Origin of the sequence: Pseudoalteromonas sp. C8 (genome assembly GCF_011378685.1) — a bacterium.
GTDB lineage: Bacteria > Pseudomonadota > Gammaproteobacteria > Enterobacterales > Alteromonadaceae > Pseudoalteromonas > Pseudoalteromonas arctica.
The window spans coordinates 57,672-155,878 of the sequence record NZ_WTKT01000010.1 but is presented as its reverse complement, the minus strand read 5'-3'; the positions used below and the strand labels follow the sequence as shown (position 1 = coordinate 155,878).

Genomic DNA, 98,207 nt, shown 5'->3' with positions numbered 1-98,207 from the left:
CTGTTAGAACTCAATCTGTACGAGTGCCCACACAGATGATTGCTTTATATTGTTAAAGAACGTTTTGAGTCGCTTTAGCGTCTCAAGGGATGCGAATAATACACCCTTTATTTTTCGAGTCAACACTTAGTTTTAAACTTTCTTTTTAGATAATTTAAAACCGAAGTTTTATTTAACTCTCTGAGTAGTTCGTGCCTCGCTATGCGTTGGCGCTTCCTGTCTCAGTGGGGTCGCATTATAGGGAGCGGCGGATTTTACGCAAGCGTTATTTGCATAAAATAGTAATTAAAATTTAGCCCCAAGCAAGCACACACGATAAGCACAAGTTACCCACAAAACCCTGTTGATAACTCTGTTTTTGAACTTTAAAACTAAACACTTTTATCCTGATGTGATAAGTTGCGGTCACTTTTTTTAACTCATGTATTTAGGCAGTATCCATGACAGACATAATAAACAGTATAAGTGCCCTTCTATGGGGCCAAGTTCTCGTCTACTTATTAATAGCAGCAGGCCTCTTTTTTACTTTTCGACTAGGCTTTATTCAGTTTGTGCAATTTCCACATATGTTCAAAGTTATGTTTGGCTCTCGTAAATGTGCCGATAATGAAATTTCATCCTTTCAGGCTTTTTGTACTTCGTTAGCTGCACGTGTTGGTACAGGTAATATGGCTGGTGTTGCTGTTGCCTTATACCTAGGTGGGCCAGGTGCTATTTTTTGGATGTGGCTTATTGCATTAATAGGTATGGCTACAAGCTTTGCTGAAAGTACTTTGGCTCAGGCTTATAAAACAAAAGATGCTGATGGCAATTTTAGAGGTGGCCCTGCTTATTATATGCAAAACGGCTTAGGTAAACGCTGGATGGGGACTTTATTCTCGTTATGCTTAATTTTAGCCTTTGGTTTGGTATTTAACGCCGTACAGTCAAACTCTATTGCTGCAGCATTTGAAGTAGCGTTTGATGTACCTAAGTATATAGTAGGCATTTGCTTGGTTATTGGCTCTGGTATTATTATTTTTGGTGGTTTGAAAACGATTTCTCGTTTTGCTGAAATGGTTGTCCCATTTATGGCATTAGCTTACTTGTTAGTGGCTCTTTATGTATGCGCTATTAACTTTACTGCATTACCTGATGTAATTGTACTTATAATAAAAAGTGCTTTTGGTATTGAACAAGCTGGTGCAGGTGCAATTGGTTATGGTGTTACACAAGCTATGATCCAAGGTATAAAGCGTGGCTTATTCTCAAACGAAGCTGGTATGGGTAGTGCAGCTAATGCTGCAGCCACTGCGACACCTTACCCTCCTCATCCAGCATCACAAGGTTATGTGCAAATGCTAGGTGTATTTATTGATACTATTGTTATTTGTACAGCGACTGCTTCTCTTATTTTACTATCGCAGCAATTAGTACCTGAATCTGGTGTTATGGGGATTGAACTTACACAAGCAGCATTACAAGAACATGTCGGCGACTGGGGTACTTACTTTATTGCCATTGCTATATTGTTTTTTGCTTTTACTTCTATTGTGGCTAATTACTCTTACGCTGAAACAAATTTAATGTTTTTAGAGCACAACTCTAATAAAGGTATGTTTATCTTTAGACTTGTTGTTTTAGGTATGGTGATGTTTGGTGCTGTTGGTGAGCTTGGTTTAATTTGGACGCTGGCAGATATATCAATGGGTTTAATGGCCATTGTAAACGTTATAGCGCTATTTATGCTTTCAGGTGTTGTTGTATGGCTCTCTAAAGATTACAACGAACAACGCAAAAAGGGCTTAATACCCACCTTTGACAAAAGTAAGCATCCTAAACTTGCTAAAGAGGTCGATCCCGAGGCCTGGAAATAAACAATAAACAGCGAGCTACGGCTCGCTTTTTTAGTTCTAAAAATAAAAAGTCCTGACACATAGCACTCGATCATTTATAAGTAAAAGCTGTTACGGACGATAAGAACTGTATAGACATTATCTGATTATCAGCCTAGATAAGACAACCTACAAAAACAGATGTTTAATGCCCACAGCTCTGCATTATGTATAAGCACTTTATTGTTTACCTATTTGAAGTTCTCACCATAACTCTAGACTTACTCTTACCCGCGATTTTTAACTTCCAATGAGCATGTGTTAGCAACCAATTCGACAACTATACCAACCTGCATAAATCTCTGAGCAATTTAACGAATTAAATTGCACTATAACGTCGTTAAAAATTTTTATTTAGAACACTAGATACAAAAATTTTTGCCTAAATCTAGCGTAATTTCCTTAACCTTAAATAGACCCCATATATAAGCAGATTGGTATTACTTTATGCTACCAGCACATAGTTGTTTGAACTTTGCTTTCAAGGTTGTTTGCTCTCGAGGTGTAGATTGCTTTACTATTTTGAATTTTTTAAAGCTAATGGCCTACTTTACTGGTTGGTATCATAAGTCTATGACGCTTAGTTCAGTTCAAAGTGTATTCATTAGCATTAAGTACTGTGTGTCGCTAAAGATTGCATGGCTGGTTTATTTGAGGCGCTATAGTATTGGGTTTGGGAATATTACATTATGCTTACTCATATATATCTTTAATACGATAGATATACAAACTCTTAATGAACTATCACACAACGCTATTATTGGGTAGACCATGCATAAAATAGTGCATATCAAGATAATATAAATCATAGAAAACATAAAAATGATAAATCAGGATTTTCACTGGATATTTTATAGATATTAGAAGATTTATTAGATATTTTTTAAGCAGAGCGCTTAATAGAAAGATGGTGCCCGAGGCCGGACTTGAACCGGCACGACTTGTTAGTCGAGGGATTTTAAATCCCTTGTGTCTACCAATTCCACCACTCGGGCATCGAGTTTGCTAATTAAAGCGTGTGGAGTAAATTATATGGAGGCGGAACCCGGAGTCGAACCGAGGTAAACGGATTTGCAATCCGGTGCATGGCCACTCTGCCATTCCGCCTAAATGTGTCCAACTAATTTGGAGCGGTACACGAGGCTCGAACTCGTGACCTCGACCTTGGCAAGGTCGCGCTCTACCAACTGAGCTAGTACCGCAAAATACTGTTTTATCAACTTCAAATCATCTTGGTAAAATAATTTAAAGTGGTGCCCGAGGCCGGACTTGAACCGGCACGACTTGTTAGTCGAGGGATTTTAAATCCCTTGTGTCTACCAATTCCACCACTCGGGCATCGAGTTTGCTAATTAAAGCGTGTGGAGTGTTGAAATGGAGGCGGAACCCGGAGTCGAACCGAGGTAAACGGATTTGCAATCCGGTGCATGGCCACTCTGCCATTCCGCCCCAATACTGGAGTAATAACCTTGAGATAAACATGGAGCGGTACACGAGGCTCGAACTCGTGACCTCGACCTTGGCAAGGTCGCGCTCTACCAACTGAGCTAGTACCGCATCATATTAATTCTAAATTAACCATTTTACAAATTACACTTGGTAATGTAATTAAACCACAAAGTGGTGCCCGAGGCCGGACTTGAACCGGCACGACTTGTTAGTCGAGGGATTTTAAATCCCTTGTGTCTACCAATTCCACCACTCGGGCATCGAGTTTGCTAATTAAAGCGTGTGGAGTGTTGAAATGGAGGCGGAACCCGGAGTCGAACCGAGGTAAACGGATTTGCAATCCGGTGCATGGCCACTCTGCCATTCCGCCCCAATACTGGAGTAATAACCTTGAGATAAACTTGGAGCGGTACACGAGGCTCGAACTCGTGACCTCGACCTTGGCAAGGTCGCGCTCTACCAACTGAGCTAGTACCGCATTTTATTTATCAGTTATTTGAATTAGCACATGATGATTTATGTGAACATTCAGGTAACTGATTAATTACCGTTTTGTTTATCTCGGGGGCTATGCCCTCTCAACACGGACGCATTCTACAGAGATTATTAAACGCGTCAATACAAAAAATGCTAGTTTTGAACTGTTTGCTTGTTTTTTATCTAAAACGGTGCGTTATTATACATTTAGAGTTAATTTTTAGTCAATTCACCCCATGCTGCACGTAAATATTGCATCATAGAACTCAAGGTTAAAAAGGTCGCAATGTACAGTAGTCCAAAACTTAAATAGTTCATCCACGTATCATATTGCCAAATCAAACCGATAATGGCTAACATTTGTGCAGCCGTCTTTATTTTACCCATATTTGATACAGCTACATTACCACGCTTACCCTGCTCTGCCATCCATTCACGAAGTGCAGATATGATAATTTCACGGCTTATTATAATAAGAGCAGGTATTGTCATATACATTGACTGGTACTGATCAGATAACGCTACAAGTGCAGCACATACCATTACTTTGTCAGCAACAGGATCTAAAAAAGCACCAAAAGGAGTTGATTGCTCAAGCTTTCTTGCCAAATAACCGTCTAATATATCGGTGATCGATGCAAGCCAAAAAATAAAGGCGGCAGCAAAAAAAGCCCAGCTATAAGGCAAATAAAATATCACCAAAAAAACGGGGATAAGAAAAAGTCTAAATGTTGTGAGTGTGTTTGGAATATTCCACATAACTACTTGGATATGTCTTTTTTGCTATATTCGCATGTAGGGCTAGCCCTTGTCATGCAAATGGTTAAATATCTTCTCAGCCATGTCAGGGCTGATCCCAGGAACTTTCTTTAACTGTTCTATATTAGCAGCTTTTACACCCTGCATGCCCCCTAAATATTTTAATAATGTTTGGCGACGCTTAGAACCTACTCCATTTATTTCTTCTAGTAGTGATTGTGTACGTTGTTTTTGTCGTTTATTACGATGCCCTGCAATAGCAAAACGGTGAGACTCATCACGTATATGCTGAATCAAATGAAGCGCAGGCGCATCTGAATCCATCGGAATGGTTTTGCGTCCACCGTCAATCAATAGTGTTTCAAGACCGGGTTTACGACTCGTTCCTTTTGCAACACCGACTAATAAAGGCATTTTAGTGTGCGGCCAATTAGAAAAGTACTGCTCAGCGCGTCCTAACTGCCCCTTACCGCCATCAATAAAGATAACGTCTGGAATTTTGTCTTCGTCTACTAACTTGTTATAGCGCTTGTTAAGTGCAAATTCCATTGCAGCATAATCATCGCCACCTGTAATACCTGTTACGTTGTAGCGCCTATACTCTTTTGTATTTGGGCCTTGTGAGTCAAATACAACACAGCTTGCAACGGTGTTCTCCCCCATGGTGTGGCTTATATCAAAACACTCCATTCGGGTAATATCGTCAAGTCGCAGTGTTGCTTTTAATTGTGCATAACGTTTATTAATAGAGTCTTGGGTACTTTGTTTAACCGCAATACTGTTTAATGCATTTTTATTGGCCAGTTGTAAGTATTGCGCACGCTCACCACGAGTGACCACTTTAAGGATTACTTTGCGCTCACTTATTTGTGTAAGCGCTTCGCCGAGTGCCCCGCTCTCTTCTATTTCAAACGGTAATATGATTTCTTTTGCAATACGCCCTGTTGCTCCTGGCGCTAAATAGTACTGTCCTAAAAATGAAGTCAATATTTCTTGCTCACTCGAATCTTTAGGTACTTTTGGAAAATAGGTTTTACTACCCAGTACTTTATGATCGCGGATCATTAATAAATGAATGCCGTTTAACCCGTTTAAATGCGCAAAACCGACAACATCCATTTCTGCAAAGTTACCAGAAATAGACTGTTGCTCCTGCATTTTACGAAGTAGCATTATTTGGTCGCGAACTTTTGCCGCCAATTCAAAGTTTAATTGCAGGCTGGCTGCTTCCATTTTTTTTATTAAATCAGCAATAACTTCGTGAGATTTACCCGTTAAAAATTTACGAACATAGTCAACTTGCTCACTGTAATCATCATCAGTTACTTTATTTACACATGGAGCTGAGCAACGTTTAAGTTGATATTGCAGACACGGGCGACTTCTTGCGCGGTAATAAGCATCTTCACATTGACGAACAGGAAATATTTTTTGCATTAACCGCAAGCTTTCAGATACCGCTCCTGCGCTTGGGAAAGGCCCAAAGTACTCACCTTTAATTTTACGACTGCCACGATGAAATGCTAAACGAGGGTGTTTATGGCTAGTGAGTAAAATATAGGGGTACGACTTATCGTCGCGTAATAATATGTTGTACCGAGGCTGATATTTTTTTATTAGATTATTTTCTAGCAGCAGCGCTTCGGTTTCAGTATTGGTGAGGGTGACTTCAATGTTACAAATATTACTCACTAAAACGCGTGTTTTGCTATCGGTAATGTTACTTCTAAAGTAACTGCTCACACGCTTTTTTAGATGCTTTGCTTTACCAACATAAATAACTTGGTTGTCACTATCAAGCATGCGGTATACGCCCGGCTCACTTGATAGCGTTTTGAGAAAATGTACGTGATCGAATTCAGACATAAATTATAGTTAGTACGAAACGTCTATATCAATCATTTTATGACGAATAGCTAAATGGGTAAGCTCAACATCACCACCTACATTTAACTTTTCAAACATACGGTAACGATAGCTATTTACTGTTTTAGAGCTTAGATTTAAGCGTTCAGCTATATTTTGTGCTTTTTCACCTTTGGTGATCATAAGCATAATTTGCAGTTCGCGCTCAGATAAACTCTGAAAAGGGTTTTCATCTGTGCGGCCTGTCACTTGTGCAAGCGCTATCTGCTGTGCAATTTCAGGTGCAATGTAACGCTGACCAGCATGAACACAACGAATGGCACGAACCATTTCGTCAGAGCCTGCACCTTTAGTTAAAAAGCCATGTGCACCAATTTGCATTACCTTGCTCGGAAACGGGTCTTCACAATTAACAGTAAGCACAATAATTTTTACATCTGGGCAGTAACGACAAATCTTTTTAGTCGCTTCTAATCCGCCCATGCCTGGCATATTCATATCCATTAATACTATGTTTGGCGCATGCTGACGACAAAACTGTACAGCCTCTTCGCCAGTTTTAGCTTCGCCAATTACTTTAAACCCTCGTACGTCATCAAGAATACGCTTGATTCCTGTTCGTACAAGTTCATGGTCATCAACTAAAAGTACATTAATCAATGGAACATCCTCACTTACCTAACAACATGCAATTTAATTAAATTAATTTGCCACAGTAACATACATAAAGCGAAACAATAATTAATATTATTGCCTCGCTCTAATAGTTTAAGATGACGATTTTTCGCTAAATCTGTCAACCCATAACGCAATGATACCATCACCCGTTACATTACACGCAGTACCAAAGCTATCTTGTGCTAAATAAAGTGCAATCATTAATGCAACAGCACCTTCATTAAACCCAAGCATGCTTGTTAATAAACCAAGCGCCGACATGACTGCACCACCTGGCGCACCCGGTGCTGCAATCATTACTACACCTAACATCATAATAAACGGTAGCATACCCATTAATGAAGGAACTTCCATGCTTGGCGATAAAAACATAACAGCCATTGCACAGGTTACTATAGTGATAGTTGAGCCAGATAAGTGAATAGTCGCGCAAAGTGGCACTGTAAAGTTAGCTACATCTTCTTTAACGTTATTTGCTTTACTTGATTGAAGCGATACTGGAATCGTTGCTGCACTTGACATAGTACCTAACGCTGTAAAGTAAGCTGGTAGCATATTTTTAACTAATTCGATTGGATTACGTTTTAACAATATACCTGTCGCTATATATAAAACGCTTAACCATAACCAATGCATAACAAGCGCTGCAATTAGTACTACACCAAATGTTTGCAACGTATCTACCACAGTGCCTGCCACCGTCATTTCGGCAAATACGCCAGCAATGTAAAATGGTAAAGCAGGGATAATTACTTTCGATAATAACCCGTCCACTACATCACGACCCTGATCAGACACCTTTTTAAGCGTATCAAGTTCTAGTTGGCTCATGCCTATACCAAATACAAAAGCAGTCACTAATGCGGTCATTACACCCATCAGAGGTGGAATTTCTAAATCAATAAAACTACCTATTTCAGTAGCAACTTCTGCTTCAAATGTTATGCCACCACTTAAAAAAGGGATAACAGCACTTACTAATAAAAATGCAAGCGTACCTGCAATAATGGTAGAGCTGTAAGCAAACCCGACTGTTTTACCCAGTAAGTGACCAGACCCTTTTGGTAGGCCAGCAATACCCGATGCAATAAAAAATAAAATGATAAGAGGGATGGTAAAGGAGATAATTTGACCAATCAGCTCTTTTACTGTAAATAAAAGTTCAACACCAGTTATAGGTACATATAGTCCGACTAAGATACCGGCCACAATACCGGCAATTAATTTTAAGATTAACTTCATTGTGATTGCTTAATTGAATTTAGATACGTGTTTTTATCATGTTTTAGACGCATTGTGTGATAAAACTATTCAAGTTACATTCATATGCACAAATAACGAACAAATACAGCTTGATCCAATGCTCTTTCGAACATTTTTTGACTAAACGAGTTTTTACTCTTTAAATTTCAAATTAAGCCCGCACCTATAATAACTAAAGCACCGTTAATAATTGATTTTTATTTCGGCTGGTTATAAGCCCAATAGATATATGTTATAGCCAAACTTTACTTTAGTTTTTTTAAACTCACAGTAAAGTGTGTTTATATAGTTAGTAGCAAAGGCTATTAACACGTTGATCAGATTGCATCCAAAGGAACATTATGTCTACTATTTTTGAAGATAACTCACTAAGCATCGGTAATACACCGCTGGTAAAACTTAACCGTGTTACAGGTGGGAATGTATACGCTAAAGTTGAATCTCGTAATCCAAGCTTTAGTATCAAATGCCGCATTGGTGCATCGATGATTTGGGAAGCTGAAAAATCAGGTCAGCTTGTTGAAGGTAAAGAACTTATAGAACCAACATCGGGGAACACCGGTATTGCACTTGCATTTGTTGCAGCAGCACGTGGTTACAAGTTAACACTTACTATGCCAAACACCATGAGCCTAGAACGTCGCAAGCTATTAAAAGCATTAGGTGCAAATCTAGTACTTACCGACGGTGCTAAAGGTATGAACGGCGCAATTGAAAAAGCAAAAGAAATTCAAGCAACAGCACCTGATAAGTATATTTTATTACAACAATTCGAAAACCCTGCAAACCCAAAAATTCACTTTGAAACAACAGGCCCTGAAATTTACGATGCGCTTGACGGCAAAGTAGACTTTTTTGTAGCAGGTGTAGGTACTGGTGGTACTATTACAGGTGTTAGCCGCTACCTTAAAACAGAAAAAGGTTTAAACGTTAAGTCTATTGCTGTTGAGCCAACTAACTCTCCTGTTATTAGCCAAACGCTTGCCGGCGAAGAAATTAAACCTGGCCCTCATAAAATCCAAGGTATTGGTGCAGGCTTTATCCCTGGCAACTTAGATATGGACTTAATTGATGGTGCCGAGCTTGTATCTAACGAAGACGCAATTGCAATGGCGCATCAGTTAATGAAAAAAGAAGGTATTTTAGTCGGTATTTCGTCAGGTGCTGCGGTTGTTGCAGCTAAGCGAATTGCTGAAAAACCTGAAAACGCAGATAAAAATATTGTTGTTATCCTACCTAGTGCAACTGAGCGTTACTTATCAAGCCCAATGTTTGATGAAGAATTTAGTGAGCAAGAGTTAGTACAGTAAGTAATTTTAAGATTTTTAAAAGGATGCTTTAGGCATCCTTTTTTATTATTTATTATCCAATTTTCTATTTATTGCCCCCCATACCTTTACATCTTCCTAGATAAACCACACACTTTAAAAAAACTAATTAATAATAACTAATATGAAAAAAATCACGAGTTTATTAAGTTTGGTTATCTGTTTATTTTTATCAGCCTGTGGAGACGATACCAAAACACTTGGCGACACTCCTGGCGATACAGCAACCGCTTATTTTGATGCGCTTTATAACCAGCAAGACCTTCAAAAAGCCAGCACCATGGCAACACCCAATCTTACGCGCATCATGAAATCCTACGGCACTGCAAAACAGTTTTCCCGTAACTTAGTAAATATGCAATATGATGAAGTAACCATTGAAGTTGATATGACCAATATGAGCATCCGTGAACAATACGGTGATAACGCCAAAATAAACCTTATTTTTACCGGCTATTTAAATGGTGATAAAATTGACGAAATGCGCAGTGTAAAAATGCTTCGTAAAAAGGGCAAATGGTACATAGATAAAATAGTTGCCGACCCTTACGCTCGTTAAAATAAATGAATTAAACATAAAAAGGCCTTACATTTGTAAGGCCTTTTTGATCATGCTTGAGTTAGTATTTAAAGTACTGCACTAAAGATCACCTGGTTGAAAATTATCAACTGCAATGGCTTTCTTTCGTAACTTATTAGCGTGATGCATTGCATCAGCATCCGTTTGCTCTAACAACTTATTTTCAAGCGCATAATTTATAGCACCTTCAATATCAAGCGTTGCAGGCACACTGCCCTTACGCTGCCATTGTTTTAGATCTTTAAACTGCGCTTGCATATCATGCATAGCTAAAAATGCGCTTTCCATGACCCCTGTACCTGCATTTTCATCTACATAACATAAATGCGTTAAGCGGTTTCTAAATACACCCGGTTGAGTCATACGCTCACAAATACTTTGTGCTATTTCATCACTTGGTCTGTGGTAATGATTTCCAAGCGGGAATACGATACGTTTAAGGGTAAAATTAACAACCGGATTTGAAAAGTTTTTAAAGAAGCCATTAAACGCTTGGCCAATTTCAAATAATGAGTTCTCAATAGCATATTTTACAAATGGTAAATCAGCTTGTTGGCGCCCTTCGTCTTCATAACGTTTTAAAACAGTTGATGCTAAGTACAAATGACTTAATACATCACCCAAACGTGCCGATATCATTTCTTTTCGTTTAAGCTCACCGCCAAGCATTAACATAGCCACGTCTGTGCAAATAGCTAAGCCTCGGCTCATTCTGCTCAGTTGCTTATAATAAACAGCCGTTTCACCACCTACAGGCGCTTTAGCAAAATAACTACGTGTTAAGCCATGCACAAATGCCATACCAGCATTACTTGCTGCAAATATTATATGGTTCATTAATAAACCATCAAATTGTTCAAGTGCTGCGTCGTCATCTTCCATTGCAGCGGCTTCCATTTCTTTTAAAACAAATGGATGGCAGCGTGTTGCACCTTGGCCAAATATCATTAAGTTACGCGTTAAAATATTCGCGCCTTCAACCGTAATTGATACTGGAATACCCATATAGCCATGTGCCAAATAGTTATTAGGCCCTACTTGAATTCCTTTACCTGAATGAATATCCATTGCATCATTCATTACCGTACGACCCATTTCAGTCATATGGTATTTAGCAATCGCTGTTACAACCGACGGGCTTAATTTTAAATCAATCGCACCTGCGGTCATTAATCGGCACGACTCAAGTGTGTAAGTTAAACCACCAATACGTGCAAGTGCCTCTTGCACACCTTCAAACTGCCCTATAGATACACCAAACTGCTGGCGTACCATGGCGTATGCCGATGTCATTTTTGAAGCTAAATGTCCAGTTGCTGCACTTAATGCCGGTAGTGATATACCACGCCCTGCACTTAAACACTCAACAAGCATTCTCCAGCCACGCCCTGCACACTCTTGCCCACCAATGATCCAGTCCAGTGGTATAAATACATCTTTACCGTAAGTAGTACCATTCATAAAGGCCATATTAAGCGGATAATGACGCTCACCCGTTTCAACACCCGGATGATCGGTTGGTATTAGAGCACATGTAATGCCTAGCTCTTTCTTATCACCTAATAAAGCATCAGGGTCATACATTTTAAATGCTAAGCCGAGTACAGTAGCCACGGGTGCAAGTGTAATGTAACGCTTTGACCAATTTAAACGCAGGCCCATTACTTGCTCGCCATTGTGCTCACCCATACACACCACGCCTGAATCAGGAATGCTGCCAGCATCAGAGCCCGCCTCTGGTCCCGTTAATGCAAAACAAGGAACATCTGTACCATTAGCTAAACTTGGCAGCCAACGATCTTGCTGCTCTTTAGTACCATAGTGAAGAAGTAACTCGCCCGGACCTAAGCTATTAGGCACCATAACAGTGACTGCGGCTGTTAAGCTTTTAGTCGAAATTTTTGACACTATCGTTGAATTAGCAATTGCCGAGAACTCACGACCGCCAAATTTTTCAGGAATGATCAGCGCAAAAAAACCTTCTGTTTTTAGGTAATCCCACACTTCTTTTGGTAAGTCTTTGTCTTTTTGTACAATTTGATAATCATCAAGCATCGCCAATAAGGTTTCTACTTGGTTAGCCATAAATGCGTTTTCTTTATCGCTAAGCTCTGGTTTAGGAAAGCGGTGCAGTTTTTGCCAGTCTGGGTTACCACTAAATAACTCACCATCCCACCAAACATCACCTGCTTCCATCGCCTCTCGCTCTGTTTGCGATAATGGCGGAAGCACCTTTTTGAACATTTTAAACGTAGGACGACTAATCAAGTTTAGGCGAATATCTTTAACCGCAAAAATAACCACCACCACGACCAGCAATATTATAAATATTAACATGCGCACATTCCTTACACATTGAATGAAAATAGTAACTTAATTATGACCCATCTTAATTTAAATACAATCATTGCACGACGAGTCGTGAGCCTTAACGCATTCATTTTATTGTTTTAAACATCACTGCTATTATCAACGTTTTAATAACAATAAATTAAAGGAATAGCATGACCCCCTTTCGATTTAAACTAAGTATGAGCGCCTTAATGGTAGCAAGTACTCTTGCTTTAACGGCCTGCGATGCGCAAGTAACTATAGACACTACCGATTCAGCACACACTAAAAAAGCTGTAACAGCTAAAGATGCAAAAACATTTATAACAAACACAGAAAAAGAACTAAGTGCACTTTATTTAGAATCGAGCCGTGCAGAGTGGATTTACGCAAACTTTATTACTCATGATACGTCGGCTCTATCGGCTGAAGTTAACCGTAAAATGACAGAAACAGTCGTGCGTTTAGCAAATGAAGCTGCAAAATACGACGAACTAGAGCTTGATTACGATGCTCGCCGTAAGCTTGATAAACTAAAACTAGCACTTACACTTCCAGCCCCACAAGACGCTGATAAAACAGCGAAGCTTTCACAAATTGTCGCAGAGCTTGGCGGGCTATATGGTAAAGGTAAATACTGTAAAGAAGACGGCACCTGTTTAAGCCTTGGCGACATGACTTCAAAAATGGCCACCAGCCGAGATTACAACGAACTACTTGATTTATGGCAAGGCTGGCGTGAAATATCAAAACCCATGCGCCCACTTTACGAGCAACAAGTAGCACTTACCAACGAAGGTGCAAAGGAGCTTGGTTATGCCGATACGGGCGCTATGTGGCGCAGTAAATACGATATGCCTGCTGATGACTTCACCACTGAGCTTGACCGTATTTGGGGCCAAGTTAAACCACTGTATAACTCGCTACACTGCCATGTTCGCGCAAAGTTAGGTGAAAAGTACGGCACCGAAAAAGTACCTCAAGATCAGCCAATACCAGCGCACTTGCTTGGTAATATGTGGGCGCAAGCATGGGGTAATATTTACGATGTAGTTGCACCAGAAAACGCCGATCCGGGTTACGACGTAACCGAGTTATTAGCTCAAAATAATTACGACGAACTTAAAATGGTAAAAGGGGCTGAAAACTTTTTTACCTCAATGGGTTTTGACGCACTACCAGAGACATTTTACGAGCGTTCACTGTTTGTAAAACCAAAAGACAGAGATGTGCAGTGTCATGCATCAGCATGGAATATCGATAGCAAAGACGATTTACGCATTAAAATGTGTATTCAGCGCACAGGCGAAGAGTTTTCAGTTATTCACCATGAATTAGGTCATAACTTTTATCAACGCGCATACAACAAGCAGCCTTTATTTTATCAAGAAAGTGCAAACGATGGTTTTCATGAAGCCATTGGTGACACCATTGCCTTATCCGTTACACCAGGTTACTTAAAAGAAATCGGCTTACTTGAACAAGTACCTGATGAATCTAAAGATATTGGTTTATTAATGAAAATGGCACTTGATAAAGTCGCCTTTGTGCCGTTTAGCTTAATGGTTGATCAGTGGCGCTGGCAGGTATTTTCAGGTGAAGTAGCACCGGAAAATTACAATAAAGCATGGTGGGAACTACGTGAAAAATACCAAGGAGTGCAAGCTCCTATCGCACGTAGCGAAAATGACTTTGATCCGGGTGCTAAGTACCACGTTCCGGGTAACACGCCTTATACTCGTTACTTTTTAGCGCATATTTTACAATTTGAGTTTCATCGCAGCTTATGTGAAATTGCCGGTAACGATAAAGCCATTCATCGCTGCTCTATTTATAACTCAAAAGAAGCAGGGGATAAGCTAAACGCTATGCTTGAAATGGGTTCGTCTCGCCCTTGGCAAGAGGCGCTTGAAACTGTAACAGGTAAGCCGCAAATGGATGCAACAGCAATGCTCGATTACTTTGCACCATTACAAACTTATTTAGATAAACAAAACGAAGGCCGCAACTGCGGCTGGTAAATAGCGCTGAATAAAAAGCCCGCTCAAATGAGCGGGCTTTTTATTCATATTCTAATTTTCTGTTAAATTAGAACTGTAAGCTTACATTTGCAAAGTAAGCATCATAATCAGAATCATCCCAGTTATTGCCGTAACCTGCTTTTAAACCAACATTGTTGTTGAAAAAGTGTTGGCCACCAAGAGTGTAGTCATCATTTTTATTAACTGTAACAAACACCGATGTTGCTTTGCTGAAATAGTAGTTAGATGCTAATTCCCAGTTACTTGAACCGCCATCAACATCTTCAAATTTACCTTCAACAGTCAAGAAGTTACCTTGCTGTAAATCAACAAAGTACTTAGCTGCTACTGCACGGTAATCAAACTCATCATCTGCTGTTACTGTAAAGCCGATATAATCAGTGCTGTTTAACTGGTGGTTATACGCTAAGTCAAACACAAATTGATTGTCAGCATCTTCTACATCAACAAACGTTGCTTTTAATACAAGGTTTGGGTTAAAGAAGTAACCCGCTGAAAGTTCAATTACATCCGTGCTTGAGCCAAAATCACTATCGAGATTATTGTACTGTGCACCTAATACAAAATCTTCTACAAAATACTCACCGCCAATGCTAGTAACATCTCCAAGATCATTATCACTGTATGCACCATAAACATTTGTTTGCTTATTGATGTATTCAAATTGATCGTAAGGACCTAAAGTCGCTTTTGGAGAAAAATAATATGTTGAGTCAACACTTACTGTGTCATCACCATCTACGTCCACATATCCTACATGGCTGATTGATTGGTAAGTATCTGCGGCTATTGCAGTGGTTGCAGCACTTGATAATAAAATGCTCGAAATGATAACGGCTAATTTTTTCATTTTAAATTCCCTATAAATATTACTTTTTATGCCTCAGCTGTCTAGCCAAAGTCGGGGCGCATCCTAACGCCAAAAAAAATGAACGAAAACTGAATAAAAGGTCAAATTAAACCCAGCGGAGTTGTAATAATTTATATGCAAATATAAATACAAAGTATCCATCAAATTTACAAGACAATATCATGTCATCATTTAAATTTAAAAAGTAACAAATACGGTACAAACTGTCGCTAAATTGAACACAACTTAATTATTCGATAAACCTCATCAATATAATTTCCTCTCACTAAATTTTTTTAATTTCTCAAAAAAATTACTTTGTTTAATTCATTATTTCTGTATTTATAATGAAAAATAGGTTTGTGTCAGTGCATATTTTTATCTGTTTTTTCCAATAACCATTGTTTACTAGCAAAAACAACTCCAATGCTTACTATTTTATAGCTATTATCATCGACTGCACTTAATGGCTTTAATAACAATTTAGCCATTCATGGCACTCTATTTATAACTTAAAGGAGTTATTTAGATGAGCATAATAAAGGCCGTAATTATGACTGGTAAAAGTTTATAGTTAAAAGCTCAAACATTTAAAACGACAAAGCCCGCTAAATTTAGCGGGCTTTTTAATATTACTTTTGTATTAACTAAGTACGGGACTTAATTAAAACTGAAAACGCATGTTAGCAAAGTACGCATCGTTATCAGAATCATCAGCGTTGTTTTCGTAACCCACCTTTACACCAATATTTTTATTGATGAAGTGTTGAGCACCAAAGCTGTAAGTGTCTTGCTTGTTGTAGTTAGCAAATACAGATGTTGCCTTTGAAAAGTAGTAGTTAGTTTCTGCTACCCATTGGTTTTGGGCATCATCAATGCTTTCGTATTTACCTTCAAAAGTAAGGTAGTTACCTTGCTGTAAATCAATAAAGTATTTAGCAGCTACTGCACGGTAATCAAAATCGTCGTCTGATGTAAGTGTAACACCTACGTAATCTGTGCTGTTTAGCATGTAGTTGTAAGCTAAATCAAATAATGCGTAATCATCGCCGTCTTTGTTTTCAACTAGTGTTACTTTTGCAAGTAAATCAGGGTTGAAAAAGTAACCACCCGTCAGTTTATAAAGCTCACTGTTAGAACCTGAATCTAGGTCTGTATTCTCGTAAGATGCGCCAACAACAAATTCATTAATGAAGTATTCACCACCAACTGATGTTAAATCGCCAAAGTCGTCATCAGCGTAGCCACCATATACGTTAGTTTGTTTATTGATGTATTCAAACTGATCGTACGGACCTAAAGTTTTTTTAGGAGATAAGTAGTAAATAGAATCTATAGCAACGGTGTCGTTGTTATCGCTATTTTTATAGCTTAGGTTACTAATTGAATTGTAGCTGTCTGCAGCAGCCGCAGTGCTAGATAATAAAATGCTCGAAATAATAACTGCTAATTTTTTCATTGTAAGACTTCCCTATGTACATTGCTTTTTATGCTCTAGCTGTATTGCTAAAGTCGAGGCACATGCTAACGTTAGGAAACTGAATGAAAACTTAACTAACCAGTTGTATTTATTAAGTTAATTGTAAGGAAGTGTGGTAAACTGTAAAATTAAAGTAGTTGCAACACCTAGTCAACAACTACTTAAAACATGTACAGCAGCTTAAAGCGCGTGTTGGCTAATAATACGATAAACATCGTTAATGTTATCGCCAGACTTAAACTCTTTACTAATTGGTGTTGGATCTGAGCCAACCCATATTTTTAGCTCGGCATCTAAGTCAAAATGGCCTGCACTTTCTTTACTAAACTTGGTAATTTTAGAGTAAGCAATACTCACCATTTCCATTTTAGAGCCGGTCATACCTTGCTTATCAATTAAGATTAAGCGCTTATTAGTAAAAATAAACATATCACGTACTACTTTATATGCTTTTTCTACTTGCTCACCCTCAATTAATGTATTGGCGAGGATTTTCTCTAAATCAGAATCGTCAACTTCGCTTGCATTACCCATAAGTCCGCTAAGTAAACCCATTATACTTTCTCCTGTTTAAATATTTGATTCTCTAATGTGTGACCATTAACTAACTGCCTGTACTGCCAGTGTTGTTGATGACAAAAATTCAGTAGTGCAATATCAAGTGGATCGCTCGTTGGTTGATACTCAACAACATATTCTTTATGCTGGCTCATATACACTCGGCTCACCCCTGCAATTGCTTGAAGCTGTTGCTCAACATTTTGATAAGCTTCGCTTAGCATTAATGTATAAAAGTGTTTATCGGTATTATTTGTTTTTGTTTGATGCTCGCTTAGTACGCCTTTATCTAAATGAAGTACCTGTGAGCATAGTCGCTCAAGCTCAGTTAAATCGTGAGAGCTTAAAATAAATGTAGCCTGCTCACTTAATTCAGATACTAGCTCACGTACTTCTCTGGCATGAATCGGATCAAGCCCTGCGGTTGCTTCATCAAGCATTACAATTTGTGGCGCGCCAATAAGTGCTTGCGCTATCGTAACGCGCTTGCGCATACCGTGCGATAAGTCCCCCGCACGCTGCTTTGCAATTTCTTTTAAGCCAACCAAGTCAAGTACACGTAGCGCCTCAGTTTGGCTTTGCTTAGCATCCATACCTTGCAGTTTTGCATAAAAAGCGAGTTGCTTATCTATATTAAAACGAGGGTCAAGTTGCGCGTCTTGCGGTAATGCACTTACTTTATTGAATAAAGCAGCGCTCCCTGGCTTATGCCCTAATATTTCAAGGCTGCCTTTACTTGGCGCTATATAGCCGCACAACAAACTAAATAAGGTGGTTTTACCCGCACCATTTGGCCCAACAAGCGCCACTGGCGCACCTTTATTAATCTCAAAGTCCACATTATTAAGCGCAAGTTTTGCACCATACGACTTACTCAAACCGCTGGCTGTAATCAATGGTCTCATAGTGAGCTCCTTGCAAAAATACGTTGAGCGACGATTAGTAACACCGCAGTTTGCACAAGGGGAATAGCCACAGCGCTTAATAATGGTAAATTTTGCCCCGCTAATAACTCTATTTGCACACCCGGAAATAAATAATCAAGCAAGCCCAATGCGGGTATTTGCCATTGCAATATACCAACTACAATACCGCCTGCTGCAAAATATAAAATTGCCAATACAATAGATAAACGCGATGAGCGAGCAAAGGTATTTATTAACGTCATAAGTGCTACAAATGGACACAGAGTAATCACTAATATTAAAAATATAGAAAGCGCACGGGCAAAACCACCAGCCAGTAAACTTGGATCTCTAAACCCTAGTACAGCAAGCGTAGCCACAAGAGTAATGCCCACTAAGCAGGCTAATACCGCTAATTGTCCTAAAAAACGACCAAACAGTATTTCAAAGCGAGTGGAGCGCAGTGATAAAAACCTTAGTGTGCCGCGCTCTCTATCGCCTACCGTTTGGTCGCTACAAATAAATAAACCAAAAACGGGAAAGCTATACAGGGCTATTAACCAGTACATAGCAAATTCGGCCTCAGGCCAATCCAATAATTTACTTAAACCAATAGAACCTGATATATCACGGGCTATTTGCTCAAAATCGGGCGCACTTACAATGCCTACTGCCTGCCCTATTGGGTAGCGTAGTATTATTAGCCACACCAATGCAAAGGCAGCTAATGCAATAAGTCCACGTTTAGTTAAAAACATACGTACAAGCTCAAATCCCGCTATTTGCGTTAATCGCCCTACGTTTATCGGTAATGGTGTTGCCATTGACTATCCTTAATGACTTTTTATTTTCTGTGTATTTATCCACACTAAGTGTAAACACCTTGAATTACCAGCAAAAAAAAGCCCACCTATGGTGAGCTTTGTAACAATACATTTAAATGTAACAGCATAAATTGCGATATAAATTATAAATGCTGCTTATAAACCTCAAGTGCTTGGCTTAAATCGCTAATTAAATCTTCAACATCTTCAAGACCAATATGCAAGCGAATAACCGGGCCTAAATCCCAACCTGTATTTGAACGCAGCCCTTTCATAGTTAAATTAGCGGTTACTAAACTTTCAAAACCGCCCCACGAAAAGCCCATTTTAATATGCTCAAGGCTATCTAAAAATGCATCAATCGCTTTTTGATTACCGGTTTTCATCACAAATGAAAACAACCCATTACTGCCATCAAAATCACGTTTAAAAAACTCATGCCCTGGGCAGGTTTCAAATGCAGGGTGGCGAATATGATCAACAAGCTCATGTTGTTCAAGCCATTTAGCTACTTCTATTGCTGCTTTTTCATGTTGATTTAAACGCACACCCATTGTACGCAGGCCTCTAAGCGCTAAATACGCATCATCGGCACTGGTACATTGCCCTAGTAAGTACGAGTTTTCGCGCAAGGTTGGCCAGTACTTTTTATTAGCAACAGCCACCCCCATCATCACGTCCGAATGGCCGACAATATACTTCGTTGCAGCCTGAATACTAATATCAACACCGTGCTCAAGCGGACGATAATGCAAACCGTTGCCGTAGGTATTATCAAGTATGGTCATTACGCTATGCTCATTGGCTACTTTTACCATAGCAGGCACATCTTGCACTTCCATCGTAATAGAACCTGGAGATTCTAAAAACAACACTTTAGTATTTGGCTGAATGTAGTCTTTAATACCTGCGCCAATGGTTGGCGGGTAGTAGGTTGTTGTAATGCCCAGTCCCACTAAAATTTTATCGCAAAAATCGCGAGTTGGTTCGTACACGTTATCAACCATTAAAATATGATCACCGGTTTTTAAAAACGATAAAAATACTTGGCTAATCGCCGCTGCGCCACAAGGGTATAGTGCACAGCCTTCGCCGCCTTCAAGTTCTGTAATCGCTTCTTGTAGTGCAAAGTGTGTTGTTGTGCCCCGGCGCCCATAAAATAACGTTTTATCGCCACGGGTTTTAGCCGCTTCTTTTAAATCTGCTACAGTATCAAATACAATGGTAGATGCACGCTGTACAACGGGATTTACTACGCCATGTGTATAGGCTTTTTTGCGCCCTGATGATACCAGCTGAGTGTTTTTATTACTTTTACTCGACATTGTTAATCCTTAAGGGTTTGTGCGCCAATGCTCAATTAAATAACGAGAAATAGAGTCGGTTCTAGGCAGCTTTAAATGCTCCCCTTCTTCGTGCCAATTACCAAATTGCTCTAAGTCTTCACGACTAAACCATTTTGCATCGTCTAGCTCTTCTTTATCTACGTTAATTTCCTCAGATGTCGCCTCTGCAAAAAAACCAAGCATAATGGACGATGGGAACGGCCATGGCTGAGATGCAACATAACGTACGTTATCAACCTCTATACCTGCCTCTTCTTTAACTTCACGCGCAACAGCTTGTTCCAGTGTCTCCCCTGGGTCTACAAACCCAGCAAGCGACGAATACATACCGGTGGGCCACGCGGCTTGGCGACCTAATAAACAGCGTTCTACTCCGTCAGCAAAGACTTTAGTAACCACCATAATTACCGCAGGATCGGTACGCGGGAATGTAGGATGCTTACAGTTTTCGTTTTCACATACACGAGAATGCCCTGCTTCCACTGAACGGTTTTTACTACCGCAGCGCCCACAAAAACGGTGCGTGGCATGCCAATAACATAAACCTCTTGCAAGTGCGGCTATTGAGGCATATTTAATGGTTACTTGAGGCCCATATTGGCGAATATCAAAAAATTGAGCGCCCTCTATTAAAGGCGTAAGTACGCTTTCATCCAGATCAGATACATCCAATGCAAACACACCATGTTTAGCATTATTTAAACCAACAAAAATAGCACTCGTTAAATCTAAATGCGCCACTTGTTGATACGTTAAATAGCTTACTTTAGGGGTATCTTTAATAAATAGGGTTTGATTATTTTTAACTAAAACCCATTTACTTTGCGCCGACATTTGCGCTTTAAGCCACGATGGGTCTTTACGAAAATTTGAGCCTCTGTCTAGTGGCATGTTGCTATAATGAAGCATGTAAGTCCTTGGTAACTCGTTATGCTTTAAAATTACCATAATCATTTAGCAAACCCAATTGATTACAGTAATAAAAAAAGCCTATATAAGGCTTAATTCATCTATTACGGCTTTGTATTAAAATCTCTCATGTTGCAGGCACTTAGCTTGCACTTTTTTAACTATTTTTTACTGTTAAAGGAGCAAAGTATTATCAATTAAATGAAATTGCTCTGCGCTTTGTTTTAATACCTCAGCGGTTAACCGGTCAGCACCGTATACATCGCACGGTACATTATATTGATTTTTTAAATGCCCAAGTAACAAAGCAAAGTCACCATCGCCAGAGAGCAAAATAACCTTATCAAGATTTTTACCCTGCTCTAACATGTCTATTGTTATACCTACATCCCAATCGCCTTTAGCACTTCCATCACGGCGTTGAATAAATGGCTTTAGCTTTACGTCAAAACCAATCGCACGCAAAATATTTTGAAACTGATTCTGCTTTTCATCACCTCGATAAATAGCGTACGCAAAAGCACACTCAATATTGTATTGCGCCTGCATTACCCGCCAAAACGCATTGTAGTCAAAGTTTTTTCCGTAACTCTCGCGGCACGTGTAATAAATATTTTGCACATCAACAAAAATACCTACGCGTGGTTTCGTGCTTTGCTGCTCGTTTTGTAAAGTCATTTAGTGTCCTAGTGAGGATTAATAGCAATAAAAGTAACGTTATAAAATAAGTGTACCTTGCAATTTATATTTAAGTAACCTAAATTAGTTACATACCCTTATGTAACCAATATTGGTTACATATTAAAAAGTAACCATTTTGAGATTTTTATGATTGGTGTGATCAGCGGCGATATTATTAAATCGCAAACAATCCCTAAGCAGCAATACGATGCCATGCTTTATCAACTAGAGCAAAGTTTGCGAAACATTTCGGGGGAGCAAACACTTTGGAATATATACCGAGGCGATGCCTTTCAGTTACAAGTTAATAATCCTGAGCTCCTTTTTAAAAATGCCATACTTGTATATTTACACCTTAAATCGTCAGGTTATGAGCTACGGCAAAGCTTGGCACTTGGGCAAATAGATAACCCACGCAGCGATATAAAAACAGCAACCGGTTCTGCTTTTACCCTTTCGGGGCAAGGCCTTGATAAAATAGGTAATCAACGCTTTGTTTTTAATATTAATGAGCAGCAGCTTGATGAAAGCTTAAATCTTAATTTAGCCTTTGCCGACGTATTACTCACTAAAATCACGCAAAAACAAGCAAATGCCCTGTATGTCTATTTAACATCATCAGACAACAGCCACGCGGCACTGGCTAAAGAGCTTAAAACAAGTCGCGAAAATGTAACAAAACTACTAAATTTAGCGCACTACCAACTTATAGAACGCTTTATTAAACACACACAACACGTTATAAAAAATATAATTAAAGGAGGTGAATAATGCAGTTTTCACTTTTACTGGTCGCGCTTATTATTGGCCACTTACTCGCTGATTTTTACTGGCAACCTATGAGTTGGGTAAACGACAGAAACACCCGTCACTTTAAAGCCAGTAAGCTTTATTTTCATGTACTTGTGCATGGTGTAACAAGTGCACTCATTATTACCGTGTGGGAATACACATTCGGGTGGCAACAACTAAGCAGTGTTTTAATTGCCACGGCGAGCATTATGCTGAGCCATTACTTTATTGATATAGCTAAATCGTATTCTAATAAAGGCGTGGTGCCTTTTTTACTTGATCAAATAGCGCACATACTCGTTATTATTGCGCTCAGTATTTGGCTAACTGATAACAATAGCTTTATGGCAGCAATTAATAATATGCTCACTGATCCCAAAATACTGTGGGTGGTATGCGGTTATTTAATTATTTTAAGTCCTAGCGCCGTATTTATAAGAATGATGTTAGAGCGTTTAACAAGTAACTTTTCAAGTACTGGTAGCTTACCATTTGCAGGGCAAAGCATAGGTATGCTTGAGCGCGTACTTATGCTGAGCTTTATATTGCTTGACCAATTTGCAGGGCTTGGCTTTTTACTTGCGGCAAAGTCGGTATTTAGGTTTGGTGATTTAAGTGCAAGCAAAGATAAAAAACTTACCGAGTACGTTATGCTCGGCACACTACTTAGCGTAAGTGTTACTTTATTTGTCGGCTTGGGTATTAACTATTTAATCAGGTAGGCAATACAGTAAGTACAAATTACAGGCAATAAAAAACGCGCTGCTTCTATTTATTCAAAAGAAGAGAGCGCGTTTTTTGTATCAGCCTTTAACCAAGTTCTAAATTAATTAAACGCCAATATGATCATTAATCGTTATTTGTGCGACGACGGCGTTGGCCACTACCGCCAACAGATTCACGCTTTGCCCATGGGTTTTGCGCGCTGTCATCTGTTTTAGCAGCTGGCTTTTTAGAACCACCACGGCGTGGGCCGGTACCATTACCACCATTATTTGGCTTTTTACTGTTAGGCTTGCTGCTATCAGATTTAGGCTTATTGAAAGGCTGCTTTTTCTTAGGCTTTTTAGACGGCAGTGGGCGAGCATCTAATGCGCGCTCTGCTACTGGGTTAATAGGCTCAAAACCGTCTTCTTCAGCACGTGGGATAAGCTCACCAATAAAGCGCTCAATACCGTATAAATCAACAGCATCTTCTGTTGTTACAAACGAAATCGCATGACCCGACGCACCGGCACGGCCTGTACGGCCAATACGGTGAACGTAATCTTCATATACATTTGGTAAGTCGTAGTTAACAACATGCGGTAATTCAACAATGTCTAAACCACGTGCAACAATGTCTGTTGCTACTAGTACGCGTACTTCACCACTTTTAAAACCATCAAGTGCTTTAACACGTGCGCCTTGTGATTTATTACCATGGATAGCCGCGCCTACAATGTCATCGCGCTCTAGTTGTTTAACTAAGCGGTTAGCACCGTGCTTTGTGCGGCTAAACACTAATACTTGTTGCCAATCGTTAGTACGAATTAAGTGGCTTAGCAATGCTGTTTTACGTGTTTTATCTACCGCATAAACACACTGAGTAACACTTTTTGCAGTAGTATTTTTTGCAGCAACTGAAATTTCAACAGGGTCATTAATTAACCCTTTTGCTAATGCACGAATTTCGTCAGAAAATGTAGCCGAAAACATCAAGTTTTGACGTTTAGCAGGCATTTTAGCAATTAAGCGTTTAATGTCGTGAATAAAGCCCATGTCTAACATGCGGTCAGCTTCATCGAGTACAAGCACTTCAACGCTATCAAATTTAACTGCATTTTGATTATGTAAGTCGATTAAACGACCCGGCGTTGCTACTAAAATATCAACACCTTTACGAAGACGCTGCATTTGTGGGTTAATTTTAACGCCACCGTAAACTACAAATGAGCTCACATCCGAATGCTTAGCGTACTCTTCAACGTTTTCGCTTACTTGCAAAGCAAGCTCACGTGTAGGCGTTAAAATAAGTGCACGTACGTGGTTACTTTTAGCTTTAGGGCCTGACGACAAACGCTCAATAAGTGGTAATGTAAAACCCGCTGTTTTACCTGTACCTGTTTGCGCTGCTGCCATAACATCACGGCGTTCAATAATTGCAGGAATTGCTTGAGCCTGAATCGGCGTTGGCGTTTCATAGCCCTTTTCTAAAACCGCATTAACCAAAGACTGTGATAAACCTAAACCTTCAAAACTCATATAAACTCTCTTTTAAATTAGGCTACGTTAGCCAGTTGCGCGCATTATACCTGTAGTAGCTAAGAATGCATGCCATTATTTACGTTGCGAGCAATTGAGCATAGCTTAATAAAATTAAACCTGTGCTCAAGTTGCTTAAAAATGCAAAAAACGGCCATAAGCCGTTTTATATTTATACTTAATTACTCTAAGTATAAGAGTTACTTAACACCTAACTCACGCAGGCGTTCTTGCAAGTAGCTATCTGCCGTGTAGCGCTCTGAAAGCACAACATCTGGATGCGGGTGTAAAAATAACGGCAGTGATATACGCGATTTAGTAGATGCTTTGCCCGTTGGGTTAATTACACGGTGAATTGTCGATGGGAAATACCCGCCCGACGCTTCTTGTAGCATGTCGCCAATATTAATAATTAAGCTGCCAAAATCACATGGCACGTCTAACCAACCGCCATCTGTTTTTTGAACTTGTAAACCAGGCTCATTAGAAGCTGGCAATACAGTCAATAAATTAATATCGCCGTGAGCTGCTGCGCGAATAGCACCTGGCTCTTCATCACCCGTCATAGGCGGATAATGTAGGATACGTAACAATGTTTGCTCAGAGCCTGCAATCATGTCTTTTAAATCAATCGAAAACTTAGCACGTACATCAGCCGGAGATTCAGCCTGAACCCAGCTTAACAATGTGCCAGCAAATTCACTTGCTAAACGGTAGTATTCACGTACATCAGCTTCAAGCTGGGCAGGAACGCGACCTTTAGGGTACACATGGAAGTACTCTTTAATGTCTTTTATTGTAAAGCCTTTCGCTACTTCAGATACTGAAGGCGGAAAGTAACCGTCTTGAGTGTCTTTAGAGAATAAAAAGTCGTGCTTTTGCTCTGAGTTAAAAAAGTCTTGCCAATTTTTGTAAATAGACTCAACTAAAGACTGTGGGATTGGGTGGTTTTTTAAAACGCCAAATCCAGTATTTCTTAACGATTCAACAAATTGTGCAGCCGCATCGGGAGCTTTATAATCAACAGTAGGTAATTGCATTGTACGTTCCAGTGAATAGGTTGTGTGAAGTGAGTTGCTTTTAATAGTGCTAAATTACTTATATAAAGTAGCAAAGCCTTCATTATAGCGCTATGCGAGGATAGACAAATGACCTCAAAAACATAAGGACATATGTCCGCAAAGCATAGTCACCGCCACTTGGCTTGATCAAGATCAACTTATAAAAAAACGTTGAATTTGCAAGGTTTAGTGCTTATATATGGTCTACTAGGGCGTGCTGACCTTTGGTGGGTGAATTTGTAGCAGACTGTTTGGTATTTAAGCAAGGCAGAGCCTGTGATGTGTGGTTGTTCCCCATAAATAGGCGATAACGCAGCATAAATGCCAAACATGCGCTACCCTTTGGGTTCTTTCTAGGGACGATTAACTCTTTGTTGCTCGGTTTTTACTTAGTCCACTAGGTTACAAACCTCGCGCCGCGATTTAATCGCCCCTAGATTGAACAAATTTCAATCCACAACGGTCAACACGCCCTAATATATTTTATTTGTGTAAATAAGGCTCCCCATGCGACAAAAAGTATCTTTTAAAAGCGGCGATTTAGAACTTGCCGGCCAACTTGAACTTCCCTCTGGTGACGTTAAGTTTTACGCGCTATTTGCACACTGCTTTACCTGCGGTAAAGACATTGCAGCAGCCACTCGTATTAGCCGAGCTTTAACACAACAAGGCATTGCCGTACTACGTTTCGACTTTACCGGTTTAGGTAATAGCGATGGCGACTTTGCTAACAGTAACTTTTCATCAAACATTCAAGATTTAGTATCTGCGGCAAATCATTTACGTGAGCATTTTGCGGCGCCGCAACTACTCATTGGGCACAGTTTAGGCGGGGCTGCCGTTCTTGCTGCTGCGGAGCATATTCCTGAAGTATCGGCTATTACAACCATTGGTGCACCGTCAGATGCGCAGCACGTAGCGCATAATTTTGAAGCACACCTTGATGAAATTAACGCAGCAGGTGAAGCTAAAGTAAACTTAGCCGGCCGTGAATTTACCATTAAAAAGCAATTTATTGACGATATAGCCAAGTACGATAAAAGCCACATAAGTAAACTTAAGCGCGCATTATTAGTAATGCACTCCCCTATTGATGCGACGGTAAATATTAGTGAAGCTGAAAAAATTTATGCATCAGCCAAGCATCCTAAAAGCTTTATTAGCCTAGATAACGCCGATCACTTACTTACTAATAAAAACGATGCCGACTACGCTGCACAAATAATTGCAACGTGGGCAAACCGTTATGTTAAGTACGACAAAACTAAATACACGGCAAGTTTAACGGGTGGCAATGTACTCGTTGAAGAAAAAGACCATGTATTTACTCAGCACGTAAGTACAAAAGATCATACTTGGCTTGCAGATGAGCCAATAAAAGTAGGTGGTAAAAACTTAGGTCCTGATCCGTATCATCACTTATTAGCGGGGCTTGGTGCCTGTACGGCCATGACACTGCGTATGTACGCTACACGTAAAAACTTACCACTGGAACATGTAAAAGTAGAGCTTGATCACACTCGCGATTACAACAAAGATTGCGACGATTGTGAGCAAACAGGTAACCTTGAAGCCATTACCCGTAAAATCACCTTACGTGGCGACTTAACAGAGCCACAACGCCAGCGTTTACTCGAAATAGCCGACAAATGCCCTGTGCATAAAACACTACATAATAACCCTGTTATTGTTAGTGAACTGGTAGAGTAACTACCATAAAATTAATATAGCGCAGCTAACACTGCGCTATGCTTTTAAATATAAGATTGATTAAAATTTATTAAAAAATTGTATAGCTTCAATATTAACCAAAGCTGTAGGATCACACGTATACTCAAATTCTTCCACCTGCTCAGTACTGTGCTTATTCGGTGATGAGAGAATTGCGGACTCTGAGGCATAAGCTTTTAAGAGAACACCTCCTGATTCAATTGCGTTTAGACCACTACCAAACATCTCTGCAACACTTTGCAAAGGAGTCCAACAGAAACCAATCTTATTTTGATCATATAAAAATTGGCACTCACCACGATATAGTACCAATGCTTTCCCGGTGTATTTTGGAAGAGTCAACTTTAAGACACTGAGTAAGAGTTTATCATTTGAAAGCTTACGCCTTAATTGCCCTCCGTTCTCAGTCCAAATAAGATGAACTTTATCTTTTTTAATATGTAACTCGTCATATGATCTTAATATAAATTTAAAAGCTTCTGTCCAAATTGAACCTTTGAGATCACAAGTATAAATGCCAGTTACAAATTTACGGCCTACTTGCTCATATAATTCCATTGTTACTCGTTCCTAAAGCTTATTAGTATCTAAAAACGCCCCTACTTCTTTACTCATTCTATCCACCAGCCATTTTGGTCCACCATCGTACATATCGTTATGGCGCGATTTTTCTATTAGTGTTTGTGTAACAGGAAACGCATCCAGCTCTGAATCGTTTAACAACACATTCGCATCAGCTGGGTAATCACTACCGCGAAGTGTAAGTACGCGAATGTTTTTATTGCGCGGGATCAACATGCGGCGATGATCGAGCGTAATAATAGTGCTAACTTCGTTTGGATAAATAGAGCCATATAATGCGGAAATATCACCGCCATTAGAATGCCCAAATAAGGTGAGTTTTGTAAAGTCGTACGCTGGGTATTTACTCGATAGCTCATTAACTAAAAACTTAAGCGTTACTACGCCACGGTGCCAATTTTCCATACGTGTTGTTAAGTAAGGCTGCTCACGATTAAGGTCAGGGTCGGTTTTTAATTTATGTGCAACGGCTACTGTTAAGTATCCACGCTGATTAAACACATTACTAGCAAACGTGTATTCGTTATGGCTAATCCCGTAGCCCGCATTAATAAACGCTACAGAGCATTTTACTTGAGCTGTACACTTAGCATTGTTACTTGGTAATGTAATATTGATAGGAATAGTGCGATTGCGGCTTTCATCAGTTATAACGCCATCGTTTGCATAGCTTGTTGCGCCTATTACTGATGTGCTTATAACTGATGTACTTAGAGCTAGTGCGCTTAATATAAAAAGCTTTTTAAGTGTTTTTTGCATATTTAAATTTATATAAATTATTGTTTTTAATTAAAAATAACTTTTACTTTATAGCTTTGCATTCTCTATTGTCAAACTATGCGATAATAGCCGCCATTGTTTAAATATATTTAGTAAAAGATCCAATAAATGAAATCATACAATAGCATTCAAGAACGTATAGAAATCCTAGAAGACAAATTAACTGCAATACATGACGAAATCGAAACACTAAAAGCACCTGCTAAAAACAACAATGAACGTATTATTTTTAAGTTTATTGAAACAGGCAGCACAGGTAAAACGAAGGATTTTGTTCGTGAGTTAGGTATTAAATCACCGCGTGACGGTTTGTTTTCGTCAGGTGACGTTACAAAACTAATTAAAGATGGCGCTGAAGATATTTCACCTGCGTTATTAGAAATCGCAAGACAGCTTGCCAGTGCACGTAATAAAAATGGCCCAAGCCGTTAATTACCCAGTCACGCAGTATCTAGAAGCCCAGCCAAGCTGTCGCTTCTAGATATGTAATCATATTAAACTAAATTAATCACACAATTCTATATTAAGGCTGGTAAGCAAATTAAGTGCTTCGAAGCGATCAAACTTAGCATTCGCTAAAATATTATTATTCAAATCTATATTAAACGCTGTAGCACCTACAAAATCACATTTTGTTAAGTTAGTTTGAAAAAACTCACTATCGCGAAAATCTGTTCCTGTAAATTCACTACCGCTTAAATCAGCGTGTCTAAAATCAACATTTTTGGCAAAGCAGTGTGTTAGTTTGAGGGCTTTGAGGGTTAATTCAAAAAAAGAACTATTACTGAGCTCGCAATAATTAAAACTCACCGGTGCGTTAATACTAAGCGCTGGCCAATCTACATCAGCCCATTGCAAACTATTTAATTTACAGTGGCTAAAACTTACATTTTCAAGCGAGCTGTAGTTCCATTTTAGTGACGATAAATTACAGTTTTTAAAACTACATTCTATAAATCGGCAATTTTTAAACTGCCCGCCTGAAAAGTCGCAATCGATAAATATACATTCTTCAAACTCAGAGTTTTCAGTTAGCTGCTCTGCGTACTGCAAAGCATTAAATTGCTCATCAAAATACTGGTTATTGTTACTTAACAACACAATTCACCTATTAAATTTAACCCGTGTAGCCATTACTTTTAGGTAAATCTTTTTTAAGCGCAAGCACTGCAATAAAAATCAAAGCAAATAGTGGAAATAGCGCTAAACAGCCACCCACAAAAGCTAAAACACCCGGCATAGTACTTTTACGCTTACCTATTTTATAGCTAATTACAGCAAAAATAGGAATACACAGCACAATAATAAAAACTAAAAACTCACCAAATAAGGTTGCATTGATCGACATAATAATTCCTTTTCATCTGTTCGTTTAAAATACACTCTGCAGCAAATTTAACCATAAAAAAACCCTTAAGCATATAACTTAAGGGTTTTTAAATTTAGCTCAAAAAAGCGAAACAAAGATTACTCTTCGTTAGGTATCGCTTTTTCTACAACACTTATTGCAAGTTCAGCTAACGAGTCAAGGTTAGGTTTGCTTGGCGCGTTGGTTAATAAACACGACGCTTGTGTTGTTTTAGGGAAAGCAATAACGTCACGAATGTTATCTGTACCACATAAAAGCATTGCTAAACGGTCAAGACCAAATGCTAAACCTGCATGTGGTGGTGTGCCGTATTTAAGTGCATCAAGTAAAAAACCAAACTTGTCTTGTTGCTCTTGCTCGTTAATACCTAAAATTCTAAATGCAGTTTCTTGCATATCTGCATTATGAATACGTACCGAACCGCCACCAACTTCGTAGCCGTTTAATACCATATCGTAGGCATCTGAAATAGCAGCTGCTGGGTTTGCTTCAAGCTCACTGGCGTTAATGTCTTTTGGTGCAGTGAATGGATGATGTACAGCATGTAATGTGCCTTCGTCATCTTCTTCAAACATTGGGAAGTCTACAACCCAAAGTGGTGCCCAGCTATTAAGGTTAGTGATTTCTAAATCAACACCAATCTTAACGCGCAGTGCGCCCATTGCTTCATTTACTGTGTTGCGCTTATCGGCACCAAATAAAATGATATCGCCAGACTGTGCATTAGTACGCTCAAGTAATTTAGTAATTACGTCTTCGCTTAAAAACTTAGCCACTGGTGATTGAACGCCTTCAGCGCCCGCAGTGTGGTCGTTTACTTTCATCCACGCCATGCCTTTAGCGCCGTAAATACCAATAAACTTAGTGTAATCGTCAAGCTGTTTACGAGAAAGCTTAGCGCCACCCGGTACAGTTAACACAGCAACGCGACCTTTTTCGTCGTTAGCCGGACCTGAGAAAACATTAAACTCTACGTCTTTAACTAAATCTGCAACATCAACTAATTTCATTGGGTTACGTAAATCTGGCTTATCAGAACCGTAAAGGCTCATTGCCTCGCTGTAAGGCATGATTGGAAAATCGCCTAAATCAACGTTTAGCAATGTTTGCCACATCTCGCGGATCATTTTTTCAGTCATACCACGTACTTGATCAGAACTCATGAACGAGGTTTCTATATCTATTTGGGTAAATTCTGGTTGACGATCGGCACGTAAATCTTCATCACGGAAACATTTAACAATTTGGTAGTAACGGTCAAAACCCGACATCATCAACAATTGCTTAAATAACTGTGGAGACTGTGGTAAAGCGTAAAAACTACCTTTGTGAACGCGGCTTGGTACTAAATAATCGCGCGCACCTTCTGGCGTTGCTTTAGTAAGTACAGGTGTTTCGATGTCTAAAAAGCCGTTTTCATCTAAAAAGCGACGAACAAAGCTGCTTGCTTTAGCGCGTAATTTAATACGGTCACTCATTTCTAGACGACGTAAATCTAGGTAACGGTATTTTAAACGACGCTCCTCTGAGTTTACTTGGTTAAAATCAAGCGGTAATGGCTCAGAGCGGTTAATAATATTAAGCTCTTTACCTAAAATTTCGATCTCGCCTGTTGCCATGTCTTTATTTACTTGGCTGTCTGGGCGTGCGCGAACAATACCTTTTAACTGAACACAAAATTCTTGGCGAAGTGTGTTAGCTGAACTCATTAACTCTTCAATGTCAGAGTCGAATACAACTTGTACTAAACCTTCTCTATCGCGTAAATCGACAAAGATAAGTCCACCAAGGTCACGTCGTTTGTTGATCCAGCCACATAGTTCAACTTCTTGATCTACGTGAGTTTTATTTAGCTGTCCGCAATATATAGAGCGCATAGTTTTCCTGTCAGATAAAAGGCTTAAACGGCTAAACTTATTTGTTTTAAGGCGTGTGATTTAAAAAACAGGTCACCACAATACAAATAAAGCCGCTAGCAATCTAAAAATAATCAAATTAAGCCCTGCATTATACCCAAGTAGTATCAAGATGCTAGGGCGTGTGCCGCTTTTACCCCTGAATTTACAGCAGCTCGTTTTGTTATTTGCTACACTATCGCCACTTTATAATAAGGCGCTAGTTTGTATGTTATATATTGGATGCCCGCAGTGGTCGAGCAATGCATGGAAAGGCAATTTATTTTCAAGCCAATGTAAAAACGCCGATATGCTTAGCCAATACGCTCAGCATTTTAATTCAGTTGAAGGCAATACCAGCTTTTACGCCGATCCATCGCCAAGCACCGTGTTACGCTGGGCAAATAGCGTTCCCGACGATTTTAAATTTACTTTTAAGTTTAATCGTCGCTTTAGCCACGAGCTGCACCTAACTAATGTTCAAACCGAGCTTACTGATTGGCTTAACTTGTTTACCCCTATTTTAGAAAAAACTGGGCAGATCATGCTGCAATTACCTAAAGCATTTGGTCCTGGTGACTTACCCAAACTCGCCCAATTTATTAGCCTATTACCAAAAGAGGTTAATTACGGCGTAGAGGTACGTCATACTGCGTTTTTTCAAAAGGGTGAAGCCGAAATAGCGCTTAACCAATTATTAATGGCAAACAACATAAATCGCATATCGATGGATACTCGCGCCCTATTTGCGGTAAAACCAACAACCGAAGCGCTAATAGATGCACAGCAAAAAAAGCCCCACTTACCGGTACATGCAATAGCTACTGGCACAGAGCCTATGGCGCGCTTTGTAATAGCCGGTTTACAAAATGACTTTAAACCCTTTTATAAACCGTGGCTAAGTAAAGTAAAACAATGGCTTGATGAAGGAAAAACGCCTTATGTGTTTCTTCATACAGCAGATAACCGAGAAGCACCGTTATTAGCTCGCCAGTTTTGTAAGGACCTTGGTTATGATCACAAAGCATTAAACCCATTTACTGGCGAAAAAGAAGCCCACCAGCAAGCACTTTTTTAAAAGTAAAACGACAGAGAAATAATAATAATGAGTGAATACGCACGTTACTTTACCGGCTACCCAGCTAACATTGTTGAGCAAGTATTAAGCCTTATAAATAACAAAAGGGTACGTGACTACTTACTTAAAAAGTACCCGCAAGCACATACCATTACTAGCGATAAACTACTTTATAGCTATGCAACCGAGCTTAAAAAACAGTATTTAAAAAATGCGCCACCATTTGGTCGTGCAGCATTTAAAAAGCAAGGTGACATGGTTACTAATGCACTTGGTACACATACGTATCGAATGCAAGGTAAAACCCGCAAACACGATTTAGCGATAAACAGCGACTTGCTCCGCGCTCCCGAGCCATTATTAAAAACGTTAGTGGTACATGAGCTCGCCCACTTTAAAGAAAAAGATCACAACAAAAGCTTTTATCAACTTTGCTGCCATATGGAGCCGAGTTATCACCAGCTAGAGTTAGATTTAAGAATTTTTTGTGTTGTCGTCGCAATGGGAGAAAATCCTTATTTAAAATAAGGATTTTACCGTTGTTTAACTGAGTGAAAATAACGCCCATGCTTAAGTTAATATTTCCTTCCATAACCAAGCGTTCATACCCAGTCTTTTATCCACGTAAGCAGCTCACAACTTAACGCCTGTCCTTAATAAAACAAAAAAATTTAAAACTACATAATTGCCCTACATTTGAGAACTACACTCTTAATAGCTAATTCTTTCTATGTACTCTTTATCTTTGGAGTTTTAAATGATGAAAAATACCCATGCCTTTTTACTCAGTGCACTGTGCTGTGTAACCTTAATTGCCTGCAACGAGCAAAACAGCCAATCGCTTGAACAATCAAAACTCAATGATTTTACTCTAACCAGCTCAAAAGTAAGTGATGGCGGTAACTTGCCTATTACTTATACGTGCGATGGGCAAAGCATTAGCCCCCCACTTAACTGGAGCGGTGCACCTGACACAACCAAATATTATGCGTTAATTATGGATCATAAAGCGCCAGAGGGAATGCATTGGTATTGGACCATGTACAATGTTACCGCCGATAAAACACAAATTAAAGCGGGCGAAACTCTCGGTGAAGTAGGCTCTAATAGCGTAAACGATTTAAACCAATACGCGCCGCCTTGCTCTAAAGGTCCGGGTGAAAAAAGCTATACTTATACTGTGTACGCGTTATCTGCACCGGTTACCTTTAATAGCGATACAAAAGTAGATCGCTCAGCATTACTCGCCGTTGTAAAAGATATTACTCTCGATACTGCAAGTATGACGGTTAAATACTCGCGAAGCGCTAATAGCGCCGAGCACAAACCTAATGCAAGACCAAAACCAAATGAGCAACCAAAGCCTGATAAATCATATTTAACCGCTAACGTAAAATCACCTCGTTGCGATGCTATTACACAATCAGTAAGTAATGCAGGGTTTGATAAAAGCGTATCTGTTACGTGCGACGAACAATATGCTTATATTGCCTCATCTACTTATCCTGATCATGAAGTAATGACTGGTATTACAGGTACTAACGAGCAAATACCCGTTCCAGCTAAAGGCTACGCCGCACCTATAAAGCTAAATCCTAAAAAAGCAAAAGCAATTACTACAATTGATGCAGCCGTAGGTGTTGCCGTTAATGGCGTACCAATATACGACTATTCTTCGCAAGGCGAATTGGACGTAAATAGCTACGATGAGAAACACGACACGTTAGCACTCGGACAGTTAGATATATGCGGCGGACACGCAGGACGAGGTGATGACTACCATTACCATGTATCGCCAACGTGTATGATTGACACAATGAAAAACCAATCAAGCGATGCCATTATTGGTTGGGCTTACGATGGTTACCCGCTGTATGGCAGTAAAAACCCAGACGGCAGTGCAATTGCCAAAAGTGACCTTGATGTATGTAATGGGCAAGCCGACGACACATTTGGCTATCGCTACCAAACATCAGCTACGCCGCCGTATATTATTCAGTGCTTAGTAGGTGAAGTAGATACCGCAAAATTACCAAGAGTGTCACCACTTAGTGGCGATACTCAAGGTATAAGAGCCTCCTTGCGCCCGCCACAAGGAGGCGTTGAAAACTTAACGCACACAATCTCTGAAAACGGCAGCCGTACAATGAGCTACTCATACAAAGGCGAAAGCTACTTTACTACCTACAGCCCTGCATCACAGGGAAAAGACTGCTATAGCTTTAAACAAAAAACTATCAGTAATGGTGGCAAAGTTCAAACAGGTACATTTTGTAGAGGTCCGCAACCAAATCACCTTACTCCTACAGTCACTAAGCAAAATACAAATTCTGCCATTACAGGCAAGCATAACTTAAAGCTAGAAGCATGGGCTGATAACTGGTTTACAGCCTACATAGGCGAGCAGTTACTTGTTGAAGATTCTGTGCCTATAACTACAGAGCGTTCATTTAATGCCGAAAGCATTACGTTTTCTGCAAACTACCCTATTGAGCTTAATTTAATAATTAAAGACTTTAAGCAAAACAACACTGGGCTTGAATACATCGGTGCTAAAAATCAGCAAATGGGTGATGGCGGTTTTATTATGCAACTTACCGACACCGATACAAATAAAGTAGTTGCCGTAAGCGATCAAAGCTTTAAATGCGAAATACTTCACAAAGCGCCGCTTAACAAATTATGCGAAAGCGAATCAAACCCTGTCGCAGGCGAAGGGGTTTGTACGTTTATGTCAAAAGAAGCGCCAACTAACTGGCTACAAAGTAACTTTGATAACGCAAACTGGGCTAATGCAGTAGAGCACAACTTTGCCGATGTAGGACCAAAAGACGGTTACGACGATATTAACTGGGATGAAAACGCAAAATTCATATGGGGCGAAGACTTAGAAACCGACAACACCCTTATTTGTAAAGCAACTATTGAGCAACCTCAATAAACAAAAAGGTCAACCGCCTCAATAAAAGGTAGTAATTATGTATTTTTTTAAAAAATTAAAATGGCTAATGCTAGCGTGTATTTTAACAAGTGTGAGCGCTCAAGTGTGCGCCCATGTATTAAAAAACACAACAGCCCAAGTGATTTTAAGAGACGGGCAAGTTGAGGTTAAAGTATTAACTAATGCTGAGCATTTAATTTCAGCGCTGCAAAGCGAGCAAGCATGGCTTATGGGCGATATTGATAAGCTTATGCCTACAAACTTAAGTGCAGAGCAACAAGAAGAGTTTGTAAAAAATGCACTTAAACAAAAAACGAGCTTACGTGTAAATCAGCAAGTTATCGTGTTTGAACGCGTCGCTTTTACCACCAGCAACAACGAAGCGCACGACCTAGAAATTGTTTTTCAAGCGAAGCACACATTTACAACAGTAGATGAGCTTGCCATATCGTTCCCTAAAAGTTTAGGCGCAGTACACGCAAGCTTTGTAAAACCACAATATAAGTTACTGGGTGCTGGCGATACCGCAAAAATAAAGTTCTAGGCCAAGAATCAACATACCTAAAAGCTTACTTAAAAAGGATTTTAGTAAGCAACTCCTTAAATACGCTAATTGTAGGCACATAATCAATATGCAATACTGCTTGGTACGTTAACGTCATGATCTTTACTATTTGCCAATCAGTGAAATTAATACATAAATTCTTTTTAGCTTTTTTTATCACTAATATCGCCCTTGTTGGGCTTATGTTTGTGTTTATATACATGACCTTTTCGTCAGGTTTTAACGACTTTGTTGAACAAGAAGAAACAAAACATGTAGCAATGGTTAAGCATCAACTTATTGAGCTTTATAGCGAATTAGGCAGTTGGCAACCCATTACGCAAAACACGCAATTATGGCGCTCTATTGTGGAGCCGCAAAAAAAGCCAGGCGAGCCTAAAACTAATAAACACACAAGCACCCCACCCAAACCAAATAGCAGTAAAGCAACGCCCTCTTTATTGTGGGTACACTTACCTGCGGGTTCCCTTAAAACAGGGCAACGTATAAGTTTATATGATCAAAATAAAAAAGTTGTTGTTGGTAGAGCTAATTTAAACGACAACCCACATATAGAACCTATTTTATTAAACAATAACGTTATAGGCTGGATAGGTTTAGTACCTTCAAAACTTGTGCAAAGTAGCCCAGCTAAAGCGTTTTTAGCAGCGCAATTTCATAACTATTTTATGATCACATTACTCGTTATTGCGCTCGCATTTATTATGGCTATTGTGTTATCCCGCCATTTAATAAAACCAATAAAGCAAATAGTGACTGGCACAGATGAGTTAACAAAAGGAAACTTTGCCAGCAGAATAATTCCCTCTAGTAAAGATGAGCTAGCTACCCTATCCAACAATTTTAATGCTTTAGCCCACACGCTTGAGCAAAACCAACAAATGCGGTTTCAATGGGTGTCAGACACATCCCACGAATTAAGAACCCCACTTACCGTACTACGTTCGCACTTGTTAGCTGTGCAAGATGGTGTATTTACAGCCGACACAAAGCGCATTAATTTACTCATAAACCAAGTAGATAACTTAAGCCACATTGTTGACGACCTAGCCCAACTAGCACAAACAGATAGCGTTAATTTAACCTATAACAATGCACACATTGATTTAATAAACATTTTTGAGCAATCAATTGAAAACTACACCGCTCGCTTTAAAGAGCGTGAATTAAATGTAGATAGCAAAAGCTTAGCCAAAGCCGGTAAATGTATAATAAATGGTGATAAAGAACGCCTTATACAATTATTTTCAAACCTGTTAGAAAATACCTGCAGATACACGCATAAAGGTGGGCAAGTAATAATACTTGCCAACAAAACACACAATAACATTGAGCTTATTTTACAAGACTCAGCCCCAAGTGTTTTACCAAACGACTTACAAAAATTGTTTGAGCGTTTTTATCGCGTTGAAAAGTCTCGAAGCCGAGAGCACGGCGGCTCGGGCTTAGGACTTGCACTTTGCAAACAAATAGTAGAGGCACATGGCGGTCAAATATCGTTGCACAACTCACCACTTGGTGGGCTAGAAGTAAAAATAACGCTGACACTTTTAGGTTAAAATAATGGCATCACAAAAAATACTTATCGTTGAAGACGAAGAAAACATTGCAGAGGTACTTATTGCCTACGCTAAGCAACAAAATTACGAAACTGAGCACTTTAATAGTGGCAAAGGTGTAGTTAGTTTTGTAAAACAAAACGCAGTAGATTTAATACTTCTTGATTTAATGCTGCCAGATGTTGATGGCACAGAGCTATGTAAGCAAATTAGAGCCTTTTCAAGCGTGCCTATTATTATGCTTACCGCAAAAAGTGAAGAAATAGACCGCTTACTGGGTTTAGAGCTCGGCGCCGATGACTACATATGCAAACCCTTCAGCCCTAAAGAAGTTATAGCGCGCATAAAAGCCGTACTAAGAAGGACCAGCCAGCCTAAAACCAACATCATCATTTATAATAATTTTCAATTACACAAAGACGATTACGAAGCCCGCCTAAACGGCAAAAGTATTGGCTTTACCGCCGTCGAGTTTAAAATATTTTTACTATTTATAAGCCACGTAGGTCGTGTTTTTACCCGCGAAGATATTATTAATAACGTATACAGTGATACAACCGACATATTCGATCGCAACATAGATACACACATTAAAAATATACGAAAAAAGATTAACGACGTTCAAGCAGGACTAAACCCAATAGCTGCGGTTTATAGTGTGGGTTATAAGTTTAAAGAGTAGGTTTACTTATTCAAATAAAGCTAACATGACGAAAAAGCGCGATATAAATCACGCTTTTATTTTAATCACTAACCTGAACACTCATAACTAAAGATTAATAGCAGAGCAAACGTTGGGTTTCGTTTCACTCAACCCAACCTACGTAAATAGACTTAAAGCCCTAAGCCTGCCATAAAGTCGTCATCGGCATCGTCTTGCTCTACTGCGGTAGATGCTTTTTCTTTATCCGCTTTTTTACGTGCTTCGTTTTCAATTATGTCGTCTGGGTCTAGTGCTTCTGCAATATCAAAGTCGTGTAATTTAATAAACTCTGTTTTATCCATCGCTAATTCCAAGTAAAAGATATTTTGTTTACTTGTGGTAAATGTTACGCGGCGGGCTTGCGGGCGATCCATTGTGGTATCTACCGATATTTGCACTTGCTTATTTATTGCCATCATTTTTGGCTGATTTTGTGTAATAGACGTATGTAATTGCTCGCGTACTTTAGACGTAAAGTCGCCAACAATTTGGTTCATTAACTCGCCTAATACGTTTGATACGTCGTCTGATAAATGGCTATGCGCTATTTCATCTTCTGGCATCCCCATGTTGCGCATGTAATCGCCATAAATTTCCATCGCCGCTTGCGAAGTAAAGTTGGTAATTACAAGCCCGGTAAAACCGCCGTCAAATAAAACAAAGCAGCCAATATCTGGTCGCATGCATGTACGCGTTATTTTTTGCACCATGGCTGAGTAGCTAATACCATTACCGCTGGCTGATGTGAGTACACCTGTCACTGAATGACAAAGGGTTGCTAATATATCGTCTGTGCTAATGACCTTACTTTTGCTCATTTAATCTTCTCTTTTATACTTATTATTCATAATTCTAGTCAAGCTACTGAATTTATCACTGACTATCCAGTATAAAATGTTAAAATAGCGCCATTATTTACAAAGAGACTGCCTTCGTGACCATAAAAGACAGTATTTATGCCTCTGAGCAACAAGTAAAAGATTTTAGCTTTGACCAAAATGTAGTCGAAGTTTTTCCAGATATGATCCAGCGCTCTGTGCCTGGCTACGCAACTATTGTCAGTACAATGGGTAAACTTGCGGGTGAATACGCGCAAAGTAACTCAAATCTTTATGATTTAGGCTGCTCTTTGGGCGCAGTAACACTTAGCATGCGACGAAATATTCGCACCGATAACTGCCATATAATAGCGGTAGATAACTCTCAAGCTATGGTTGAGCGTTGTAAGGTACATTTACAAGGTTTTAAATCAGATGTGCCTGTTACTGTTACTTTAGGCGATATTAACGAGCTTGAGATTCAAAACGCCTCAGTAGTAGCAATGAACTTTACGCTGCAGTTTATTCCGCATGCTCAGCGCCAAGCCGTGCTTGAAAAAATATACGCTAATTTAAAACCAGGTGGTGTATTGCTGCTAAGCGAAAAAATTAAAGCTGAAAACGAGCAATGCGACAATTTATTGATTGATTTGCACCACGACTTTAAACGACACAATGGTTACTCTGAGCTTGAAATAAGCCAAAAGCGTACCGCCATCGAAAACGTTATGCGCCCAGATACACTAAGCGCTCACTTTACTCGCTTAAAAGATATTGGTTTTAGCCAAACTCAAGTGTGGTATCAATGTTTTAATTTTTGCTCAATGGTAGCAATTAAATAAAGAGAGTCATCCATGTCTCAATGGTTTAACCAATTTTACGCATCTATCGCACAAAGCCCACTTAGTCATTGGCTAGAAACCCTACCTGCACAATTAAAACATTGGCAGTTAGAGGCAAGCCATGGTGATTTACCTAAATGGCAAAAAGTACTTAAAAACTTACCAGAGGTGGCTACAACACATGTTGATATCTCTACTAAGGTAGAAATTGGCGCCTCAGGGGAGATGAGTGATGGCGAGCAAAAGCAAGCCATGCATTTATTAAAACGCATGATGCCATGGCGCAAAGGCCCATTTAGTGTGCACGGTATTGAAATAGACACAGAGTGGCGCAGTGATTGGAAGTGGGACCGCCTGCTGCCTCATATTGAGCCATTAAAAGGCCGCACCGTTTTAGATATTGGTTGTGGCTCTGGCTATCATTTATGGCGTATGCGTGGTGAAGGCGCAGAGTTTGTGGTGGGTATTGATCCGTCTGATTTATTTTTATGTCAGTTTCAGGCAATTAAACACTACAACCCAGACGAAAATGTGCATTTACTGCCACTAGGCGTTGAAGCATTACCCGAGCTTAAAGCGTTTGATACGGTTTTTTCGATGGGCGTACTTTATCATCGTCGCTCACCTATCGACTTTTTAGCGCAGTTAAAAGCGCAGCTTCGCCCAGGCGGCGAACTCGTACTTGAAACGCTAGTAATTGAAGGTGACGAAAACACAGTATTAGTCCCTACTGATCGCTACGCTAAAATGCGCAACGTTTGGTTTATTCCAAGTACTGCAGCATTAAAGCTTTGGATGGAACGCGTTGGCTTTAAAGATGTGCAAATAAAAGATTGCGCTATAACCACGCTTGAAGAACAACGCAAAACCGACTGGATGGAAAACGAATCGTTAATCGACTTTTTAGATCCAAACGATACAAGTAAAACAATTGAAGGCTACCCTGCTCCACTTCGAGCCATATTAACTGCAAAAGCATAGCTGTTAATTTAACGCCTTTAATTACTAAAAAAACGCCTATGGGCGTTTTTTTGTTTATTTAAACAACAGACAGCGGACAAGTGTCCTTGTTAATTATTTCAAAATTACATTTGAGCTAGCCGCGACCCTGCAATTGTTGTAAAATACGCGCGTTTCTAAGCAACCCAAAACAACTATTTTGAGGAAAACCTGTGAGCGAACAAAAACAGTCTCTAAGCTATAAAGACGCGGGCGTAGATATCGACGCTGGTAATGCACTTGTTGAGCGTATTAAAGGCGTAGTTAAAAAAACTCGTCGTCCTGAAGTAATGGGCGGAATTGGTGGTTTTGGCGCACTTTGCGAAATTCCTGAAGGCTACAAGCAACCAGTATTAGTTGCAGGCACAGATGGCGTTGGTACTAAACTACGTTTAGCAATCGACTTAAAAAAACACGATACTGTTGGTATTGATTTAGTTGCAATGTGTGTAAACGACTTAATTGTTCAAGGTGCTGAACCCCTGTTTTTCCTAGATTACTATGCAACTGGTAAGCTAGATGTAGACACAGCAGCTGACGTAGTTACAGGTATTGGCAAAGGTTGTGAAATTTCAGGTTGTGCCCTAATTGGTGGCGAAACAGCTGAAATGCCAGGTATGTATGATGGTGAAGACTACGACATGGCAGGCTTTTGTACAGGCGTTGTAGAAAAATCAAAAATTATTGATGGCACAAAAGTAGCGGCAGGCGATCAGCTTATTGCACTTGCTTCAAGCGGTCCTCATTCAAATGGCTTCTCTTTAATTCGTAAAGTACTTGAAGTGTCAAAAGCTGATACCAGCGCTGACTTTGAAGGTAAAACATTAGGCGAAACCTTACTTGAGCCTACGCGTATTTACGTAAAACCTTTACTTGAGTTATTCAAAAACGTTGACGTACATGCGCTTTCGCATATTACTGGCGGCGGTTTTTGGGAAAATATTCCACGCGTATTACCAGAGTCTGCAAAAGCTGTAGTTAAAGGTGATAGCTGGCAGTGGCCACCTATTTTTAATTGGTTACAAGAAAATGGCAATATTACTACACACGAAATGTACCGTACATTTAACTGTGGTGTAGGCATGGTTTTAGTAGTCCCTGCAGACAAACTTGAGCAAAGCTTAACAATGCTAAAAAACTTGGGCGAAAATGCATGGCACCTTGGTGAAATTCAAGATGCGGCACCAGGCGAAGAGCAAGTTGAAATTGTAGGTGGTGCTAAGTAATGGCACCGACTCGTCTGGTAGTTTTAATCTCAGGTAGTGGCTCTAATTTACAAGCCATCATAGATGCCTGCGAACGCGGCGAGATAAACGGACATATAGCGGCTGTTATTAGTAATAAAGCAGACGCTTATGGCCTCGAGCGTGCAAAACAAGCAGGTATTGCTACAAAAGTGCTGAGTCATAAAGATTTTGACTCGCGCGAAGCGTACGATGCGCAATTAATGAACGTTATCGACTCTTTTATACCAAATCTAGTTGTATTAGCTGGGTTTATGCGTATTCTTACTCCTAGCTTAGTGCAAAAATATATTGGAAAAATGTTGAACATTCATCCATCTTTGTTGCCTAAGTACCAGGGGCTGAATACCCACCAAAGAGCAATTGATGCAAAAGATGACATTCATGGCGTAAGTGTACATTTCGTTACTGAAGAGCTAGACGGCGGTCCCGTTATTCTTCAGGCGCAAATACCTGTACTCAAGGACGATACAGCAGAAACACTAGCAAAACGCGTGCATGAACAAGAGCATGTAATTTATCCTTTGGTGGTCAAATGGTTCAGTGAACAGAGACTTACTATGGAAGCAGATTATGCAGTTCTTGACAAAAAACAACTTCCTGCACACGGCGCGCACTACCCAAAATAAAAAAATAAGTGCCTTGCTATTATGTGCAGGCGCTTTACTTCCTACGAGCCTTATTGCAGGCGAATTAACGCAGTATCAAGCAAGCTACGATATTTTACGCAAAGGTAAAAATCATGGTGAGGCTATTCGTGAGCTCAAAAAAATGAGCGACGATACATATCAACTAACATACCACAGTAATATTGAGTGGATGATTTTCTCTGATTCTCGTGAAGAAACCTCAAAGTTTACTTTTATAGATGGCAAAGTTACTCCGCATCATTATTCAATGGTCCGCACCGGTACAGGCCCAGATAAAGACTATCAGATTGATTTTGATACCGAAAATAAAGTAGTAACAAGTAGTAATAGTGAATACCCACTTAAGTGTGAATGGACTGACGAATTTCAGGATGCTATTTCATACCAAGTACAGGTACGCGAAGGGCTGAAAAAAGGTGAAACTAACTTTTCATTCCCACTTGTTGATAAAAAAGGTAATCGCCGAGACTACAACTTTGAAGTGGTAGATAAAGAAATGATTTCTTTACCTATCGGTAATGTAGAAGCAGTTAAAGTTAAACGTTTATACGATAACGATAAACGCCAAGCAATTGCGTGGTTTGCACCAGAAATGGATTACATGCTAGTACGTATGTGGAAAGGCGAAAAGGGTATGGAGCAATTTGAAGTTCAAATGAATTCATTTACTGTTACTGCACCTACAGCTGTTGCGCCTGCAACAGCACAACAACCTCAAGAAGCTAACTAAATTTAATTAAACCAAAGTTAGTATTTAAAATAGGTGGGCTAAATTAGCTCACCCATTTTAAACAATGCAAATTCCCCAGGCTCCATTTTTTGCCAACGCTCATCATTCGTCAAAGGCCTTGTAGCTATAACTGTTACTACATCGTTTGGTGTGGTCTCTTGTTGAAAATCAACCACCATGTCGGCATCAATCAACGTTGCTTTACCAAATGGCGCACGGCGCGTTATGTAATGTAAGTTATTAGTGCAATACGCTAAAACAAACACCCCATCGGTCAATAACATATTAAACACCCCTTTTTCACGAAGGGTATGCGAAAGCTTAGCGGCGTATCTAAAAACCGACGCCATATTACTTGGACGCTTTGGGTATTTTTCACGAATTTTATCAAGTAACCAACAAAAAGCGAGTTCGCTATCGGTGTTACCTACTGGGCGATAGTACTGCGGTTTTAAATCATGATAATTAGATAGCTGCCCGTTATGAGCGTAAGTAAGCTCGCGCCCCCATAACTCTCGCGTAAAAGGATGAGTATTTTCAAGGCATACTCTCCCGCGGTTACCTTGGCGAATATGGCTAATAACCGAGACACTTTTAATGGGGTATGCTTTAACGAGCTTTGCAATTTCAGATTGATAACTCGGCTCAGGATCTTTAAAGGTTCTACAGCCTTTACCTTCGTAAAATGTAATACCCCAACCATCTTTATGTGGTCCCGTGTTTCCGCCACGCTCTAAAAGGCCTGAAAAACTAAAACAAATATCGGTAGGCACATTGGCTGACATGCCAAGTAATTCACACATTAATAAAATAACCCTTAAAAACCATACATTAAAATAAATAGCGTTATATTTGTGTATTAAGCGTACACTAATTTGCAGCCCGCTATAACGGCTATACTTACTTAAAAAGTGTCATTTTGCTATTAGATTTATTTATTTTTACGTTAACACTACTTACGGTTAATGCTTTGACTATACGATAGTTATTGTGCGTTCCTCTGTCGGGTAATTAAATATCGTATTTAAGTTACTTTCTACTACAATTTAACATCGTTATGTACTTGAAAATTACTGTTACTAGCGCTACTCTAAGTGAGGTGGTCTGACCTCTATTAAGGAATAAAAATGACACTCATATTTACACTGGTTCTAATCGCGTTGCTTTGCACTGCGGTTTACCACAGAGCAAGTTGGAACACAGCACTTGGTGTTTCGGCTATAACTTTATTAATTGGTACCTTTGCAGGTGCTTTTGGTTTAATTAGCTGGTTGATCTTTTTGATCATCGCGGTTCCTCTTTCTGTTACTGGCCTTCGTCAGCAATATATCATCAAGCCTATTTTTGCTACGTTTAAAAAAGTAACGCCAAGCATGTCTGATACTGAAAAATCAGCTATTGATGCCGGTACGACGTGGTGGGAAGCTGACTTATTTTGCGGTAACCCAGATTGGAAAAAACTTCACCAATACCCAGTTCCTAAACTTACTATTGAAGAGCAAGCCTTTGTTGATGGCCCTGTTGAAGTAGTATGTAGCATGTTGGACGATTGGGAAGCAACGCACGAACTAACCGACCTTCCTCAAGATGTATGGCAATATCTAAAAGATAATAAATTCTTTGCCATGATCATCAAAAAAGAATACGGCGGTTTAGAGTTTTCTGCATTTGCACAGTCTTGTGTACTTCAAAAACTAACAAGTAAATCAACATTACTTTCGTCAATTGTTGGTGTACCGAACTCTTTAGGCCCAGGTGAATTATTACAACACTATGGTACAAAAGAGCAAAAAGATCATTACTTACCGCGCCTAGCGAGCGGTCAAGAAATTCCATGTTTTGCATTAACTTCGCCAGAAGCGGGTTCTGATGCAAGTTCAATTCCAGACTACGGTGTGGTATGTAAAGGGCAATGGAATGGTGAAGAGGTTGTGGGTGTTAGTTTAACGTGGAATAAGCGTTACATTACACTTGCCCCAGTGGCTACCGTGCTTGGACTTGCGTTTAAATTACAAGATCCAGACGGCCTAATTGGCGACAATAAAGAGCCAGGCATTACATGTGCACTTATTCCAACGGATACTCCTGGAGTTGAAATTGGTCGTCGACATTTCCCGCTTAACGTACCATTTCAAAATGGTCCTACTCGCGGTAAAGACATTTTCGTACCACTTGATTATATTATTGGTGGTCCAGATATGGCTGGTCAAGGCTGGCGCATGTTGGTTGAATGTTTATCGGTTGGTCGTGCAATTACATTGCCGTCAAACTCTGCCGGTGGCATTAAAATGATTGCTATTGCGACAGGTGCTTATAGCCGCATTCGTCGTCAGTTCCGTTTACCTATAGGTAAAATGGAAGGTGTTGAAGAGTCACTAGCTAAATTAGCTGGTTACGCTTACAGCTCTGATGCTGCGGTTAGTATGTCTACGGGTGCTGTTGATTTAGGCGAAAAGCCATCTGTTGTTTCTGCCATAATTAAATACCACCTGACAGAGCAAATGCGTGATGCAACTATTCATGCAATGGATGTACTTGGCGGTAAGGGCATCATGCTTGGGCCAAATAACTATTTAGGTCGTGGCTATCAAGGTGCACCTATTGCCATTACCGTTGAAGGTGCAAACATCTTGACCCGTAATATGATTATTTATGGTCAAGGTGCAATTCGCTGTCATCCATTTGTACTTACCGAACTAGGTGCGTGCGAAATTGAAGACCGCGAAGAAGCGCTTAACGTATTTGATAAAGCGCTAATGGGTCACATTGGTTTTACTATGTCGAACCTTGTACGTACTAAATGGCTTGCACTTACCGGCGCTCGTTTTACAAGTGTGCCGTACAACGACGAAACCGCTGAGTTTTACCGTATAGCGTCACGCTTTAGTGCATCACTTGCTCTTATGTCAGACATTAGCATGGCAGTATTTGGTGGTTCACTAAAACGTAAAGAACGTATTTCAGCACGTTTAGGTGACTTACTTAGTTACTTATACTTAGTGTCTGCAACGCTTAAGCGTTACAACGATGAAGGCCGTAAAAAAGAAGATTTTGCTCTAGTAAAATGGAGTTGCCAAGATCACCTTTACCATTGCCAACGTGCACTTGCTGATTTAATTAATAACATGCCTTCGGCTCCACTACGTGCAGTGTTAAAAGTATTGTTATTCCCGTTTGGTCGCCCGGTTCGTAAACCAACTGACCAACTTGAGCATAAACTTGCGCAACTACTACAAGTACCTAGTGAAACGCGTAACCGTTTAGCAAGCTATGTATACTTAACAAATGAGCCGCTTAACCTTGTAGGTCGTCAAGAGCAAACGCTTAAAGACGTACTTGCTGTTGAGCCATTATTTGACCGTGTATGCAAAGAAAAAGGTCTTAAACTGCCATTCTTCCAGCTTGATAAAGTAGCGCAAATGGGGCTTGAAGCAGGCATATTAAGCCAAGCAGAGGCTGATAAACTAGCTGCTGTTGAGCAATCTCGTTTAGATGTTATTAACGTTGATGACTTTGACCCTGCTGACTTACTTGCAGGCAAAGCCGCGCGTAATAGCGTTAAAAAAGAAGCTGATGCTGCTTAACTAAGCTAAGCATTTACAGACCAAAAGCCAGCATATAACGTGCTGGCTTTTTTGTGCACAATAAAAATTTTAACAACGTGATGGAGTAGTTTAATTCGTTAGATTGTTTAAATAATTATACAGCTTGGTATAACAGGCAGCTCTGACATCTAACCAACCCTAAAAGCTCTGTATTGATTAAATACCCTTAATTCATCTCTATATTCCTGTAAAAACTTAAACCCTCTCAAGAGCTCTACAAGTACAACACTATAAAGTTAATGACTATACCAATTAGCAATAATACTTAGAGCCTGCCTAGCAGTGTTAAAAGTCTCTGATATACGACTGCATAAATGCAGGAGATAGAGCAATGCAGGATCATTTGCCGAAAACAACTAAATAACGAATTATTCCTTATTATCGACATGCTTTTCTTACATCAAAATAGATTACTTAATTAAGCGAATTGGGGTTAAACCTGGCGTTAAGCTAACTGCGGTAAAAGTTTCAAAGTTACGAGAAGAGAGATACAGCGCAATGCAGAAGCACTTACCCAGAGCATCGGCAGATTGATATAGGTATTGATACGGATAATAAGGAATATTAGCAGGTTCGTGCAAGGAATGTGTTTGATAGCTGATAGCTGATAGCTGATAGCTGATAGCTGATAGCCAAAGAATGTTTTACTAAATTATTTAATCAAGGATTTTATAAGCTTGTTATTGAGGAAATAACAATTGGCGGAGTGGACGGGACTCGAACCCGCGACCCCCGGCGTGACAGGCCGGTATTCTAACCAACTGAACTACCACTCCAGCATACAAATTTTGTAATATAACATTGTTTAAATANATTACTTAATTAAGCGAATTGGGGTTAAACCTGGCGTTAAGCTAACTGCGGTAAAAGTTTCAAAGTTACGAGAAGAGAGATACAGCGCAATGCAGAAGCACTTACCCAGAGCATCGGCAGATTGATATAGGTATTGATACGGATAATAAGGAATATTAGCAGGTTCGTGCAAGGAATGTGTTTGATAGCTGATAGCTGATAGCTGATAGCTGATAGCTGATAGCCAAAGAATGTTTTACTAAATTATTTAATCAAGGATTTTATAAGCTTGTTATTGAGGAAATAACAAGTGGCGGAGTGGACGGGACTCGAACCCGCGACCCCCGGCGTGACAGGCCGGTATTCTAACCAACTGAACTACCACTCCGCAGTGGTATGTGCATGGGGTAATGCACTTACTAATTTTAATCATGATATCAATTGGCGGAGTGGACGGGACTCGAACCCGCGACCCCCGGCGTGACAGGCCGGTATTCTAACCAACTGAACTACCACTCCAGCATACAAATTTTGTAATATAACATTGTTTAAATTGTTGGCGGAGTGGACGGGACTCGAACCCGCGACCCCCGGCGTGACAGGCCGGTATTCTAACCAACTGAACTACCACTCCAGCATACAAATTTTGTAATATAACATTGTTTAAATTGTTGGCGGAGTGGACGGGACTCGAACCCGCGACCCCCGGCGTGACAGGCCGGTATTCTAACCAACTGAACTACCACTCCAGCATACAAATTTTGTAATATAACATTGTTTAAATTGTTGGCGGAGTGGACGGGACTCGAACCCGCGACCCCCGGCGTGACAGGCCGGTATTCTAACCAACTGAACTACCACTCCAGCATACAAATTTTGTAATATAACATTGTTTAAATTGTTGGCGGAGTGGACGGGACTCGAACCCGCGACCCCCGGCGTGACAGGCCGGTATTCTAACCAACTGAACTACCACTCCAGCATACAAATTTTGTAATATAACATTGTTTAAATTGTTGGCGGAGTGGACGGGACTCGAACCCGCGACCCCCGGCGTGACAGGCCGGTATTCTAACCAACTGAACTACCACTCCATAATAAGAATATGTTTTACAACCATACGTTGTGTAAGTGTTGGCGGAGTGGACGGGACTCGAACCCGCGACCCCCGGCGTGACAGGCCGGTATTCTAACCAACTGAACTACCACTCCAGCTTTTACTTACAAGTTTTACGAAAATGGCGGAGTGGACGGGACTCGAACCCGCGACCCCCGGCGTGACAGGCCGGTATTCTAACCAACTGAACTACCACTCCATATTTTCGTTGCTGTTTAGGTCTCCCTGACAGCGGCGTGAATAATACGAACCAACCCCTATTTCGTCAAGGGCTTTTTTGTTTTTTTATAGGTTTTTTAGTCATCTGTCATCGAAAGGTTTAAAATTTCACCTGATCTGTCATTTTTTGAGCCATTTTTACCGACTTGATTTTTTTCTTTGTCGGCAACACCACCTTCACTTGTTTTCTTTTTCTTTAAAAAAGGCAGCTTCACTTTAAATTTAATCGGTTTTTTCTGAACAAATATACGAATTAACAACCAACCGAGTAATAAAATGAGCGTATTGCAGCCTACAATTAAACTAATAATTGCCGATGTGGCCATTTTTTCTTCAACAGGCTCACTCTCAATCATTTTATCTGGCGTAATAATTGTTGCCGAATCAATTTCGGGCACCGCTTCTATGGGTCGTTCTATCTCAAATTTATACGTTGGTAGCGTTGCCATAAATTCACGGCCATTAATATTAGTGCCAAAAACAGACAGTTCAACACTATATCTACCCCAATCATAATTTTTAACACTAAGCTGACGTGAGTCTTTAGCTGCAGCATCTATGGTAAACATTTGCTCTTCGTTATTGGGATAGTAGATTTTTCCCTGGATGATGACTGTCTCTGGCTTAACAATACTTGGGTCTATATTTATAGTTAACAGATGCTCGTCTGTGTCTTGTTCTGCTAACGCGACTTCGGTTATAAAAGGTGGCTCGTGCACTTCTATTGTATTTTGCACAATGCGGCGCTGCAGCAGAGGTGTTGCCACGTAAAGCTCTGGTGTCCATTCACCCGCAGGAAAATCTAAAGTAAACTCGCCGGTAAACACACCATCTTTAGGACGCTCATCAAATCCACGTCCATCGTCTTTAAATTCCGCTACTTCTTGAATGCCTGCGCCAAAGTTAGCAAAGTTTTCATTGTTGGTACTTACAAAGTCAACATTAAGGCTCACAACATCCCTAAATAGGTTTGTGTTAATTGGCTCACCGTCGTTTAGTATTTTCCCGGTGATTTTTATTGTCTCCCCCCTAAACAACATTGAAGGAAGAGGCTCTGCCTCAAGAGATATTTCGCCTAATACAACTATTCTGCTGTCGGGTAAAATACTGCCTATTACTTGCCAAGGACCCGCCATAGGTTTTTTTATGGTAACTAAATCGTAGCTGAGTTCGTCAAACCAATCTAAGTTAGGGTTTTTAACTGAGTCAGTAGCAAAGTACTTACTGCCATCGGGCCGCACTAAAATAACAGCAGGTGCACCTGATTTTCTAAAAAACAGCAGTGTTATTTCATCTATTTTGCTATCTATGCGAAAACGATTATCAAGTAAAGGGATCTCATTCTGATGCCCATCGCGCTTGAGCACTTCTACTTGTTTTACGCCATATGCATTGCCAGTAAATAAACTAGCGGCACATAATGCTGTTACAAAATACATCGTTTTCATTAAATCGCCTTATTCAGCGCGCCATATACATTGGCCGCCTTCTTTGTTTACAAGATCTAATCTTGCTTCGTGCGCGCTTTGCTCAGCGTCGCTTGCTCGCAATACAACTAATGGGGCTCTATCACTATTTAAACGCTTTATACCGCCTTTCTGTTGCTCGCTGCCATCATCTTTGTTTTGATTCAAATTCAGCTTTGTTTGACCGCCCGTCATGGCAAGGTACACATCGGCTAAAATCTCAGAATCCAGTAGCGCGCCGTGAAGTGTTCGCTTTGCGTTATCTACATCGTAACGACGACATAATGCATCAAGATTGTTCTTTTGACCTGGATGCAAGTCACGCGCCATTTTAAGCGTGTCGAGAACTTGACAAAAAGTCTCTGTTTTAGGATAGCCCTGATTAAGTATTGCAAATTCATTATCCATATGACCAACATCGAACGGTGCGTTATGAATAACTAACTCAGCCCCTTCAATATAGTCGAAAAACTCTTGGGCAATTTGATGAAACAGTGGTTTATCACGCAAAAACTCGTTAGTAATACCGTGAACGTCGATTGCTTCTTCTTCACTTGGCCGTTGTGGGTTTATATAAACGTGAAAATTATTACCTGTTAAACGGCGATTTACTAACTCCACACACCCAATTTCTATAATACGGTGCCCTTGTTTAGGGTCGATGCCGGTGGTTTCTGTATCTAAAACTATTTGTCTACGTGCCATATCGAATTTAGCCTGATTCTGGTATCTTTCTATAATCACTTTATTGTACATAAGATCAAGGTAAAACAGTGCAAAAAACCGTAGAGATTTACACCGACGGCTCATGTTTAGGTAATCCAGGCCCCGGCGGTTATGGTATTTTTATGATTTATAACGGCCACGAAAAAGAAATGAGCCAAGGTTATAAACTCACAACAAATAACCGAATGGAAATGCTCGCGGCTATTGTAGCCCTAGAATCACTCACTCGAGAATGCGAAGTAAACCTAACAACCGATAGCCAATATGTTAAGCAAGGCATTGAATCGTGGATCACTAACTGGAAAAAACGTGGCTGGTTAACATCAGCTAAAAAGCCGGTTAAAAACGTCGATTTATGGAAACGCTTAGATAAAGCCTGTAGCGAGCACAATGTAACTTGGAAGTGGGTTAAAGGGCATAGCGGCCATAAATACAACGAAATAGTTGACGATTTAGCCCGCGATGCCGCTGGCAGTAAAGATTTACTAGAAGATGTAGGCTACCAGCCTTAAATTTATTCTAAGCTAGTTGTTATACCAATTTTATTAAAAACATGTTCATTCTATCGCATTAAATAACTCACTAACTGCGTTAAAAATTATTCATATAGAACAACTATATGTCACAATTTTCGCCTTGTTAATGTGCTATTTTCTTAGCGCTATAATAGATCACTTACTTAATGCAATTGGTATTATTTTTTTGCTCGCACGATTTAAAGTGTTGCTTTGACGTTTGTCTAAGCCCTGCCCCTTTTACTGGTGCAAATTGCGGCCTAGCATGCCACTTAGGTTTTATTGGCGTAAGTGGCGCAACTCTTTTTCGTGCCACCAGCATATAAACACTGCCCATTGGTTTTAAATACTGTTTTGCAAAAGTCCGCCAAAACTCAAATCTTGATAACCTGTTACCTCTTGCCAGTGATGAATAAATAAAACGTTCGTCACTTACAATTTCAAAACCCAATAAATTTAGCCAATCTTTAACCCTCGCAGGGGTAAAAAAGCGCCCCGTCCATGGTAATTTCTGACCACTAAAAGGCAGCATTTGTGCAAGTCCGCACAAACTAAACGGGTTAAATCCCGTAATTACTATATAGCCGCCCGGAATAAGTGTGCGATGTGCTTCTCGTAAAATGTGATGTGGGTCTGAATGATACTCTAAGCAGTGACTTAGTATGCATGCATCAATACTGTGCTCGTAAAATGGCAGTTCATCTATGTCAGCAACTACCCCGGTGTAAGGCCCAGGCTCTGCAACACACACCTGGTGTTTAATCGTACTTATACTTGTATTTAATTCGCCACTTAAATTACCTAGCTTAAGCATATGATAGCCAAACATACGCGGCAGCCATTGCTCCATTTTGCGTTCAATATCTTTGCGCAAATAATCCCCATGAGGAAACTGTTGCCACGACAGTGGTTTGGGTCCTTCTTGAAAACTAAGGGCTGGTTTCATTTTTTGAGCTCGTTATACTATGCGGTAAGTGTCACTTTATAGAGCAATTTACCATGGTGCAAGTCAAAGCAATTAAAGCCTTTTCTGATAATTACATTTGGTGTTTAACTACCGATAACAGTAACCAAGCATGGGTAGTCGATCCAGGCCAAGCACAGAGCGTATTAGCGTATCTAGCTGAGCACAAACTAACGCTTGGTGGTATTTTAATTACGCATCATCACTACGACCACACTGATGGCGTAGCTGCATTAGTTGACGCCTATCCAGATATATCGGTTTATGGCCCCGCAAATAGTCCATTTAAAGGCATCACTCACGCACTCACTGATGGTCAAAGCATCAGTGTGCTTAATATTAACTTTAATATTTTGGCAACTCCTGGGCACACGCTTGATCATATTTGCTATACAAATGATGAACTTGCTTTTACAGGCGATACATTGTTTAGCGGTGGATGTGGGCGCTTATTTGAAGGCACGCCAAAGCAAATGTGGGAATCGTTTAATAAACTAAGAGAGCTGCCTGCAAGCTGCAGTGTGTATTGCACGCACGAATACACGCAAGCTAATCTTGCCTTTGCCAAAGCGGTTGAACCACGTAACCCAGAACTACTCGCGTACAGTAAAAAAGTAGATGAATTACGTAGTAATAACCAAATCTCCCTACCCACTTCTATTGGACAGGAGCTAAAAATAAATCCATTTATGCGTAGCGATTTGCCAACCATTACAGAGTTAGTGCCAGAAAAATTCATCTCGGTTACAAAAAACAATGAACCTTGGGGAAACTTTGCTAGTCTGAGACAGTTCAAAGACAATTTTTAATGCACAAACTAATACTTTAATATTTATTTTATTAGAATCATTAACTTAAGATATAGTGATGATTCTATTTCTGCGTTTTAAAAAGTCATTAAGTGGCAATGTTAACTCATAACAGGTAGTATTCGCCGAGTTTTTTACCCGATGTATTGGTATTTATGAATAAATCTCCCCTATTAGTAGCCTTGGCGTTAGCGCTAAGTGGTTGTCAAACTGTGACAACTCTAGACTCAGACTCTCAAGTCGCCACGCAAGCAAACCAACAACTCGAAGGCGCAAGTCCTAACGACATTAACAATGCATTGATGGTAAACGCACAATATCAGCAAGTTGACCCTGATGAGCAAGAAGCTCCCGTGTTTGATGATGTGTGGGAGCGAATTCGCTACCAACTTTCTATCGAAATACCGCAAAACCGCCCTGTTGTTACTGAACGTAATTATTACGCTCGCCACCAAGCCTATTTAGATCGTATTTCTAAACGTGCAGAACCTTACTTACACTTTATAGTTGAAGAAGTAGAAAAGCGCGAAATGCCAATCGAAATTGCACTACTGCCTATTGTAGAAAGTGCATTTGACCCGTTTGGTTATTCTAATCGCAGCGCATCGGGCATTTGGCAGTTTATGCCTGCAACCGGTGAGCGATTCGATTTAAAACAAAACTGGTGGTACGACGGTCGTCGCGACATAGTGCAGTCGACTCGCGCAGCACTTGACTACTTATCGTATTTACATAAAACACTTGAAGGCGATTGGCTAAATGCAATTGCTGCTTACAACTCGGGTGAAGGGCGCTTGATGCGCGCGATTAAAAAGAATCGTAAAAAGCATTTACCTACCGATTTTTGGTCTCTTGATTTACCAAGCGAAACAACTGCCTACGTACCAAAGTTATTAGCACTTGCCGATTTATTAAAACGCTCAGATGATTTTAACGTTACATGGCAACCAGTAATTAATGCACAAGTGGTTGAAGTGGTTGATGTTGGCTCGCAAATAGATTTAGCACTTGCTGCTGATATGGCCGATATGACGCTTACTGAGCTATACAGATTAAACCCCGGTTTTAACCGCTGGGCAACTGATCCTAATGGCCCTCATTCTTTATTATTACCTGTTGATAAAGCAGAGGAATTTAGCCAAAAACTAGCAAACACTGATGTTAAAAATAGATTACGCTGGCAGCGTTATATTGTGGCTCGAGGCGACAGCTTATCGGTAATTGCCAAAAAGTTTACAACAAGCTCAAGTGCAATCCGATCGCTTAATAAACTCAAATCAAATACGATTAAAGTAGGCCAAGAATTATTAGTCCCGCTTACTGATGGCGCTATAAATAGCGAGCATTTACCAAAGCAGATGCGTTTAGCTGCTAATAAAGCAACTCGCACAAAGCTTTCGCACACAGTTAAAAGTGGCGACACGTTATGGGACATTAGCCGCGAATATGACGTAACTATGGATGAGCTGGCTAAATGGAATAAGCTAAAGAAAAACTCTGTACTGCGCCTAAATCAAAAACTAACTGTGTATAAGTCAGCTAATAAACCACAAGCAACGGCAAGTACCAACCGTACTATTACATACAAAGTACGCCGTGGTGACTCACTTGCACGTATTGCGTCTAAGTTTAATCTAAGCGTTAACGAAATTATTAAGTGGAATAATTTAGCCGGTCAAAAATACTTACAACCTGGCCAAAAGCTAAAACTTAAAGTAGATGTCAGAAGTAGTTAATTTATAAAGTTACAAAAGTAAAAAGGAGCGCATGCGCTCCTTTTTAATACCTTAAAGTTAAGGATTAAGCAGGTAGTTTTTCTAGCCATACTTTTAACCAAGGCTCGGCTACCGGCCATGGTTCAAAATCTTCACATGCATCTATTTCTAGGCGGTTGCCCACAGGCTTTGCTTGTAAATCGCGTAGTAGCTCGTCAAAGCTTCGCCCTGCGCCACAAAATGTATCGCCGTAACATCTGTCACCCATTGCAATTACACCAAACGGTTTATCGGTAAGCATTGGGAAAGTGCTATTCATTGCAAAGTATAACCCTGCCAAATTACTCGGTACATCACCTTGGCCTGTTGTGGAGGTAACAATTAGAATATGCGATGCATTTCTTATATCATCAAGTGATGCTTCAGTAATTACTGTTGCAGTATGACCCGCTTGCTCTATTGTGGCTGCAACTTCATCGCTTAAACGCTCTGCACCGCCATTAACGCTGCCTACAAAAATACTAATATGTGCCATTAATAATCCTTTTCTTGCTCTGGCCAACCTAGCTGCTTACATATTTCAAGCATGTCTTCACCTAGTGGCGCTTTAATTGTTATTGATTCATTACTATAAGGGTGCACAAAACTAAGCTCTGTTGCAAATAACATTAAGCGTCTTAGCTCAAAATGCTCCCTAAAAAATTGATTATGCTGGTTATCACCGTGATTTACATCACCAATAATAGGCAGTGATAAGTGCTTTAAGTGTCTGCGAATTTGATGCTTGCGCCCTGTTTTTGGAAAACACTCAACCAACGAGTAACGCACTGTTGGGTACTTACCAATAGGAATAGGCAATGCAACTTGGTGCAAGCAATTAAACTGGGTTTGCGCTTCTTGCGGTGCTTTATCTTGATCTGCAAACTTATCGGCTATTTTATCAAGTTCTTCTTTAAGCGGTTTATCTAGAAATACTGACTCTGGCGCAAAGCCGCGCACTAAGGCTAAATAGCGTTTAGCAATAGTACCTTCAATAAATAGCTGGTTCATATCGCGAGCAGCTTCAGAGCTCAGTGCAAACAGCAATACGCCCGACGTAGGTCTATCGAGCCTATGTACTGGAAATACATGTTGCCCTAGCTGGTCGCGCAACATTTGCATAGCAAACTGGGTTTCGTGTTTATCTAAAAACGAGCGATGCACTAATAAACCTGAAGGCTTATTTATAGCCACATAGTTTTCATCTTGATACAAAATAGTCAGCTCGCCATATTCAATAGGCGCTGGACGCTCACTCATTTGGTTCTCCTAAAAAGGTATCAAGGGCTGTTAGTAATTCAATTATTTCATCGCTCCTCACTTTATTCACAAGTGTCATTTGCGCCATAGGGGCAATAGCAAAGTTACGTGGCAGTGGTTGCTTGTGCGTTATTAATAGCTGTATTTTATCAATAAATACAAATTGTAACCACTGCTCAAACGCCATTGTATCGTGACAAAAAGGAGTATTTGAAAGCAGTGCATCAGCGTCTATTGGCTCACTTTGCCAAAGCGCGTGTTTTTGTAAAAGTGCCGTTAGCTGCACTAAATAAGTTTGGGTTTGCTGGTACATAACCACCCTCTTTTATATATGTAATGCAATTATACCCTGTTCCCTCATAGGCGGCTATGACGTATAATTAATGTAATTTTGCAGTAAAAACAGTTGAGAAAACAATGAGTGATCAAATAGCTACATTAGGTCAGCTTTTAGATGGTGCGGGTACTCAGTGGCGTGCTTTTGATATTGGCAGGCACATTACTAAGCTTGATAAAAAACAATTTTTAGCTATTGAACAAGCTCAAGTGCCTTACCCTTATCCTCTTGCTGGTCATGCTTGGCTCGCTATTCAATTTTGGGATACTAAAGCCAGTAAAGAACCTTATGTATGGTTTTTAAAGTTTCCACTTGATGAGCAAAGTATGCTTGTAAGTGCTAGTCGCGATCACTTTGCTGATATGGTTATTCAAGCGCTAGGCACTGAAATTACAGGTGAGCAAGCCGATGGAAAACTTGATAATAACCCTTATGTTTTTACACCAAACGCAAATAAATTAGCGGCATTTAACGCCCAAGTAAAAGTACTATTAAAACAGCCTGCGTCACAGTATTACGAGCATGCACAGTTATACTTTAGCGGTAAAATTGGTTTTGATAATTGGCAAAGTGTTGCACTGCAGGGTATTGCCGATTTTGCACTACGCTTAGACAGCGATACAAACTTAAGTAATCTGCAAAAAGCATGGGCGCATTTACCCATTGAAGTACTGCAACCACTCAGTGCCATGCTTGAACACGTTGAAATACCAACATCAATGAGTGAGTTACTTGTTGATTACACGCAGGCCGCAATTAGTAATAACGATACAGTAGCTATAACAGCAGCACTAAGATCTGTTTCAAAAGGTCAAGCTCAAGGGTTATGCGCTCAATTAGTTGATACTGTACTAAGCTCACCAGTGAGGCACGACTCTGACGTGTTACTAACAATAGCTGGGCGGTGTTTTAAGCAATTAGAGAACCCTGAACGCTTACATGTATTTATGGATAATTGCGCACATCATCAAAAAATTGAAGAATTGTTTCCAAGTATTTTTGCTGACTTAGTTGCAATACCGACTATTCGCCCGCATTTATTAGGCTTATTACGTAAAGAAAATCGTAGCGAAACCCTCGCGCGTGCAATTGGAAGGTTATTCTCTTAAATGGCAAGTTTATGGACGTTCATACTTATTGGTAGTGTAATTTACTTATTTTGGCTTAACCGAAAGGTTGCTGAAGCGGCGAACGTTCATGCTAAACGTCAAAGTGAGCAATTGCAGGTGCAGTTGATGAGTGTTGCATGCACAAAACGCCGCTTTGGTTTTTTAAAGAACGGCAAGCCAGGCATCAAAAGTGAATTTGTATTTGAATTTTCAAGCGATGGTGAAAATGCTTATCAAGGTGTGTTAATTATGGAAAATGAGTTTTTGAAAAGTGTGGTTGTTCCACCGCATAAAATATAAAACTGAATATACTTTAAGAGTACTTGTCTTAAGTTGATAAACTTAATTCAACACAAAAAACTAAGGCGTAACTAAAGTTACGCCCCAATTGGACTGCATCCTGCTAGATATCCATTATCTTAAATCCGTATTATCATCCCCTGAACGAGTAAACAACCTTGTTTACCCTCACATTGCATCCTGCAATATCCATAGCCACCTTGGCAAACCCACGAAATCTATCGTTTGGCTACATACTGTAGCATCATCCCTGGTAATCCTTTTAAGTAGCTCCTGCCACTTTTTGCATCCTGCAATATCCATAGCCATCTTGGCAAACCCACGAAATCTATCGTTTAGCTACATCCCGTAGCATCATCCCTGGTAATCCTTTAAAGTAGCTCCTGCCACTTTTGCATCCTGCAATGTCCACTTGCCATCTTGGCCGTCCTGCGTAAACTAACGCTCCTGCTACTTCCTGTAGCGTCATCCGTGATTATCCTAAAGTAACTCCTAGCTACTAAGTGCTTCATGCACTTCCTTATTCTTCCTTGTATCCGTTTTAGCTTGTCCTTTATGCTTCATGCTAGCATCCGCTATGTTGCCTATTCCGTATCCTTGGCAGTAACTCAATCATTGAGCTATGTCGTCTTGACGAAGAGAAGTTTAAAGCAATCAGGGGGGAGAAATAGGACTTAACATTAAATAAATAAACGTCACAAAAATGAAAAATAAAAATAAACTTTAAATAACAATAGCTTGAATGAAAAAAGGCTACTTATCAATAGCCTTTAACTGACAATGCTCACGATAATGTGAGATATATCTCACGACCTTACGTCCGTTTGGGCGCATTGGCTTACATCATAATTTTAAATAGTTGGCTCAATTATTGATTTAAACAGTAACTCGCCCTCTACTTGGTTAAAAGTAAGGTGTTTAAATGCTTCAAACTTTTCGGTTTTAAAAAATTCAGTGTGTTCTCTACGCGTTACAAATACAGCCATCCCCGTTGACTCAGCGTTACATTTAACTAAATCATCAAGCCCTCGTAGTAAGTAACGACCAAACCCTTGCCCATGAAAATGTGGATCTACGGCAATAAAAGCTAAGAAGTAGTAATTGCCTTTCTCTTTAAGGGCATCTCTAATTGTTTGTTCTTTATCTATTAATTGATTTGTTTGTAAGTAGCCCGCACTCAGCATTAATTTTAAACGCCAGTGCCAATAACGCTGCGCTTGTAATTGGCTATTAGATTCAAATACACACGCTACTGCTTTTAATTTATCGTTGCGGTATAAACCAATTAATGGCTGCTTTTCTTGCCAAAAACTACTGAGCTCTTCGCGAATTAATGATCGTAATTTTTTTTCGTATACTGATTTATTTTCGTCATTGTAGCTAAGCATGTTTTGTAATACAGGATCGTCATGATAAGCCTGATAAATTAGGCTTGCTGCAGTGCTAATATCTTCTGCGGCTAAATACTGTACGCTGAACGTATCAGCTGGCGTGGTTACACTCATTGTATTTCCTTTATTATTTTAGCTGTAGACTGTTTAACTTTATACCTAACTATATACCTAAAATTATTAACCGTAAATTCAGCGAGAGTTTAACTAGCTAGGAGTAGAGTTAATCCTTAGAATAAGTTTTCATTCGTTTAAAGGAGCAATATCATGGATACGACTAAACACGACATCAATACACTATTTGCACAGCTTGGATTACCTAATTCTGATGAACAAATAGATGCATTTATTGCCTCACATGAATTAGAAGACACAACACTACTCCAAGAAGCTTCTTTTTGGGATGAGGCACAACAGCACTTTTTAGCTGAATCGCTTGCACAAGACGGTGATTGGAGTGAAGTAATTGACGAGTTAGATGTACGCATTCGTCAAAGTAAGTAATTTTATTTAATGTACCCTCCCTTATTTATTGCTAACATAGCATCTGCGCAGCATTTATATGCTGCGTATTTATTTTATTAAAGAGTTATATATCTAATGAATTCAGTTGTATTTGATGCAATCAAAGCCCTTCTCGATGAAGGTAAAACCCCTACTGTAGCACTAACTAAAAGCCGTTTGGCACAACCGGTTCCAATGCCGATGATTATTGCAGCAGTAAGCCAATATAAAAACAATCCTGATTCAATTAATAACTTCATGAGAAACCCACAGCAGTCAGATAGCACTGAGCTTAAAACAAGTCAATTAGATAGAATTGAGCAAAAACTCGATAAACTTCTTGCACTGCTAGAACAAAAATAATTTGAGACTATAAATGTTCGTTGTTGATTTAACTTTTGATTGCTACCAAGACACCACCCTAGAACAAGCCGAACAAGCAATAAATCGCTTAGTAAATGCACTGCGTTTTAATGGTCAAATAATGGGGGAAGAATTTCCAACCGTTTTAAAAGATGGATTTTTTATTACCCGTGTAATGTGCCCTACTGAAGATGCAATGCACCCGCTAAATAACAGCCCGTTTGTTAAGCACAGTATCGAAAAGTTACATAGTGCGGGGCTACTTGCGCCAAAAGTAAAAGTGATTGGACAAGATATTCACTCCAACGGCGCTGATTGCTGCAAAGAACCATCAAGTTATATTTTATACACAACCTATGTGCATACGTGTAGCCCGCTTTATTGTGGTGATGACTTTTTGCCTGTGCCGTTATTTCGTATTCCGGCAATTGCTAATGGTGACTATAAAACGCTTATAAAATGGCAAGAAGATTGGCAAGCCTGCGATCAAATTCAAATTAATGGCGCAACCCGTTGTGAGTTTCCGGCACTTGAAGAAATATCGAGTATCCAAAGCGACTTATACAGACGCGGAAAAGACATAACAAAGCGAATTAGTTTTTTAACTAAAAAGCCAACCTATTATTATTTATACCGTGTAGGCGGCGTAGATAAAGCGTCTGAACTTGAACGAAAATGCCCTAGCTGCAATGGCGATTGGAAATTACCTGAATCGTGGTTTGGGTTATTCGACTTTAGGTGTGAGCCGTGTGGCTTAGTGTCTAATATATCGTGGGATTTTCAGTAACAACTTTAGTGAGCGCTTATAATCAGCTTAGTGATGACGCTAAGCTGATTTATTAAACACGTTTTAAACCTCTAATGCCTTTAAAAAAGCATTAATGTTAGGTGCAAGTACATGGTGTGTTTTTTTGCCTACGTGCTCTAAACATACTTCACCAGTGTGCACCAATATACTCACTAGCAAATCATCTTGATCTATTAAACCAATAAATACCGTTTCTGGCTGCTTGAGCTTGCGTTTCATTAAAACGTGACCCGTTATATTTTGCTGTAACAAATTAAAGTCTTCTTCGCTCCATGCTTGTAGTAATTCAACCTGATGCCCATCAATATTTGCTGAAATGCTTCCACCGTACATATGCCCATATAGCTCGCTAAGCTCTTTTGGGAAATCAAGCTCAAGTGCGCTGGCTAAATCATTAAGCGAACCTGCAGGTTGCTGACGCGCCCCCTGCCATTGAATGTTACCTTGCTCGTCAACCTCGCCAACTTCACACGGGCTTGGCCATTGCTCGTCGTGCACAATAAGTGGGTACTTTGCGGTATTTTTCAGGGTATTTTCGCTAAATGTTTGATGAAGTTGTTCTATAAGCAATGCAACAGACATACTGTGAAACTCATTTAAATTAGATATAATGTCCCTATTGTAACTATTTAAGAGCAAACATGACAGATTACAGCAATTCTCCAGACCTTAAAGGTAGCGTATTAGGCCAATCTACTGAGTATGTAGACGTGTACACGCCAAGCTTGCTTTTCCCTATTGCGCGCAAACTAAATCGTGATGCTTTAAATATTGACGAAGCAGAGCTTCCATTTAAAGGCCAAGACATTTGGACAGGTTACGAGCTTTCATGGCTAAACAATAAAGGTAAACCGCAAGTTGCCGTAGCCTTATTTACCTTTGAATGCCAAAGCAGCCATATTATTGAGTCAAAGTCGTTTAAACTTTATTTGAATAGCTTTAACCAAACCCGATTTGAAAGCATTGATGTAGTAAAACAGCACTTAATTGATGATTTATCAAACGCGGTTAACAGCCCTGTCAAAGTGACTTTATACAATCCTGATGATTACAATTGCTTACCGTGTACGGCGCTGCCAGGTGAATGTATTGATGACTTAGATATTGAAATTAATAATTACGATATTGATGCTAATTCACTTAAGGCAAAAAGTGATAACGTAGTTACTGAAACGCTCTACAGCCATTTACTTAAGTCGAACTGTTTAATTACCTCCCAGCCTGACTGGGCAAGTGTGATTATACGATACACAGGCGAGCAAATATGTCGCGAATCGTTACTGCGTTACTTAATTTCGTTCAGAACGCATAACGAATTTCATGAGCAGTGTGTTGAGCGTATTTATAGCGATTTAACAACACAACTTAATATTAAAGAGTTAGAGGTTTACGCGCGTTATACTCGTCGCGGCGGGCTTGATATAAACCCGTATCGCTCTACGCATTATAACGATACGCCATTTGCAGTTAAAATTAATCGTCAGTAGTTTATTTTAAACTGAAATATGAGTATTAAAAAAGGAGCCTAGGCTCCTTTTCTATTTGTATATTTAATTAATACCAATTCGCTTAATTAAGTGAGCTATTTTGAGGCTGGGAAAACGTGTTGATAGCTAGGCAAAAAGTTCGCTATTTAGTTGTTCTCGGCAATTGCTCCTGCATTGCTCTACCTTCTGCATCCATGCAGTCGTAAATGAGAATCTTTTAACGCAGGTGACACGTTTAGCCCCGCAAAATGATTAAGTATTATTGCGGATTGGTATAACTTCACGCTTAGTGGGTATAGGCATACCACACACATCAACGTAGTTATGTGCTTTAACAAACCATGGTTCATTACGGTCTTTACGAGCACGGATCAAATCTTTAAACACCGGTGAATTTGTTTTCATTACTTTAAAGATACTTTTATCGCTTTGGACATCGCCAAGCACTTGTATATTCGTAATTGGATTAAATGCTTTACCTTCAATTGGTGTACGCGCTAAACGGTTAAAATGCTCTATCCCTTCTAGCACTCGGCCGAACACCGTAATATTTTTATCAAGATAACGCGGCCCTTGCCCTATCGTTACAAAAAACTCCGTGCTCGCACTATTTATATCGTTATCGCGCGCCATTGCAAACACACCACTGCAGTGTACTTGCCATGTTTGCGTATGTGCTGAATTTTGAGCTACTGCAAAGCCGTTTAAAAAACCGTTAACTGGCGCATATCCGTCGCCATTTAGCTCAGTAATTAAAAGTGGTTTATTTGTTGTTAAATAAAACTCAGCAGGAACTGTTTTATCTGTCGTTTTAATTAACTTTTTACTCGAGCTATCGCCACCTTGCGCTACAAAACCTTCAACAAACCGATAAACGCTAGTATTTTTATAGAACCCTTCTCGCGCTAACTTTTTAATATTTTGAGTGTGCTTTGGGGCAAGCTGTTCATTAAGCTCAATATACGCATCGCCCGTTGGCAGTGTTATCTTTAAAATATTTTGAGCGTCCACTACTCGCCAGTCATTATCTGTTGCACTAGCAATTACCTCACTCGCGCTCAATAAAGGTAGCTCTTGATTAGCAACATCATCACCTAGTTGTTGAGCACAACCGCTCAATAAAGCACTAAGCAGAGCTGGCAATATAATTTTTTTCATCGCTTATATCCTTATAATTATTATAGTTTTGGTTATTCCCAATCAAACTTATATAGCACATCAACATTTTGGTATAGCCCGCTCGTTATTTCTATGTATAACTGTGAAAGTAACTGATAACGCACAGCCACTTCACTGAGCGAATCAAATACACCCACGCTATATTTAACTTGTAAGCTGGGTGCTACGTAACCTGATATTTCTACTTTGGTGCTATCACCACTACCTGATGAGCTTAAACTTACATCTGACAAACCAAAGGTTTCACCTACCTTAGAAACAACCCCTTCGCTGCGGCTAACACCTTGAGAGAGTAATAACTGTGTGAGCATAGCATCGCTTGACGAACTTTCTCCATCGCCTAAAGGTTGGCCATTAAGTAAATATGCGAGTGCTTGAGCTTGATCCATCGCAGGCTCAGAAAATATTTTAAGTGTTGGTTGTTCAACATTACCCGTGAGCGTAACCCCTGCAATGACACCATTTGCAGTCGTATCGGGGTTACGTATTGCTTTAATATTTAAAAATGGTTGTTCAATTGAACCGCTAAAACCGACTTGCCCTGTGCTGATTATTAAATCTTGCCCAAAGGCTAAGTAAGTACCTTCAATTAAGTTAAGCTCACCTGTGGCTATAATTGGTGCACCTTGATTCATTTTTATAGCTAAATCACCCGCAACTTTTGATTCCAAGCCAAACGATTCTACTTTTACATCGTTTTTAACAATCACTTTTAAATCTATGTCGTAATCAAACGGAACTGTTTCGGTGGCCTCGGTTTTTTGATCAACAATAATTTCATCATCGCTAACTTGCACTGCGCCCTCTGGGAGCTCTTCAATCATTATACGACCGTAAGGCACAACTACCTCACCAGCAAGCTTGAGTGCGTTATTAGCCAAGCCTATTTTTAAATCTGGCGATACTTTAAAAGTAACCCCTTGCTGCGCGCGTACATAAAACTGCTCACCAACTACCGCCACATTTACAGCAGGTTGCGCACCTTGCCAATCAACGTCACCGGTGAGATTTATTTTACCGCCCTGGTTGTCGTTTAAGTTGCCTTTTATTGTGGCCGTTGTTTTATCAAACAATACGTTTATATTTGATTTTTGCAGCGCTATAGGTAATTGCTCGCCCTCTAAACTAATATCGCTAACATTAAGCTCTCCATTTAATAAAGGATCTTTTAACGTACCAGCTAACGAGACCTTTCCGCTAATACCACCTTTTAACTGCTCAAGGGTTTCAAGAAATGGTTGTAAGTCTGAAAGGAGTATTTTATCGATGTTAATGGTACCGTTAAGCGCTTGCGTATTTTGTATATCATCGATATTAATTTGTGTATTAATTTTGCCTAATACACTTGATTCTAAATTAGCTTCAAGCTTGCTAATTTGAGAGTCCGAAAACGCACTAATAGTTAGAGTTTCGATTGGTAATTTAAAACGATCTTCTTCCGAGGTAAGCACCGCTTCTAAGTCGCTAGAATCGATATTTGCGCGTAATGTTTTAAGCGTACCGCTTTGCCAATTAAGTGCTACATCGCCAGCTATATTACCGCGAGTACGAATGCTATTAGGTAAAAAATGCTTAAGCTCCTCAAGCGCTAATTTGCTTAGTTTAGCATTTAGCTGACCAAGTTCTTTTGTTTGAGCTAGCGTGTCTATACATAATTCACTTTGCTCAGATGCCCAACAATGCGCGCTTACATTAAAGTCGCTAGTTTGAGTGTTAAACATAATGGCGATATTTTTAGTGTTGCTAAAACTAAGCTTTTTATCGCTAAGCGTTACATTACTAAGCTCGCCATTCCAAGTGGCATTATTAATTTTGCCATTAACTTCAAGCTCTATACTGCCTTGCTCGGCATCTACAGATGCCGTAAGTTGGTGATCTGTTTTATCGCCGCTGGCATCAATTTTAACACTATTAATTTGTTGGTCGGCCACCAGCGCCGAACCAACACTTACCGATACATCGGTTTGCCAATCGGCAGCGGTATCTAACTGCCCTTTTACTGATAATTTATTAATGTTTATTTCATCAAAAATAAAGCGATCGAGTATTAATGCTAAATCAACAGAGGGCGTTAACCTTTCCCCTCTCACTTTTAAATTTGCGTTGCCGTCGGCAGTAAATGGGATATTAGCTTTTTCATCACTTTTTAGCGTTACTTTGCCATCAACTTGCCAAGTATCATCAACTTGCCCGCTTAGTGCTAATTTATTGGTGCCGCTACTTAAATAAAAGCTATCAATATTAGCTTTTAACGTGTTGTCGAGCTTAAAGTTTGAGGCAAATTCTAGTGGCACGTCGTTAAGTAATCCGCTTAACTTTGTATTATTCATTTGTAGCTGCCACTTGTCGTCAGCTGCATTAAACGAGCCTTTAAACTGTCCTGAAATGTCACTGGTAGCGGCATCAGTTAAGTACTGCGCTTTTAAGTTAGCAAGCGTGCCATTAAAGTTAACCAGTATGCCTTTTTGCCAATCAACATTGGCTTTTATAGTTGCACTGCTTTCGTTTGCTTTAATGCTTAGCGCTTGTAAAGTTGCTTTGGTGAGACTGCCTTTTAATTGGGTATTTAAGTCAACAGCTGGGTACGCACCTAATTGGCTATTCCCCTGTAGGCTAAGCTGATAGTCGTCAGCATTACCTTGTGCATTGAGACTTACATTTCGCACTTTAAGCTCATTACTTTGTGCATCAATAAGCCACTGTTTAATTTTGCCATTTAACTCAAACGGATAGTTTTTCTGCTTTAAATTTGCCGTTGCCGTTAAACTAAGCGGATATTGTCCCTGCGTTTCTAAATTTAGGTTTAGGTTTGACAAGTCCCCATTCAACTGCAAATTGGCTTGATGCTCGTCACTTTGTAAAACAACATCCCCTTTTACGGGCAAGTTCCCTGCAAGCTCAGCATTAAGGTGCGTATTAAGCTGCCACTGCTCATACTTTGCTGAGAATGACTCTAAGTTAATAACCGCATCTTCCACACTTAATTGCAGCGAGATGTTTTCAATAACATGTAGGGCTTCGTTTTGCTCAATCGTAATTTTAGCTATTTCAAAGTCTTCAACAATTAAGTCAAGTGGTGAAGTAAATTCTATATTAGGTAATGCGGGTAGGTGCGTTAAAGGCGCTTGAGTATTTTGCGCCGTTTGTGTTTTCGCATCTTGTTCTTGCTCTTTTAAAGCAACAAGTATGGTGGGAATATTCAGGCTTTTAACCGTCAGCTTTGAACCCTCTGCTTTTGCTGAGAGTTTAAAGTTATTAACGCTTACGTTTGCACTTGGATGCTCTAGAGTAAATTTATTGATCGCAATGTTTTTTACAGCAATATTAAAAGGTAAGCTGATTTTTTCAAGCGGCTCTGCCGCGGCTTCTTCTTGTGACTCTGCAGTTTTTGGTAATGTTAAATTTATAGATTTAGCACTTAAGTTATCTATACAAATTCCATCGCACTGCCACCAAAACAAATCAATTTTCAATTGTTGTGCATTAAAGTCCAATCCGTTGCTAGCAAAGCGTACATTAAAGGCATCATTATAAATAAAACGGCCATCTTTAATTTCAATATGTAGTCCATCTACCGCTTTGTTTGCACTATAAGCAATAAATTGATTACCGGGTGCGGTAAATAACAAACAAAATAGTGCAACAACTAACGTGACAAAAATAGCACTTACGGCGGCTGTTATCTTTTTTAATACTGACATTAAATTTCTGGCCCTATGGTAATACTTAAACGTGTGCTTTTACTTTCTTTTGTTAATCCCCAAGCGTGGTCTATGCGCACAGGGCCTACAGGTGTTAAATAGCGAAAACCAAAACCAGCACCTACTTCAAAGTCATCCGAAAAATCATTAGTCGCAGTACCACCATCAACAAATAAAGCTGCTCGCCAATTTCTAGCAAACTGATAGTTGTACTCTATTGTACTGGTTAGTAAGTATTTACCACCGATGAGGTCGCCATCATCATTTTCTGGCGATATTGATTGATATGCAAAGCCACGAACGCTTTGATCACCACCAGCGTAAAAGCGCAGTGAGTAAGGTACGTTTTCAATATCATCAACAAGCATTGCCCCCACATTCGCTTTTAAAAACACCAAGTGGCGGTCAAAATAAGTGCGTAGCCATGCATGTTGCATTTGAACCCTAATCAAATTAGTACTCGAAAGCACATCATCTAAGCCAAACTCAGCAGATATAAGCCACTGCTCTCCCCAATAAGGAGTCGTGCCGCCTTTTGATTTTTTGCGAGCATAGCTAATGCCAGGCATTAACATTTCGGTACTTTCTTCGTCTTCATCACCGATGCGGTAGGTTTCTTGGTCGCGGCGTAAAAATGCAGTACGCACCCACTTATTTTCGGTTAACCATTGGCGCTGTAATTGGCCAGTTAATATTTCGCTGTAGGTATCTTCAGCGAGCTCATCTTCTAATTTATAACCGACAGAAAAGCGCCATAGATCATCGTTAGGATCATCTACAGGTACGGTATAAGCCATTGAAATATTCTGCTGTTTTTCAGAAACATTGAGATTTGTTTCTAAATAATGCCCATTTTCTGTAATCCAAGGCTTCGTCCATTTAAAGCGAACCCTAGGCTCTGTTTCAGTGAAGCCTGCTCCTATTTCAAAACTATTCGCAGGCTTGGATGATACCTCTACTTTAACAGGTACTTGGCCATTTTTACGTGCAACAATATCGGTATAAACACGCACGCTTGCAAAATAAGGAGTGCTTGATAAGTCAAGATTGTAGTCTGCTATTTTTGTTGACTTATAAGGCTGTCCTTGAGTAAAGGGGGCTAAAGAACGTATATATTTTTCAGCTGGGTTATTACTAGCAATTTGTATATCGCCAAACTGATACCTAACTCCGGTATCAATTATGAAAGTAATAACAGCACTATTTTTTTTAAGCGATACTTCTAATTTGCGCGCTGGCCACTTAGCATCAAAGTAACCTAGCTCTAGTAGCATAGATTCTATTTTTTTATGAGCAGAGTCATATTTACCATGATTTAAAACATCACCTTGCTTTAAGTGATTGCTTTTAATCAATGCCTGTAATTGGGTATCGCTTTGACCATCACCGTTTAGCGTAATATTAATTGCTTCTATGCGAGTTGCAGGCCCCCGTTCAACTTTAACAATTAGTTCGCTGTCGTCTTTATCATAAATAACCTCGACGGTCGGGCTATAATAGCCAAGTGCTTTGATGCTATTTTGTACTTGTTTTTGAGCATAACGGCGAAGTGTACGGGTTGGCTTCTCGCCAATTAACTGCTTGAGGTAAAGAGCTACGTTATTTTCTAAATCGCCACTTAACCCTTCAATTTCGTAATCTTCTATGACTTTTTCTGCCGCATAGCTATTTGTCGCAATTAAAGCGCTCACAACACACATGCAACGTAAAAACTTAATAAACAAGTAAATATCCTTACTTTTAATATCTAACAAAAAACTGGTTAATTACCCGCATATTAGCATAGCCATAATGAGCAACACATTAACTTAATAACAATCTAACGCGTAAATTTAACTTTGAATAAATATCAGCATAATTAAAATTAGTACGCGTTAAGACAATATTTTAGTTACAATAGTGCCTACGAATAAAAAATTAATTTTAAATGAGTTTTTAATGCAATTCCCTGATGATGATAACGGCCAACTTTTAGCCGAAATAGCCGCTGCTGGCATTGATTTAAATAAAATGCACCAAGTCGATTTTTTTATTTTATTTGAACAAGAAGCCGATGCTGAAAAATTTGCTAAAGAAATAGTCTCTGATGCATTAGTTCAAAATGCTGAGCTTGAAAAATGTAAAGACACTGGCGTTTGGGAAGTAATCACTCAAGTACAAATGGTGCCAGAGCACACCCTTCTAGGACAAGCAGAGCAATACATTGAAAGTATTGCTAATAGCTTTAATGGATACGGTGATGGCTGGGGATTAATGGACGGTGACGAGGCTTAATCGCCTTTTAGTTCAATGTACTCTATCAGTTAAGCTTAGCGGCTTAACTGATTTGCCTTTCTAAAACCCCCTTTATAGTCAAATAGCTTATCAGCCACTTTCCAACCATACTTTTTGCTTTTTCGTGCAATAACAAAATCCGGTGGTACTAATTCAAATTGTGCGTTTACTACTTGCGCTGCAGTTTTAAAATTAATAGGTGTTTGCCCAAGTCCTACTCGTAGACCAAATTGCTTGTTAAATATAAATTGCCCGCCTTTATTTGCGAGGTTATATACCTCATCGCAACTTGCACCATCTTCATCAAAATACGTTATTTTAATAAGTTCATCTTTAATTTGAGTTACCGATAACCCACTACATCGAAGCACAAGTGCGTCTTTTAAGTTTAATGCATTACGTAACTTATCATCAGGGTCGGCCATTACTGAGCCGCAATCATGACATTTACGTGCAGCAATATCATTTTGGGCACCGCACTGCTCACACTCTTTAAACCTAAAACGATAATCGCACTGCTCTTTATGCCCATCATCATCTTCTAACAGCCCTTTACAGCGCCTGCCAAAGTGCTCTATTACTTTTCCTGCGGAATCAGTTTTACCCCAAAATATATTCGCAAAACCACAGCCAGGACAAAGTACCTGCACAGGTTCATTATCACTATCGCCTTTTTTATCGCCTACTTCTGGGTGAAATAAATTAAAACCATTGCCAGCATAATCTATTACTAAGCAATCCGTTTTTGATTCAGATAGCCTCAATCCTCGCCCCACAATTTGTTGATATAAACTAACTGATTCTGTAGGTCTTAAAATAGCTATAAAGTCGACATGTGGCGCATCAAAGCCGGTTGTTAGTACCGATATATTAACTAGATACTTTAATTGCTTAGTTTTAAATTGCTTAATGATTTTATCGCGCTCAGTGTTTGGCGTATCACCTGTTATAAGTGCACTTTGATGAGCTGGTAGGTAGCTTAATATTTCCTGAGCATGCATTACCGTGGCGGCAAAAACCATAACACCTTCACGCTCTTCACTGTATTGAATTACTTGCTGTAATATAGCTTTCGTTGCGCGCTCACTGTTTTTTAAAAGCGCATTCATATCATCAGTCGTATATTGCCCAAATGCATTACTATCTAAAGATGAAAAATCATAATGGCTAATCGCTGCATCAACTTCGTTTGGCGGCGTTAAATAATTATGTTTGATCATATACCTGAGCGGCAATTCAAAAATACAACTTTTAAACGGGCTTTCTTTAGTCCCTTTAACAAAGCCATGATAATGATGATGGTATATCCACCCCGTTCCTAGCCGATAAGGTGTTGCTGTTAAACCCAATACTTTTAACTGAGGGTTATATTCTTTTAAACTGCTTATTACTTTTCCGTACTGGCTTTTTTTATCCCCATTCACCCTGTGGCATTCATCAATAATAAGTAACGAATAATGCTCATTTAATTTATTTAAATTACGAGAAAGTGATTGCACACTAGCAAAGGTTACTTGATGGTTTAATGACTTTTCTTTTAAACCGGCTGAAAATATACTCGCCTCTAAACCAAAACTTTTATACTTTTGCGAGTTTTGCTCTACCAACTCTTTTACATGAGCAAGTACTAATGTTTTTTGCTTAGCAATACGGGCAAGTTCAGCTATAACAAGGCTTTTACCTGCACCGGTCGGTAGCACAATAACGGCAGGATCATTACTCTTTCTAAAGTGTAAAACGGTTCGTTCTACGGCTTCTTGCTGGTAAGGTCTTAGTTTATAGCTCATGGGAAAACAAATAAGTTTGAGTGAAGAGATTTTAGCAAATAATAGCTGGGAGTTTTAAACTTTAATTATATTTTATTGAGGGGTAAACAAAAAAGAGAAGCCGAAGCTTCTCTTATATTTAGCTTTAAGCTAAAAATTTCTCAAGCTCAACACCTTCAAACGCTTTAGGACGACGGCCACGGCCTGTCCATTCAATAGTCTCACCATTAAGTTCCATGCGGTACTTAGGCTTAACTTTAGTACGTTTGTCAGATGCTCCATCTTGTAAATCTTCTAGCGTAAGTCCTTTTTCTTTTAAAAGATCCAAAACTTCCTGTTTCGCTTTTTGCTGCTGGGTATATTTTGAAATTGCATCATTGATAAGCTGTTGAGCTTTTTCAAGATCCGTTAATGATGCTGTTTTAATAAAAGATCGGACTTCTTTCATTTGTATCTCGCTAAATAAGTAAATCAAGTTTGATAGTATTGTAATTTAATACGTTAGAACAAACCAAGTAATACTTTAAATTACTATGTTATATTGAATTTAAGTCAAATATTACAAATCAACTGGCCTCATAGCCTGTGTTAATGTTGGATCAGAAAACTGCCACTGCATATCTCTTATAAATCTTTCAATTTCAGTTGGATCGACAATAAATCCGCAATTGGAATCTTGATTTCGGCAACCCATTCCAACTACATTTGAACCCGTAGGTTTGCCTGGAGCAGGTATATATCTCAGTGCAGCTAGTAATTCATCGAACATGTCGTTTAACGATTCTGATTTAACTTCAATCCTCTCAATTGATAAGTTAGGATCTGTTTGTGGCAATTTTATACCTAGAGAGATCAAGCGAAGATTAGACTCTTCTACAAAATATGCTGACTTTTTATAATACTCAACAGCTTTTTCTTGGTTATTTTCCTCTAATTCATAATACTTTGCTAAAACAAACTGAGCTTTATGATAATCCTCATTGGATGCAGCCTCTAAATAAGTCTTACCTTTTTTATAATCTTTATCAATTAGTTTACCATCAATATAAAATAGACCTAAAAAGTAATTTGCTGCAGTAACGTCATTTTTAGCAGCCCACTCTAACCAATTAATTCCTTTTTTAACTTCAACATTACCACCTTCACCATTTAAATACATTAACCCTAGTTTAAATTGGGCTGTAGGACTTCCATATTTCGCACTATTCAAAAAATAACGTCGTGCCTTACTATGATTTTTTTCTATACCGTACCCTTTGTAATAAAATGTCCCTAATACCTCCGTCGCCTGTGGGATATCTTTGCGCGCATATTTTTTAAAATCTTTAAAACGTTGCTTACATACTTTTGTATCGCACTCAGTAATTTCTTCTGAATGGCCATTCTGACTAAACAGTAATACACTTAAAATGAGCAGTAACTTTACTATCGCTTTCATATTTCCCTCTTTATAAGAATTATATCCATTAATCAATCTTAAACTTCATAACGTAATAAGTTTAAATTATATACAACATCTAATATAATCAATAATAAAGGTATTTCCAACTTTAATTAAAAATAAAAAGTTAAATACACTTTAATGCAAAAAAATTGAGAAGCTTTGAGAGCTCTTGAATAACTCTTTGGCTATGTGAGACGCGAATTACTTTGAGAAATTCAGATTTTTAATGCAAACTTCTAGCCCACTCAAAATTATTAATAACATCAAACCTATTAAGTAGAAAAACTCGTAGACTTGCTTCCTTTATCGCTCACCTAAGAAACTTATAAAATGACCAGGGTTGTTACTTTAAGATAAAAAAGGCTGATAGTAGAATCAATAGCTTGATTTTTGGTCTGCATAATTCTTGATAATGACAAACAGCTGAGAATAAATCTCATTTTGAAATTCCACTTAAAGAATATTCTATATAAAGTTATTAACGCATTAGGATACAGTGATAAATCAATTCAACTTACATTGAGCCAGTTGGCCAACGCTTCCTTATATACTTATTGCTAGGTTAGTTACTCGAAAAGAAAATCATAAGTATACTGACCTTGATGACAGAGCCAATAAGTTACCTACCAGCCGAATATTAGTAATTTATATAATCATTGGTCATCAAGAAAAAAGCATTATATGCTTGGTAATCAATTAATATTAAGAAGTTTTTACGTACAGATAATGAGGCTTTTTACCGTACCAACTGAGTTTTATTAGTCGTTTATTTAAAATAATAAGGTTAGTATATTCCTTAGTAGCGGCAATAATACCTAGTTATTTTATACGACCACAGAAAGCTTACTTCTACGGCTTCTAGGAGAGGAAGTTTCGTCAGAATCAGCCAAGCCCTGAAAGCAATGGTATGCCAGAAACAAAAATGCCGCTCACCTTAAGTGAACGGCATTACTAAATAAATTCTGCATTTGGTTACTGCTATCAGAATTTTATAGTATAGCTAACTCTATAATCACGACCGTAGTTGTTGTATAACTCAGGGTTAGTATATTCACCTTTAGAATTTAGAACTGGATCTTCATCTGTTAAGTTATTAACAGCAAGACTGATCGAGCCTAAATCACCTGCATCATAAGTATAGTTAAGGTTATGAACCAACCAGCTATCTAAGCGACCAGTCTGAATTAATACACCATCTTCATTTGGAATTTCATTTTCAGATGTTGATGCTGTGTAAGACATATTCCATGCAACACTGTGCTCATCTAATGACCAACTTATCGTTGTATTCGATTTATAATCCGGCTGGCCACTCCAATCCGCTGTATTATAGACCCTACCTCCAACTTCTTCCTCATAAGAAAAGGTAAAGCTGTTGACAGAGTTAAAGCGGAACATACCTACATTAGTATCAACATTACCATACAGAGTTAAATCTAGACCTTCAATTTCGAAACCATTACCATTGAAATATCCCGTACCAGCTTCTAGTAAGCGACCATTTTCAGCACGGATTAGATAAAAGGTCTCATTAGATGTATCTGACCCAGGTAAGAACGAAGAAATTAAACCTGCCGACTCATCTGATAATAAACTTTGAACGGTTTTAGTTTGTATTACGTCATCGATTGATAAATTAAAGTAATCTACTTTAACGCCAAAGTTTTCAACAATATCCCAAGCAACTCCAAAGTTTAAATATTCTGAAGTTTCTGCGCCTAAATCAGGATTAGATTTATAATATGTATCAACTTGCTGATCTGATGTACTTCCTTGAGCAAAATCGGTTGCGTCCTCAGCACTAAATGTTGTTGCAGCATTTAATTCATCTAAACCTGGAGCACGGAATGCCTCAGAATATGAAGCGCGAACAACAACAGTATCCGTTGCCTGCCAGCGAATTGAAGCTTTTGGTGCTAAATTATCGCCAAAATCTGAATAGTCATCATATCTAACAGCTAAATTCACTTCAACTGTATCTGAAACCGGTAGAGCCGCTTCGTAGAAAAAGGCTGTTATATCACGCTCTCCTCTAGCACTATTACCGGCTGAACCACCGATTAGTCCTGCCTCAGATTGACCATCATAAATATCGGCATAAGTTTGCTCTAAATACTCAGCTCCAAAATAATGTGCTACATCGCCACCTGGTAATTCAAATAAATCAAAGCCAAAACCTGCGTTAATTTGATTAAATGTTGATGATGAGTTTTGTAAAGTGGTAGCTTTCATATTAGCTACACCAACGTCTGATGTAAGAGGAATACCATTCGCTTCGTTATGTGCAAGCCCACCATAACTCAGGTAATAGGTGCCAACCGATTTGTTATCAGCTTTATTTGTATGAAAATAAATATCCCAAGTAGCATTGTTCCAATCTAAATCTCCGCGTAAACCAGTTAAATAATCTTGGCTATAATCATCTACATTACCATCACGCGTACCTAAATCAGCCCAGCGCCATAAACCTAATGCTCCATCTTCGCCATAAGGATTTACTGGGTTATCAGCACTCAATGATGCCCATTGTGCAGCAGCCGGCGCGTAACGGCCGAATGAGCTATTTTGTACAAACATTGCACGTCCGTACCACTCAACTGAATCACTTAATTCATAATTTGAGTCTATGTAAACTGTATTACGATCAATAGAAGCTTTATTATAAGATACATTAGCGTGCGCATACATGCAGTAATTAGAGCCTGGTGCATAATCAGTATCTGCTGCTATTTCTTTAAACGCATCGTCACCATATTTTGCAGCTTGATCTGCACAAATTGGGGATGCTTGTGCCTCAGAATAATCAGGTGATAAAACTGTTGCGCCATACCAAGACCAGCCTACAGTTTCATCATATGCTTGAATAGTACCATCACCATCACGGTCGATTAGTTGTGGTGCTGTATAAGATCTGTCGCGATCAGCAATCCCCTCTCTTTTTTGATGATCGAATGCAATTGTTACATTACCTTTATCGGTAGAGTACCCTGCCGTTACAGAAAAGCCTGTATTGGTAGTACCTTCATCTTGCTCACGATGGCCGGCTTCAGCTTGAAATTGTAAACCCTCATAATTCTTTTTCATTATGATGTTTACTACACCAGCCATTGCATCTGACCCATAAGTAGATGATGCACCATCGGTTAAAATTTCGATACGTTCAACCGCAGCCATTGGAATAGAATTCAAGTTTGCAGATTGACCACCTAATGTGGGTGAACCAGGCATGCGTTTGCCGTCTAGCAGAACAAGAGTTCTGCTCGAGCCAGCTCCGCGTAAATTGATAGTAGCTTGAGATTGAGCTGAACTACCCGAACGCTCAGAGAATGAGCCAAAAGAGTTAAAACTACTTCCTCGTAGTGCATCAGCAACAGTAAAATTACCTTCAACCTTCATATCAGCTGAAGTAATTATATTTACAGGTGATGCACCTTCAAGATCAGTACGCTTTATACGTGAGCCAGTTACTTCAATACGCTCGACTTTGTCTGCACCTTCCTCAGCAGCTAATGAACTTGCAGAAAAAGCTGCTGTCGAAGCAGCGCTGAAAGCGATCGCCAAGCGAACTGCTTTTGAAACTTTATTATTTAACATTTAATTCTCCCTAGAATACTATTTTTATTTTATTTACAAAACGGTCTGCAATTAATCACAGTACCTATTTCGATTTGAATAGTAGTCCCAATTTATGCAAAAGGTCAACACTTGGCTAACCAAATAAACTTCTTTATTTACAATACCTTAATGTAACAAAAAACAAACACGATGCTCTTTTTACATTATTGCAAAATACTAACCTTTGTTTTTTTTGCAAAATTGAATACTGAAAATAAGTGCTATTTTAGAATCAATCACTTCTAGGAATCACCTTAAATAAGTTACTAACTTTCTTACAATAGTGAATGGTATAGATATAAAAGCAGCAAAAAGATAATGGAATAAACACGAACCAAAAGTCACACATAAATATGCCGTGAACAAAAGTAGCTAGATTTTTATATAGTTAGAAATAGTGTAAATATGCACACATACGCTGTACCTTATTCAAAGCAAGGCAAAGAGTGTGCTATCGATATGTAGCTAGGTAACATAACGCTATTGATGACTTTTATAGTTCACTATATTGAAACACGACTCTAATGCGTCGGACAATAGAGTAAATTTGAAGTGGGCTTTTAGATAAACCTTTGTTTGAAGGATATAAAGGCGGCTGTGAGACGTGTTACAACTCTATCAAGTGCAGTAACAGCCTCATTATATTTGCCCAAAGGGTATTATTATAGATAAAGATATTTTATTATTACTTTTTATAGGCAGGTTATTAATGTGATTTAAATGAAGGCTAATAAAACTCACTATTATCTTTTATAGCCTCTGTAAAGCGTGCCTATATATTCTTTATTTGAATCAACAAGAACTTCTTTATATACATCACCTCTTGAGGCTAATAGTTGTTTAAGTTGCTGGGCATTCAAAGCAGCTTGCTTTAAGTCTTTTAACCGATAAATAAGTCCTTCTAGCTCGAGAGAGAACAGGTGATAAGCTTTATCCAGGTCGATTTTTCTATTTTTTAAAATAAAATGATAGAAATCAGTGTACCTGGTACCTCTAATTGCAAGTGGGTGAATCTTTTTCTCTAACTCTATGTAATCATTAATAATAGAAATATTGCTATTAATCAGCTCTTCATTTTGTGACTTTAGCCCGCTTATTAGCTGCTTTAAGGGAACCAATAATTCACTCTGCACCCGAATTGCAGACTCTAATATTAGTACATTAGGTTTCACTATGTCCGAATCCACTTCGTGACATACAATTTGATATAGACCTCCTTGCTTTAATACTCTAAAGAGCTCTGGGATACTTCGTGTTAACTCACTATATTCGATAGCAAACTGTGTTACTATCGCATCAAATTCTGCAGTTTCAAAGGGCAGAACTTCAGCGCTTACATTAGATAAAATATTTGATGACTCTATACCGGCTACTTTTTCATTAACAACTGCTTTATCTACCCCTATGACATTAAATTGAACACTACTATTCTCTTGAATTAATCGAATAAGAGCACCATTCCCAGTGCCAATATCAAGTACTTTGTCATTACAATTTAACTTTTCAGCAAACCCCAACCAACAAGACTTTAATTTACCCGTGTAATTACTCTTTATATCTTGTCCAAATGAGGTTAGATAGCCTTGAGCCCAATAATCACTCCAATAGTTTTTCATAATTATTTCGTCCTGTTCTGAGATGAGTTGAAGATTTTAGTAAAGCGCCAGTGGATTAAGTACCGACCTTTGCATGCACTTAATTTGATATTTTATTTCTAATAATTAAGTACAGTCTCATTTCATTGTATATAAATATTAGCTGCTCAACGAGTATTATTAAACTTTTTAATGAGTTACATTTATCCAATAAAATTTTAGCTTAAACTTCATAGCCATCCCCTATGCAACGACAACTGATATAAATTGTAACTAATAAGTAGCAAGGCAAACAGATTCTGAGTTGTTATTTCCAGCGTCGTGCATTACTAGATAAATCTGTTGCATATTTGCGCTCATATTTTCACCACACTCTCTATCAATTACAGAAAGCAATTTATTTAAAATTAAAAAATACAGTATTAATCATGGGCACTATTATACTTAGGGCTTATTGTAGGTAACGATACCTGCACTTTATCTACTTCTGCTAATTTAAAGTTCTGGATATAGTCTTATTTTAGGTATGTAGTACGCGAAGTTTTTAGGTTTTTCATTTAAAAATCCTGATGCATAAACTGACATTAATACGAAGCATTTTTATAAAAAAAGGGCTGAATAAATTCAGCCCTTTTTTATTAACAAATTAACAAGTTAAAAGTTAAAAGTTAAAAGTTAATTGTATAGTTGATACGGTAATCACGACCATAGTTGTTATATAAATCAGCGTTATCGTAAGCGCCTGTAGATGTAAGTACAGGATCTTCGTCTGTTAAGTTGCTTACTGATAAGCGAACTGTACCATAAACACCTGCGTTATAGCTGTACGTAAGGTTATGAATCAACCAATCTTCAAGTTCACCATCTTGCTCTAAGATACCATCTTCATTTGGTGCTTCATTCTCAGAAGTAGATGACGTGTAGTTCATGTTCCAAGCTACACTATGGTCGTCAAGCGCCCAAGTTAATGTAGTGTTAGATTTGAAGTCAGGTTGACCACTCCAACCAGCAGTATTATAAACTCTACCGCCACGCTCTTCATCGTAAGATAATACAAAACTATTTACAGTGTTCATGCGGAACTCACCAACACTAGTATCGATATGACCGTAAAGAGTTAAATCTAAACCTTCAATCTCAAAACCATTGCCGTTGAAGTAACCAGTACCAGCTTCTAATAAACGACCAGTTTCTGAACGTATTAAGTAAAAAGTTTCATTACTTACATCAGAACCAGGTGCGAAAGCAGTTATTCTGCCAGCCGCTTCATCCGATAGAAGACCTTGAACAGTTTTAGTTTGAATAACGTCATCAATTGATAAATTGAAGTAATCAGCTTTAACACCGAAGTTCTCAATCACATCCCAAGCTATACCTAAGTTAGTGTATTCTGATGTTTCAGGACCTAACTCTGTATTTGATTTGTAGTATGTATCAATTTGCTTAGACGAAGTATCACCTTGAGAGTAATCAATCGCTGATTCAGCACTAAAAGTAGTAGCGGCATTTAATTGGTCAAGACCTGGTGCACGGAAAGCTTCAGAGTAAGAAGCACGTACTACAACAGTATCTGTTGCCTGCCAACGAGCAGATATCTTAGGAGCAACATTATCACCAAAGTCAGAGTAGTCATCGTAACGTACGGCAATGTTAACTTCTAGTGAATCTACTACTGGCATTGCAACTTCATAAAAGAAAGCCGTAATGTCACGATCACCAAGAGCAGAGTTACCTGCAGAGCCGCCTATTAAACCAGCTTCTGACTGACCATCGTAAATATCAGCATACGTTTGCTCTAAAAATTCAGCACCAAAATAATGCGCTACCGTACCGCCTGGTAATTCAAACAAATCGAATCCGATGCCGGCATTGTATTGATTGAAAGTAGAAGATGAGCTTTGTAGAGTTGTTGCTTTCATATTTGCAACACCTTCATCAGAACCTAAATCAATTCCATTTGCTTGGTTGTAAGCTAAGCCACCATAGCTTAGGTAATAAGTACCTACAGATTTGTTATCAGCTTTATTAGTATGGTAATAAACATCCCAAGATGCATTATTCCATTCTAAATCACCGCGTAAACCCATTAGGTAATCTTGACTGTAATCATCAACGTTACCATCGCGATTACCAATACCAACCCAACGCCAGTAACCAGTTGTATCTTCATCGTAAGGGTTTGCTTCATTGTCTGCGGCTAAATTATTCCATGTAGCTGCAGGTGGAGCATAACGACCAAATGAGCTATTTTGAACAAACATAGCACGGCCATACCATTCTATATCGTCATTCAATTCATAATTTGCATCTAAATAAACAGTATTACGGTCGATAGAAGCTTTATTGTAAGATACATTTGCGAAAGCAAACATACAATAAGTAGAACCTTCACTACCCCAGTCATTGTCAGCTGCAAACTTACGGAATGTATCCTCACCGTACTCTGCTGTTAAATCGTCACATATTGGTGATGCTTGAGCCTCTGAAAAATCAGGTGCAGCTACAGTCGCACCGTAGATAGACCAACCTTTAGTTTCTTCATATGCCTGAATTACGCCATCACCATCAAGATCTGTTGCTGAAGCTTTAGTATAATCACGATCACCATCAGATATACCTTCGCGTCTCTGGTGGTCAAAAGCAAATGTTACATTACCTTTATCTGTAGAGTAACCAGCGGTTACCGAGAAACTAGCTGAAGTAGTACCTTCATCTTGATCACGGTGTCCTGCTTCACCTTGGAACTGAAGACCTTCATAGTTTTTCTTCATGATGATGTTAACAACACCAGCCATTGCGTCAGAACCATAAGTTGAAGATGCACCATCAGTTAAAATTTCGATACGTTCAACTGCAGCCATTGGGATTGAGTTTAAATTTGCTGATTGGCCACCAAGAGTTGGTGAACCAGGCATGCGCTTACCATCTAATAAAACTAACGTTCTGCTAGAACCAGCACCACGTAAGTTAATAGTAGCTTGAGATTGTGCAGAGCTACCTGAACGCTCTGAAAATGAACCGAATGAGTTAAAACTGCTGCCTCGAAGTGCATCAGCCACAGTGAAGTTACCTTCAATCTGCATATCTTCTGCTGTAATTATGTTTACTGGCGAAGCACCTTCTAAATCTGTACGTTTAATACGTGAACCAGTAACTTCAATTCGTTCTACTTTTTCTACGCTATCTTCTTCTGCAGCAAACGAGCTTGCCGAAAATGCAGCTGTAGATACTGCACCAAATGCAATCGCTAAGCGAACTGCCTTTGAAACTTGATTATTTAACATTTGATTCTCCCTGGTGTTACAACTTTATAGAAGCAACTATTATTTAATTATTTTTTATTATCACATGCTATTAACAGTGACTGAAACAAATAGTAAACAAAAAAAACTGAAAAGCCAACCTCTGTTAACTAAATATTAATCATAAAGAGGTTTTTTAATGATATTTTTTGTAAAACCGGGATTATCGTACGATTTAGAAGCAGAAAAGTGGATTATTTAATCAAAAACATCTGATAAATATGAAAACTAGAATAATGTAAACTGATTTTTAACAGAAACATTTACATTTTGATTAATTAACGGCTCTACCATATCCAAAAGCGGTACAATCTGTTTTTCTAAATAAATTGCATAGTCATAGCCATGAAGGCCTTGATACAGCTCAACTCCGCCTGTTGTGTAAACGAATGTAACAAATTCGCCTCTATTAACTGTAAATTCGCTATTTTTTTTCTGGTGTTTTTTAACTGCTTGAACATGAGGGGGGATATTTTTCTTATAATCGATTAAGTTTTGACCTAATCTCTTTTTGAAAATGAGTAAATGATCAAAATCACCTTGGTATAACTTTGTTGTACAGTCTTTAACAAGGTCATTTATATTTAAATTTCCATCAAAAAGACTAGTAAATAGCTCGAACTGGAATTGTTGAGCAAGTTTAGTCCAATCACTTCTTACTGTTTCTAATCCTTTAAATACTAATTTTGATTCGTTTGGTTTAATTAATTTACCTACGTAGCGCTTTTTAGAACCAACTAGCTTCCCTCTTATGGTTGGCAAAAAGAAAGGGCTATAAAGAGATTCAAATTCTATTTCTAAATGACTTGTTAAGTTGTGCGTTTGTTTAATCTCGTTAATCCAATCTGTAGTTATCTTTTTAGCTAAAAACACGCCAATTTCATTACACTCATCTGGTGTTAGCTCATCATCCAACTTAATAAATGTAGAATCGGTATCACCATAAATAACGCTATAACCAAGCTCTTCTATCCATTTTTTAGTTTGTAGCATTATTTCGTGCCCTCTTAACGTAATAGAGCTAGATAACCTGGGATCGTAAAACCTGCACCCTTTTGAGCCTAAAACACCATATAAGCTATTCATTATTATTTTAATTGCTTGAGAAAGCATTTGATCTTGATTATCTTTGGCGAGCTGCCTTTGTGAGGCTAAGCTTTTAATTAATAAAGGTAAGTGATGTTTATCGCGCGAGAATAGGGCTTCATTAAAACCCTGCACACTTTGGTTTGGATTTTTTAAACCTTCTATCAGTCCAAGTGGATCAATGTAGAAAGTTTGCATAATACTGGGGTACAAGCTTTTAAAATCTAAAACAATGACATTTTTATAAAGCCCAGGAATAGACTCCATTACATAACCGCCTGGGCTTTCAAATGTATGTCCATGATCGCCCATATTTGGGGCAACATAGCCACTGCGATGCAGTAATGGTAAATACATATTAATAAAAGCAGCGACAGAGCCGCCCTTTTTTTCAAGCTCTAACCCCGTAAGCTTTGTTCTTATAATAGAAAAATCGAGTAGCTTTAATTTATCAAAAATTTTATTTACCAAAATACAATCTTGTCGATTATATTTTGCTAAAGAAAGTTTATCTTCGTTAAATTGCCTAATAATTTCCTGCAAACTATTAGCCGTGTCGATTAATTTAGACTCACCCAACACTTGATTTGAAACATTAGCTAGAGAAAAACTCTCAAAACTATATGTACCGTTTTTTAATGTGTCTATTCCATCAACCACACATCGCCCGGGAATCGATACTCGAGTAAAGTGTCCTTTTCGAACATATAAAGGTTGTTCTCCCCTACCCAGTAATAACTTAATGCCTAGTGCTTCCGCTCTTTCATGAATAACCGAAAAATCGAACTCAATTACATTCCAGCCAATTATGACATCAGGATCGCTAAGCTTAATAAAATGCTCTACCCCCCTTAACAGCTCAGCCTCATCTACACACCAAATAATATCAAACTCTAGGTTTGCAGCTTCTCTATCTGGCTCGCCAATCATTAAAACACAGTCTAAATTACAGCCCACAAGTCCAACAGAAAACAAAACGCCACTTTCGTTACATTCAATGTCTAACGAGAGTTTATTAAGAGCTGGGGAATACTCATCATTCGCTTTTAATTTAGCGTTGGTTATTAATGTATAGCCATCTTGCTTAAATACATTACCCGTTATCCAAGCACCTCCTTTTATAAAACGCTCCATTAGGTAGCGCTCTATTGGTCGAATATCTTCTTCAAATAATACAACTCCACGCTGCTTTAAAGCTTTAGTAGCACAATAAAAGTGTTTAAGTGACTTGAAGTAACAGGCCGACATATCTTCTTGCTGAAAGCTTTTTAACTCAAGACTTTTAATATTAAAGGTAAGTGACTCAGCTGCTAATATTTCATTCGCTATTTCAGCATCTTTACTTTTGATAAAAAACAGCGCATTTTCGTTAGTCGACACCGTTTTTATAGGCCCTTTATCACTACAAAACCACGCTTCGTAGCAGATGCCGTTAGCAGTATCATAAGCATGAGAAGAAACAATAAAACCGGCTGTTAAGTACACTATTACTAAACCTTATACATATATATGTAAGTTTTCACTTAATTCAAAATGCTTTAAAGCCATAAACTCAACCTAAATAAACACTCAGATACTTTATTTGCTAAATTAATCTCATCACTTCTTGTAGTTACACTCTTATAACTCTAAAATCCATAGCACTGTAATTATATACATACTTTAGGTAAATCATCCCATGCTTTCTGACTCACTAAAAAAAACAATTAGGCAAGTACACCAGCATGTGGCTAGCAACCTAAACGATTATCGCCCTCGCAGCAGCCAAAACTACCTTGTAGCTGAAATAGCAAAAACCCTTGCAGGCGAATACCATAAAAAGCAGCGCATATGCGTAATTGAAGCTGGCACCGGTACAGGAAAGTCTCTTGCCTATTGTTTAGGCGCATTGCCTCTTGCCTTAGCGCAAAAAAAGAAGCTCGTTATTTCTACCGCAACCGTTGCACTGCAAGAACAATTAATAGCAAAAGAACTGCCATTTTTTAAAAAGCACTCAGGTCTCGACTTTAAATTTGATTTGGTAAAAGGTCGCCATCGTTATATTTGTGCCCACAAGCTACATAATGCTGTAAACGGCGATAGCCAAACACAAATGGACTTTATGCCAACGCTTACCTCTCCATTGAGCACAATGGAAGCCAAGTGTTTGAATGAGCTATATAACGCCTATGTGAATAAAAAGTGGCAAGGCGATAGAGACAGCTGGGCTGACACTGTACCCGATAGAGTGTGGAACTTAATAGCCTGCGATAAACATTCATGCCAACGCCAAATGAAGGCGCATCAAACGTGTCCGTTTCAGCTTGCTCGTAATCAATTAATGCAAATGGACGTACTAGTAATTAATCACTCATTACTACTTGCCGATTTAGACTTAGGCGGTGGTAAAATTTTACCAGAGCCCGACAATACCATTTATGTAATTGATGAAGCGCACCATTTAGCACATATAACACGCGATTTCTCATCGGCCGCAGCAACGATTAAAGGCACAATAGAATGGCTTGATAAGCTCACCAAGTTTAGCGGGAAAATGGCGAAGGTTTTAGTGGGGCAAAGAGCTATTGGGCAAAACTTTAAACTTTGCGACAGTATTAACGACGCAAATAAAGATTTAAAAGTAGTTCGCGATATTCTTGATAATGCCGACTTTGAATACTCAAAAGACGATACTTATCGTTTTGAGCATGGTGAAATTCCAGAGTCGCTGCACAGCAAAGCGAAAGACATAAGCGAAGCCACGCAAGATGCGCTGCGCTGTTTAAACAAAATGCACGACACCCTTACCCAAGATGTGAGCGATGGCGACATAAAACCTTATGTTGCCGACCCCATATTGGGCGAAAGTGGCCAATACATAAACAGGTTAGAGCAACTAAACAAACTATGGTTTAGTTACGCAAAAAAAGGGGAAGGAGCTCCTCATGCACGGTGGATAAAACGCCTTGAATACAAAAGCCATCACGATCACCTATTAAGCGACTGCCCTATCGAAGTAGGTTATTACTTAAAAGATAAATTGTGGCGAGAATGCGCGGGCGCTGTTTTATGTTCGGCCACATTAAGCGCGTTGGGTTCGTTTGATCACTTTGCTTACGAAACAGGACTTGCTAAAGAAGATGGCGTTAAATTTATTAAAGTACCTTCTCCATTTGATTACCCCAAACAAGCCACTTTACGTATTCCGGTATCAAAAGTAGAACCTACCGATAAAGACTTTAGTGATCACCTAGCTAAAACTTTACCAGAGTACCTAAATGATAAAAAAGCGAACCTTGTACTATTCGCTTCTTACTGGCAAATGGACCACGTAACAAAGTTTCTTAGAACAAAAGGTTTTAACTTATTAGTACAAGGTGAAATGTCGCGAGAAGCATTGCTTAAATTACACACTAAAAATGTAGACGAAGGCAAAGGCAGTATTTTATTTGGAACACAAAGCCTTTCGGAAGGTCTTGATTTGCCTGGAAAATATTTAGAGAACTTAATAATTACTAAAATTCCGTTTGCGGTACCTACTTCGCCAATAGAAGAAGCGCAAGCAGAGTTTGTACAAAGCAAAGGTGGCAACCCGTTTTTAACGATTACCGTACCAGACGCCGCAAAGAAATTGGTGCAAAGCTGTGGTAGACTGCTGCGAAAAGAGAGTGATGAAGGCTGTATTACTATTCTCGATAGACGCTTAGTTACTAAGCGGTACGGTAAAGCCATGCTCGACACCCTACCACCTTTTAAAAGACAAATAGATTATTAATGTTTGAACTCGCACTCGATCCAACAACCTGGGCTGTTTTATGTGCTGTTGCACTTGCCGCAGGTTTTATAGACGCTATCGCCGGTGGCGGTGGCATGTTAACTGTGCCCGCTTTACTAACAGCTGGCTTACCTCCGCATTTAACATTAGGCACCAATAAACTAGCAGCAAGTTTTGGCTCGTTAACGGCAAGCTATACTTATTATAAAAAGAACTTATTTAGTCCAAAGTTTTGGGCTGCCTCCATTATTGCTACCGCTATAGGTGCATTGATAGGTACTGTTATTGTTGATCATTTAAGTATCGATTTTTTAAACAAACTACTCCCCATTATTATTATTTTAGTTGCCGCTTATAGCTTATTTGGTAATTTAAGTACCACAGAAGGCGATGAGCTCCCTACACTAAACAAAGCGATGAAAATAAAACAATGGCTACAGGGTTTAGCATTAGGCTTTTTTGATGGTTTAGCAGGCCCAGGTACGGGGACATTTTGGACCGCTTCTAATGGCATGCTTTATAAAATGAACTTGCTACTCAATTGTGGTTTAGCGCGTTCAATGAACTTTGTTTCTAACTTTATATCGCTCATCACCTTTGTAGCACTCGGACATGTAAACTTTTTACTTGGCATAACAATGGGCTTTTTTATTATGCTAGGCGCATGGTTTGGAGCACATTCAGCAATACGTTTTGGTAGTAAATTTATTCGCCCTGTATTTAATACTATGGTTATACTTTTAGCATTAAAACTAATTTACGAGGCTTACTTTTAATATGCATTCAATGGCTTTAGATAAACTACGTCAACAAGTTGCAACGCTAAAACAACAAGCTGAGCAATTTGATAAAGCTAAACTTTTTTCTAAAAATCGTTACATGCAAGCGCAACCTAGCTTGTTTGACCGCGCAGTTTTTAGTACAAAGAGCATGAACCTCGTCGATTACGTAATAGAAATAGAAGATGAAGTGTCAAGATTACCGCCAAGTGAGCATCGCCATGCTTATACTTACGCACTTGAACGTATAGGAGCTCAGGTACAAGCTGTATTTAACGTTATTAAATCAACGCCTATTTGGGTTAAAGAAAACAAAAGCCATTATAAACCACGCCCTAAGCAAACCGTTTATAAGCACGCTGTACAAAAAATAATGCAATCATCGCATGAGCTTTATGACGAATTAAAACAAAACCATGAGTTTGAACGCCGTTTAGTGCTCATGATTGAAGAGCGAAAAATGCAAATGGATAAAGCCTCGCCTGCTAAAGCACAAAAGCTTAACCTTGAAATATTAAGCACACATGCTCGATTGGGTCGCTGCAGAAAAGCAATTTCTGCCACTGAGGACAAAATACAACAAGTAGAAAAACAACAACTGCGTTAAGGCGCACTTTACTATGCAGCTTTATTATCATCCATTGTATTCAGACCTTATCCTTGCAGAACGTCATCGATTCCCTATTCAAAAGTATAAGTTACTTAAAACCGAAATAGAAAATCTAGGTGTTTCGGCTATTCACTTTCAAGAGCCTATAAAAGCAACTAAATCTCAACTTTCGCTATGTCATAGCCAACGTTATATAGATGACTTTTTAAATGGCGGGTTAAGCGATAAAGCAATTAAAAAGATGGGATTCCCCTATTCGCAACAACTTGTAGAGCGTACTCTTTTATCAATTGGCGGGAGTATTCGAGCTGCTGAAGCGGCTTTTAGTCACGATCTAACCTTCAATTTAAGCGGTGGTTATCATCATGCCTATAGCGATTTTGGCAGTGGCTTTTGCATTTTTAATGATTTAGCTATTGCAGCAGCACATTTAATAAATACAGAGCAAGCCGACACTGTTTTAATTTTTGATTGCGACGTACACCAAGGCGATGGCACAGCACAAATCACTCAAAACTATAATCAAATTATTACCTGCTCAATTCATTGTGAGCAAAATTTCCCGCGTAATAAGCAAGAGTCTACTTACGATTTTGCATTGCCCGCTAAAACAGCCGATGATGAGTACCTTGCTACATTAAAGCAAGCACTCGATTTTTGCGTGCGCATACATAACCCTGATATTATTTTGTATAATGCAGGCGCTGATATTTACACTAAAGACGAGTTAGGCTTGTTTAATGTATCTCTCAATGGCGTATATGAGCGCGACTTGTTTGTTCTCAACTTCTGTAAGCAACATCAAATCCCACTAATGTGCGCTTTAGGTGGCGGTTATCAGCGTAATTTGAGTTCACTAATTAATGTTCATAAACAACTATTTAAAGCCGCTATCGATTTATAGTAAGCCTTAGTATAGACTCAGTTAAACGGATTATTTTAAAGCGGTGGGAATATGCGATTACACGAAGATATACACAACTATTACGAGAAGATTGTAGTTGAAGAAATCATCAAACTTAAACTTGATGAAAAATATGGTGAAGATGTAATGGCTGACTTTTGTTGTACGGTACTAAATCAGCTCCCGCCACGATATATTCGCTACGATGTAGATATGGCGTTTTATTTACCGCAATCAGAACGCATACATATGGAACAACGTGTGCAAACAGCAATAAATGTCGCCATTAGCCAAATATCAAAAAAGAAAGAGTTAAATGACAAGCCCACTTGATCAAGCCCCTACACATATTAAACTTGCAGTAGATTTAATTATGATACTAGAGCAACACGATGTTGCTCCAGAAGAGGTCTTAAAAGCACTCGATATTGTTAAAAGCGACTTTGAAAAAAAGCTAGAAAAGCCATAACTCTATTCTATTATTTGTATGTCGTACTCGGTAACGATACCTTCGTGCTTAGTGCAATCAATTTTAACTTCACCAAATGTGCGCCTAGGCGAAGTTGAACGACGACAGGTCATATTTTGTGCTTTAACGCCAAATTGCGTTATATACAACGCAACTGTTTCATCTATTAGTTGTTTTTGCTGTGTACTCGCTGCACTATAAAATGCATCGTATTGCGCAGACCAATTTTCAACCCCCGCTTCTTTTGCAACGCCTAGCCAGCCCATCCCTAGTTTAGTAGATTGCTCCAAGTATTGGCCTTTCAAAAACATAAACGCCAATGTGTATTGTGCACTTTTATAGCCTAGTCCAGCAGGCTCTTTTAAATAATTGAAAGCAGCCTCAAACTGTCCTTTTCGATACGCTTTAATACCATTGTATTCATTCTTTTTCATGGTGGTATCACTGTAAAGGTTGATTGGGCTTGAATTACATCCCCCCAACAAAGTAATAAATACCATAGAAGCTACTGAGAACTTTTTCATTCTTATCCTTAATTTATTATTTTTATATGCCAGTTCCGAATATGGCTTACACTTTTTATAAACCCTGTTATTCTAAAAACCAATGAGCATAATTAAAATACTATCATGACCTTAGCAAGCTTACTGCGATTATTTTTTCTGGCCGCAATTTGGGGCGCTTCTTTTTTATTTATGCGAATGGCCGCTAACAGCTTGGGGCCTGCGGTATTAATTGAGGTTAGAGTAGGCTTTGCTGCAGTTACTTTATTTATTGTTGCTTTGTATTTAAAACGCCGCTTAGCGTTTGTCCAACATCAAAAACACTTTTTTATTATAGGCGCGTTTAATTCTGCTCTGCCGTTTTTATTTTTTGCTTACGCAGCTCAAACTATTAGCGCTTCTACTTTATCAATTTTAAATTCAACAACCCCTATTTGGGGCGCAGTAGTTGGTATTTTATGGACAAAAACAACGCCTACCAAAAGTATGGTGCTTGGTTTATTGCTTGGCTTAATAGGTGTTGCAATACTCGTTGGGCAAAATCATTTTGTATTAAATAGCCAATCAATAATGGCTATAATAGCAGCATTGAGTGCTTCACTTTGCTATGCCATTGCATCGCATTACACTAAAAACGCGCCTAAACTGGTCCCATTCGATAACGCCCATGGCTCAATGTGGGCTTCGAGCTTTATGGTATTACCGCTTATCTTATTTATGCCGATACGAGAAATACCAAGCACCAACATTATGCTAGGTGTATTAGTACTGGGCGTAGTATGTACCGCCCTTGCGTATATATTATTTTTTAAACTTATTGACGATATAGGCCCAACTTCAGCACTCACTGTCACCTTTTTAATTCCATTATTTGGCATATTTTGGGGGCATTTATTTTTAGATGAGCAAATAGGGCCAAATACATTACTAGGCGCACTATTTGTAATTGTAGGCACTATGCTGGTTACTGGTTTCTTACCACGAAAGAAGCACTTAGCTAAAACAAGCTAAGTGCTTTAAATTACATATGGCATTAGAGTTTAAATAAATTGCGGATCTTTTGGCGCATCATTTCTGCGAGTGATATACATAATGCAATCACCTTGCGCTTCATTACTAAGCGCTCGGCTATGTTCAATAGGGACTGAAAATGTATCACCTTGAGTAAGCGTTAGTACTTCATCGCCTAAATCAATGGTTAAACTACCTTGATGAACAAAAATAACCTCTTCTTCAAAACGAATGTGTTTTGCTATTTTTGCATTTGGCTGTAGTTTTAACGCTGATATATTAAATCCATGCGCCCAATTTAATTGCGTTTGAATAAGCGTATCAGCATTTAAATTACCAACTAACGGTGCTTCGTAAACACCTTCGGATTGGCTTAAGTAAGAGTGCTTGTTCCAATTAAAATCTCGTGCCTTGACCACTGTTTGCGCAAGCTCTTCGTCTGTTATTACTCGGTGCTGCGCTATTTGATCACTACTTGTAACAGCCATTGGTTTTACCCCATCTGGGATTTTCTCATTGAGCGTTGTGTCTACTAAGCTGCCATTTTCTAGCAAAATAAGACCGAACTCTTTTGCCATATCAAATACTTGTGGAGCCCAAAGCACTCTGCCAGGATCGTCACTGCCAAGTACTGCATACAAGTAACCTATACCATCACCTACGTTTTCAAATCCTCTAAAAATATCTAAAGGAATCGAAATAATATCGCCTTCATTTAAAATTACCCTGGCATCTTTACCACCTACACCGGTATAAAATGCCCATGTGCCACTGTGTACAACAAATATTTCTTCTGTTAAGTGGCTATGCTGCGAGTTTAAGCATCCAGCAGGTTGACGAGCACCACCAATATTAAACCCATGAGGTATGGAAATATGCACATGCTGATTAGGGTTCTCTGCAACACCTGGACCTATAATAGTAAAATTTTCTTTTTGATCACTACCAAGCGATCGCGTATCAATAAAGGCGTTCTTACACGGAATTAAATCATCGTATCGTACTAAGCGATCTGCAAATAAACTCATTATTCTCTCCTAAATTAATTACTGAGCGGTCCAGCCGCCATCAATTTTTATACTTGTTCCTGTGATCATTGCTGACAGTTCACTCAGTAAAAATACACAAGCATTTGCGACATCATCCGTTTGAGCAATTTTTTTCATTGGGATCATGTCATAAACAAATTTTTTGAAATCGGGATTTTCAAGCATGGGCTTAGTCATTGGGGTTTCAACAAACGTAGGAGCAACGGTATTAACACGTACATTTTGCGTTGCAAGTTCAACTGCCAGCGCCTTTGTTAACCCCTCTACTGCATGTTTACTCATGCAATACAAAGTGCGATTAGGCGAGCCTACAAATCCCATTTGCGATGACATATTAACCACAGCACCGGCACCAGAGTTGATTAAGGCCGGTAATGCCGCTTGGCTTATTCGATAAACACTGCGAATATTCATCGCAATAACATCGTCAATGTTCTCATCGGTTTGCTCAAGCATTGGCGCAACACGGTTAATACCTGCGTTGTTAAGTAAACCGTCTAATTTAGAAAGTCCGCGTAAACGCTCATAAAAAGCATCACTGTTTATATCAAGCGGCCAGATTTCTATTTGCGAAGGAGCATATTGCTTGAGCTGCTCCAAATCGTGTTTTGTACGCGCCACAGCAATTATATTTGCACCCGCATCTACACACTTTTGTACGCATGATTTACCAATCCCTTTACCTGCACCCGTTATCAAAATGGTTTTACCAAGTAAAAGAGTTTTATCAAATCCCATTTGTTCACCTAAAATCTATATTGCATTCGAAGTCATTATTAATTAGAGTACCCCCAGATGCAAGACATTATTTAACCAGTACGTCTCATCAACAGTGTATAAAAAAACTAATCACTAAGGATATAAAAAATGATAAAGCATTTAAAAAAAGGTCAGCCTGATGACTCAAAAAAAGAACAAAATCAGTCAGTAAGAGATATTGTAGAAAATATTTTAACGCGCGTTGAATCTGAAGGTGATGCAGCAATTCGTGAATATTCTGAAAAATTCGACAAGTGGACTCCGAAGTCTTTCAAACTTTCTGCTGACGAAATTAAAGCATGTTACGCACAGCTTGATGATCAATTAATCAACGATATAAAATGGGCACAAAGCCAAGTCCGTAATTTTGCTCAAATTCAACGCGACTCAATGAAAGACGTTGAAGTAGAGACGCTACCTGGCGTTACGCTTGGTCATAAACATTTAGCAATGGACAGCGTAGGTTGTTACGTACCAGGTGGAAAATATCCACTACTAGCATCTGCTCATATGAGTGTATTAACGGCTAAAGTAGCCGGTGTTAAACGTGTTATAGCTATGGCTCCGCCTTTTAATGGCAAGCCATCACCAGAAATTGTGGTTGCAATGGACATGGCAGGCGCAGATGAAATTTACTGCCTCGGTGGTGTACAAGCCGTTGCCGCAATGGCTATTGGAACACAAACTATTGCCCCAGTAGATATGATTGTAGGACCTGGTAACGCCTTTGTAGCCGAGGCTAAACGACAGTTATTTGGCCGAGTTGGTATCGATTTATTTGCAGGTCCTACCGAAACACTCGTTATTGCTGATGACAGTGTAGATGGCGAACTATGTGCTGCCGATTTACTAGGCCAAGCAGAGCACGGTCCTACTTCTCCCGCTATTTTACTAACTAACTCTGAGCAATTAGCAATTGATACAATGGCTGAAGTAGAGAGGCAACTTACCATATTACCTACTGCTGATATTGCAAGTGTGGCATGGAAAGATCATGGCGAAGTTATTGTATGTGATACCTACGAGGAAATGATTGACGTTGCTAACGATCTTGCATTTGAACACGTACAAGTAATGACTCGCAATACCGACTACTTTAAAGAAAACATGCAAAACTATGGGGCATTGTTCCTAGGGCCGCAAACCAACGTTTCTTATGGCGATAAATGTATTGGTACAAACCATACACTACCCACAGGTAAAGCAGCGCGTTATACTGGTGGGCTATGGGTAGGAAAATTCATAAAAACATGTACTTTCCAACGAGTAACAGAAGAAGCCTCGGTTGTTGTTGGTGAGTATTGTTCACGTTTATGTGCTGCAGAAGGGTTCGCTGGCCACAAAGAACAAGCAGACATACGAGTAAGACGATATAGGAAATAAATCATTGTCAAAGCAAAAACGAGTCACCTCATATGATGTAGCCCGCGAAGCGGGTGTATCACAATCGGCGGTATCGCGTGTATTTAGACCCGGATTTAGCGTGTCTAAAAAAACCCGCGAAAAGGTAGTCGCAACAGCCAATGAAATGGGCTATCGCCCTAATGCCATTGCCCGTATGTTGATCACTAAACAGTCTGGTATGGTCGCGGTTATTTTGTCATCGCGAGCAAACTTGAACTACCCTGAGGTACTCTCTGAGCTTAATAAAGAGTTGGCACTTAATAATAAACGAGTGCTGCTCTTTACTCTTGATGACGCAGACGAACTAGACGAATTACTCGAAAACATTTGGACCTTTCAGGTTGATGGCGTAATTGCTCTAGCGGCTCACTTTGATAGTAAAAGCTTAGATTTATTTGCCAAGCACAGCACACCGATTGTGCTTTATAACCGTAATGTGCCTGAATCGAATGCAAACACAGTTTGCTGTAATCACGATAAAGGCATTAAACAGCTAATTGATTTATTACACCAATCTAACCATAAGTCGTATTTAATTATTGCCGGCCCAGAAGATTCTGACGTTGCTAACGAGCGCCGCGAAATAGCTCAAAATTATTTACACACTTTAGGTATCCAAAATACGCCTGTTATTTATGGTGATTATGGCTATAAATCAGCACGAAGTGCATTAGAAGATTGGTTAAAAACAAACCCCCTACCTGATGCCATTATTTGCAGTAATGATGTAATGGCCATTGGCGTAATTGATGAAATCAAACAAAACTTAAACTTAAGCGTACCCGACGATGTGTCGGTGGTAGGGTTTGATGGTATTAGTGCTGCGTCTTGGTACAACTATCAAATAACCACAATACAACAACCTATGAAACAGCTAACTAAAGCCGCTGTAGATATACTCATGGAACGTATTGAAAACCCTCAAGCAGCTGCTGAAGCACGAGTTTTCACTGGTTCATTGATAACAGGGAACTCTATTAAAACACGTTAAGTTAAGGAATTTTTGTGGCCAAAAATCCTGTTTATATTTTACCTGGTACTTTATGTAACCACCGTATGTTTGAAGCGCAAATAATTGCTCTGCAAAATGCGGGTTATACTCCTCACGTTATTCCCTTTACAGAGCAAACAAGCATTGCACAAATGGCTGAGCTTACTAAAACTATAGCTCTAAAGCCTGCCCCTTTTATTGGTTTTTCAATGGGTGGCATTGTTGCTCTTGCACTTTTAAAATCAGATCCTGAGCTTATACAGTCACTGTGTTTAATTTCCAGCAATAGTTTGGCAGATAAACCAGAACGTCCATCTATTAGGCAAAAGCAAATAAAGCGGGCACAAGCAACTAGCACTGCTGATGTGCTAAAACACGACTTTATACCGCATTATTTTCACCAGCCAAACTCAGAGCACAATAAGCTTGTATTAAAAATGGCAAATGAGCTTGGCCTTAATGCTTTTAGTGCACAATTAAATGCACTTGCAACGCGCGAAGATACCTTAAACGTTATTGAAAAAACCAATAAAAAATTACTCTTTGTTGGTGGTGAGCATGACGTTCTATGTCCAAGCACTATTCAAAAAACAATGCATAAAGCCTGCCCTAATAGCGATCTTATTTTATTAGGTAATTGTGGACATTTCGTACCGCTTGAAAGAAGTAACACCCTAAACGCACTACTCTTAGATTGGTTGGAGTCAATATTATGAATTTAAAACAAAAGTTAAACAATAAAGAGCTACTATTAGGCACTTTTATTAAAAGTACTCATTATCATAATACCGAAGTACTTGCCCACACCAGCCTCGATGTACTGTGCCTTGATGCAGAGCATGCCCCGTTTGATCGAGGCGATTTAGACAGCTGTATTATGGCAGCGCGTACGAAAAACATGCCGACCCTTATTCGCGTAAGTAATACTGATCACGCCACTATACTGAGCAGTTTAGATATCGGTGCTGACGGCTTAGTACTACCTCATATTAAGACGCCAGCGCAAGCAAAAGCGATTATCAAAAACTGTTTTTATGGTAATAATGGTAGAGGTTACGCAGGTTCAAGCCGCTTTGCAGGCTACACTACACATGCATTAACCGATAACTTAGCAGCCAACAAATCATCTACCTGCATTATTGCTCAAATAGAGGATGCCGATGCGCTTAAGAGCATCGATGAATTGTGCCAAATAGACGAAATAGATTGTATTTTTATAGGCCGAATGGACTTAACTATTTCCCTCGGTGAAACCAACCCGAGCGCCCCTGTTGTTATTGATGCTGTTACTAAAATAGCTAACGCAGCAGCAAAATATAATAAATGCTGTGGCATGTTTGTTGGTAATTTAAGTGAGCTCAGTCATTGGCAGTCGTTAGGCGTAAGCTTTTATTTATTAGGCTCTGATCATAGCTTTTTACTAAGTGGTGCTAAGCAATTACGTGCAGACTTTGAATCAGCTACAAGTGAATCAAAAATATGAGTATTCATAATAAAAATAAAGAGTTACTTAAAAAATTTAGAAATGCACTTTATAACTTTGATATAAACACGCTCAAAAAAGAAGTGACAAACTTATTTGCTGATGACGCGTTAATACAACTTTGTTACCCGTTTGAAACACTTGCAAACCCTAATGCACTAATTGAAGATGTTTATAACCCCCTTAGCAATGCATTTGTAGGCCTTGAACGCCGCGATAC

At 39.2% G+C, this 98,207-nt stretch carries 85 protein-coding genes and 19 tRNA genes (1 of these 104 only partly in view); 42 read left to right on the top strand and 62 right to left on the bottom strand.

Translation table 11 applies throughout. The features are described from left to right. Nucleotides 1-440 precede the first annotated feature (440 nt). Nucleotides 441-1,856, top strand: coding sequence for a sodium:alanine symporter family protein (locus GQR39_RS11865; RefSeq protein WP_010555303.1), 1,416 nt, complete (start codon nt 441-443; stop codon nt 1,854-1,856). Between the two features lie 926 nt (nt 1,857-2,782). Here GQR39_RS11865 and GQR39_RS11860 read toward each other — a convergent pair. The 13 genes from GQR39_RS11860 to GQR39_RS11800 all read right to left on the bottom strand — a co-directional run bounded on the left by GQR39_RS11860 (nt 2,783) and on the right by GQR39_RS11800 (nt 8,345). Continuing rightward, nucleotides 2,783-2,869, bottom strand: a tRNA-Leu gene (locus GQR39_RS11860). Nucleotides 2,870-2,907: 38 nt separating this feature from the next. Next, nucleotides 2,908-2,981, bottom strand: a tRNA-Cys gene (locus GQR39_RS11855). A gap of 19 nt (nt 2,982-3,000) precedes the next feature. Beyond that, a tRNA-Gly gene (locus tag GQR39_RS11850) sits at nt 3,001-3,076 on the bottom strand. Between the two features lie 49 nt (nt 3,077-3,125). Continuing rightward, nucleotides 3,126-3,212, bottom strand: a tRNA-Leu gene (locus tag GQR39_RS11845). 37 nt (nt 3,213-3,249) lie between these two features. After that, nucleotides 3,250-3,323, bottom strand: a tRNA-Cys gene (locus tag GQR39_RS11840). Between the two features lie 32 nt (nt 3,324-3,355). Then, a tRNA-Gly gene (locus GQR39_RS11835) sits at nt 3,356-3,431 on the bottom strand. Between the two features lie 64 nt (nt 3,432-3,495). Continuing rightward, a tRNA-Leu gene (locus GQR39_RS11830) sits at nt 3,496-3,582 on the bottom strand. Nucleotides 3,583-3,619: 37 nt separating this feature from the next. Then, nucleotides 3,620-3,693: transfer RNA gene (locus GQR39_RS11825), tRNA-Cys, on the bottom strand. A gap of 32 nt (nt 3,694-3,725) precedes the next feature. Further along, nucleotides 3,726-3,801 (bottom strand) — tRNA-Gly (locus GQR39_RS11820). Between the two features lie 212 nt (nt 3,802-4,013). Continuing rightward, nucleotides 4,014-4,559 carry a CDP-diacylglycerol--glycerol-3-phosphate 3-phosphatidyltransferase gene (gene pgsA / locus GQR39_RS11815; protein ID WP_032827134.1) on the bottom strand — a complete coding sequence of 182 codons (546 nt, stop codon included), beginning with the start codon at nt 4,557-4,559 and terminating at the stop codon, nt 4,014-4,016. 42 nt (nt 4,560-4,601) lie between these two features. Then, nucleotides 4,602-6,425 (bottom strand): excinuclease ABC subunit UvrC, encoded by a 1,824-nt coding sequence (uvrC, locus tag GQR39_RS11810; RefSeq protein ID WP_021032122.1) that lies wholly within the window; start codon nt 6,423-6,425, stop codon nt 4,602-4,604. A 9-nt stretch (nt 6,426-6,434) separates the two neighbouring features. Beyond that, nucleotides 6,435-7,085: a UvrY/SirA/GacA family response regulator transcription factor gene (gene uvrY / locus GQR39_RS11805; protein ID WP_002963136.1), complete on the bottom strand. Its 651-nt coding sequence runs from the start codon at nt 7,083-7,085 to the stop codon at nt 6,435-6,437. A gap of 108 nt (nt 7,086-7,193) precedes the next feature. Further along, on the bottom strand, nt 7,194-8,345 hold the full coding sequence (locus GQR39_RS11800; protein WP_007587010.1) for a dicarboxylate/amino acid:cation symporter: 1,152 nt from the start codon (nt 8,343-8,345) through the stop codon (nt 7,194-7,196). A gap of 362 nt (nt 8,346-8,707) precedes the next feature. Here GQR39_RS11800 and cysK point away from each other — a divergent pair, with 362 nt between their 5' ends. Then, nucleotides 8,708-9,676 (top strand): cysteine synthase A, encoded by a 969-nt coding sequence (gene cysK / locus GQR39_RS11795; protein ID WP_002963138.1) that lies wholly within the window; start codon nt 8,708-8,710, stop codon nt 9,674-9,676. Nucleotides 9,677-9,818: 142 nt separating this feature from the next. Then, on the top strand, nt 9,819-10,253 hold the full coding sequence (locus GQR39_RS11790) for a hypothetical protein (RefSeq protein WP_007587009.1): 435 nt from the start codon (nt 9,819-9,821) through the stop codon (nt 10,251-10,253). An 81-nt stretch (nt 10,254-10,334) separates the two neighbouring features. On the opposite strand, the gene GQR39_RS11785 is transcribed toward GQR39_RS11790, so the two are convergent. Then, nucleotides 10,335-12,611 carry an acyl-CoA dehydrogenase gene (locus tag GQR39_RS11785; protein ID WP_165735706.1) on the bottom strand — a complete coding sequence of 759 codons (2,277 nt, stop codon included), beginning with the start codon at nt 12,609-12,611 and terminating at the stop codon, nt 10,335-10,337. A gap of 167 nt (nt 12,612-12,778) precedes the next feature. Between GQR39_RS11785 and GQR39_RS11780 the strand changes: the two genes are divergently transcribed. After that, nucleotides 12,779-14,626 (top strand): M2 family metallopeptidase, encoded by a 1,848-nt coding sequence (locus tag GQR39_RS11780; protein ID WP_165735705.1) that lies wholly within the window; start codon nt 12,779-12,781, stop codon nt 14,624-14,626. Between the two features lie 67 nt (nt 14,627-14,693). On the opposite strand, the gene GQR39_RS11775 is transcribed toward GQR39_RS11780, so the two are convergent. The 8 genes from GQR39_RS11775 to GQR39_RS11740 form a co-directional block, all read right to left on the bottom strand. Further along, on the bottom strand, nt 14,694-15,497 hold the full coding sequence (locus GQR39_RS11775) for a putative porin (RefSeq protein ID WP_165735704.1): 804 nt from the start codon (nt 15,495-15,497) through the stop codon (nt 14,694-14,696). 664 nt (nt 15,498-16,161) lie between these two features. Continuing rightward, entirely contained in the window at nt 16,162-16,956 is a 795-nt protein-coding gene (locus GQR39_RS11770; RefSeq protein ID WP_165735703.1) for a putative porin, read from the bottom strand. Between the two features lie 201 nt (nt 16,957-17,157). Next, complete coding sequence (locus GQR39_RS11765) at nt 17,158-17,532, bottom strand: PH domain-containing protein (protein ID WP_008172599.1); 375 nt, start codon at nt 17,530-17,532, stop codon at nt 17,158-17,160. Next, nucleotides 17,532-18,440, bottom strand: coding sequence for an ABC transporter ATP-binding protein (locus GQR39_RS11760; protein WP_024594118.1), 909 nt, complete (start codon nt 18,438-18,440; stop codon nt 17,532-17,534). The genes GQR39_RS11765 and GQR39_RS11760 overlap by 1 nt, the downstream gene beginning before the upstream one ends. Continuing rightward, nucleotides 18,437-19,264 (bottom strand): ABC transporter permease subunit, encoded by an 828-nt coding sequence (locus GQR39_RS11755; protein WP_165735702.1) that lies wholly within the window; start codon nt 19,262-19,264, stop codon nt 18,437-18,439. Before GQR39_RS11755 ends, GQR39_RS11760 begins: the two co-directional genes overlap by 4 nt. A gap of 143 nt (nt 19,265-19,407) precedes the next feature. After that, nucleotides 19,408-20,589 (bottom strand): cystathionine beta-lyase, encoded by a 1,182-nt coding sequence (locus GQR39_RS11750; protein WP_024608065.1) that lies wholly within the window; start codon nt 20,587-20,589, stop codon nt 19,408-19,410. Nucleotides 20,590-20,598: 9 nt separating this feature from the next. Beyond that, a complete protein-coding gene (gene nudC / locus GQR39_RS11745) occupies nt 20,599-21,519 on the bottom strand; it encodes an NAD(+) diphosphatase (protein WP_007586996.1) in 921 nt (306 codons plus the stop codon). A 174-nt stretch (nt 21,520-21,693) separates the two neighbouring features. Then, nucleotides 21,694-22,197 (bottom strand): NYN domain-containing protein, encoded by a 504-nt coding sequence (locus GQR39_RS11740; RefSeq protein ID WP_024594121.1) that lies wholly within the window; start codon nt 22,195-22,197, stop codon nt 21,694-21,696. Between the two features lie 150 nt (nt 22,198-22,347). Between GQR39_RS11740 and GQR39_RS11735 the strand changes: the two genes are divergently transcribed. Then, a complete protein-coding gene (locus tag GQR39_RS11735) occupies nt 22,348-22,971 on the top strand; it encodes a hypothetical protein (RefSeq protein ID WP_010555313.1) in 624 nt (207 codons plus the stop codon). After that, nucleotides 22,971-23,714, top strand: coding sequence for a DUF3307 domain-containing protein (locus tag GQR39_RS11730; protein ID WP_165735701.1), 744 nt, complete (start codon nt 22,971-22,973; stop codon nt 23,712-23,714). The genes GQR39_RS11735 and GQR39_RS11730 overlap by 1 nt, the downstream gene beginning before the upstream one ends. A gap of 127 nt (nt 23,715-23,841) precedes the next feature. Here the strand turns inward: GQR39_RS11730 and GQR39_RS11725 are convergent, their stop codons facing one another. Beyond that, nucleotides 23,842-25,236, bottom strand: a complete 1,395-nt coding sequence (locus GQR39_RS11725; RefSeq protein WP_007377987.1) for a DEAD/DEAH box helicase — start codon at nt 25,234-25,236, stop codon at nt 23,842-23,844. Between the two features lie 200 nt (nt 25,237-25,436). Next, entirely contained in the window at nt 25,437-26,276 is an 840-nt protein-coding gene (locus GQR39_RS11720) for an isopenicillin N synthase family oxygenase (RefSeq protein WP_165735700.1), read from the bottom strand. A gap of 528 nt (nt 26,277-26,804) precedes the next feature. Here GQR39_RS11720 and GQR39_RS11715 point away from each other — a divergent pair. Continuing rightward, a complete protein-coding gene (locus tag GQR39_RS11715; RefSeq protein ID WP_007586983.1) occupies nt 26,805-28,007 on the top strand; it encodes a bifunctional alpha/beta hydrolase/OsmC family protein in 1,203 nt (400 codons plus the stop codon). A 60-nt stretch (nt 28,008-28,067) separates the two neighbouring features. Here the strand turns inward: GQR39_RS11715 and GQR39_RS11710 are convergent, their stop codons facing one another. Both GQR39_RS11710 and GQR39_RS11705 read right to left on the bottom strand, forming a co-directional pair. Continuing rightward, on the bottom strand, nt 28,068-28,586 hold the full coding sequence (locus GQR39_RS11710) for a hypothetical protein (RefSeq protein ID WP_165735699.1): 519 nt from the start codon (nt 28,584-28,586) through the stop codon (nt 28,068-28,070). Nucleotides 28,587-28,598: 12 nt separating this feature from the next. Next, the gene (locus GQR39_RS11705; protein ID WP_165722924.1) at nt 28,599-29,369 is read right to left on the bottom strand and encodes an alpha/beta hydrolase; all 771 of its coding nucleotides are present in this window, start codon (nt 29,367-29,369) and stop codon (nt 28,599-28,601) included. Between the two features lie 129 nt (nt 29,370-29,498). Between GQR39_RS11705 and GQR39_RS11700 the strand changes: the two genes are divergently transcribed. After that, a complete protein-coding gene (locus tag GQR39_RS11700) occupies nt 29,499-29,822 on the top strand; it encodes a hypothetical protein (RefSeq protein ID WP_010555318.1) in 324 nt (107 codons plus the stop codon). Between the two features lie 72 nt (nt 29,823-29,894). On the opposite strand, the gene GQR39_RS11695 is transcribed toward GQR39_RS11700, so the two are convergent. The 3 genes from GQR39_RS11695 to aspS form a co-directional block, all read right to left on the bottom strand. Next, complete coding sequence (locus GQR39_RS11695) at nt 29,895-30,491, bottom strand: pentapeptide repeat-containing protein (protein WP_101163162.1); 597 nt, start codon at nt 30,489-30,491, stop codon at nt 29,895-29,897. A gap of 16 nt (nt 30,492-30,507) precedes the next feature. Next, on the bottom strand, nt 30,508-30,738 hold the full coding sequence (locus GQR39_RS11690; protein WP_007586979.1) for a hypothetical protein: 231 nt from the start codon (nt 30,736-30,738) through the stop codon (nt 30,508-30,510). A 119-nt stretch (nt 30,739-30,857) separates the two neighbouring features. Next, nucleotides 30,858-32,636, bottom strand: a complete 1,779-nt coding sequence (aspS, locus tag GQR39_RS11685) for an aspartate--tRNA ligase (protein ID WP_024591308.1) — start codon at nt 32,634-32,636, stop codon at nt 30,858-30,860. 247 nt (nt 32,637-32,883) lie between these two features. Between aspS and GQR39_RS11680 the strand changes: the two genes are divergently transcribed. From GQR39_RS11680 to GQR39_RS11655, 6 genes are all read left to right on the top strand, one after another. Then, nucleotides 32,884-33,732 carry a DUF72 domain-containing protein gene (locus tag GQR39_RS11680; protein WP_165735698.1) on the top strand — a complete coding sequence of 283 codons (849 nt, stop codon included), beginning with the start codon at nt 32,884-32,886 and terminating at the stop codon, nt 33,730-33,732. 27 nt (nt 33,733-33,759) lie between these two features. Next, complete coding sequence (locus tag GQR39_RS11675; RefSeq protein ID WP_165735697.1) at nt 33,760-34,260, top strand: YgjP-like metallopeptidase domain-containing protein; 501 nt, start codon at nt 33,760-33,762, stop codon at nt 34,258-34,260. A gap of 229 nt (nt 34,261-34,489) precedes the next feature. After that, nucleotides 34,490-36,673, top strand: a complete 2,184-nt coding sequence (locus tag GQR39_RS11670; protein ID WP_206007838.1) for a YHYH protein — start codon at nt 34,490-34,492, stop codon at nt 36,671-36,673. 37 nt (nt 36,674-36,710) lie between these two features. Then, nucleotides 36,711-37,217 (top strand): hypothetical protein, encoded by a 507-nt coding sequence (locus GQR39_RS11665; RefSeq protein ID WP_165735696.1) that lies wholly within the window; start codon nt 36,711-36,713, stop codon nt 37,215-37,217. Between the two features lie 203 nt (nt 37,218-37,420). Beyond that, a complete protein-coding gene (locus GQR39_RS11660) occupies nt 37,421-38,797 on the top strand; it encodes an ATP-binding protein (protein ID WP_240918205.1) in 1,377 nt (458 codons plus the stop codon). 4 nt (nt 38,798-38,801) lie between these two features. After that, nucleotides 38,802-39,479: a response regulator gene (locus GQR39_RS11655; RefSeq protein WP_165735694.1), complete on the top strand. Its 678-nt coding sequence runs from the start codon at nt 38,802-38,804 to the stop codon at nt 39,477-39,479. Between the two features lie 152 nt (nt 39,480-39,631). Here GQR39_RS11655 and GQR39_RS11650 read toward each other — a convergent pair whose 3' ends face one another. Then, nucleotides 39,632-40,318: a DUF3334 family protein gene (locus GQR39_RS11650; protein WP_007586957.1), complete on the bottom strand. Its 687-nt coding sequence runs from the start codon at nt 40,316-40,318 to the stop codon at nt 39,632-39,634. A 116-nt stretch (nt 40,319-40,434) separates the two neighbouring features. On the opposite strand from GQR39_RS11650, the gene cmoA reads away from it, so the two are divergent. From cmoA to GQR39_RS11625, 5 genes are all read left to right on the top strand, one after another. Then, nucleotides 40,435-41,160 (top strand): carboxy-S-adenosyl-L-methionine synthase CmoA, encoded by a 726-nt coding sequence (cmoA, locus tag GQR39_RS11645; protein ID WP_165735693.1) that lies wholly within the window; start codon nt 40,435-40,437, stop codon nt 41,158-41,160. Between the two features lie 12 nt (nt 41,161-41,172). Continuing rightward, nucleotides 41,173-42,141, top strand: a complete 969-nt coding sequence (gene cmoB / locus GQR39_RS11640; protein WP_076924398.1) for a tRNA 5-methoxyuridine(34)/uridine 5-oxyacetic acid(34) synthase CmoB — start codon at nt 41,173-41,175, stop codon at nt 42,139-42,141. 191 nt (nt 42,142-42,332) lie between these two features. After that, a complete protein-coding gene (gene purM / locus GQR39_RS11635; RefSeq protein ID WP_165735692.1) occupies nt 42,333-43,385 on the top strand; it encodes a phosphoribosylformylglycinamidine cyclo-ligase in 1,053 nt (350 codons plus the stop codon). Further along, on the top strand, nt 43,385-44,032 hold the full coding sequence (gene purN / locus GQR39_RS11630) for a phosphoribosylglycinamide formyltransferase (RefSeq protein ID WP_165735691.1): 648 nt from the start codon (nt 43,385-43,387) through the stop codon (nt 44,030-44,032). The genes purM and purN overlap by 1 nt, the downstream gene beginning before the upstream one ends. Then, on the top strand, nt 43,977-44,783 hold the full coding sequence (locus GQR39_RS11625; RefSeq protein ID WP_240918204.1) for a DUF3108 domain-containing protein: 807 nt from the start codon (nt 43,977-43,979) through the stop codon (nt 44,781-44,783). Before purN ends, GQR39_RS11625 begins: the two co-directional genes overlap by 56 nt. Before the next feature lie 38 nt (nt 44,784-44,821). On the opposite strand, the gene GQR39_RS11620 is transcribed toward GQR39_RS11625, so the two are convergent. Beyond that, the gene (locus GQR39_RS11620; protein WP_024591316.1) at nt 44,822-45,586 is read right to left on the bottom strand and encodes a class II glutamine amidotransferase; all 765 of its coding nucleotides are present in this window, start codon (nt 45,584-45,586) and stop codon (nt 44,822-44,824) included. Nucleotides 45,587-45,910: 324 nt separating this feature from the next. Here GQR39_RS11620 and fadE point away from each other — a divergent pair, with 324 nt between their 5' ends. Then, on the top strand, nt 45,911-48,367 hold the full coding sequence (fadE, locus tag GQR39_RS11615; protein ID WP_007586946.1) for an acyl-CoA dehydrogenase FadE: 2,457 nt from the start codon (nt 45,911-45,913) through the stop codon (nt 48,365-48,367). Nucleotides 48,368-49,087: 720 nt separating this feature from the next. Here fadE and GQR39_RS11610 read toward each other — a convergent pair. From GQR39_RS11610 to dnaQ, 12 genes are all read right to left on the bottom strand, one after another. After that, nucleotides 49,088-49,164, bottom strand: a tRNA-Asp gene (locus GQR39_RS11610). Nucleotides 49,165-49,491: 327 nt separating this feature from the next. Next, nucleotides 49,492-49,568: transfer RNA gene (locus GQR39_RS11605), tRNA-Asp, on the bottom strand. 54 nt (nt 49,569-49,622) lie between these two features. Then, nucleotides 49,623-49,699 (bottom strand) — tRNA-Asp (locus GQR39_RS11600). Nucleotides 49,700-49,737: 38 nt separating this feature from the next. Then, a tRNA-Asp gene (locus GQR39_RS11595) sits at nt 49,738-49,814 on the bottom strand. A 38-nt stretch (nt 49,815-49,852) separates the two neighbouring features. Further along, a tRNA-Asp gene (locus tag GQR39_RS11590) sits at nt 49,853-49,929 on the bottom strand. A gap of 38 nt (nt 49,930-49,967) precedes the next feature. Further along, nucleotides 49,968-50,044: transfer RNA gene (locus GQR39_RS11585), tRNA-Asp, on the bottom strand. A 38-nt stretch (nt 50,045-50,082) separates the two neighbouring features. After that, a tRNA-Asp gene (locus GQR39_RS11580) sits at nt 50,083-50,159 on the bottom strand. A 38-nt stretch (nt 50,160-50,197) separates the two neighbouring features. Next, nucleotides 50,198-50,274: transfer RNA gene (locus GQR39_RS11575), tRNA-Asp, on the bottom strand. Between the two features lie 41 nt (nt 50,275-50,315). Next, nucleotides 50,316-50,392, bottom strand: a tRNA-Asp gene (locus tag GQR39_RS11570). Nucleotides 50,393-50,419: 27 nt separating this feature from the next. Further along, a tRNA-Asp gene (locus tag GQR39_RS11565) sits at nt 50,420-50,496 on the bottom strand. 97 nt (nt 50,497-50,593) lie between these two features. After that, a complete protein-coding gene (locus GQR39_RS11560) occupies nt 50,594-51,964 on the bottom strand; it encodes a TIGR03503 family protein (RefSeq protein WP_165735690.1) in 1,371 nt (456 codons plus the stop codon). 9 nt (nt 51,965-51,973) lie between these two features. Next, nucleotides 51,974-52,687 (bottom strand): DNA polymerase III subunit epsilon, encoded by a 714-nt coding sequence (gene dnaQ / locus GQR39_RS11555; RefSeq protein WP_165735689.1) that lies wholly within the window; start codon nt 52,685-52,687, stop codon nt 51,974-51,976. A gap of 68 nt (nt 52,688-52,755) precedes the next feature. Here dnaQ and rnhA point away from each other — a divergent pair, with 68 nt between their 5' ends. Then, nucleotides 52,756-53,220 (top strand): ribonuclease HI, encoded by a 465-nt coding sequence (rnhA, locus tag GQR39_RS11550; protein ID WP_007378210.1) that lies wholly within the window; start codon nt 52,756-52,758, stop codon nt 53,218-53,220. Nucleotides 53,221-53,383: 163 nt separating this feature from the next. On the opposite strand, the gene GQR39_RS11545 is transcribed toward rnhA, so the two are convergent. Next, nucleotides 53,384-54,169, bottom strand: a complete 786-nt coding sequence (locus GQR39_RS11545) for a class I SAM-dependent methyltransferase (protein ID WP_165735688.1) — start codon at nt 54,167-54,169, stop codon at nt 53,384-53,386. A gap of 53 nt (nt 54,170-54,222) precedes the next feature. On the opposite strand from GQR39_RS11545, the gene gloB reads away from it, so the two are divergent. Together gloB and GQR39_RS11535 are read left to right on the top strand one after the other, a co-directional pair. Next, nucleotides 54,223-54,996 (top strand): hydroxyacylglutathione hydrolase, encoded by a 774-nt coding sequence (gene gloB, locus GQR39_RS11540; protein ID WP_165735687.1) that lies wholly within the window; start codon nt 54,223-54,225, stop codon nt 54,994-54,996. 155 nt (nt 54,997-55,151) lie between these two features. Further along, on the top strand, nt 55,152-56,732 hold the full coding sequence (locus GQR39_RS11535; RefSeq protein ID WP_007586008.1) for a LysM peptidoglycan-binding domain-containing protein: 1,581 nt from the start codon (nt 55,152-55,154) through the stop codon (nt 56,730-56,732). 64 nt (nt 56,733-56,796) lie between these two features. Here the strand turns inward: GQR39_RS11535 and GQR39_RS11530 are convergent, their stop codons facing one another. The 3 genes from GQR39_RS11530 to GQR39_RS11520 are packed head-to-tail and all read right to left on the bottom strand — an operon-like array spanning nt 56,797 to nt 58,323. Next, on the bottom strand, nt 56,797-57,246 hold the full coding sequence (locus GQR39_RS11530; protein ID WP_165735686.1) for a flavodoxin: 450 nt from the start codon (nt 57,244-57,246) through the stop codon (nt 56,797-56,799). After that, nucleotides 57,246-58,010, bottom strand: coding sequence for a tRNA pseudouridine(65) synthase TruC (gene truC / locus GQR39_RS11525; protein WP_024593675.1), 765 nt, complete (start codon nt 58,008-58,010; stop codon nt 57,246-57,248). The genes GQR39_RS11530 and truC overlap by 1 nt, the downstream gene beginning before the upstream one ends. Beyond that, on the bottom strand, nt 58,003-58,323 hold the full coding sequence (locus tag GQR39_RS11520) for a YqcC family protein (RefSeq protein WP_165735685.1): 321 nt from the start codon (nt 58,321-58,323) through the stop codon (nt 58,003-58,005). The genes truC and GQR39_RS11520 overlap by 8 nt, the downstream gene beginning before the upstream one ends. A 104-nt stretch (nt 58,324-58,427) precedes the next feature. On the opposite strand from GQR39_RS11520, the gene GQR39_RS11515 reads away from it, so the two are divergent. Both GQR39_RS11515 and GQR39_RS11510 read left to right on the top strand, forming a co-directional pair. After that, a complete protein-coding gene (locus tag GQR39_RS11515) occupies nt 58,428-59,456 on the top strand; it encodes a DUF3549 family protein (protein ID WP_010553683.1) in 1,029 nt (342 codons plus the stop codon). Next, the gene (locus GQR39_RS11510; protein WP_165735684.1) at nt 59,457-59,756 is read left to right on the top strand and encodes a DUF3301 domain-containing protein; all 300 of its coding nucleotides are present in this window, start codon (nt 59,457-59,459) and stop codon (nt 59,754-59,756) included. Nucleotides 59,757-60,607: 851 nt separating this feature from the next. On the opposite strand, the gene GQR39_RS11505 is transcribed toward GQR39_RS11510, so the two are convergent. Further along, the gene (locus tag GQR39_RS11505) at nt 60,608-61,261 is read right to left on the bottom strand and encodes a GNAT family N-acetyltransferase (RefSeq protein WP_121954064.1); all 654 of its coding nucleotides are present in this window, start codon (nt 61,259-61,261) and stop codon (nt 60,608-60,610) included. 153 nt (nt 61,262-61,414) lie between these two features. Here GQR39_RS11505 and GQR39_RS11500 point away from each other — a divergent pair, with 153 nt between their 5' ends. The 3 genes from GQR39_RS11500 to GQR39_RS11490 all read left to right on the top strand — a co-directional run bounded on the left by GQR39_RS11500 (nt 61,415) and on the right by GQR39_RS11490 (nt 62,801). Further along, entirely contained in the window at nt 61,415-61,651 is a 237-nt protein-coding gene (locus GQR39_RS11500; protein WP_002958240.1) for a DUF2789 domain-containing protein, read from the top strand. A gap of 96 nt (nt 61,652-61,747) precedes the next feature. Then, the gene (locus tag GQR39_RS11495) at nt 61,748-62,014 is read left to right on the top strand and encodes a hypothetical protein (protein ID WP_010553684.1); all 267 of its coding nucleotides are present in this window, start codon (nt 61,748-61,750) and stop codon (nt 62,012-62,014) included. Between the two features lie 13 nt (nt 62,015-62,027). Further along, nucleotides 62,028-62,801, top strand: coding sequence for a Zn-ribbon-containing protein (locus GQR39_RS11490; protein WP_002958242.1), 774 nt, complete (start codon nt 62,028-62,030; stop codon nt 62,799-62,801). Nucleotides 62,802-62,864: 63 nt separating this feature from the next. On the opposite strand, the gene syd is transcribed toward GQR39_RS11490, so the two are convergent. Beyond that, a complete protein-coding gene (syd, locus tag GQR39_RS11485) occupies nt 62,865-63,404 on the bottom strand; it encodes a SecY-interacting protein (protein WP_165735683.1) in 540 nt (179 codons plus the stop codon). Between the two features lie 59 nt (nt 63,405-63,463). On the opposite strand from syd, the gene queF reads away from it, so the two are divergent. Then, on the top strand, nt 63,464-64,309 hold the full coding sequence (gene queF / locus GQR39_RS11480) for an NADPH-dependent 7-cyano-7-deazaguanine reductase QueF (protein ID WP_024590784.1): 846 nt from the start codon (nt 63,464-63,466) through the stop codon (nt 64,307-64,309). A gap of 252 nt (nt 64,310-64,561) precedes the next feature. Here the strand turns inward: queF and GQR39_RS11475 are convergent, their stop codons facing one another. The 3 genes from GQR39_RS11475 to GQR39_RS11465 are packed head-to-tail and all read right to left on the bottom strand — an operon-like array spanning nt 64,562 to nt 70,913. Next, entirely contained in the window at nt 64,562-65,467 is a 906-nt protein-coding gene (locus GQR39_RS11475; protein ID WP_165735682.1) for a peptidylprolyl isomerase, read from the bottom strand. 32 nt (nt 65,468-65,499) lie between these two features. Beyond that, nucleotides 65,500-69,189, bottom strand: a complete 3,690-nt coding sequence (locus GQR39_RS11470; protein WP_165735681.1) for a translocation/assembly module TamB domain-containing protein — start codon at nt 69,187-69,189, stop codon at nt 65,500-65,502. Further along, nucleotides 69,189-70,913 carry an autotransporter assembly complex family protein gene (locus tag GQR39_RS11465; protein ID WP_165735680.1) on the bottom strand — a complete coding sequence of 575 codons (1,725 nt, stop codon included), beginning with the start codon at nt 70,911-70,913 and terminating at the stop codon, nt 69,189-69,191. The genes GQR39_RS11470 and GQR39_RS11465 overlap by 1 nt, the downstream gene beginning before the upstream one ends. A 214-nt stretch (nt 70,914-71,127) precedes the next feature. Between GQR39_RS11465 and GQR39_RS11460 the strand changes: the two genes are divergently transcribed. Continuing rightward, a complete protein-coding gene (locus GQR39_RS11460) occupies nt 71,128-71,463 on the top strand; it encodes a ribonuclease E inhibitor RraB (protein ID WP_007378192.1) in 336 nt (111 codons plus the stop codon). A 35-nt stretch (nt 71,464-71,498) separates the two neighbouring features. On the opposite strand, the gene GQR39_RS11455 is transcribed toward GQR39_RS11460, so the two are convergent. The 7 genes from GQR39_RS11455 to GQR39_RS11425 form a co-directional block, all read right to left on the bottom strand. After that, nucleotides 71,499-73,250: a DEAD/DEAH box helicase gene (locus GQR39_RS11455; protein WP_165735679.1), complete on the bottom strand. Its 1,752-nt coding sequence runs from the start codon at nt 73,248-73,250 to the stop codon at nt 71,499-71,501. Between the two features lie 124 nt (nt 73,251-73,374). Further along, nucleotides 73,375-73,677, bottom strand: a complete 303-nt coding sequence (locus GQR39_RS11450; RefSeq protein WP_007586043.1) for an H-NS histone family protein — start codon at nt 73,675-73,677, stop codon at nt 73,375-73,377. Between the two features lie 111 nt (nt 73,678-73,788). Further along, nucleotides 73,789-74,667: a tetratricopeptide repeat protein gene (locus GQR39_RS11445; RefSeq protein ID WP_165735678.1), complete on the bottom strand. Its 879-nt coding sequence runs from the start codon at nt 74,665-74,667 to the stop codon at nt 73,789-73,791. Nucleotides 74,668-75,654: 987 nt separating this feature from the next. Next, complete coding sequence (locus GQR39_RS11440) at nt 75,655-78,267, bottom strand: TonB-dependent receptor (RefSeq protein WP_165735677.1); 2,613 nt, start codon at nt 78,265-78,267, stop codon at nt 75,655-75,657. Between the two features lie 764 nt (nt 78,268-79,031). Beyond that, nucleotides 79,032-79,904 carry a class I SAM-dependent methyltransferase gene (locus GQR39_RS11435; RefSeq protein ID WP_165735676.1) on the bottom strand — a complete coding sequence of 291 codons (873 nt, stop codon included), beginning with the start codon at nt 79,902-79,904 and terminating at the stop codon, nt 79,032-79,034. A 647-nt stretch (nt 79,905-80,551) separates the two neighbouring features. Next, nucleotides 80,552-83,167 carry a TonB-dependent receptor gene (locus GQR39_RS11430; RefSeq protein WP_165735675.1) on the bottom strand — a complete coding sequence of 872 codons (2,616 nt, stop codon included), beginning with the start codon at nt 83,165-83,167 and terminating at the stop codon, nt 80,552-80,554. 246 nt (nt 83,168-83,413) lie between these two features. Beyond that, nucleotides 83,414-85,756: a DNA polymerase II gene (locus tag GQR39_RS11425; RefSeq protein WP_165735674.1), complete on the bottom strand. Its 2,343-nt coding sequence runs from the start codon at nt 85,754-85,756 to the stop codon at nt 83,414-83,416. A 193-nt stretch (nt 85,757-85,949) separates the two neighbouring features. Here GQR39_RS11425 and dinG point away from each other — a divergent pair, with 193 nt between their 5' ends. Genes dinG through GQR39_RS11395 form a run of 6 tightly spaced genes read left to right on the top strand, consistent with a single transcriptional unit; the run spans nt 85,950 to nt 90,787 of the window. Then, entirely contained in the window at nt 85,950-88,025 is a 2,076-nt protein-coding gene (gene dinG, locus GQR39_RS11420) for an ATP-dependent DNA helicase DinG (RefSeq protein ID WP_165735673.1), read from the top strand. Further along, a complete protein-coding gene (locus GQR39_RS11415; protein ID WP_165735672.1) occupies nt 88,025-88,801 on the top strand; it encodes a TSUP family transporter in 777 nt (258 codons plus the stop codon). The genes dinG and GQR39_RS11415 overlap by 1 nt, the downstream gene beginning before the upstream one ends. Nucleotide 88,802: 1 nt before the next feature. Next, nucleotides 88,803-89,411: a primosomal replication protein gene (locus tag GQR39_RS11410; protein WP_165735671.1), complete on the top strand. Its 609-nt coding sequence runs from the start codon at nt 88,803-88,805 to the stop codon at nt 89,409-89,411. Between the two features lie 13 nt (nt 89,412-89,424). Beyond that, nucleotides 89,425-90,318: a histone deacetylase gene (locus GQR39_RS11405; protein ID WP_165735670.1), complete on the top strand. Its 894-nt coding sequence runs from the start codon at nt 89,425-89,427 to the stop codon at nt 90,316-90,318. A gap of 51 nt (nt 90,319-90,369) precedes the next feature. After that, nucleotides 90,370-90,651, top strand: coding sequence for a late competence development ComFB family protein (locus GQR39_RS11400; RefSeq protein ID WP_165725429.1), 282 nt, complete (start codon nt 90,370-90,372; stop codon nt 90,649-90,651). Next, nucleotides 90,635-90,787: a DUF2496 domain-containing protein gene (locus tag GQR39_RS11395; RefSeq protein ID WP_007584045.1), complete on the top strand. Its 153-nt coding sequence runs from the start codon at nt 90,635-90,637 to the stop codon at nt 90,785-90,787. Before GQR39_RS11400 ends, GQR39_RS11395 begins: the two co-directional genes overlap by 17 nt. A gap of 2 nt (nt 90,788-90,789) precedes the next feature. Here GQR39_RS11395 and GQR39_RS11390 read toward each other — a convergent pair whose 3' ends face one another. After that, entirely contained in the window at nt 90,790-91,311 is a 522-nt protein-coding gene (locus GQR39_RS11390) for a sel1 repeat family protein (RefSeq protein ID WP_165735669.1), read from the bottom strand. A 105-nt stretch (nt 91,312-91,416) separates the two neighbouring features. Between GQR39_RS11390 and GQR39_RS11385 the strand changes: the two genes are divergently transcribed. Continuing rightward, a complete protein-coding gene (locus GQR39_RS11385; protein WP_165735668.1) occupies nt 91,417-92,301 on the top strand; it encodes a DMT family transporter in 885 nt (294 codons plus the stop codon). Between the two features lie 29 nt (nt 92,302-92,330). Here GQR39_RS11385 and GQR39_RS11380 read toward each other — a convergent pair whose 3' ends face one another. Together GQR39_RS11380 and GQR39_RS11375 are read right to left on the bottom strand one after the other, a co-directional pair. Continuing rightward, nucleotides 92,331-93,329 carry a cupin domain-containing protein gene (locus tag GQR39_RS11380; protein ID WP_165721636.1) on the bottom strand — a complete coding sequence of 333 codons (999 nt, stop codon included), beginning with the start codon at nt 93,327-93,329 and terminating at the stop codon, nt 92,331-92,333. Nucleotides 93,330-93,347: 18 nt separating this feature from the next. Further along, nucleotides 93,348-94,088: an SDR family oxidoreductase gene (locus tag GQR39_RS11375; RefSeq protein WP_010553706.1), complete on the bottom strand. Its 741-nt coding sequence runs from the start codon at nt 94,086-94,088 to the stop codon at nt 93,348-93,350. A 129-nt stretch (nt 94,089-94,217) separates the two neighbouring features. Here GQR39_RS11375 and hisD point away from each other — a divergent pair, with 129 nt between their 5' ends. The 5 genes in view from hisD to GQR39_RS11350 are tightly spaced (at most 14 nt apart) and all read left to right on the top strand, a layout consistent with a single transcriptional unit that may run on beyond the window. Continuing rightward, entirely contained in the window at nt 94,218-95,492 is a 1,275-nt protein-coding gene (hisD, locus tag GQR39_RS11370) for a histidinol dehydrogenase (RefSeq protein WP_165721635.1), read from the top strand. Nucleotides 95,493-95,496: 4 nt separating this feature from the next. Then, nucleotides 95,497-96,504, top strand: a complete 1,008-nt coding sequence (locus tag GQR39_RS11365; protein WP_010553708.1) for a LacI family DNA-binding transcriptional regulator — start codon at nt 95,497-95,499, stop codon at nt 96,502-96,504. A gap of 14 nt (nt 96,505-96,518) precedes the next feature. Continuing rightward, entirely contained in the window at nt 96,519-97,220 is a 702-nt protein-coding gene (locus tag GQR39_RS11360) for an alpha/beta hydrolase (protein WP_165721634.1), read from the top strand. Beyond that, the gene (locus GQR39_RS11355) at nt 97,217-97,987 is read left to right on the top strand and encodes an aldolase/citrate lyase family protein (protein ID WP_165721633.1); all 771 of its coding nucleotides are present in this window, start codon (nt 97,217-97,219) and stop codon (nt 97,985-97,987) included. Before GQR39_RS11360 ends, GQR39_RS11355 begins: the two co-directional genes overlap by 4 nt. Continuing rightward, nucleotides 97,984-98,207: the 5' end (the start) of an ester cyclase gene (locus tag GQR39_RS11350; RefSeq protein WP_165721632.1), read on the top strand. It continues 799 nt past the right edge of the window; 224 of the gene's 1,023 nt are visible here — the first part of the coding sequence; its start codon is at nt 97,984-97,986; its stop codon lies beyond the right edge, outside the window. Before GQR39_RS11355 ends, GQR39_RS11350 begins: the two co-directional genes overlap by 4 nt.

Coding starts and splice junctions, on each gene's coding strand:
- GQR39_RS11865 (WP_010555303.1), top strand. CDS start 441: ATGACAGACATAATAAACAGTATAAGTGCCCTTCTATGGGGCCAAGTT.
- pgsA (WP_032827134.1), bottom strand. CDS start 4,559: ATGTGGAATATTCCAAACACACTCACAACATTTAGACTTTTTCTTATC.
- uvrC (WP_021032122.1), bottom strand. CDS start 6,425: ATGTCTGAATTCGATCACGTACATTTTCTCAAAACGCTATCAAGTGAG.
- GQR39_RS11800 (WP_007587010.1), bottom strand. CDS start 8,345: ATGAAGTTAATCTTAAAATTAATTGCCGGTATTGTGGCCGGTATCTTA.
- cysK (WP_002963138.1), top strand. CDS start 8,708: ATGTCTACTATTTTTGAAGATAACTCACTAAGCATCGGTAATACACCG.
- GQR39_RS11790 (WP_007587009.1), top strand. CDS start 9,819: ATGAAAAAAATCACGAGTTTATTAAGTTTGGTTATCTGTTTATTTTTA.
- GQR39_RS11785 (WP_165735706.1), bottom strand. CDS start 12,611: ATGTTAATATTTATAATATTGCTGGTCGTGGTGGTGGTTATTTTTGCG.
- GQR39_RS11780 (WP_165735705.1), top strand. CDS start 12,779: ATGACCCCCTTTCGATTTAAACTAAGTATGAGCGCCTTAATGGTAGCA.
- GQR39_RS11775 (WP_165735704.1), bottom strand. CDS start 15,497: ATGAAAAAATTAGCCGTTATCATTTCGAGCATTTTATTATCAAGTGCT.
- GQR39_RS11770 (WP_165735703.1), bottom strand. CDS start 16,956: ATGAAAAAATTAGCAGTTATTATTTCGAGCATTTTATTATCTAGCACT.
- GQR39_RS11765 (WP_008172599.1), bottom strand. CDS start 17,532: ATGGGTTTACTTAGCGGACTTATGGGTAATGCAAGCGAAGTTGACGAT.
- GQR39_RS11760 (WP_024594118.1), bottom strand. CDS start 18,440: ATGAGACCATTGATTACAGCCAGCGGTTTGAGTAAGTCGTATGGTGCA.
- GQR39_RS11755 (WP_165735702.1), bottom strand. CDS start 19,264: ATGGCAACACCATTACCGATAAACGTAGGGCGATTAACGCAAATAGCG.
- GQR39_RS11750 (WP_024608065.1), bottom strand. CDS start 20,589: ATGTCGAGTAAAAGTAATAAAAACACTCAGCTGGTATCATCAGGGCGC.
- nudC (WP_007586996.1), bottom strand. CDS start 21,519: ATGCTTCATTATAGCAACATGCCACTAGACAGAGGCTCAAATTTTCGT.
- GQR39_RS11740 (WP_024594121.1), bottom strand. CDS start 22,197: ATGACTTTACAAAACGAGCAGCAAAGCACGAAACCACGCGTAGGTATT.
- GQR39_RS11735 (WP_010555313.1), top strand. CDS start 22,348: ATGATTGGTGTGATCAGCGGCGATATTATTAAATCGCAAACAATCCCT.
- GQR39_RS11730 (WP_165735701.1), top strand. CDS start 22,971: ATGCAGTTTTCACTTTTACTGGTCGCGCTTATTATTGGCCACTTACTC.
- GQR39_RS11725 (WP_007377987.1), bottom strand. CDS start 25,236: ATGAGTTTTGAAGGTTTAGGTTTATCACAGTCTTTGGTTAATGCGGTT.
- GQR39_RS11720 (WP_165735700.1), bottom strand. CDS start 26,276: ATGCAATTACCTACTGTTGATTATAAAGCTCCCGATGCGGCTGCACAA.
- GQR39_RS11715 (WP_007586983.1), top strand. CDS start 26,805: ATGCGACAAAAAGTATCTTTTAAAAGCGGCGATTTAGAACTTGCCGGC.
- GQR39_RS11710 (WP_165735699.1), bottom strand. CDS start 28,586: ATGGAATTATATGAGCAAGTAGGCCGTAAATTTGTAACTGGCATTTAT.
- GQR39_RS11705 (WP_165722924.1), bottom strand. CDS start 29,369: ATGCAAAAAACACTTAAAAAGCTTTTTATATTAAGCGCACTAGCTCTA.
- GQR39_RS11700 (WP_010555318.1), top strand. CDS start 29,499: ATGAAATCATACAATAGCATTCAAGAACGTATAGAAATCCTAGAAGAC.
- GQR39_RS11690 (WP_007586979.1), bottom strand. CDS start 30,738: ATGTCGATCAATGCAACCTTATTTGGTGAGTTTTTAGTTTTTATTATT.
- aspS (WP_024591308.1), bottom strand. CDS start 32,636: ATGCGCTCTATATATTGCGGACAGCTAAATAAAACTCACGTAGATCAA.
- GQR39_RS11680 (WP_165735698.1), top strand. CDS start 32,884: ATGTTATATATTGGATGCCCGCAGTGGTCGAGCAATGCATGGAAAGGC.
- GQR39_RS11675 (WP_165735697.1), top strand. CDS start 33,760: ATGAGTGAATACGCACGTTACTTTACCGGCTACCCAGCTAACATTGTT.
- GQR39_RS11670 (WP_206007838.1), top strand. CDS start 34,490: ATGATGAAAAATACCCATGCCTTTTTACTCAGTGCACTGTGCTGTGTA.
- GQR39_RS11665 (WP_165735696.1), top strand. CDS start 36,711: ATGTATTTTTTTAAAAAATTAAAATGGCTAATGCTAGCGTGTATTTTA.
- GQR39_RS11660 (WP_240918205.1), top strand. CDS start 37,421: ATGTTTGTGTTTATATACATGACCTTTTCGTCAGGTTTTAACGACTTT.
- GQR39_RS11655 (WP_165735694.1), top strand. CDS start 38,802: ATGGCATCACAAAAAATACTTATCGTTGAAGACGAAGAAAACATTGCA.
- GQR39_RS11650 (WP_007586957.1), bottom strand. CDS start 40,318: ATGAGCAAAAGTAAGGTCATTAGCACAGACGATATATTAGCAACCCTT.
- cmoB (WP_076924398.1), top strand. CDS start 41,173: ATGTCTCAATGGTTTAACCAATTTTACGCATCTATCGCACAAAGCCCA.
- purN (WP_165735691.1), top strand. CDS start 43,385: ATGGCACCGACTCGTCTGGTAGTTTTAATCTCAGGTAGTGGCTCTAAT.
- GQR39_RS11625 (WP_240918204.1), top strand. CDS start 43,977: ATGCAGTTCTTGACAAAAAACAACTTCCTGCACACGGCGCGCACTACC.
- GQR39_RS11620 (WP_024591316.1), bottom strand. CDS start 45,586: ATGTGTGAATTACTTGGCATGTCAGCCAATGTGCCTACCGATATTTGT.
- fadE (WP_007586946.1), top strand. CDS start 45,911: ATGACACTCATATTTACACTGGTTCTAATCGCGTTGCTTTGCACTGCG.
- GQR39_RS11560 (WP_165735690.1), bottom strand. CDS start 51,964: ATGAAAACGATGTATTTTGTAACAGCATTATGTGCCGCTAGTTTATTT.
- dnaQ (WP_165735689.1), bottom strand. CDS start 52,687: ATGGCACGTAGACAAATAGTTTTAGATACAGAAACCACCGGCATCGAC.
- GQR39_RS11545 (WP_165735688.1), bottom strand. CDS start 54,169: ATGAAACCAGCCCTTAGTTTTCAAGAAGGACCCAAACCACTGTCGTGG.
- gloB (WP_165735687.1), top strand. CDS start 54,223: ATGGTGCAAGTCAAAGCAATTAAAGCCTTTTCTGATAATTACATTTGG.
- GQR39_RS11535 (WP_007586008.1), top strand. CDS start 55,152: ATGAATAAATCTCCCCTATTAGTAGCCTTGGCGTTAGCGCTAAGTGGT.
- GQR39_RS11530 (WP_165735686.1), bottom strand. CDS start 57,246: ATGGCACATATTAGTATTTTTGTAGGCAGCGTTAATGGCGGTGCAGAG.
- truC (WP_024593675.1), bottom strand. CDS start 58,010: ATGAGTGAGCGTCCAGCGCCTATTGAATATGGCGAGCTGACTATTTTG.
- GQR39_RS11520 (WP_165735685.1), bottom strand. CDS start 58,323: ATGTACCAGCAAACCCAAACTTATTTAGTGCAGCTAACGGCACTTTTA.
- GQR39_RS11515 (WP_010553683.1), top strand. CDS start 58,428: ATGAGTGATCAAATAGCTACATTAGGTCAGCTTTTAGATGGTGCGGGT.
- GQR39_RS11510 (WP_165735684.1), top strand. CDS start 59,457: ATGGCAAGTTTATGGACGTTCATACTTATTGGTAGTGTAATTTACTTA.
- GQR39_RS11505 (WP_121954064.1), bottom strand. CDS start 61,261: ATGAGTGTAACCACGCCAGCTGATACGTTCAGCGTACAGTATTTAGCC.
- GQR39_RS11500 (WP_002958240.1), top strand. CDS start 61,415: ATGGATACGACTAAACACGACATCAATACACTATTTGCACAGCTTGGA.
- GQR39_RS11495 (WP_010553684.1), top strand. CDS start 61,748: ATGAATTCAGTTGTATTTGATGCAATCAAAGCCCTTCTCGATGAAGGT.
- GQR39_RS11490 (WP_002958242.1), top strand. CDS start 62,028: ATGTTCGTTGTTGATTTAACTTTTGATTGCTACCAAGACACCACCCTA.
- syd (WP_165735683.1), bottom strand. CDS start 63,404: ATGTCTGTTGCATTGCTTATAGAACAACTTCATCAAACATTTAGCGAA.
- queF (WP_024590784.1), top strand. CDS start 63,464: ATGACAGATTACAGCAATTCTCCAGACCTTAAAGGTAGCGTATTAGGC.
- GQR39_RS11475 (WP_165735682.1), bottom strand. CDS start 65,467: ATGAAAAAAATTATATTGCCAGCTCTGCTTAGTGCTTTATTGAGCGGT.
- GQR39_RS11470 (WP_165735681.1), bottom strand. CDS start 69,189: ATGTCAGTATTAAAAAAGATAACAGCCGCCGTAAGTGCTATTTTTGTC.
- GQR39_RS11460 (WP_007378192.1), top strand. CDS start 71,128: ATGCAATTCCCTGATGATGATAACGGCCAACTTTTAGCCGAAATAGCC.
- GQR39_RS11455 (WP_165735679.1), bottom strand. CDS start 73,250: ATGAGCTATAAACTAAGACCTTACCAGCAAGAAGCCGTAGAACGAACC.
- GQR39_RS11450 (WP_007586043.1), bottom strand. CDS start 73,677: ATGAAAGAAGTCCGATCTTTTATTAAAACAGCATCATTAACGGATCTT.
- GQR39_RS11445 (WP_165735678.1), bottom strand. CDS start 74,667: ATGAAAGCGATAGTAAAGTTACTGCTCATTTTAAGTGTATTACTGTTT.
- GQR39_RS11440 (WP_165735677.1), bottom strand. CDS start 78,267: ATGTTAAATAATAAAGTTTCAAAAGCAGTTCGCTTGGCGATCGCTTTC.
- GQR39_RS11435 (WP_165735676.1), bottom strand. CDS start 79,904: ATGAAAAACTATTGGAGTGATTATTGGGCTCAAGGCTATCTAACCTCA.
- GQR39_RS11430 (WP_165735675.1), bottom strand. CDS start 83,167: ATGTTAAATAATCAAGTTTCAAAGGCAGTTCGCTTAGCGATTGCATTT.
- dinG (WP_165735673.1), top strand. CDS start 85,950: ATGCTTTCTGACTCACTAAAAAAAACAATTAGGCAAGTACACCAGCAT.
- GQR39_RS11415 (WP_165735672.1), top strand. CDS start 88,025: ATGTTTGAACTCGCACTCGATCCAACAACCTGGGCTGTTTTATGTGCT.
- GQR39_RS11410 (WP_165735671.1), top strand. CDS start 88,803: ATGCATTCAATGGCTTTAGATAAACTACGTCAACAAGTTGCAACGCTA.
- GQR39_RS11405 (WP_165735670.1), top strand. CDS start 89,425: ATGCAGCTTTATTATCATCCATTGTATTCAGACCTTATCCTTGCAGAA.
- GQR39_RS11400 (WP_165725429.1), top strand. CDS start 90,370: ATGCGATTACACGAAGATATACACAACTATTACGAGAAGATTGTAGTT.
- GQR39_RS11395 (WP_007584045.1), top strand. CDS start 90,635: ATGACAAGCCCACTTGATCAAGCCCCTACACATATTAAACTTGCAGTA.
- GQR39_RS11390 (WP_165735669.1), bottom strand. CDS start 91,311: ATGAAAAAGTTCTCAGTAGCTTCTATGGTATTTATTACTTTGTTGGGG.
- GQR39_RS11385 (WP_165735668.1), top strand. CDS start 91,417: ATGACCTTAGCAAGCTTACTGCGATTATTTTTTCTGGCCGCAATTTGG.
- GQR39_RS11380 (WP_165721636.1), bottom strand. CDS start 93,329: ATGAGTTTATTTGCAGATCGCTTAGTACGATACGATGATTTAATTCCG.
- GQR39_RS11375 (WP_010553706.1), bottom strand. CDS start 94,088: ATGGGATTTGATAAAACTCTTTTACTTGGTAAAACCATTTTGATAACG.
- hisD (WP_165721635.1), top strand. CDS start 94,218: ATGATAAAGCATTTAAAAAAAGGTCAGCCTGATGACTCAAAAAAAGAA.
- GQR39_RS11355 (WP_165721633.1), top strand. CDS start 97,217: ATGAATTTAAAACAAAAGTTAAACAATAAAGAGCTACTATTAGGCACT.